At 43.4% G+C, this 111,942-nt stretch carries 125 protein-coding genes and 2 pseudogenes (1 of these 127 only partly in view); 54 read left to right on the forward strand and 73 right to left on the reverse strand.

The features are described 5' to 3' along the window. Positions 1–117 precede the first annotated feature (117 nt). Positions 118–819 carry a sterol desaturase family protein gene (locus IDJ76_RS18095; RefSeq protein ID WP_191165243.1) on the reverse strand — a complete coding sequence of 234 codons (702 nt, stop codon included), beginning with the start codon at positions 817–819 and terminating at the stop codon, positions 118–120. A 185-nt stretch (positions 820–1,004) separates the two neighbouring features. On the opposite strand from IDJ76_RS18095, the gene arsM reads away from it, so the two are divergent. Both arsM and IDJ76_RS18105 read left to right on the forward strand, forming a co-directional pair. Next, a complete protein-coding gene (arsM, locus tag IDJ76_RS18100; RefSeq protein WP_191165245.1) occupies positions 1,005–1,976 on the forward strand; it encodes an arsenosugar biosynthesis arsenite methyltransferase ArsM in 972 nt (323 codons plus the stop codon). A 12-nt stretch (positions 1,977–1,988) separates the two neighbouring features. Then, on the forward strand, positions 1,989–2,978 hold the full coding sequence (locus tag IDJ76_RS18105; protein WP_191165247.1) for an NAD-dependent epimerase/dehydratase family protein: 990 nt from the start codon (positions 1,989–1,991) through the stop codon (positions 2,976–2,978). On the opposite strand, the gene IDJ76_RS18110 is transcribed toward IDJ76_RS18105, so the two are convergent. Continuing rightward, positions 2,962–3,438, reverse strand: coding sequence for a TlpA disulfide reductase family protein (locus IDJ76_RS18110; RefSeq protein WP_191165249.1), 477 nt, complete (start codon positions 3,436–3,438; stop codon positions 2,962–2,964). The two genes, IDJ76_RS18105 and IDJ76_RS18110, sit on opposite strands and share 17 nt — an antisense overlap. A gap of 72 nt (positions 3,439–3,510) precedes the next feature. Here IDJ76_RS18110 and IDJ76_RS18115 point away from each other — a divergent pair, with 72 nt between their 5' ends. Then, complete coding sequence (locus tag IDJ76_RS18115; protein WP_191165251.1) at positions 3,511–4,203, forward strand: TIGR04283 family arsenosugar biosynthesis glycosyltransferase; 693 nt, start codon at positions 3,511–3,513, stop codon at positions 4,201–4,203. Here the strand turns inward: IDJ76_RS18115 and IDJ76_RS18120 are convergent. Genes IDJ76_RS18120 through IDJ76_RS18135 form a run of 4 tightly spaced genes read right to left on the reverse strand, consistent with a single transcriptional unit; the run spans position 4,200 to position 6,988 of the window. Next, complete coding sequence (locus tag IDJ76_RS18120; RefSeq protein WP_191165253.1) at positions 4,200–4,811, reverse strand: TIGR04282 family arsenosugar biosynthesis glycosyltransferase; 612 nt, start codon at positions 4,809–4,811, stop codon at positions 4,200–4,202. The two genes, IDJ76_RS18115 and IDJ76_RS18120, sit on opposite strands and share 4 nt — an antisense overlap. A 2-nt stretch (positions 4,812–4,813) precedes the next feature. Then, positions 4,814–5,863: an arsenosugar biosynthesis radical SAM (seleno)protein ArsS gene (gene arsS, locus IDJ76_RS18125; protein WP_224746401.1), complete on the reverse strand. Its 1,050-nt coding sequence runs from the start codon at positions 5,861–5,863 to the stop codon at positions 4,814–4,816. Continuing rightward, on the reverse strand, positions 5,863–6,198 hold the full coding sequence (locus IDJ76_RS18130; protein WP_191165255.1) for an arsenosugar biosynthesis-associated peroxidase-like protein: 336 nt from the start codon (positions 6,196–6,198) through the stop codon (positions 5,863–5,865). The genes arsS and IDJ76_RS18130 overlap by 1 nt, the downstream gene beginning before the upstream one ends. After that, the gene (locus tag IDJ76_RS18135) at positions 6,191–6,988 is read right to left on the reverse strand and encodes a DUF547 domain-containing protein (protein ID WP_191165257.1); all 798 of its coding nucleotides are present in this window, start codon (positions 6,986–6,988) and stop codon (positions 6,191–6,193) included. Before IDJ76_RS18135 ends, IDJ76_RS18130 begins: the two co-directional genes overlap by 8 nt. Positions 6,989–7,087: 99 nt before the next feature. Here IDJ76_RS18135 and IDJ76_RS18140 point away from each other — a divergent pair, with 99 nt between their 5' ends. Genes IDJ76_RS18140 through IDJ76_RS18180 form a run of 9 tightly spaced genes read left to right on the forward strand, consistent with a single transcriptional unit; the run spans position 7,088 to position 12,484 of the window. Continuing rightward, on the forward strand, positions 7,088–7,417 hold the full coding sequence (locus IDJ76_RS18140) for an ArsR/SmtB family transcription factor (protein ID WP_191165259.1): 330 nt from the start codon (positions 7,088–7,090) through the stop codon (positions 7,415–7,417). A gap of 54 nt (positions 7,418–7,471) precedes the next feature. Further along, positions 7,472–8,044: a DUF6428 family protein gene (locus tag IDJ76_RS18145; RefSeq protein WP_191165261.1), complete on the forward strand. Its 573-nt coding sequence runs from the start codon at positions 7,472–7,474 to the stop codon at positions 8,042–8,044. Between the two features lie 10 nt (positions 8,045–8,054). Further along, positions 8,055–8,480, forward strand: a complete 426-nt coding sequence (gene arsN2 / locus IDJ76_RS18150; RefSeq protein ID WP_191165263.1) for an arsenic resistance N-acetyltransferase ArsN2 — start codon at positions 8,055–8,057, stop codon at positions 8,478–8,480. After that, on the forward strand, positions 8,477–8,899 hold the full coding sequence (locus tag IDJ76_RS18155; RefSeq protein WP_191165265.1) for an arsenate reductase ArsC: 423 nt from the start codon (positions 8,477–8,479) through the stop codon (positions 8,897–8,899). Before arsN2 ends, IDJ76_RS18155 begins: the two co-directional genes overlap by 4 nt. A gap of 53 nt (positions 8,900–8,952) precedes the next feature. After that, on the forward strand, positions 8,953–9,285 hold the full coding sequence (locus tag IDJ76_RS18160; protein ID WP_191165267.1) for a hypothetical protein: 333 nt from the start codon (positions 8,953–8,955) through the stop codon (positions 9,283–9,285). A 27-nt stretch (positions 9,286–9,312) separates the two neighbouring features. Further along, positions 9,313–9,939 (forward strand): hypothetical protein, encoded by a 627-nt coding sequence (locus tag IDJ76_RS18165; protein ID WP_191165269.1) that lies wholly within the window; start codon positions 9,313–9,315, stop codon positions 9,937–9,939. 43 nt (positions 9,940–9,982) lie between these two features. Beyond that, positions 9,983–11,068 carry an ACR3 family arsenite efflux transporter gene (arsB, locus tag IDJ76_RS18170; RefSeq protein ID WP_191165271.1) on the forward strand — a complete coding sequence of 362 codons (1,086 nt, stop codon included), beginning with the start codon at positions 9,983–9,985 and terminating at the stop codon, positions 11,066–11,068. Further along, positions 11,068–11,826: a metallophosphoesterase family protein gene (locus IDJ76_RS18175; RefSeq protein ID WP_191165273.1), complete on the forward strand. Its 759-nt coding sequence runs from the start codon at positions 11,068–11,070 to the stop codon at positions 11,824–11,826. The genes arsB and IDJ76_RS18175 overlap by 1 nt, the downstream gene beginning before the upstream one ends. Position 11,827: 1 nt before the next feature. Further along, positions 11,828–12,484 carry a metallophosphoesterase family protein gene (locus tag IDJ76_RS18180; protein ID WP_191165275.1) on the forward strand — a complete coding sequence of 219 codons (657 nt, stop codon included), beginning with the start codon at positions 11,828–11,830 and terminating at the stop codon, positions 12,482–12,484. 6 nt (positions 12,485–12,490) lie between these two features. Here IDJ76_RS18180 and IDJ76_RS18185 read toward each other — a convergent pair whose 3' ends face one another. From IDJ76_RS18185 to IDJ76_RS18230, 10 genes are all read right to left on the reverse strand, one after another. After that, on the reverse strand, positions 12,491–13,132 hold the full coding sequence (locus tag IDJ76_RS18185; RefSeq protein WP_191165277.1) for an efflux RND transporter periplasmic adaptor subunit: 642 nt from the start codon (positions 13,130–13,132) through the stop codon (positions 12,491–12,493). Between the two features lie 166 nt (positions 13,133–13,298). Next, positions 13,299–14,633, reverse strand: a complete 1,335-nt coding sequence (locus tag IDJ76_RS18190) for an MBL fold metallo-hydrolase (protein WP_191165279.1) — start codon at positions 14,631–14,633, stop codon at positions 13,299–13,301. A gap of 8 nt (positions 14,634–14,641) precedes the next feature. After that, entirely contained in the window at positions 14,642–15,052 is a 411-nt protein-coding gene (locus IDJ76_RS18195; RefSeq protein ID WP_224746402.1) for a DUF6691 family protein, read from the reverse strand. Next, a complete protein-coding gene (locus IDJ76_RS18200; protein ID WP_191165283.1) occupies positions 15,049–15,609 on the reverse strand; it encodes a YeeE/YedE family protein in 561 nt (186 codons plus the stop codon). Before IDJ76_RS18200 ends, IDJ76_RS18195 begins: the two co-directional genes overlap by 4 nt. 1 nt (position 15,610) lies before the next feature. Next, complete coding sequence (locus tag IDJ76_RS18205; protein WP_191165285.1) at positions 15,611–16,399, reverse strand: sulfite exporter TauE/SafE family protein; 789 nt, start codon at positions 16,397–16,399, stop codon at positions 15,611–15,613. 45 nt (positions 16,400–16,444) lie between these two features. Continuing rightward, the gene (locus IDJ76_RS18210) at positions 16,445–17,053 is read right to left on the reverse strand and encodes a Crp/Fnr family transcriptional regulator (RefSeq protein WP_191165287.1); all 609 of its coding nucleotides are present in this window, start codon (positions 17,051–17,053) and stop codon (positions 16,445–16,447) included. A 98-nt stretch (positions 17,054–17,151) separates the two neighbouring features. Further along, complete coding sequence (locus IDJ76_RS18215; protein WP_191165289.1) at positions 17,152–17,544, reverse strand: YidH family protein; 393 nt, start codon at positions 17,542–17,544, stop codon at positions 17,152–17,154. A gap of 168 nt (positions 17,545–17,712) precedes the next feature. Next, on the reverse strand, positions 17,713–18,150 hold the full coding sequence (locus IDJ76_RS18220; RefSeq protein WP_191165291.1) for a helix-turn-helix domain-containing protein: 438 nt from the start codon (positions 18,148–18,150) through the stop codon (positions 17,713–17,715). Between the two features lie 161 nt (positions 18,151–18,311). Then, complete coding sequence (locus tag IDJ76_RS18225) at positions 18,312–18,737, reverse strand: MarR family winged helix-turn-helix transcriptional regulator (RefSeq protein ID WP_191165293.1); 426 nt, start codon at positions 18,735–18,737, stop codon at positions 18,312–18,314. 76 nt (positions 18,738–18,813) lie between these two features. After that, positions 18,814–19,182, reverse strand: coding sequence for a hypothetical protein (locus IDJ76_RS18230; RefSeq protein WP_224746403.1), 369 nt, complete (start codon positions 19,180–19,182; stop codon positions 18,814–18,816). Positions 19,183–19,391: 209 nt separating this feature from the next. Here IDJ76_RS18230 and IDJ76_RS18235 point away from each other — a divergent pair, with 209 nt between their 5' ends. The 6 genes from IDJ76_RS18235 (at position 19,392) to IDJ76_RS18260 (ending at position 27,022) form a co-directional block, all read left to right on the forward strand. Further along, positions 19,392–19,787 carry a hypothetical protein gene (locus tag IDJ76_RS18235; protein WP_191165297.1) on the forward strand — a complete coding sequence of 132 codons (396 nt, stop codon included), beginning with the start codon at positions 19,392–19,394 and terminating at the stop codon, positions 19,785–19,787. Positions 19,788–19,906: 119 nt separating this feature from the next. Then, entirely contained in the window at positions 19,907–21,298 is a 1,392-nt protein-coding gene (locus IDJ76_RS18240; RefSeq protein ID WP_191165299.1) for a TolC family protein, read from the forward strand. Between the two features lie 12 nt (positions 21,299–21,310). Next, on the forward strand, positions 21,311–24,544 hold the full coding sequence (locus IDJ76_RS18245; protein WP_317173979.1) for an efflux RND transporter permease subunit: 3,234 nt from the start codon (positions 21,311–21,313) through the stop codon (positions 24,542–24,544). 4 nt (positions 24,545–24,548) lie between these two features. Beyond that, on the forward strand, positions 24,549–25,631 hold the full coding sequence (locus tag IDJ76_RS18250) for an efflux RND transporter periplasmic adaptor subunit (protein WP_191165303.1): 1,083 nt from the start codon (positions 24,549–24,551) through the stop codon (positions 25,629–25,631). Between the two features lie 130 nt (positions 25,632–25,761). Continuing rightward, complete coding sequence (locus tag IDJ76_RS18255) at positions 25,762–26,163, forward strand: hypothetical protein (RefSeq protein WP_191165305.1); 402 nt, start codon at positions 25,762–25,764, stop codon at positions 26,161–26,163. 433 nt (positions 26,164–26,596) lie between these two features. Further along, the gene (locus IDJ76_RS18260; protein WP_191165307.1) at positions 26,597–27,022 is read left to right on the forward strand and encodes a PepSY-like domain-containing protein; all 426 of its coding nucleotides are present in this window, start codon (positions 26,597–26,599) and stop codon (positions 27,020–27,022) included. Positions 27,023–27,969: 947 nt separating this feature from the next. Here the strand turns inward: IDJ76_RS18260 and IDJ76_RS18265 are convergent. The 10 genes and pseudogenes from IDJ76_RS18265 to IDJ76_RS18310 form a co-directional block, all read right to left on the reverse strand. Beyond that, on the reverse strand, positions 27,970–29,172 hold the full coding sequence (locus IDJ76_RS18265) for an efflux RND transporter periplasmic adaptor subunit (RefSeq protein WP_191165309.1): 1,203 nt from the start codon (positions 29,170–29,172) through the stop codon (positions 27,970–27,972). After that, positions 29,165–30,418 carry an efflux RND transporter periplasmic adaptor subunit gene (locus IDJ76_RS18270; RefSeq protein ID WP_191165311.1) on the reverse strand — a complete coding sequence of 418 codons (1,254 nt, stop codon included), beginning with the start codon at positions 30,416–30,418 and terminating at the stop codon, positions 29,165–29,167. Before IDJ76_RS18270 ends, IDJ76_RS18265 begins: the two co-directional genes overlap by 8 nt. Continuing rightward, on the reverse strand, positions 30,405–31,628 hold the full coding sequence (locus tag IDJ76_RS18275) for a TolC family protein (protein ID WP_191165313.1): 1,224 nt from the start codon (positions 31,626–31,628) through the stop codon (positions 30,405–30,407). Before IDJ76_RS18275 ends, IDJ76_RS18270 begins: the two co-directional genes overlap by 14 nt. Continuing rightward, on the reverse strand, positions 31,628–33,520 hold the full coding sequence (locus IDJ76_RS21055; protein WP_191165315.1) for an efflux RND transporter permease subunit: 1,893 nt from the start codon (positions 33,518–33,520) through the stop codon (positions 31,628–31,630). The genes IDJ76_RS18275 and IDJ76_RS21055 overlap by 1 nt, the downstream gene beginning before the upstream one ends. After that, positions 33,517–34,791 carry an efflux RND transporter permease subunit gene (locus IDJ76_RS21060; protein ID WP_191165317.1) on the reverse strand — a complete coding sequence of 425 codons (1,275 nt, stop codon included), beginning with the start codon at positions 34,789–34,791 and terminating at the stop codon, positions 33,517–33,519. The genes IDJ76_RS21055 and IDJ76_RS21060 overlap by 4 nt, the downstream gene beginning before the upstream one ends. A 49-nt stretch (positions 34,792–34,840) precedes the next feature. Beyond that, positions 34,841–35,089, reverse strand: coding sequence for a heavy metal-binding domain-containing protein (locus IDJ76_RS18290; protein ID WP_191165319.1), 249 nt, complete (start codon positions 35,087–35,089; stop codon positions 34,841–34,843). 123 nt (positions 35,090–35,212) lie between these two features. Further along, entirely contained in the window at positions 35,213–35,581 is a 369-nt protein-coding gene (locus tag IDJ76_RS18295; protein WP_449560065.1) for an HYC_CC_PP family protein, read from the reverse strand. 53 nt (positions 35,582–35,634) lie between these two features. After that, a pseudogene (locus IDJ76_RS18300) lies at positions 35,635–35,967 on the reverse strand (heavy metal translocating P-type ATPase); the annotation flags it as partial. 247 nt (positions 35,968–36,214) lie between these two features. Beyond that, positions 36,215–37,228, reverse strand: a complete 1,014-nt coding sequence (locus tag IDJ76_RS18305; protein ID WP_224746404.1) for an SDR family NAD(P)-dependent oxidoreductase — start codon at positions 37,226–37,228, stop codon at positions 36,215–36,217. Positions 37,229–37,293: 65 nt separating this feature from the next. Then, entirely contained in the window at positions 37,294–37,836 is a 543-nt protein-coding gene (locus IDJ76_RS18310) for a carboxymuconolactone decarboxylase family protein (protein ID WP_191165323.1), read from the reverse strand. Positions 37,837–37,966: 130 nt separating this feature from the next. Here IDJ76_RS18310 and IDJ76_RS18315 point away from each other — a divergent pair, with 130 nt between their 5' ends. Beyond that, positions 37,967–38,821, forward strand: coding sequence for a helix-turn-helix domain-containing protein (locus tag IDJ76_RS18315; RefSeq protein WP_191165325.1), 855 nt, complete (start codon positions 37,967–37,969; stop codon positions 38,819–38,821). Between the two features lie 43 nt (positions 38,822–38,864). On the opposite strand, the gene IDJ76_RS18320 is transcribed toward IDJ76_RS18315, so the two are convergent. After that, a complete protein-coding gene (locus IDJ76_RS18320; RefSeq protein ID WP_191165327.1) occupies positions 38,865–39,254 on the reverse strand; it encodes a GlcG/HbpS family heme-binding protein in 390 nt (129 codons plus the stop codon). Positions 39,255–39,258: 4 nt separating this feature from the next. Next, positions 39,259–39,894, reverse strand: a complete 636-nt coding sequence (locus tag IDJ76_RS18325; protein WP_191165329.1) for a flavin reductase family protein — start codon at positions 39,892–39,894, stop codon at positions 39,259–39,261. Positions 39,895–39,968: 74 nt separating this feature from the next. On the opposite strand from IDJ76_RS18325, the gene IDJ76_RS18330 reads away from it, so the two are divergent. Beyond that, positions 39,969–40,412, forward strand: a complete 444-nt coding sequence (locus IDJ76_RS18330) for a MarR family winged helix-turn-helix transcriptional regulator (protein WP_191165331.1) — start codon at positions 39,969–39,971, stop codon at positions 40,410–40,412. 19 nt (positions 40,413–40,431) lie between these two features. Here the strand turns inward: IDJ76_RS18330 and IDJ76_RS21065 are convergent. From IDJ76_RS21065 to IDJ76_RS18370, 9 genes and pseudogenes are all read right to left on the reverse strand, one after another. After that, a pseudogene (locus IDJ76_RS21065) lies at positions 40,432–40,959 on the reverse strand (aldo/keto reductase). After that, positions 40,959–41,162: an aldo/keto reductase gene (locus IDJ76_RS21070; protein ID WP_262892237.1), complete on the reverse strand. Its 204-nt coding sequence runs from the start codon at positions 41,160–41,162 to the stop codon at positions 40,959–40,961. Before IDJ76_RS21070 ends, IDJ76_RS21065 begins: the two are co-directional and overlap by 1 nt. 221 nt (positions 41,163–41,383) lie before the next feature. Continuing rightward, on the reverse strand, positions 41,384–42,286 hold the full coding sequence (locus tag IDJ76_RS18340) for a helix-turn-helix domain-containing protein (RefSeq protein ID WP_191165333.1): 903 nt from the start codon (positions 42,284–42,286) through the stop codon (positions 41,384–41,386). A gap of 12 nt (positions 42,287–42,298) precedes the next feature. Beyond that, positions 42,299–43,084: an SDR family oxidoreductase gene (locus IDJ76_RS18345; RefSeq protein ID WP_191165335.1), complete on the reverse strand. Its 786-nt coding sequence runs from the start codon at positions 43,082–43,084 to the stop codon at positions 42,299–42,301. A gap of 523 nt (positions 43,085–43,607) precedes the next feature. Next, positions 43,608–44,459, reverse strand: coding sequence for a helix-turn-helix domain-containing protein (locus tag IDJ76_RS18350; protein ID WP_191165337.1), 852 nt, complete (start codon positions 44,457–44,459; stop codon positions 43,608–43,610). 15 nt (positions 44,460–44,474) lie between these two features. After that, positions 44,475–45,461: an amidohydrolase family protein gene (locus IDJ76_RS18355; RefSeq protein WP_191165339.1), complete on the reverse strand. Its 987-nt coding sequence runs from the start codon at positions 45,459–45,461 to the stop codon at positions 44,475–44,477. 53 nt (positions 45,462–45,514) lie between these two features. Continuing rightward, a complete protein-coding gene (locus IDJ76_RS18360; protein WP_191165341.1) occupies positions 45,515–46,237 on the reverse strand; it encodes an SDR family NAD(P)-dependent oxidoreductase in 723 nt (240 codons plus the stop codon). 388 nt (positions 46,238–46,625) lie between these two features. Then, positions 46,626–47,372 (reverse strand): LytR/AlgR family response regulator transcription factor, encoded by a 747-nt coding sequence (locus tag IDJ76_RS18365; RefSeq protein ID WP_191165343.1) that lies wholly within the window; start codon positions 47,370–47,372, stop codon positions 46,626–46,628. A gap of 9 nt (positions 47,373–47,381) precedes the next feature. After that, a complete protein-coding gene (locus IDJ76_RS18370) occupies positions 47,382–49,388 on the reverse strand; it encodes a sensor histidine kinase (protein WP_191165345.1) in 2,007 nt (668 codons plus the stop codon). Between the two features lie 252 nt (positions 49,389–49,640). Here IDJ76_RS18370 and IDJ76_RS18375 point away from each other — a divergent pair, with 252 nt between their 5' ends. The 7 genes from IDJ76_RS18375 to IDJ76_RS18405 all read left to right on the forward strand — a co-directional run bounded on the left by IDJ76_RS18375 (position 49,641) and on the right by IDJ76_RS18405 (position 55,037). After that, on the forward strand, positions 49,641–50,600 hold the full coding sequence (locus tag IDJ76_RS18375) for a nuclear transport factor 2 family protein (protein WP_191165347.1): 960 nt from the start codon (positions 49,641–49,643) through the stop codon (positions 50,598–50,600). Between the two features lie 9 nt (positions 50,601–50,609). Continuing rightward, the gene (locus tag IDJ76_RS18380; protein ID WP_191165349.1) at positions 50,610–51,218 is read left to right on the forward strand and encodes a DUF998 domain-containing protein; all 609 of its coding nucleotides are present in this window, start codon (positions 50,610–50,612) and stop codon (positions 51,216–51,218) included. Positions 51,219–51,227: 9 nt separating this feature from the next. Then, positions 51,228–51,839 (forward strand): hypothetical protein, encoded by a 612-nt coding sequence (locus IDJ76_RS18385; protein ID WP_191165351.1) that lies wholly within the window; start codon positions 51,228–51,230, stop codon positions 51,837–51,839. Between the two features lie 96 nt (positions 51,840–51,935). Further along, the gene (locus IDJ76_RS18390; RefSeq protein WP_191165353.1) at positions 51,936–52,637 is read left to right on the forward strand and encodes a hypothetical protein; all 702 of its coding nucleotides are present in this window, start codon (positions 51,936–51,938) and stop codon (positions 52,635–52,637) included. Between the two features lie 60 nt (positions 52,638–52,697). Further along, positions 52,698–53,585: a helix-turn-helix domain-containing protein gene (locus IDJ76_RS18395; protein WP_224746405.1), complete on the forward strand. Its 888-nt coding sequence runs from the start codon at positions 52,698–52,700 to the stop codon at positions 53,583–53,585. 10 nt (positions 53,586–53,595) lie between these two features. Next, a complete protein-coding gene (locus tag IDJ76_RS18400; protein ID WP_191165357.1) occupies positions 53,596–54,429 on the forward strand; it encodes a helix-turn-helix domain-containing protein in 834 nt (277 codons plus the stop codon). A 68-nt stretch (positions 54,430–54,497) separates the two neighbouring features. Continuing rightward, a complete protein-coding gene (locus tag IDJ76_RS18405) occupies positions 54,498–55,037 on the forward strand; it encodes a cupin domain-containing protein (protein ID WP_191165359.1) in 540 nt (179 codons plus the stop codon). A gap of 1,023 nt (positions 55,038–56,060) precedes the next feature. Here IDJ76_RS18405 and IDJ76_RS18410 read toward each other — a convergent pair. The 19 genes from IDJ76_RS18410 to IDJ76_RS18500 all read right to left on the reverse strand — a co-directional run bounded on the left by IDJ76_RS18410 (position 56,061) and on the right by IDJ76_RS18500 (position 73,351). Then, on the reverse strand, positions 56,061–56,414 hold the full coding sequence (locus tag IDJ76_RS18410) for a DUF6799 domain-containing protein (protein ID WP_191165361.1): 354 nt from the start codon (positions 56,412–56,414) through the stop codon (positions 56,061–56,063). 55 nt (positions 56,415–56,469) lie between these two features. Continuing rightward, on the reverse strand, positions 56,470–58,494 hold the full coding sequence (locus IDJ76_RS18415) for a copper-translocating P-type ATPase (protein ID WP_191165363.1): 2,025 nt from the start codon (positions 58,492–58,494) through the stop codon (positions 56,470–56,472). A 10-nt stretch (positions 58,495–58,504) separates the two neighbouring features. Continuing rightward, entirely contained in the window at positions 58,505–58,672 is a 168-nt protein-coding gene (locus IDJ76_RS18420; protein ID WP_224746406.1) for an SHOCT domain-containing protein, read from the reverse strand. Positions 58,673–58,755: 83 nt separating this feature from the next. Then, positions 58,756–59,214 carry a 5-fold beta-flower protein gene (locus tag IDJ76_RS18425; RefSeq protein ID WP_191165365.1) on the reverse strand — a complete coding sequence of 153 codons (459 nt, stop codon included), beginning with the start codon at positions 59,212–59,214 and terminating at the stop codon, positions 58,756–58,758. Positions 59,215–59,337: 123 nt separating this feature from the next. After that, positions 59,338–62,082, reverse strand: a complete 2,745-nt coding sequence (locus IDJ76_RS18430; protein ID WP_224746407.1) for a multicopper oxidase domain-containing protein — start codon at positions 62,080–62,082, stop codon at positions 59,338–59,340. A gap of 5 nt (positions 62,083–62,087) precedes the next feature. Beyond that, positions 62,088–62,543 (reverse strand): heme-binding domain-containing protein, encoded by a 456-nt coding sequence (locus tag IDJ76_RS18435; RefSeq protein ID WP_191165367.1) that lies wholly within the window; start codon positions 62,541–62,543, stop codon positions 62,088–62,090. Between the two features lie 3 nt (positions 62,544–62,546). Next, on the reverse strand, positions 62,547–63,125 hold the full coding sequence (locus IDJ76_RS18440; protein WP_191165368.1) for a DUF3347 domain-containing protein: 579 nt from the start codon (positions 63,123–63,125) through the stop codon (positions 62,547–62,549). Between the two features lie 79 nt (positions 63,126–63,204). Beyond that, positions 63,205–63,705, reverse strand: coding sequence for a DUF3347 domain-containing protein (locus tag IDJ76_RS18445; RefSeq protein WP_191165370.1), 501 nt, complete (start codon positions 63,703–63,705; stop codon positions 63,205–63,207). A gap of 75 nt (positions 63,706–63,780) precedes the next feature. After that, entirely contained in the window at positions 63,781–64,191 is a 411-nt protein-coding gene (locus tag IDJ76_RS18450; protein WP_191165372.1) for a hypothetical protein, read from the reverse strand. 78 nt (positions 64,192–64,269) lie between these two features. Next, entirely contained in the window at positions 64,270–65,520 is a 1,251-nt protein-coding gene (locus tag IDJ76_RS18455) for a hypothetical protein (RefSeq protein ID WP_191165374.1), read from the reverse strand. Positions 65,521–65,746: 226 nt separating this feature from the next. Beyond that, the gene (locus IDJ76_RS18460; protein WP_191165376.1) at positions 65,747–66,094 is read right to left on the reverse strand and encodes a hypothetical protein; all 348 of its coding nucleotides are present in this window, start codon (positions 66,092–66,094) and stop codon (positions 65,747–65,749) included. 136 nt (positions 66,095–66,230) lie between these two features. Further along, positions 66,231–66,947, reverse strand: a complete 717-nt coding sequence (locus tag IDJ76_RS18465) for a TylF/MycF/NovP-related O-methyltransferase (RefSeq protein ID WP_191165378.1) — start codon at positions 66,945–66,947, stop codon at positions 66,231–66,233. Between the two features lie 257 nt (positions 66,948–67,204). Then, positions 67,205–67,624, reverse strand: coding sequence for a hypothetical protein (locus tag IDJ76_RS18470; protein ID WP_191165380.1), 420 nt, complete (start codon positions 67,622–67,624; stop codon positions 67,205–67,207). A gap of 153 nt (positions 67,625–67,777) precedes the next feature. Next, a complete protein-coding gene (locus IDJ76_RS21260; RefSeq protein ID WP_191165382.1) occupies positions 67,778–68,113 on the reverse strand; it encodes a four-helix bundle copper-binding protein in 336 nt (111 codons plus the stop codon). Between the two features lie 34 nt (positions 68,114–68,147). Continuing rightward, the gene (locus IDJ76_RS18480) at positions 68,148–69,662 is read right to left on the reverse strand and encodes a hypothetical protein (protein ID WP_191165385.1); all 1,515 of its coding nucleotides are present in this window, start codon (positions 69,660–69,662) and stop codon (positions 68,148–68,150) included. Positions 69,663–69,672: 10 nt separating this feature from the next. Then, complete coding sequence (locus IDJ76_RS18485) at positions 69,673–70,236, reverse strand: helix-turn-helix domain-containing protein (RefSeq protein ID WP_191165387.1); 564 nt, start codon at positions 70,234–70,236, stop codon at positions 69,673–69,675. Positions 70,237–70,305: 69 nt separating this feature from the next. After that, positions 70,306–70,779 (reverse strand): hypothetical protein, encoded by a 474-nt coding sequence (locus IDJ76_RS18490; RefSeq protein ID WP_191165389.1) that lies wholly within the window; start codon positions 70,777–70,779, stop codon positions 70,306–70,308. Positions 70,780–70,890: 111 nt separating this feature from the next. Next, on the reverse strand, positions 70,891–71,103 hold the full coding sequence (locus IDJ76_RS18495; protein WP_191165391.1) for a heavy-metal-associated domain-containing protein: 213 nt from the start codon (positions 71,101–71,103) through the stop codon (positions 70,891–70,893). A 13-nt stretch (positions 71,104–71,116) separates the two neighbouring features. Then, the gene (locus tag IDJ76_RS18500) at positions 71,117–73,351 is read right to left on the reverse strand and encodes a heavy metal translocating P-type ATPase (protein ID WP_191165393.1); all 2,235 of its coding nucleotides are present in this window, start codon (positions 73,349–73,351) and stop codon (positions 71,117–71,119) included. A 181-nt stretch (positions 73,352–73,532) separates the two neighbouring features. Here IDJ76_RS18500 and IDJ76_RS18505 point away from each other — a divergent pair, with 181 nt between their 5' ends. Then, positions 73,533–74,252, forward strand: a complete 720-nt coding sequence (locus tag IDJ76_RS18505; RefSeq protein ID WP_191165396.1) for a TylF/MycF/NovP-related O-methyltransferase — start codon at positions 73,533–73,535, stop codon at positions 74,250–74,252. A 3-nt stretch (positions 74,253–74,255) separates the two neighbouring features. On the opposite strand, the gene IDJ76_RS18510 is transcribed toward IDJ76_RS18505, so the two are convergent. Both IDJ76_RS18510 and IDJ76_RS18515 read right to left on the reverse strand, forming a co-directional pair. Then, the gene (locus IDJ76_RS18510; RefSeq protein ID WP_191165398.1) at positions 74,256–75,305 is read right to left on the reverse strand and encodes a hypothetical protein; all 1,050 of its coding nucleotides are present in this window, start codon (positions 75,303–75,305) and stop codon (positions 74,256–74,258) included. A gap of 97 nt (positions 75,306–75,402) precedes the next feature. Then, on the reverse strand, positions 75,403–75,879 hold the full coding sequence (locus IDJ76_RS18515; RefSeq protein ID WP_191165400.1) for a rhodanese-like domain-containing protein: 477 nt from the start codon (positions 75,877–75,879) through the stop codon (positions 75,403–75,405). A gap of 43 nt (positions 75,880–75,922) precedes the next feature. Between IDJ76_RS18515 and IDJ76_RS18520 the strand changes: the two genes are divergently transcribed. Continuing rightward, positions 75,923–76,546: a class I SAM-dependent methyltransferase gene (locus IDJ76_RS18520; RefSeq protein WP_191165402.1), complete on the forward strand. Its 624-nt coding sequence runs from the start codon at positions 75,923–75,925 to the stop codon at positions 76,544–76,546. A gap of 4 nt (positions 76,547–76,550) precedes the next feature. Here IDJ76_RS18520 and selD read toward each other — a convergent pair whose 3' ends face one another. The 5 genes from selD to IDJ76_RS18540 all read right to left on the reverse strand — a co-directional run bounded on the left by selD (position 76,551) and on the right by IDJ76_RS18540 (position 79,223). Then, positions 76,551–77,591, reverse strand: a complete 1,041-nt coding sequence (gene selD, locus IDJ76_RS18525; RefSeq protein ID WP_191165404.1) for a selenide, water dikinase SelD — start codon at positions 77,589–77,591, stop codon at positions 76,551–76,553. Next, positions 77,591–78,283, reverse strand: a complete 693-nt coding sequence (locus tag IDJ76_RS18530; RefSeq protein ID WP_317173982.1) for a hypothetical protein — start codon at positions 78,281–78,283, stop codon at positions 77,591–77,593. The genes selD and IDJ76_RS18530 overlap by 1 nt, the downstream gene beginning before the upstream one ends. After that, positions 78,190–78,624 (reverse strand): rhodanese-like domain-containing protein, encoded by a 435-nt coding sequence (locus IDJ76_RS21165; protein ID WP_317173980.1) that lies wholly within the window; start codon positions 78,622–78,624, stop codon positions 78,190–78,192. The genes IDJ76_RS18530 and IDJ76_RS21165 overlap by 94 nt, the downstream gene beginning before the upstream one ends. A gap of 172 nt (positions 78,625–78,796) precedes the next feature. Further along, on the reverse strand, positions 78,797–78,967 hold the full coding sequence (locus IDJ76_RS18535; RefSeq protein WP_191165406.1) for a hypothetical protein: 171 nt from the start codon (positions 78,965–78,967) through the stop codon (positions 78,797–78,799). Positions 78,968–79,022: 55 nt separating this feature from the next. Beyond that, positions 79,023–79,223: a hypothetical protein gene (locus IDJ76_RS18540; protein ID WP_191165408.1), complete on the reverse strand. Its 201-nt coding sequence runs from the start codon at positions 79,221–79,223 to the stop codon at positions 79,023–79,025. Between the two features lie 40 nt (positions 79,224–79,263). Between IDJ76_RS18540 and IDJ76_RS18545 the strand changes: the two genes are divergently transcribed. The 11 genes from IDJ76_RS18545 (at position 79,264) to IDJ76_RS18595 (ending at position 91,586) form a co-directional block, all read left to right on the forward strand. Beyond that, positions 79,264–79,608, forward strand: a complete 345-nt coding sequence (locus tag IDJ76_RS18545; protein ID WP_191165410.1) for a hypothetical protein — start codon at positions 79,264–79,266, stop codon at positions 79,606–79,608. Between the two features lie 73 nt (positions 79,609–79,681). Then, a complete protein-coding gene (locus tag IDJ76_RS18550) occupies positions 79,682–84,043 on the forward strand; it encodes a CusA/CzcA family heavy metal efflux RND transporter (RefSeq protein ID WP_191165412.1) in 4,362 nt (1,453 codons plus the stop codon). Beyond that, positions 84,030–85,196 (forward strand): efflux RND transporter periplasmic adaptor subunit, encoded by a 1,167-nt coding sequence (locus IDJ76_RS18555; RefSeq protein ID WP_191165414.1) that lies wholly within the window; start codon positions 84,030–84,032, stop codon positions 85,194–85,196. Before IDJ76_RS18550 ends, IDJ76_RS18555 begins: the two co-directional genes overlap by 14 nt. Continuing rightward, positions 85,189–86,433, forward strand: a complete 1,245-nt coding sequence (locus IDJ76_RS18560) for an MFS transporter (protein ID WP_191165416.1) — start codon at positions 85,189–85,191, stop codon at positions 86,431–86,433. Before IDJ76_RS18555 ends, IDJ76_RS18560 begins: the two co-directional genes overlap by 8 nt. Positions 86,434–87,146: 713 nt before the next feature. Continuing rightward, positions 87,147–87,638: a DUF1281 family ferredoxin-like fold protein gene (locus IDJ76_RS18565; protein WP_191165418.1), complete on the forward strand. Its 492-nt coding sequence runs from the start codon at positions 87,147–87,149 to the stop codon at positions 87,636–87,638. Positions 87,639–87,672: 34 nt separating this feature from the next. Then, positions 87,673–88,008 (forward strand): penicillin-binding protein, encoded by a 336-nt coding sequence (locus tag IDJ76_RS18570; RefSeq protein ID WP_191165420.1) that lies wholly within the window; start codon positions 87,673–87,675, stop codon positions 88,006–88,008. Positions 88,009–88,053: 45 nt separating this feature from the next. Further along, complete coding sequence (locus IDJ76_RS18575; RefSeq protein WP_191165422.1) at positions 88,054–88,644, forward strand: PRTRC system protein E; 591 nt, start codon at positions 88,054–88,056, stop codon at positions 88,642–88,644. Positions 88,645–88,656: 12 nt separating this feature from the next. After that, positions 88,657–88,875, forward strand: coding sequence for a PRTRC system protein C (locus IDJ76_RS18580; RefSeq protein ID WP_191165424.1), 219 nt, complete (start codon positions 88,657–88,659; stop codon positions 88,873–88,875). A gap of 61 nt (positions 88,876–88,936) precedes the next feature. Next, complete coding sequence (locus tag IDJ76_RS18585; RefSeq protein WP_191165426.1) at positions 88,937–90,070, forward strand: hypothetical protein; 1,134 nt, start codon at positions 88,937–88,939, stop codon at positions 90,068–90,070. Then, positions 90,067–90,783, forward strand: a complete 717-nt coding sequence (locus tag IDJ76_RS18590) for a PRTRC system protein B (RefSeq protein WP_191165428.1) — start codon at positions 90,067–90,069, stop codon at positions 90,781–90,783. The genes IDJ76_RS18585 and IDJ76_RS18590 overlap by 4 nt, the downstream gene beginning before the upstream one ends. Then, a complete protein-coding gene (locus IDJ76_RS18595) occupies positions 90,780–91,586 on the forward strand; it encodes a PRTRC system ThiF family protein (protein WP_191165430.1) in 807 nt (268 codons plus the stop codon). The genes IDJ76_RS18590 and IDJ76_RS18595 overlap by 4 nt, the downstream gene beginning before the upstream one ends. Before the next feature lie 280 nt (positions 91,587–91,866). On the opposite strand, the gene IDJ76_RS18600 is transcribed toward IDJ76_RS18595, so the two are convergent. Then, complete coding sequence (locus IDJ76_RS18600) at positions 91,867–92,268, reverse strand: hypothetical protein (RefSeq protein WP_191165432.1); 402 nt, start codon at positions 92,266–92,268, stop codon at positions 91,867–91,869. Between the two features lie 225 nt (positions 92,269–92,493). On the opposite strand from IDJ76_RS18600, the gene IDJ76_RS18605 reads away from it, so the two are divergent. Continuing rightward, positions 92,494–94,482: a DUF2779 domain-containing protein gene (locus tag IDJ76_RS18605; protein ID WP_191165434.1), complete on the forward strand. Its 1,989-nt coding sequence runs from the start codon at positions 92,494–92,496 to the stop codon at positions 94,480–94,482. On the opposite strand, the gene IDJ76_RS18610 is transcribed toward IDJ76_RS18605, so the two are convergent. Beyond that, entirely contained in the window at positions 94,433–95,440 is a 1,008-nt protein-coding gene (locus tag IDJ76_RS18610; protein ID WP_191165436.1) for a helix-turn-helix transcriptional regulator, read from the reverse strand. The genes IDJ76_RS18605 and IDJ76_RS18610 overlap by 50 nt on opposite strands. A gap of 74 nt (positions 95,441–95,514) precedes the next feature. Here IDJ76_RS18610 and IDJ76_RS18615 point away from each other — a divergent pair, with 74 nt between their 5' ends. The 4 genes from IDJ76_RS18615 to IDJ76_RS18630 all read left to right on the forward strand — a co-directional run bounded on the left by IDJ76_RS18615 (position 95,515) and on the right by IDJ76_RS18630 (position 97,257). Next, positions 95,515–95,742, forward strand: coding sequence for a DUF2188 domain-containing protein (locus IDJ76_RS18615; RefSeq protein WP_191165438.1), 228 nt, complete (start codon positions 95,515–95,517; stop codon positions 95,740–95,742). A 15-nt stretch (positions 95,743–95,757) separates the two neighbouring features. Next, a complete protein-coding gene (locus IDJ76_RS18620; protein ID WP_191165440.1) occupies positions 95,758–96,015 on the forward strand; it encodes a DUF1883 domain-containing protein in 258 nt (85 codons plus the stop codon). An 11-nt stretch (positions 96,016–96,026) separates the two neighbouring features. After that, positions 96,027–96,251 (forward strand): IS1 family transposase, encoded by a 225-nt coding sequence (locus IDJ76_RS18625; RefSeq protein WP_191165442.1) that lies wholly within the window; start codon positions 96,027–96,029, stop codon positions 96,249–96,251. A gap of 337 nt (positions 96,252–96,588) precedes the next feature. Then, complete coding sequence (locus IDJ76_RS18630) at positions 96,589–97,257, forward strand: competence protein CoiA family protein (protein ID WP_449560066.1); 669 nt, start codon at positions 96,589–96,591, stop codon at positions 97,255–97,257. Here the strand turns inward: IDJ76_RS18630 and IDJ76_RS18635 are convergent. The 3 genes from IDJ76_RS18635 to IDJ76_RS18645 are packed head-to-tail and all read right to left on the reverse strand — an operon-like array spanning position 97,206 to position 98,962. Next, positions 97,206–97,970, reverse strand: a complete 765-nt coding sequence (locus IDJ76_RS18635) for a hypothetical protein (protein ID WP_191165446.1) — start codon at positions 97,968–97,970, stop codon at positions 97,206–97,208. The two genes, IDJ76_RS18630 and IDJ76_RS18635, sit on opposite strands and share 52 nt — an antisense overlap. Continuing rightward, on the reverse strand, positions 97,960–98,331 hold the full coding sequence (locus IDJ76_RS18640) for a hypothetical protein (RefSeq protein ID WP_191165448.1): 372 nt from the start codon (positions 98,329–98,331) through the stop codon (positions 97,960–97,962). Before IDJ76_RS18640 ends, IDJ76_RS18635 begins: the two co-directional genes overlap by 11 nt. Next, the gene (locus IDJ76_RS18645) at positions 98,324–98,962 is read right to left on the reverse strand and encodes a SatD family protein (protein WP_191165450.1); all 639 of its coding nucleotides are present in this window, start codon (positions 98,960–98,962) and stop codon (positions 98,324–98,326) included. Before IDJ76_RS18645 ends, IDJ76_RS18640 begins: the two co-directional genes overlap by 8 nt. A 146-nt stretch (positions 98,963–99,108) precedes the next feature. Between IDJ76_RS18645 and IDJ76_RS18650 the strand changes: the two genes are divergently transcribed. Beyond that, positions 99,109–101,322 carry an AAA family ATPase gene (locus IDJ76_RS18650; RefSeq protein ID WP_191165452.1) on the forward strand — a complete coding sequence of 738 codons (2,214 nt, stop codon included), beginning with the start codon at positions 99,109–99,111 and terminating at the stop codon, positions 101,320–101,322. A gap of 3 nt (positions 101,323–101,325) precedes the next feature. On the opposite strand, the gene IDJ76_RS18655 is transcribed toward IDJ76_RS18650, so the two are convergent. Together IDJ76_RS18655 and IDJ76_RS18660 are read right to left on the reverse strand one after the other, a co-directional pair. Further along, a complete protein-coding gene (locus IDJ76_RS18655; RefSeq protein WP_191165454.1) occupies positions 101,326–101,835 on the reverse strand; it encodes a PIN domain-containing protein in 510 nt (169 codons plus the stop codon). After that, a complete protein-coding gene (locus IDJ76_RS18660) occupies positions 101,835–102,947 on the reverse strand; it encodes a helix-turn-helix domain-containing protein (RefSeq protein WP_224746409.1) in 1,113 nt (370 codons plus the stop codon). Before IDJ76_RS18660 ends, IDJ76_RS18655 begins: the two co-directional genes overlap by 1 nt. A 199-nt stretch (positions 102,948–103,146) precedes the next feature. Between IDJ76_RS18660 and IDJ76_RS18665 the strand changes: the two genes are divergently transcribed. Genes IDJ76_RS18665 through IDJ76_RS18685 form a run of 5 tightly spaced genes read left to right on the forward strand, consistent with a single transcriptional unit; the run spans position 103,147 to position 106,611 of the window. Continuing rightward, positions 103,147–103,839 (forward strand): multiubiquitin domain-containing protein, encoded by a 693-nt coding sequence (locus tag IDJ76_RS18665; RefSeq protein ID WP_191165456.1) that lies wholly within the window; start codon positions 103,147–103,149, stop codon positions 103,837–103,839. Beyond that, on the forward strand, positions 103,814–104,254 hold the full coding sequence (locus IDJ76_RS18670; RefSeq protein ID WP_191165458.1) for a DUF6791 domain-containing protein: 441 nt from the start codon (positions 103,814–103,816) through the stop codon (positions 104,252–104,254). The genes IDJ76_RS18665 and IDJ76_RS18670 overlap by 26 nt, the downstream gene beginning before the upstream one ends. A gap of 1 nt (position 104,255) precedes the next feature. Further along, positions 104,256–104,996 carry a ThiF family adenylyltransferase gene (locus IDJ76_RS18675; protein WP_191165460.1) on the forward strand — a complete coding sequence of 247 codons (741 nt, stop codon included), beginning with the start codon at positions 104,256–104,258 and terminating at the stop codon, positions 104,994–104,996. Next, the gene (locus IDJ76_RS18680; RefSeq protein ID WP_224746410.1) at positions 104,977–105,330 is read left to right on the forward strand and encodes a DUF6527 family protein; all 354 of its coding nucleotides are present in this window, start codon (positions 104,977–104,979) and stop codon (positions 105,328–105,330) included. The genes IDJ76_RS18675 and IDJ76_RS18680 overlap by 20 nt, the downstream gene beginning before the upstream one ends. A 51-nt stretch (positions 105,331–105,381) precedes the next feature. Next, a complete protein-coding gene (locus IDJ76_RS18685) occupies positions 105,382–106,611 on the forward strand; it encodes a hypothetical protein (protein ID WP_191165462.1) in 1,230 nt (409 codons plus the stop codon). Here IDJ76_RS18685 and IDJ76_RS18690 read toward each other — a convergent pair. The 3 genes from IDJ76_RS18690 to IDJ76_RS18700 form a co-directional block, all read right to left on the reverse strand. Continuing rightward, positions 106,522–107,103, reverse strand: coding sequence for a hypothetical protein (locus tag IDJ76_RS18690; protein WP_191165464.1), 582 nt, complete (start codon positions 107,101–107,103; stop codon positions 106,522–106,524). The two genes, IDJ76_RS18685 and IDJ76_RS18690, sit on opposite strands and share 90 nt — an antisense overlap. Positions 107,104–107,701: 598 nt before the next feature. Further along, positions 107,702–107,926: a helix-turn-helix domain-containing protein gene (locus IDJ76_RS18695; RefSeq protein WP_191165466.1), complete on the reverse strand. Its 225-nt coding sequence runs from the start codon at positions 107,924–107,926 to the stop codon at positions 107,702–107,704. 170 nt (positions 107,927–108,096) lie between these two features. Further along, positions 108,097–108,324, reverse strand: coding sequence for a helix-turn-helix domain-containing protein (locus IDJ76_RS18700; RefSeq protein WP_191165468.1), 228 nt, complete (start codon positions 108,322–108,324; stop codon positions 108,097–108,099). 308 nt (positions 108,325–108,632) lie between these two features. Between IDJ76_RS18700 and IDJ76_RS18705 the strand changes: the two genes are divergently transcribed. The 3 genes from IDJ76_RS18705 to IDJ76_RS18715 all read left to right on the forward strand — a co-directional run. Continuing rightward, positions 108,633–108,914: a hypothetical protein gene (locus IDJ76_RS18705; RefSeq protein WP_191165470.1), complete on the forward strand. Its 282-nt coding sequence runs from the start codon at positions 108,633–108,635 to the stop codon at positions 108,912–108,914. Positions 108,915–109,017: 103 nt separating this feature from the next. Beyond that, positions 109,018–109,602: a TlpA family protein disulfide reductase gene (locus IDJ76_RS18710; protein WP_191165472.1), complete on the forward strand. Its 585-nt coding sequence runs from the start codon at positions 109,018–109,020 to the stop codon at positions 109,600–109,602. After that, positions 109,599–111,942, forward strand: the 5' portion of a protein-coding gene (locus IDJ76_RS18715; protein ID WP_191165474.1) for a SusC/RagA family TonB-linked outer membrane protein. Its footprint extends 854 nt past the window's final position; the window shows 2,344 of its 3,198 coding nt (coding positions 1–2,344); it begins with the start codon at positions 109,599–109,601; its stop codon lies off the right edge, out of view. Before IDJ76_RS18710 ends, IDJ76_RS18715 begins: the two co-directional genes overlap by 4 nt.

The following is a 111,942-nucleotide window of genomic DNA, read 5'->3' on the forward strand; positions in this document are numbered from 1 at the left end:
GTAGCCCGTAGGGGAATAATCTCGAACCAATTTATCAAAGATTTAAAGCGATTAGCAGGTTAAATCAAATATTTCTGGTGATTTAAAATTAGTCGGCACCCTTTATTTTAAACGGTATTATAGTCCAAACTTGATAACACCAATTGGTTTTTTTCTATAGCTTTTAAAAATCCAATCCCAGAAAGGAAAAACTGAACCATAGTTAGAATTAGTTTCAACTATAACATTAGAGTGATGAATACGGTGCATCAAAGGGCTAATGATCAGTTTTCTTAAAAAAAAGTCCACTTTTTCATTCATTCTGATATTGGAGTGAACCAGTAAAACCACAGGAAAAAACAATATACCGTAAGCTATTAACCCGGTCACCGTAGCACCTATCAAAATAAGAAATACAGCTTTGGAAATTACGGCAAAAAACAGCTCAACGGTATGAAAACGAACTGCCGTTGTCGTGTTCATACTTTCATCCTCATGGTGGAATTTATGAAACCTCCAAAGCAAAGGTATCTTATGATTGATGCGATGCCACCAGTATACAAAAAAGTCGATGCAAAGTATTTGAAGTATTAACGAAAGTATGATCGGCAAATCAGTAAAAGGAATAATTCCAAAATGCCCGGCAGAGGCATATACCATCAGCTTTTGTAAATAGAAACCGCTTACAAAAGAAAACAGGAGATTAATCAATCCTACTATGATATTTTTCAGATCGTGATTGTTCTTCAATAACTCTTTTCTTTGCGGGAAAAGATGCTCTGCCAGGTAAGTTAGCAAAAAAATCAAGCCAACTGCCAGTGATTGTAAGGCATTACTCATGACGAACTAATTTAATGTAACAGTTACCTCTCCTATTTTTTAATTCCGGGTTTAAGATATAACTTCATTTCTTAAAATTACGATAAAATAGGATTGTTGGGTTTCATCCGCGAAAAGTTGCAAATGAATAAGTTTAAAAAAGCCATTAGCCTACAATCAACGTATATCTTTTATAATTAGAACCGATGGACAGTTATCTTGATGAAACAATAAACGTATACCGCGATGCCGCATTGAAACCTGATGTCGGCCTTTGTTGTACTACAACGCCCATGAATGCCTTTCCGGGCCTGGAAATACCAAAGATCATGCAGGAGATGAATTATGGCTGTGGTTCTATCGTAAGTGCTAATGACCTGGCTAATGAACCAAATATATTGTATGTGGGCGTTGGCGGCGGTATGGAGCTTTTGCAGTTTTCTTATTTTAGCAGGACCGAAAATGGGGTTATAGGCGTTGATATTGTGGATGAAATGCTGCATAGCTGCGCTGATAATTTGTTAGAAGCCGAAAAGTTAAACCCCTGGTTTAAAAAGGAATTTATTGACTTGCGTAAAGGCTCTGCATTGGCGCTGCCGGTAGCTGATAATTCCATAGATGTTGCCGGTCAAAATTGTCTGTTCAATATTTTTAAAGCGGATGATCTGAAACAGGCACTAATGGAAATTTACCGCGTTTTGAAACCCGGTGGCCGGTTGGTAATGTCTGACCCGGTTTGCGACCAGACTATGAATGACGCATTACGAAATGACGACAGGTTGCGGGCTTTATGCCTTACCGGCTCGTTAACGCTTAATGATTATATTAAAAGCATTACCGATATAGGTTTTGGCACGATCGAGATCAGGGCGAAAAGGCCTTACCGCGTTTTGGCGCCAGGCCAGTATCCAACCGATGAGTTGTTATACATTGAAAGTGTGGAAGTTTGCGCTATTAAAGACCCCATGCCGGCTGATGGCCCCTGTGTATTTACCGGCAAGGCGGCTATCTACTATGGGGAAAAGGAGTATTTTGATGATGATAAAGGCCATGTTTTAATGCCTAACCAGCCTTTAGCAGTTTGTGATAAAACAGCTGGGAATTTGGCAGCATTAAAACGTGATGACATTTTCATCTCTAACTCTACCTGGTTTTACGATGGCGGCGGTTGTTGTTAAACAGATCTGCCGATGAAAATATTTATCACAGGCGTTACCGGTTATATTGGCCAAAAACTGGCTATGCAATTAGCTGATGACGGACACACTATACATGCCCTGGTGCGCGACGAAGAAAAAGGAAAAACTTTGTTGAACCACCCGAACATCTTTTTATTTCAGGGTGATGTTTTAAATACGGGCTCTTTATTAAACGCCATGAAAAACTGCCGGCAAGTGTATCACCTTGCTGCATTAGCATCGGTATGGCATAAAAATCCGGAGCGTTTCAACGAAATAAATGTAACAGGCCTGCAAAACGTTTTGGATGCCTGTTTGCAATCAGGTATTGCAGACGTGCTATTCACCTCAACTGCAGGCGTTGTTGGGGATTCCAAGGACGGCAATCCGGTAGGTGAACTAACCAACCTTAATCCCAAATTGGAAACGCTGTACGAACAAAGTAAGGTAGCCGCTGAAAACCTGCTGAAAACGTATATACCGAAAGGAATCCGCGGCGTTATCGTCAATCCCAGCAGGGTATACGGCCCAGGGTTATTAACTGAGAGTAATGGATTTACCCGTTTGATAAAGATGTATATCAATGGGAACTGGAAGATAAAGCCTTGTAACGGGAAAAGTATTGGCAACTACGTGTATATTGACGATACCATAAAAGGCTTGATAGCCGCAATGCAAAAAGCCAAACCCGGTGAACGTTATTTGTTAGGCGGTATCAATGCCACTTACAACGAATTTTTCAGCCTGGTAGATGAGCTTACAGGGGTGAACAGAAAGATGCATAATGTGCCTTTGCCTGTTATGCTCTTGCTGTCCCGTATACAATTAATAATAGCCGGCCTTTTTGGCAAGCAGCCCATGATCACACCACCCTTTGTGCGGAAATACAACAAGCACTGGATAGTCAGTTCACAAAAAGCCGAACAGGAACTTGGTTACACCATTACACCTTTACGTGAAGGGGTAAGTAAAACGCTTGACTGGCTTAATCAACTTGCTTAACCGCCGTTACCAATTCTTCATAAGTATAAGCACCTTCATGAAACTTTTTCTTGCTACCTTTTACAATTAGGGTTCCAGGCAATGCTCCGGACCAGTCGGCACTTATCTTTTCAGTATACGAGTTTGGCGCTTCGTTCAATAGGTAAATTTCGCCGGTCAACTGATGCGCTTTTACAAACGGCTGAACATTACTTAACAGTTTAGATTTTAGGTCGGTACTGATGAGGATAACCTTAACGGGCTTGCCTTTTACGGATGTCTTAAATTTTTCAAACTCGGGTAGTTCTTTCACACAAGGCTTGCACCAGGTAGCCCAAAAGTTTATAACATAAATAGTGTCTTTCCCTTGTTTAATGCGGCTTTCTAATTGAGAAACCGTTAAGAGCTTAACCTGTTGGGCTCTTAACTGCAAGGATAACAGCAAGCAAAAAGCAATAGTATATAGGAATTTATTTGTCATGACTTTTGTTAATTTTATCAAATACAGTTTAATATACGTTTTATTTATTAAGGCAGATGAAGACGACTATCCATGAAAGTAAGCATTATTATACCTGTTTTTAATGAGGCTGAAAATATCGGCAAACTGGTCATGTATTTAACAAAGTTTGGTAACGATAGTTTAATGGAAATCATCGTTGTTGATGGCGGAAGCAAAGACGATACGCTAACTAATGCGAAAGAAGCTGGTGCGTTAAACATTGTAGCCCCGCAAAAAGGCCGTGCAGCGCAAATGAATTTTGGTGCTTCAATGGCTAAAGGCGACTTGCTTTATTTTGTTCATGCGGATACACTACCACCTGAAACCTACATCGCCGATATCGCAGCAGCCATAACATCCGGCTATGATATGGGCAGGTATCTTTCCACTTATGATAGCAAAAATTGGTTACTTAAACTTAACGCCGTGTTAAGTCGGCTGGATACTTTTGGGGGTATGGGCGGCGATCAAACCCTTTTCATCACCAGCCAGTTATTCAATCAAGCTGGCGGTTTTAACGGCAGCATGAAGATTATGGAAGAATTTGAATTTTGCGCACGAGCCCGGAAAAAAGGCAAATATAAGATCATTAAAAAGCCGGTGCTGATCTCTGCGAGAAAGTATGAAACAAACGGTTGGTTTACTGTACAGCTGGCTAATTACACGATTGTTAGCATGTACCAAAAAGGCGCAAGTCAGGAAAGTATGGTTACGAAATATAAAGAAATGCTGAATTACCGCTAAATGCTGATTCCATTCAATTCCAGATCATTGGCCTCATCAACATCATGCAGCTTTTGCAATAAACTATAGGTTAATTTTAGTTGGGTTGCGGTAGCTATAGTTTGGGTGGTTACCTGATCGGTACTCCAGGCTTTATCCTTAAATAATTCAGGTATATAACCATTAGAACCTAACAGGTAATAACCACCATCAAAAGTTGGACCTATGACAACATCATTAACGTTCAGTGCAGTAATTGCTTGTTCAATTATGGCCGTTTGCAACTGATAACAATCGCTGCCAATGATCATTACCTTTTTAAATCCCTGATCAAATAGTTCTTTAAAAGCGTTTAACATTCGTTCGCCTAAATCCCCACCAAATTGCTGCCTTTTGGTATAACCCGGGAAAGTCCAAATATCATGTTCTATGACTTGATCGGTGTAGTAAATGAATTTCCGGCAGTTTAAGGGGATGGTGATTTGCCGGGTATGACCTAATAATAAATTATAAACCGCCAAAGCTTTGTCATCACCTATTACTTTAGCCAGCCGGGTCTTGACTTTGCCTAATTCCGGATGGCGTACAAAGATGATAAGAGCGGTGTTCAAGGGTGTGATATCATTCATAGTTATTCTGCAACTACGCCGCCACAACTTGAACCGGCGCCCGCGGTACAACCGTAGCAATGCTGTTTTAAAATGATCTCGCGGTTTTGTAATAAACTCAAATCAAAATCTGATAAATGCTGTGACCATGCCGGGGTTACTTTCAGGTCGAGCATCTGGTTAAAATCACAGTCGTATAAATAGCCGTCCCAACCAACGGAGATAGTATTGCGGCACATTACATTGGCAACTGCTGCGGGGTTAAACGCGCCGATCAGCTTTTCCATATACTTGTCGTAGTTACCGGTCGTTAGCAAATAATCCAGATACCTGCTGATAGGCATATTGGTAATGGCGAAAAGGTTATTGAAATTGATGTTGTAATTTTTCATCAATTCAAACTTGTACTCTTTCTCCAAAGCATCCTGCGATGGCGGCATAAAGGCACCTGCCGGGTTATAAACGAGGTTTAATGTTAAGCCGGTATCAGGCATTCCATATCCAACTGAATTAAGCATTTGAAGTGCTTTAATGGAATCTTCGAAGACGCCGTCGCCCCGCTGTTTATCCGTTCTGTCCTGTGTAAAACTTGGTAATGATGAAAATACTTCGATCTGGTGCAGTTTAAAAAATTCCGGCAGATCATGAAAACGCTTATTGGCTAATATGATGGTGAGGTTACAGCGTACAATGATGTGCTTGCCCAAAGCTTTAACCTGCTCAACAAACCATCTAAAGTCAGGGTTCAATTCAGGTGCACCGCCAGTTAGATCAACTATTTTGATAGGGGAATTGGCCAATACATTGAGGCAAAGCTGCATGGTTTCCCTCGTCATGATCTCTTTCCGATCCGGGCCCGCATCCACATGGCAATGCTTGCAAACCTGGTTGCACATTTTGCCCATGTTCACCTGAAAGATTTCAACGCCGCTGGCTACTAACGGAAACATACCTAAGTCTGCAACTTTCTGTTTAAATGAATCATGCTTGTGCTTAGGATCATGTTCCAGAATATCCAGTTGATAGGAACTGTTAGCTAAAGGGTTTTGCAAAACTTTTAAGGACTTGATCATTACATACTAATTTCTTTGACTTTATTCATCATCTGTACGCCATGTACCAATACCGCGCCGCCTTTAATAGCCGATGCTACGTGTACCGCTTCCATCATCTGTGCTTCGCTAAAGCCTTTTTCATAGGCATCGCTGCTGTAGGCATCAATACAGTAAGGGCACTGTACCGCATGGGCCACAGCCAAAGCAATTAATGATTTTTCCTTCGCTGTCAATGCGCCATCCTTAAATACTTCGCCATAGTAAGCAAAGAATTTATCGGCCATTTCTTTTTGGTATTCCCCGATGTTGCCAAACTTGCCCAAATCTTCGGCATTATAATAATGATCAGCCATTGTTTTCAGATTTATAATTATTCAAATATAAACTCCAGTCGTACTTTTTAAAATGGATCGTTGGTTTAGTTCCTTCGGGGATGATTTTGTTTCTATTTAAAATCTCTAACATACCCTTTTTACCTCCGAAATCATGGCGAAACCAGCCCATCAAGGCCGGAACTTCTACTGTATTTTGCTCTTTGTTATAAGTTACCTCACCCTTTAAATAGGTTTTAACCGCCACATTCAATTGTTTATCTATTTGTTCAGGCTCATAAAAAGCGATTGGTGGGCAGCTTTTGGCCCCGCAGTTCAAAGCAAAATGAATGCGGTAATCCAGCGTTTCCACACGAAACTTCTTTTCAAATCCCGATGGGAAAAGCTTACCTAAATAGCCTTCACTCCATTTAACCTTACTGTGGCGCAATATCCCATGTTCGATCAGGTCGAGGCTTAATTCCTGCCGGGCAACGTGGATCTGTTTGCTCGAAAATAACGAGCCACGCGTTTTATATTGATCGGGATCTTTCTTTAAGATGACCTGTGTAAAACCATTATACAGGTTTAGCCAGAATGCCAATTTTTTATGATCGGTATTCAACTGTTCCGCTAAAAAGTTTTGATCTGTATTTTTTAGGGTATCAATAAATGCCGCGGTACTATCGCCGGTTTTGGCTGCATATAAAAAGTTTTGTGATAACTTGATGTAATTTGTGGCTTTAGCAGTTTTAAACTGCGCGTCAACAATTCCTGTCATCAACAGGAAGAACACGATATAAGCCGTTCTAAGAAAGTGTCTCAAAAGCATACATAAATTACGTAATAATATTTCTTATGGCTTTATGAAACTGAAATAAGAATTAATTTGGAAATACAAATGATTAATCGTAATATTGCAATATAAAGTATGGGCTTAACTAAAACAGAAATATTCACCGAAGAACAGAATAGGTTAGCTGTGATGCTTAAAGCTATCGCGCATCCTGCCCGTATCGCCATCTTACAGGAGATCATTAAATCTAACACCTGTATTTGCGGCGACCTGGTAGATGAGCTGGGTTTGGCTCAGCCAACCATTTCGCAGCATTTGAAAGAATTGAAAAATGCCGGACTGATACAGGGAACGATTGAAGGCGTTAGCGTATGTTACTGCATCAACCCGCCGGTTTGGAATGAGCTGCGTGAACAGATGAGTGGTTTCTTTGCGGCTTATGATCTGAAAGCGACCTGCTGTTAAAAAAATTTGATTAAACCCATCGCAATATTGCAATAATATAATAATCATAAAGCCATGAATAAAGTAGAAGCGATCAACTGGAAAACCTTCAAAGACACCTTATTACAGCATCCCGACCTTGACCTGCAATTCCAATATGCAGAGGGTAAACTGGTTGATGCAGCCTATCATATCACCGAGATCAAGCAAGCGCCGATCACTTCAGTAGATTGTGGTGGTGTGATGAACGCCTGGACGGAGATCATTGTGCAGTTATGGGTACCGGAGAATGGGGAACAGCAGGAACGCTCCATGAAAGTAGGTAAAGCTTTGTCTATTGTAGATATTGTAGAAAAAATGCTGCCGCTTAATCCTAATGGCACAGTAAAGATCGAGTTTGGTAATTCAGAGTTTGATACCCGCCAGATGTTTCCGAATGAAATGATAATCGACGGCAACGCGTTGACTGTTGACCTGCGCCCTGATGCGGTGCAATGTAAAGCTATCGGTCGTGGCGGTAGTTGTGGTACGACTGAGAAAGGTGAAGAATGCTGCACACCTGCGGCAGTGGAAAAACCTAAAGTACAATTAGTCAACCTGGCTGCACCAATGGAAGCTTGCTGCACACCGGGAGGAGGCTGCTGCTAAATATGATAAAATGATCATCGACCAGGCCCAACCCTATAAAGAAAAAGTGATCGAATTGTTGGCGGCTGAAAAGCTGCCGGTAGCCGACCTGCCCGAAAAGCTGGATAACTTTATTGTTGCCATCCAGGACGGTATAGTGGTTGGTGTAGGCGGTGTAGAAGTTTATGGAAATAACGGATTACTCAGGTCTTTAGCTGTGCATCGGGAATACAGAGGTGCCGGGATAGCAGGCAAACTGTTGGCACGACTGGACAACATGAGTAAAAAGAATAGCCTAACAGCTTTATATCTACTAACAGAAACCGCACCAGCCTACTTCGAGCGAAAGAAGTATAGCAAAATCACGCGCGAAGAAGTACCCGTCGAGGTTCAGCAATCGTCCGAGTTCAGTCATGTTTGCCCGGTATCGGCCATTGTTATGAAAAAAGAATTATGAGTAAGAAAAATATATTAGTACTCTGCACCGGTAATAGTTGCCGCAGCCAGTTAGCCGAAGGTTATCTGCGTTACTTTGCAGGCGACAAGGCCAATGTTTACAGCGCGGGTATAGAAACCCACGGTGTCAATCCAAAGGCGATTCAGGTAATGACCGAAGATCATATTGATATCTCGAAGCACACTTCTAATCATGTGGATGAGTATCTTGCCATCCCATTTGACCAGGTGATTACCGTTTGTGATAACGCGAATGAAGCCTGCCCGTTCTTTCCCGGTAAGGTCGAACGCTTTCACGAGAACTTTCCCGACCCTGCCAAAGCTACCGGCACACCTGAAGAAGTAATGGCCGAGTTTCGCCGGGTTAGAGATATGATTAAAATTTACGCAGCCAACTTTGTAGCCGAACACGTTAACTAACATTTTTTTATTCTTATCTATCGTTAAATAGCAATAAAACAATTAATAGTAAGATGGGAAAGTCAACAGCAAAATATGATCAGGACGATGTGGCCTTAGCTGCTTTTAACAAAGTGATGGCATCGCCGTGCTTTCTGGCGATTATAGAAAACTTGCGTACGCATGATGACTGGACTGAGTTAAGTCAGCTTGAACTCATGTCACCTGATATAAACCAGTGGAAAAAGAACATGAATAACTTAACTCAAGCAAACATGGTCAGCACTATGAATGAGGATGGCAAAACTTTCTATCTGCTTAACCTGGCTTACTTCGAACAGCTAACCCAGCAGTTCAATGTGCTTACACAACAAATTTCAGACGCCACCCGAATAAGCAATCTATAAACCAATTAAACCATAAAACTTAAAATCATGAAACACTTATCCTTATTTTTCTTAGCCGGCTTACTGGTAGTAAGTTCTGCTTTTGCACCATCGGCAGAACCTGTTTATCCTGAACTGGCACAAACTTTTAAAACGCTGAAAAAAGGCACCCCGATCACTGATGCCCGTCAGGAGGATCTCGGTGGCATCCAGCAATTGGGTATTGTTACCAAAGGCAAAAAATTGCCGGTGATCGTCGAGTTTGTGGGTAATGATGGCTTTAGCGCACCTATTGCCAAGGCCGTGCTAAAAGCTGCGCTGGCTTCTTACGGTATAAATGATGTGAAAATATTTGTTGTTGGCACAGCCACGTCTCCTAAAGTTGCACCGACCCTCGCAAAACTCGGCTTTAAAGTAAGCGGCGATGAAGCCAAGTATAATGACCAGGGTGGTTCTGTTACCTTAGAAAGTTCGCCCTCAAACCCGCAGGCAATTCATGTACTGGCACAGGAAAGCGCGGCATCGCTGCTGGCCAGCCCTGATAAGTTCGCCGTTAAATTGAAATATTCGCCCATTTCAGCAGGTGCGACCGATGAGCAGTACGAGGTACAGGCCAAACTGATCACAGCGGAAATGCTTTTTGCCGCTTCTAAATTCAAAGAAAACTGGAAGTAGTTTACACTCAATTCATATTAAAACACGATATACGCAATAAATTATGTCAGCAAACAACTGTGCCCCTGTGGCCGAACGCAAAAAACTCAGTTTCCTTGATCGTTACTTAACGCTTTGGATCTTCCTGGCTATGGCCATTGGTGTGGGCGTAGGTTACTTTATTCCGTCCTCAAGCGGCTTCATCAACTCGTTTTCCAGTGGAACGACCAATATCCCTTTGGCGATTGGTTTGATCTTAATGATGTACCCTCCGTTGGCAAAAGTAAAATACGAAAACATGGGTGAGGTATTCAGGGATACCAAAGTATTAAGCGCGTCACTTATTTTGAATTGGATCATTGGGCCAGTATTAATGTTTGTATTAGCTATTACCTTATTACGTGATCATCCCGCATACATGGTAGGCTTGATTTTAATTGGCCTTGCCCGCTGTATCGCGATGGTAGTGGTATGGAATGAACTGGCCGAAGGTAATCGCGAGTACGCTGCTGGCCTGATCGCATTAAACAGTATCTTCCAGGTATTACTGTATAGTGTATATGCTTATGTATTTATAACGGTGTTGCCGCCACTGTTTGGGTTAAAAGGTTTAGCTGTTAATATCACTATAGGAGAGATCGCCAAAAGTGTGGGTATCTACCTGGGTATCCCATTTGCTGCCGGTGTGATCAGCCGCTACACATTAATCAAACTGAAAGGAGAAGAATGGTTCCAAACCAAATATGTGCCTTTTATCTCACCGATAACGTTAATTGCTTTATTGTTTACCATCGTAGTGATGTTCAGCTTAAAAGGTAATCTGATCGTTCAGATACCATTTGATGTATTGCGTATCGCAATACCATTGGTGATCTACTTTACCATTATGTTTGTACTCAGCTTTATTATTGGCAAATCGTTTGGAGCCGACTATTCCCGCTCGACATCTATAGCTTTTACCGCAACAGGTAACAACTTTGAACTGGCTATAGCGGTTGCCATCGGCGTATTCGGCATTAACTCCGGCGAAGCCTTTGCAGGAGTGATCGGCCCTTTGGTGGAAGTGCCTGCCCTGATCGCTTTGGTCAACCTCGCTTTTTACTTCCGAAAGAAATATTATACCGCTAAAACTTTAACCGCTGTAGAATAATGAAGATCGCCCTTTTTTCAGATATACATGCCAACTTACCGGCGCTGGAGGCTTTTTTTGCCGATGTTGAATTACAAAAGCCTGATGCCATTTATTGCCTGGGCGACCTCGTAGGCTATAACATTTGGCCGAATGAAGTTATTGATGAGATACGTAAACGCAATATACCCTGCATCACCGGCAATTATGATTTTGGTATCGGGCGACACAGCGATGATTGCGGCTGTGCCTATAAAACAGACGAGGAAAAAGCTTTAGGCAAAATATCTATCGCTTATACAAACGAGGTGGTGAAAGACGAGCAGCGGGCTTATTTGCGCACACTGCCAGCCCATATCCGTTTAGAGTTCCAGTTGAATAACGATAACCTTCAGGTACTATTTGTACATGGCAGCCCCCGCAAAGTGAATGAATACTTGTTTGAGGACAGGGATGAAAAGAGTATGTTACGCATCATGGAGCAGGCCGATGCAGATATCATGTGTTTCGGTCATACCCATCAACCCTATCACCGGGTGCTATCGGCGAACGACCAGTTCTATCATGCCATCAATATTGGTTCGATAGGTAAACCAAAAGATAAAGACCCGCGCGGAGGCTATGTGTTATTGCAAATCAACGAAAACAGTTCGGTTAAAGACAAGGATAGTATTCAGGTAGACTTTATCCGCTTTGATTATGATATTGAAAAGGCGGCCAAAGCTGTTGAGGACAGCCCGCTTCCCAATGAATATGCGGATATGTTAAGGAACGGATAAGATGACCATAGCACTCTTTTCTGATATCCATGCCAACCTACCGGCATTTGAAGCATTCCTGGCGGATATTGATAGTCGTAAACCTGATGCGGTTTATTGTTTGGGCGATATGATCGGCTATAATATCTGGCCCAATGAAGTAATGGATGAAATCCGCAGGCGCGGAGTTGCAACGCTCGCTGGTAACCATGACCTTAAAACAAAGGGTTACGCCTATGAACTGGTATCGGCAGCTAACCAGGCTTATCTGAATACGCTCCCGGCAAATATTGAACTGGAATATCAACTGAATAATGACCACTTTAATATCGTACTGGCTCACGGAAGCACGAGAAGTATCAATGAATATGTACTGGAAGATCTCGATGAAAACTATGTATTGGAAATGATGAGGGAAGCCAAAGCGGATATCCTTTGTGTGGGCCACTCACATTTACCTTACCACCGCATCATCGGTAATAAGCAAGTTGTTAATATTGGTTCAGTGGGCAAGCCGAAAGATGGCAATCCAATGGGTTGTTATGTGATACTTACGATTACGGATACGATAAATGTCGATTTCATTCGCTTTTCTTATGATATAGAAAAAGCGGCTCAGGCTATTGAAGACAGCCCCCTGCCGGACGATTTTGCAGACAGGTTAAGAAAAGCCTATTGAGCTAACTTACATTTTCATCCCGGCCATGGTATTGTCGCTCCCGTTTTTAAAGATAGCTTCACTATTGAGTAAATAAGCACCATTGATAACGACCACATCACCTGAATTTAAGCCTGATAAAATAGGTACATAGTGTTGGTTACCGATACCTATTTTGATCATTCTCGGTGAAAAACTACCATTCGTATTTTTCACATAAACTATGCTACCCTTGCCATTGTTCAGGATAGCCGAAGCGGGTACTGCTAAAGAGCGGCTATTGCCTCCACCTATCGCGATATAGGTTAGCATACCCGGCCTGATCAATCCTTGTGTGTTGGGAATACTGATCCTGATCAGCGCCACTTTGGAAGACCCGGATAGTTCAGGGTTTATAAATTCGACTTTGCCTTTGATGACCTGCCCGCCCAGGTCAGGAAGGGAAATATTTACTTTATCGTTCTCTTTGTAAAGCCCGGTTTCATTGGAGTAAAGTTGGGCTTCCACCCAAAGGCTATTTAACCCCTGTGTTTTTAGTACGGTCATACCTTCGGTAACATAATCACCCTCATGTACGGCGATATCGCTTACCGTACCCGCAACATTACTCAAAATGGTGGTTGTTGCAGACACCTTTTGGAATACTGACAAGTTTTTGATCTGTGACAATTTATATGTTAAAAAAACCGTAAAGGAATGATCACGAACTACATGATTAACGATTTTAAGCGGCTGGCAGGTTAATTCAGCTTTAATCACAACAGGTGCATACTAACGTCCGTTGAAAAGGATTTGCTTTGGTAAACCGTTCACCAATATTCTTTTTTATCTATAGCTATAAAAAAACCTTAATGGCTTCGCCCAGGTCATAAACTTTTGTTTTTGTTTTGAAAGTGTTCTGGATAATACTGCTCCCCGCCGCGCTGCGGTAACCACCTGCGCAATGTACTACAATGGGTTTATTGAATGGTATTTCCAGTAATCGTTCCCGTAGTTCCGGCAAGGGTATGTGGATTGCTTTTTCAAATACCGGACGCTCTATTACTTCCGTTGTATTGCGGATATCTACAATAGTATATGCGGATAAATTCCCTATAAATTCAGAAACAATAATTTGTTCCATGGTTTCTTTACCCTGTTCGCCTATAAATGCAGCTTCAATAAATTGCTCATAGCCAATTTTAGCAACACGCCCAATCAGTTCTTCCAATCTATCTTCATTTTCGGCAATCAGGTAAAATGCTTCTCCTGGTGAAATAATACTCCCCAACCATGTCTCAAATTTACCGCCAGTTTGCAGGTTGATAGAACCGGGCAAATGACCGGCTTTGTAATCGGCTTCGGACCGGGCATCTATAATAAAGATACTTTTATCCAACCGGGCTGGTTTGCGCCTGTTAACAGCAGCAACTGATCCTGATAAACTACTTACACCTTGTCTGTTCACCGTCACATCGTACGGGAAATATTTCGGAATAAAAGGTTGGTCTTTTAGCAGTTCGGTTACAAACTGGTTTTCCGTCATCTCTTTTAATGACCAATTACTTATTTTCTCAGCGCCAATCGTGCTGCAATTTGCTTCGCTTAAAGCTTTTCCGCAAAGCGTCCCTGCACCGTGGGCAGGGTAAACCGTTACTGAGTTGTCTAATACGATTAGTTTATCACGCAATGAATGATACATCAGTTGCGCCAGCTCTTCACGCTTCGCTTTTAAGTTACCGGCGCTCTCCCTCAGGTCAGGCCTGCCACAATCACCAACAAACAAAGTATCGCCGGTAAATACGGCCTTATCTTTACCATTTTGCTCCAAAATTATGCTGATACTGTCGGGCGAATGACCCGGCGTATTTAAACTCTTCAATTTGATTTGTCCAAAATTGATCACATCGCCATCATCAAAAGCCTGGTGCGGGTAATTTGCGCCTACAAGTGCCGAACAATAAATTGTGGCACCTGTCAATTCATGCAGTTCCAAGTGCCCGCTAACAAAATCAGCGTGGGGATGCGTTTCAATTACACCTACAATCTTTGCCCGTTGCTGTTCTGCAAAAGCTATATAGGGCGCTAAGTTCCTTGACGGGTCCACCAGTATGATCTGGTTTGCGTGTTCAATTAATATCGCATAAGAATAATGCGAAAGATCTTTATCTTCAAATTGTTCAATTTTCATAGCTTCAATTAATGAGGTAATTTTTCACGTACTAATCCATATATCCATGTCCCGGCAATGGCGCTCAGCAGGGTAGCCAGGATCACCCCGAAGCCGCTCCCTATCTCAGCGAACAAAGGTCCGGGACAGGCGCCGGTTATTGCCCAGCCCAAACCAAAGATCAATCCGCCGTACACGTTTCCCCAATGGAACTTCTTCTCTGGAATAATAATGGGTTCCTTGTTGATCGTTTTTAATTGGAAATGCTTGATGAGTTGAATAGCAATAATCCCGACAACTATCGCGCTTCCAATAATACCATACATATGAAAGGCTTGAAGCCGAAACATTTCCTGTATTCTAAACCAGGATATCACTTCCGATTTAACGAGGATGATACCAAACAGCACACCCACGATCATAAACTTAATGTTTTTCATAGTTTTAATAAATAGGGTAAGATGAACCAGGTCATCGCAAATCCGCCGATCATAAAGCAACAGGTAGCCACCAGGGACGGCCATTGTAAGGACGAGATGCCCATAATGGCATGTCCCGAAGTACATCCGCCCGCATAGCGTGTTCCAAAACCCACCAGGAAACCGCCAAGTACCATGAACACAAATCCTCTTAAGGTAAATAGCTGTTTAAAGCTGAACACATCTTGTGGCAGGAGCCCGCTAAAATCTCTTACACCTTCGTGTTTGAGTGATCGAATAGTATCTTGGTTAATATTTGCGGCTCCGGGATCAGAAAGGAAAAGAGTTGCGATAAAACCGCCTATAACAATCCCCAATACAAAGAACAAATTCCAGCTCTCCTTTTTCCAGTCATACTTAAAGAACGAGATATGAGAAGGAACGCAAGCCGCGCAAATATGCCTCAGGGAAGATGATATACCGAAGGCTTTGTTACCCAATAAGAGTAAAGCCGGAACGGTAAGACCGATAATCGGTCCGGCAATGTACCAGGGCCAGGGTTGTTTAATAATGTCCATATTATTTAGTTAAAGTCGTGATCAAAACAAAAATGCCCATCAATAGGACGAACCATCCAAAGGCGGGCTTTAGTTTAGTATCATTTAAGTATTTTGTTAGAAAGCTGCCACCGATAATCCCCGTTATGGCAAATGCAGAGAACATAGCTAAAAAACCGTAGTTGATCGGTGCTTGCCGGCTTACATCTCCCAATACGCCCAATAGGGAACTAATCGTCATCACCATTAGCGAAGTGCCCACGGCTTTTTTCATTGGTAAACCGGCAAATAAAACCAATGAGGGGATGATAAGGAAGCCACCGCCAACACCAACAAAGCCGGTAATTATGCCGACAAGGACACTTTGGATAATCAATTTGGTATAATTTGATTCGGTCGCCGTCGCTATAACTACGTTTTCTTTACGGATCATGCTAATTGAAGCGGCGATCATTAGCGTTGCGAATACCAACATTAACAACACCGGTTTGGTGATTTCAAAGGTGCTGATACTGAATAAATGATAGGGCACATGGGGCATTACCCATTTACGCATAATGAATATGGAAATTAGGGATGGGATGCCGAATAGAAAAGCGATCTTAAAATTGACGTTGCCTTTTTGATAATGACTAAGGGCACCTGCTGAACCGGTTAGCCCGACAACGAAAAGCGAATAGGTCGTAGCCATTACGGGATCGATCCTGAAAAAGTAAACCAGGATAGGCACGGTAAGGATAGAACCGCCACCTCCGATCAGGCCCAATGATAAACCAACTAATATTGCTGCTATGTAACCTGCTATTTCCATTGACACAAAAGTAGCAGTTGGAAAACGGGTAGTTGGTGACCTATGTTACAGAGCGATATTTAAAGTGATCTTGTTTCGGGAAAGGGTTATTAACTGTTGTTTTTCCATTTGTTTGAGTAACCTGGAAATGACCTCGCGGGTGGTACCTAATTCTTCTGCCAGTTGCTGATGGGTAACACTAAACTCGTTCGAGCCGTAAACGCTGGCTTTTCTTTTTAGTAAGGTTACGATCCGGTCGTCCAGTTTCTGAAAGGCGACCGCGTTGATCACATTTAGCAGTTCCTCGAAACGCCGGTGATAAAGTTTAAATATAAAATCGGCCCACTCCGGGTATACTTTGATCCATTCGCTTGCTTTGACAATAGGTAGCATCAACACTTCTGAGTCTTCTTCCACCACCAATTTAACTTTACTTGTATCATCGTGAATACCGGCTAAAAAAGACATGATGCAACTCTCTCCGGGTTTAATATAGTACAGTAAGATCTCACGGCCATCTTCATCCTGACGCATGACGCGCATACTGCCCGATAGCACTACTGGAATAGACCGGATATAACTATTGGATTGCATTAAAACGGTTTCGGCAGGCAGTGTTTTGAGTTGGCTGTTGGCGCGTAATTCTTCTTCTAAAATAGCCCCGAATAGTTTCATGCGGTCAAAGGTAAAAATCTCCCGACAATATGATAATCATTATATTAAGACAATCATAAAATGTGTTTTTCAACACCTAAAAGCTACCTTAATAAAAGTTAAATACTTGGCAAAAGGTAATAAACAAGCAAAGCACTGATGATCAAAATGGCGACCGTAAGTGAAACCGATAATAAAAAAGAAGGTTTGTAAGCGTTATCCAATAATTGCTTTTCGGTTGAACGGTAACGAAAGAAAGACAACAATGCCATAGCAGCACCTATGGCCACCAGTAAGATGCCGATTTCTGAAGAATAGCCTTTAGTTGGCAACACTACTTTGCCAGGAAGAATTAAAGCCAACTGCCTTATGAAGAGGCTGAATTTAACCACCACAAAGCCGAAACCCATTAAAGCAATGCTTGTCCTGATCCAGGCAAGAAACGTTCTTTCATTAGCCAGGTGTTCACTCGGGTTGATGATCGGCTTATCGGCTTTCTTTTGAGTATGCATGTCCACAGCTGAAATTATACAACCTTCATTATTGAAATTTGTTCAGTCAGGAGGCTGTTATGATACGCTCTTTAATCAATAACCTCGAATTGCAATAATTAATTTGATGGGCCACCGTATATATCTTACGGATTACAGAAATCTTACTCAACGCAGGTCAGAAGCTTTTTATGGTTTTTTAAATTCATACCCAAGCACTTTGCTTTTGAGACTTACTTCTATCTGAACCATTCCCTTTTTAAACGCGCTTAATCCCGGCTCCCCGAGTTTTTCCTCCATGATCTTTTCAGCGGCGCTAACCGCCTCATAGATCTGAGGCATGACCTTTTTGCCATTTTCGGCCAGCGAAAAAAGATGCTCGTTATTGCACGCGGGATCTTCCTCAGCAAGCAGATAACCCATGTCCAGCAGTTGCTTTAGCATCGGCATCAGACTTCTTCGGTCAACTTCCATAAAATCGACGAGTTGCTTTTGTTTTACGCACCCCGCACTGCCGGAAATAAATAACATTGCCTCAGCCATATATTCTGTGTGCGGTGGCGGAAGTTGTAAAGCAAGCACTTTTACATATAGCTTGCTTAATCTTCTGAGATCTTTAGCGATCATAAATCCATTTTATAGTATACGAGCGATCATTTACGAAAATCAATCACTGCATCCGATATTAATAACCAGGTAATGCGTCAATAGCGCTGCCTACTACATTCGCGTTCAGGAACTCCGACAAAAGTGATTACTTCTAAAGCTCCAGTCGCTGTCGCTTACGGCTAAAGTGCAAGGTCAACTAAGTTGGACTGCATCTTAAAAAGTGTTTCATAAAAATGATCCAAATGCGTTTTGTCCACTTGCTGGTTGATCATAATATTCACTTGCTCTATCGCATCCTGTATCTTGGGCACACTTTCTTTCCCTTTACTGGTCAAATAGATAAAATGAGCCCTCCGGTCGGCTACGTTTTGTTCAGTACAAACAAAGCCGCTTTTGGTCATCCCTTCTATGAGCACAGCAATACGCGACTTATCCACCTGGAATAATTCAGCAAGCTCTTTATGGGTCGGGACATGTTCCGTGGAGGCCAGTAAAAGAATGATCTCTGCGTAATGTTCGAGGCGAAGATCTGGCAGGACTTTAACGATGGCACGGCTGTATAGCCTGCTTAAACGACGCAGGCTTTTCGATAATAAAATTTGCATAATAAATTTCTTTTAGACAAACAGATTGAAACTTGTCCGGAATGGACAGTTTGTTAAACGCTTATTACTAAAAGAATCAAATACGAAGGGCGAGCCGGAAAGGGAAAGTGGCCGAAAGGTAATGTGGTATCGGGGTAGGTGGCCTTAGTTGCCTTACTATCCGGGGAATTAAAAACGAGATCAAAAACACTCCGGCCAGTTGACCAAATAGGTTCTGTATATTTTGATCTTTATTCAAAACAAACTTATCCGTACGGTGCATCATACTGGATGTCTGAGCGCTGGAATTATCCGGTTTCCTTTTGAAGATAGAATTGTAGCGTACTTGCGACTTATTTGAAACCAAGTGATGATTGGGTAGCAAAAGAATATGGGTAAGCACGATAAACAGGTATGCCGCGGTCAGCAACAGCACACTCATTTTTTTTTGATCAGGCACCCTCATAAACAAATGTAAGTAATTTGGTTTATTTAATTCAAATCGCCAGGCCAAACCTGAAGGTTCTATAATTTTCCATTCCTTTCCAGGCATTGGGCTTCAAGCGCACAAAGTACTCACTGTGTGAGAATACCAACAAATAAAATTCAATTGCAACAATAATTTTGCAAAAAAACCTTTATTGTTTTGAGATATTTGCGATGCAATAATAAAAGGTGAAAAAGAAGCAGGCCACATTTCCAATAAATATCTTAGTGCTCGCGCTTGTTGCCGTGTATTTTTTCATGGCATCCACCCACATTTTTTTTATTCCCTGTCTTACTCAGGGCACCCATCATACAGCGCTTTCCCATAATTCTATTTTTAAAAGAAAGCTGGAATACCGGGCTGTTGCCGGCAAGCAACTGAGCATTATCCAGCGGCCTGATAAATCGATCTTCGAAGAGCGTAAAGCGTTATCGGATTCCATCAGATCCTTTTTAAGTTTTTTTACTATCCTGCTGTTTATTTCGCTGGTTTGGAGGTTTAAGCCCAAGTTCTTTGCTGACGTTTCCGGCCAGCTTTACCCTCCCCTTCATTCGTACTTATCGCTTTGCGTGATCCGGATCTGATCAATACCACTTCTGCAATAGTGCCGTACCAGGCCTTTTGCGCAATCTACATGCTTTTGTTTTAAGGTATTGCCGGTATAAACGGCCCTCACCATTTCTTTCATTTCCGAAAAATTAATATGCAAAGTTCAAAAAGACAGCTAATTGTCGTTATTTGCCTTTTTATTGCAGGGCATACTTACGCGCAGCAAACAAATCCGCCGGTCAAATTAAAAGACCTGTTAAACCGGGTAAACGAAAAAGCACCCTCGCTGCTCACGGACTCTGCTGCCATTACGATCAGGCAGGCCCAGGCTGCAGAGACCCACAGCAACTGGCTCCCCAACCTTAAACTGAATTACCAGGCGGATATAGGCACCAATAATAATGATGCCGGGCCTTACTTTGGCTTTGGTATTATCCCGTCCAATTCACGCGGCGTAAGGACTGAAAGCAATACCAGCGCGGTATTGACCAACCTGGGCATTGCAGCCCTCGACTGGGAGGTTTACAATTTTGGAGCCTACGCGGCCCAAAACAAGGTTGCTAAATCAGATATAAATGTTGAACAGAACAAGTTCACACAATCTAAATACCAGTTGCAGGCTTATACCATTGGCAACTACCTGCAATTAATGCGCCTGCAGGATCTCCTTGCTATTCAGAACAGGAATATTCAGCGCAACGAGCAGATCAGGCGCTCCATTCAATCACTGGCCAAAAGCGGCATTCGGCCGGGTGTTGACACGAGTATCGCCGAAGCCGAACTTTCCAAAGCACGACTTAATTATATCGAACTGGACAACCAGTTAAAAAGGGTTCAACTACAGCTATCAGCCATCAGCGGACTGCCCTATCAAAGCATCATCCCGGACACTGCCGCTGAAAGCCATATGATCGGTCAGGCAGTAGCACCTGCAATGCTGAGCGCAGACATGGCCAACAACCCTTTGATCAACTATTATAAGTCGATCTATCAAGGCAGCCTCGACCGCGAAGAACTGGTGAGGAAACAGTACAATCCGAAGATCTTGCTGGAAGCTGCCGTTTGGGGCCGTGGCTCCAGTATAGATGCCAATGATAATTTCAACAGCCTTTCTACCGGCTGGGGTTTTAACCGAAACAATTACCTGGTAGGGGTGGGTATTTCCTATAACCTGTTTGACATCCGGCGCAAACAGCTCAAACTCCGCACCCAAAAGGCAGCGACAGACTATGCGCGAAAACAACTGGATGAACAAAGGAATGCGTTAGCACTAAATGTGAACCAGGCAGATGTGGAACTGAACACCGCCAAACAACGTTTGCAGGAAATTCCGAACCAGTTGAAGGCGGCCAATGCCGGTTATAGGCAAAAGCTATCCTTATATAAAAGCGGCTTGACGGACATTATTGAACTGAACGCCGCATTAAATATTTTATATCGGGCGGAAACCGATTATGTACAAGCCAAATCTGCTTACACTAACGCTTTATTCCAGAAAGCCGTGACAGGCAACCAGGTCAGTTCAGTTTTAAACCTTTTAAATTAATTAACTATGTCAATGGTCACATCCGCACTCAAAAGGCCGATCACCGTCGTGGTGATCACCATGAGCCTTTTAATATTTGCAGTGCTTAGTGCAATAAAAATACCGATAGATATTTTTCCGCAGTTAAACCTGCCTACCATCTACGTTATCGAATCCTACGGGGGCATGTCACCCCAGCAAATGGAGGGCTTTTTCTCCACCCGTTTGCAAGACCAGTTCCTGTATGTAAATGGTGTTAAAACCATCACCAGTAAGAACATACAAGGTTTAACGATGCTGAAGCTTAGTTTTTACGAGAACGTAAACATGGCTGAGGCCCAGGCGCAGGTTGCCCTGCAGGTCAACCGGGCGATGAAGTTCTTTCCGCCGGGTGCCCTGCCGCCCCAGGTGGTACGATATGATGCGTCATCCCTGCCGGTTGGTCAGCTGGTCCTATCCGCTCCCGCCCGCAGCTTAAAGGAAATTTATGATATGGCGGCGACCCGTATCCGCCCAATGTTTGCCTCGGTACCTGGCTTGTCAGCGCCGCCGCCGTTTGGTGCAAACTCGCGCTCGATCACCGTAAGTGTAGACCCCAACAAAATGCGCAGTTATGACCTGACACCCGACCAGGTAGTAGAGGCGCTGGCTAAATTCAACGCTATGTCGCCATCAGGTAACCTCCGTATCAATAACACCATGTTTACCACGACGATCAACTCTTTGGTAAAAAAGTCAGAAGAGTTTGGTGACATTCCCATCAAAACCAAAAACGGGGTTTCCGTCTTGGTGAAAGATGTCGCTCGTGTAGCTGATGCCGCTGACGTCACGGTAGATTATGCGTTGATCAACGGGAAACGCTCAGTGTATATCCCGGTGGTTAAAACCGCCGATGCCTCTACATGGTCAGTGGTGCAAAGCCTGAAAAGCAAGATCCCGGAAATGCAAAGCTTACTGCCGGATGATGTGAAGATCTCTTACGAATTTGACCAGTCTATCTTCGTAATCAATGCCGTAAAAAGCTTAATAACTGAAGGCGGTTTGGGTGCCTTACTTACAGGTTTGATGGTATTGCTGTTCCTGCGCGACTGGCGTAGCAGCCTGATCGTAGTGATCACAATCCCGGTGTCGATTTTATTAGGCGTGTTCCTTTTGGGCATGTTCGGTCAAACCATCAATATAATGACCTTGAGCGGGCTGGCACTGGCCATCGGTATCCTCGTCGACCAGGCGACGGTAACAATTGAGAACATTCACCAGCATTTGGAAATGGGGAAATCAAAAAAACTGGCTATTTATGATGCCTGTGAAGAGATAGCGTTTCCACTACTCCTAATTCTACTTTGTATTCTGGCGGTATTTGCTCCATCCTTCCTGATGAATGGCGTGCCCAAGGCTATGTTCCTGCCCTTATCAATGTCCATCGGTTTGACGATGATCGTTTCGTATGTTTTAGCACAAACCCTGGTACCGATATTAAGTAATTGGCTGATCAAAGCCGAGCAGTACCAGCATTATGTACATGGCGAACTCCACGCACATGCGGGCGAATCTTTAAATCAAAAAGAAGAAACACAGGTTAATAAACACCTGAAAGAAGAGCAGGATCATCCCGAAGACAACGACTTTTTTGAAAAGGTAAAAATGCGGTTCATGGGGATCATCACCCGCTGGATGCCGAATAAAAAACTGATAGTACCGATATATACCGTGGCTGTTATCGTACTGGCCGGTGTGGGTTTTGTGGTCATTGGTAAAGACATGATGCCGAAGCTGAATAACGGTCAATTTCTGATCCGCATCAAGGCACCTGATGGCACCCGCCTGGAGCGCACAGAAGATAAATTTAAAGCGGTGCTGAACATTATCGATAAGACCGTCGACCATCATATCGCCATCAGTTCCGGCTATGTGGGTATCGTTCCCAGCAGCTACGGTACCAGTAACCTGTACATATTTAATACGGGTACACATGAAGCTGTGCTGCAGATAAACCTGGATGAACATTATAAGGTGAACATGGATGAGTTAAAGGACGCCCTGCGAAAAAATATCTCTCATCAGTTACCAGATCTGCGGATCACCTTTGAACCCATCGATATGACCGAAAAGATTATGAGCCAGGGAGCGGCAACGCCTATTGAGATTAGGGTAGCTGGAAAGGATATGGCCCAGATAGAGGGTTATGCCAATAAAGCGGTCGCTAAATTAAAACAGATCAGCTACCTGCGCGACGTACAAATTGTACAGCCTTTAAGGATACCCGTAGTAGCCATTACGCTTGACCGTCAAAAGGTGTCGCAATTCGGGTTGAATGTAACCGATATTGCACGTTCAGTTACGGCCAGTACCTCTTCCAGCCGTTTTACAGAAAAGAATCAATGGCTGGATGAAAAGGCAGCCTATACCTACCAGGTGCAGGTACAGATTCCGGAGTATGTCATGAATACGATGGACGAGTTGAAGGAAATTCCTCTCCTGAAGGGGCAAAGCACCCCAACACTGGCTGACGTCGCCGATTTCAAGGTGATCTATTCACCGGGTGAATATGACCGTTCGGGTCCCCGCCGTTTTTTAACGGTGAGCTCCAATATTTATAAAAAGGATCTGGGCACCGCAACTGCCGATGTACAAAAGGTGATGACCTCCCTGGGCGCACCACCAAAGGGATTGGTCGCAGAGTTAAAAGGAATGTCCAGCTTGTTGACCGAAACCATGAGCAGTTTGCAAAGTGGTTTAGCCTTCGCGGTATTAGTGATATTCCTGTTGCTGGCAGCCAATTACCAGTCATTCAAGCTTTCTTTAACGGTACTTTCTACGGTTCCGGCGGTAATATTAGGTTCACTGACCGCTTTATTGCTAACAGGTTCTACGCTTAACCTGCAATCCTACATGGGGATGATCATGTCTACCGGAGTATCGGTAGCGAACGCAATCCTGATCGTAACGAATGGTGAAAAATTGCGCCTGGAATTTAAAGATGCTACTCGTGCATCGATCACGAGCGCAGCTATCCGTTTGCGACCTATCCTCATGACCAGCTTTGCCATGATGGCGGGTATGGTGCCGATGGCATCTGGTATGGGTGAAGCAGGAGAACAGACCGCACCTTTGGGCCGCGCTGTGATCGGCGGCTTATTTGCTTCGACGCTTGCCGCCCTGTTTATTCTACCATTGGTATTTGCCTGGGTACAGGACAAGACCACTTATGAATCACCGTCATTAATGCCGGAAGAGACCATTGCTATTCAAACTTCAACGATATAAACACATGAAAACGAAAATAATCATCTTAGGCGCGGCAGCCTGCTTTTTAGCAGCCTGTTCCGGTAACGAAAAGCCGGTAGACCTGACCGAAGCGAAAGCAAGCGGGAACAAGAAATATGAGACCGGTACGATCACCGAAAAAGCTTTGTCCAGCTATGCCAGGTTACCCGGACGGTTAAACCCGTACAACGAGGTTAACCTGTTTCCCAAAGCAAACGGTTTTGTAAAGCAAATCTTTGTAGACCGGGGTTCGCAAGTTACGAAAGGACAATTGTTAATTACCCTGGAAGCACCTGAAATGGAGTCGCAGCTACAGGCGGCTAATTCGCGCTATTTACAGGCGCAGGAAACGGCTAATGCCAGCAAGGAAAAGTATAACCGCTTGAAACAAGCCGCTGCTGAACCGGGTTCGGTATCCCCGCTGGACCTGGACAATGCCGTATCCCGGATGAAATCGGATATGGCCATCGCCAATGCTGAAAGATCAAATATGGAGTCCGTTAAAACTATGCAAGGTTATCTTAAAATTTACGCGCCGTTTGACGGCACCATCGTGCAGCGGAATGTATCGCCAGGCGCATTGGTCGCGCCCGGCAAAGGCACTGACCAGCCCATGTTAGTACTTCAGGATACCCGAAAACTGCGCCTGGAAGTAGCCATCCCCGAAGATTACGTGGATAAAGTGGACCTCAAGCAGGCCGTTACCTTTACCTTTAACGCCATGCCAGGTAAGGAACATACCGCGAAGATCAGCCGTTCGGCTAATGCCTTGGGCAATATGCGGTCAGAAGCAATCGAGATTGATGTGATCAACAAAGACGGCCAGCTGAAACCCGGTATGTATGCAGAGGTAAAGATCCCGATGGTTTCCGGTGCCAAGTCTTTGCTGGTACCTAATACCGCAATCGTTCGCTCCACCGAGCGGGAATATGTGATCACGGTAAGAAACGGTAAGGCGAAACTGGTCGATATCAAAGAAGGACTTGCTGGAAAAGATTCTACGGAAGTTTTCGGTGCTTTGGTTCCCTCAGACGGTATCGTTACCAAAGCCAGCGACGATGTTAAAGACGGTACAGTTATCAATTAAATTCTGAACCGGCATGGCCAAGTTCGGGATCATGCCGGTTTTTTTTTAACGGAATAATGCGATAGTGCCCCTTGGCGATCAGTACTGCTAACTCGAAGAAAATCCACATAGTAATAATATTGTACATCAGATGATCGTGGGTTACATTAGGAAATATCTGCAATTTGATACGGATGGCATATCGCCTAAAGAGGTGGCTACGCTTAAAGAAACGTATGAATTACTCAATTATAAGTATAAAACGCAATTCCTTGATTACAAGGAAACCAGGAATTTAAATTTTATAGATCTGGCTATGCAAGCCAACCTAGCCGGTATGCTGATGGTCCAAAAACAGGTCAAGAGATGCTTTTTGATATTTACAAAAAGCCAAAGTAGGGCATCAAAAATGAACTGGAATGACCGGCAAGGAAGCGATAACAGCTACCAGCTCCGCGCATGTACTATATTGAGGAAAGATTACGGTAAAATTTTTATTCGTCGGAAATCATTGATCGATAAGATCATCAATATTTTCGTGGTCACGCTGTAATTTCCGGTGAATGGTTAGGTGATCAAAATAATGAACCAAACAGGACTTATGCAATTTTTATTTTCACAAACGCTTCTCCGAATCAACAAATCATACCATAATTTGATCATTGCTGAACTACCTGAAATGTATCCACTCAGATCTTGACATTGCGATATTGGCCGTCCTTTTTTTCATAAATATAAGATGACCTAAAAAGAAATGGCTGATATCCTCCATATAGATGCGTCGCGTTTATCTGGCCTTCTTTTCGACTTGGTCCAGAAAGGATATGTTGTTACTGAAAAAAACGTTTAAAGAAAAAAAAGATAACCACGGAGAAATTTGCAAAAAACTTGTCCAAATTAATAGCATTTGACTAAAACAACTTTTCACCAAAAACTACACAAATTTCCTCCAGAATAGTATGATAACTTGTTTAAAAATTAAGATCATGAAAAAAACGTTTTTGATGGGCCTTGCCCTAATTTCCACATGCAACCTAATGGCACAAGACTTAAAAAGTAAGGATGTGCCCCAGGCTGTTAAAGCGGCATTAATGAGTAAATATCCCGATGCCGCTAAAGTTAGTTGGGAAAAAGAAAAAGGAAATTACGAAGCCAATTGGGGTGGCAAATCGGGCGAGGATAACTCGGTAGTATTTACCCCAGCGGCTGTATTTGTTGAAATTGTCAAAGCAATACCGGTTAGCTCCTTACCTGTGTCTATAGCGCCTTATGTCGCGACACATTACAAAGGCCAGAAAATTAAAGAAGCGGGGAAGGTTACCGATGTTACCGGAAAAACAATGTATGAAGCCGAAATTAAAGGTGGTGATCTGATTTTTGATGATAAGGGCAACTTTATAAAAAAGGACTAAATTTTAATGCACCGTTATATTAATCGAAAATCCATTATGCTTTAAGTGATATGAATTCTAACAATAGGGTTTCTGTTACTTACGGCATTTGTTTTTTTCTTCCCATCATCGCTGATAGACCACGAATTTTCTGAAGAGGTACAAGAGCAGCATAACCTGATTTTAGACATTGTGATGAAAGCGATTAGCTGGGTTGGTTATTTGCCTAATGCGCCCATTAACGTTACAAGCATCGCACTTGTACTTTTTTATTTTAAATATAAAAAAGAGGCATTATTTCTTTTATTTACACTCTTATCAGGTGCGATAAGTTCTATCATTAAATATAGACCAATCGTCCCCGGCCTTCAGAGCCGTTGGTAAGAATAATAGTTAGAACTCAACAGAAAAGTTTCCCCAGCGGGCATGTGCTTTTTTATGTGCTATTTTTTTGGCTTTTTAACATTTCTTATGTACGAAGTCAACATTCCGAAATTCATTAAAGTACCGGTTTCAGTAATTAGCCTGCTTTTTATTTTTACAATACCTTACCCGCGTGTTTACATGGGTGCGTATTGGTTTACTGATGTAGCTGCCGGGTTTTGTTGGAGCTGATATGTTTGTACATTTTGAGTGTTTTATATTTAAAAAAGCCCTCAATAAAATAACAATTAGAAAATACGACAATGAAGGATTAGGTTTTACCCAATAAAAAAAATGCCCCTAATTGATCAGGGATAGCACTTTGGTGACATATTGAATCGTATTGTTGAAATATTAACGTTTGTTAGACAGATACATAATTGCAGAATTTTTTCTTATCGATTTATGTATTTATATTCCAACGTTAAATTTCAGGTTGTTGAATGATGGTTGGCTGACAATCTTAGCTAAAACCATTTTATGGATTTTTGCTCAAAATCCAGCGGTATTCATTAGCCAATTGTTTCCATATAACTATATCAAATTCACATTTTCATTCCATCCATCTGAACGTTCCCATTTTTGAAGATCGTTTCACTATTCAATAAGTAAGCCCCGTTGGTGACTACGATCTCACCTGGGTTTAGTCCTGAATTAATCGGTACATAAGACTGATTGCCTATCCCAACTGAGATCATTTTCGCCGTAAAACTGCCGTCCGAATTCTTTACCCAAACCTTGCTTCCTTTGCCATCGGTTAAAACAGCCGACGCAGGAACCGCTAATACCTTGGTACTACCGTTTCCGATAATTAAATAAGCCTGCATACCCGGCCTGATCAATCCCTGTGTATTTGGAATACTGATCCTGATCAGCACCACTTTGGAAGACCCGGATAGTTCAGGGTTTATAAATTCGACTTTGCCTTTGATGACCTGCCCGCCCAGGTCAGGAAGGGAAATATTTACTTTATCGTTCTCTTTGTAAAGCCCGGTTTCATTGGAGTAAAGTTGGGCTTCCACCCAAAGGCTATTTAACCCCTGTGTCTTTAGTACGGTCATACCTTCGGTAACATAATCACCCTCATGTACGGCGATATCGCTTACCGTACCCGCAACATTACTCAATATGGTGTTTGTTGCAGACACCTTTTGGGATACTGACAAGTTTTTGATCTGTGACGCGGATAAACCCCATAATTTCAACTTGTTTTCTGCCGCGCTCATCAGCTGGTTGTAATCCACATCAGGGTTATGTAATACTTTTTGCTGTTGTTTGGCCAACAGGTATTCTTTTTCTGCTTCCTGCAGATCTTCACTGTAAAGCGAATAGACCGGCTGGCCTATTGCTACCTTTTCGCCAATAGCCCGGACAAACAATTGCTGTACCCGCCCGGATAACCTGGCGCTGAACTCCGCTGCGGTGTTTTCATTAGTCGTAACAGTGCCGGTCAGCGTTTTTTCGCTGCCCGTGTTTTCTTCCCTTATCGTGTCGGTTTGTATCCCGGCCAGTTGCATTTGTGTAGCATTTAGGGTTATCGTATTGGCGCTTGCGGCATCTGTTAATTCCACTTTAATGAGTTTCATGGCGCAGATGGGACAATTCCCGTCGTGATCTTCATGTACCTGCGGGTGCATGGAACATGTATAATAGGCTTTGCTTGATTGGTTAGCAATTGGTTTGGGCGTATGCTTGCAAGCCGAAAAGAAAACGGCGAACAACAATATTATATAAATGAGCTTATTCATTTCCTTTGGTTTTAATAAAGCTTTCGCTATCTGATAAATATTGGGCATTGACCGCCAGGCTGTCCGTGGCTAACAATCCTTTGGTTACTTGTATGTCGTTACCGCTTGTAAGCCCGGTATTAACCTCATGCGCTTTAAATAATGCACCCTGCTTTAACCATACCACTTTGGTATTGCCGAGATCCAGCAGGGCTGTTTTAGGTATCCACAAAGCTTTGACAGTTCCGGTTTGGATACTGGCTTTAACCAAAGCGTTTACTTTAAATTCATGATCCATATTATCGAGATATACCCGGATGCTGGTGGTTTTATCACCACCCTGAAGAACAGGTTCGATGAAATTTACCCTTCCTTCTATCGGCGTACCAGGCATATCCGGCAACGTCAGCCGAATGGCTTGATTTAACTTTAAGGTGCCTGCCTGCGACTGGCTAACCTTAATAATCGCCCATAAGCGATGCGGGTTAACCACATTGAAAAGTGTTTGACCTTTGGTAATGTATATACCCTCCTTAATGACTAAGGGGGAATTATTTGTAAAGTCGGTTGGTGTTTCTGTTGTCGTAGCGCCCGGCATTTGGCTATGCGCCACATCATGCACATGACCCTCATAAGCGCTATAGACCGGGATACTGTAAAACGCTTTGCCCGTTTTAACCACTTGGTTAACCTGGGTTAAGGTCATACCTAACAATAAAAGTTTTTGCCGGGCCGCATTGATCAATTCCATTTCCTGCGCCGAGTGTGTGATCAGATAGATTAGATCCTGTTGCGCCGTTACCAGATCAGGGCTATAAATATCGAAAATGCGCTGCCCGGCATGGATTTCCTGAAAAGCGTATTTAATATACAACTTTTCGATACGGCCGGAAAAACGGGAAGCGATATTATTGAAGGTGCGGGTATCAAAATCTAAATAACCATCCGCCAGAATTTCGGTAGACGTTACTTTCTCTACAGGTGTAATCGAGCCAACGGAAGAAATAACGTTGCCGTTAACCGGTTGTAAAACAGTATTCAGACCGATCCCGGCACCTTCGCTGGCCTGGCCTGACTTCTTTACCAAGGTCATCCCACAAATCGGACAGCTGCCCGGATGGTCTTCCATGATCTGCGGGTGCATCGGGCAGGTATATTTCACATCGGTTTTCGACGCGGTTGCAACCGTCACAGGTTTTTTATTTTCACAGGCGCTTACCACCAGCATTATGGCTAATGATAAGACGAGCATCTTAATACTTTTCATATTCCCTTTCATATGCGACCTGTAAGGTTAATAATTCCTGTAAGCGGTCTAGTGCCGCCATTCTTACCGATTGCAAACTTTTGATCCCGTCCAGCACGGAGGGCAGATCGCCGGTATTTTGTTCGTAAGCCTGCAAAGACGTTTTATAAGCGTTCTGCAGGGCAGGAATAATGTTTTGTTTATAGTTCTTTAGCTGCCGTTTTTTACTGCTCATATCCGTTCTTAACCCTGCTAATTGCCCCTGTGCCTGGTTAAGGATATTCAGTTTCTTTTGTTGCAACTCCTGAACTTCGAAGCGGATGCCCTTTAGGTTCGCTTTATATTCTTTAGATGCCCAGGGTACAATAGGAATGGTAATCGAACCCATTAAAATATATTGGTTGGCCATGCCGCCATAGCTTTGCATATGTCCCGCCTGTATCCCGAAATCCGGCTTGCGTTTGGCGTATTCCATTTGTGAATTGAGTTGCTGTAATTCGATATTGCGATTGATACTTTGGATATCGCTTCGTGCACCGGCCAGTGTTGCAGTATCGGTAATGTTGGTTTCGTAATCATTTATCACAATAGTGGTATCGACGGTAAATATTGTTGACTGCGCCTGGTCCATTAGCGTATTGAGCATGATGTTCCTTTGGCTGATCTCATTATTCAATTGCTCACGCGTATTATCCAGTTCAAAAAGGTCGGCTTTGGCTCTATAAATATTGGACAGTTTTTCCTTGCCGTAGGTCAGCCGGATATTGGCATCTTTCAGCATATACTGCAACAGGTTTTGCGTATTCTGCAACTGCACCAGCTTCTTCTCCAGTACCACCCGTTCATAGTAGTATTGCTTGGCTTGCGCGATCAGTTGATTTTTCAGGTAATTCTTATCTTCCTTCGTAACGTTGGATAAGCCTTTCATATATTCTTCCTTAGCCCGAAGTTTGGCAGGATTGGTAAACATTTGCTCTGCCTGGATCATAAAGGCACCGCCATTAGGATTTATTTGATAAGGTACCTGATATTGTCCCGCGCTGATTTTCGGCGCATCCAGGCTTTTTGCCCCGGTCGCGTAAGCATCCTGTGCACTCCCTTTGGCATCATAAGATAGCAAGGCCGGGTTAGCGGCTACGCGGGACAAAACGCTGTCTAAAGGCAGGCGTTGCGCGCTCGCAATAGTTGCAGCACATATTAAACCTATTAGTATGATTTGATATTTTTTCATTATTCCTTTACCTCCAATACTTCCAGTTTGCCATGCTTTTTTAACTCGTATTCCTTTACCATTAAAAAGATCAAAGGCGTAACCAATAAAATATGGGTGGAAGATGTTAATACTCCGCCAATCATCGGCAGCACAATCGGCTGCATCACATCGCTTCCAGTCCCGGTAGCCCAAAGCACAGGCACCAAGCCAAACAAGGCCACGCAAACCGTCATCAGCTTTGGGCGCAACCGTTTCACTGCGCCATTCATGACATATAACCGCAAGTCTTCCTTAGTGATAGTTGCTGCCGAGTTTCCCTTTAAGGCCACCAATTGCTGCATGGCATCATTCAGGTAAATCACCATTACTATGCCTGTTTCTACGGCAATGCCAAAGAGGGCTATAAAGCCGACAGCCACGGCCACTGATAAATGCACGCCGAAGAAGTACACCATATATGCCCCGCCAATTAAAGCGAATGGAATGGAGATCAAGCTAAAAAATGCTTCCCGGATCGAATGGAAAGCAAAATATAAACTAGCAAAGATGATAATGAGCACAATGGGCAAGATCATTTTTAAAGTATGCTCCGCCCGGATCAGGTTCTCATACTGGCCGCTCCACTCGATGTAGTAGCCTTTGGGCAGCGTTTTAACCAGGTTATTAAGTTTGTCCTGCGCTTCCTTTACCGTACTGCCCAGATCGCGGTCACGGACGTTAAATAATACCGTGCCCCGCAACAAGGCATTTTCTGATTGGATCATAGCCGGACCGTCGCTGATCTTGATATCTGCAACCGAGGATAAAGGTACGGGGCCATTATTCATGGTTTGCACCAACGTCCGTTTAATCACCTCCAGGTTATTCCGGTAATCCTGCGCCAAACGCGCATTGACGCTGAAGCGCTGCCTGCCCTCTACGGTCGTCGTTAAATTCATCCCGCCCAAAGCGCTTTCCACCACTTCATTTACATCGTCCACGCTCAATCCATATCTTCCAATAGCATCTTTATTCACTTTTATATCCAGGTATTTGCCGCCGGTGATGGGGTCAACGTATAAGTCTTTTACGCCGTTTAAACCCATTAAAGCCTGTTTCATGTGAGTGGCCAAAACATTGATCGTGTCCAGGTTCTGTCCGTACACTTTTAAGCCTACATCGGTACGGATGCCGGTAGAGAGCATATTGATGCGGTTAATAATGGGCTGTGTCCAGCCGTTAACTACGCCGGGGATTTGCAGTTTGGCATTCAATTCATTGATAATATCCTCTTTTTTGATACCCTTGCGCCATTCACTTTTTGGCTTTAGCAACACAATGGTTTCGGTCATGCTAATGGGTGAGTTATCTGTAGCGGTGTTCGCCCGGCCTGCTTTGCCTAATACATTAGCCACTTCGGGTATGCTTTTAATAATCTTATCCTGTACCTGTAATAATTGCTTGGCTTGCGCATTAGATACATCCGGCTGGGTAACCGGCATAAACAGGATCGTTCCCTCATCTAATGGCGGCATAAACTCACTGCCCAAGCTTAACAAAAGCGGTATACTGATCAATAATGCAATGATATTGATACCGATGGTGGTTTTGCGCCAGGTTACACACCATTCCAGTACGGGACGGTAAATTCTTTCCAGTCCCCGGTTAAGTGGATTATGGTCGTCTGTTCTTAATTTCCCTTTCAGGAAGAATGAGATCAGTACCGGGGCCAGCGTTACCGCCAAAATAGCATCTATCGCCAGGATAAAGGTTTTAGTCCAGGCTAAGGGGCCAAACAATTTGCCCTCTTGACCTTCCAGTAAAAATACCGGCAGGAACGAAGCAACAATAATAAGCGTAGAGAAAAACACGCCACGGCCTACCTGTTTACAGGAGGTTTCGATAATTTTTATTCTTTCTGCTGTGGTCATGATTTTTCTTTTTCTTGTGCGATGGATAAGTTCCTATGCGAATTTTCGACCATCACAATCCCGTTATCCACGATCACCCCAATGGCTAAAGCGATACCTGTTAATGACATGATATTGGAGGATATGCCAAACGCGTTAAGCAAAATAAAGCTGGCCGCGATAGTAATTGGAATTTGTATAATAATGCTCAAAGCACTTTTAATACTCAATAGAAATAGGACTACGATAATGGATACCGTGATCATTTCTTCGATGAGCGTATGTTTAACCGAACCAACCGCATTTTCGATCAGTTCGCTACGGTCATAAGCGATCTTAAAACTAACGCCAGCAGGCAAGCCCTTTTGAATATCCGCCATTTTAACCTTGACTGCATGGATCACCTTATCTGCATTTTCGCCGTAACGCATCACCACAATACCACCAACCGCTTCTCCGTTTCCATTGCGGTCAAAAATACCCAGGCGCTCATCGCCGCCCATTTGCACCGTAGCAATATCTTTGATTTTAACAGGTATGGTATTGATCACCCCAACGGGGATATTTTCCACATCGGCTAAGCTTTTGATGTAGCCCAGGCCACGGACTATATAACCAGTGCCGTTCATCTCAAACTTGCGCCCGCCTACATCATTGTTATTGCTTTTGATGGATTTAAGCACTTGCGATAAAGGGATACGGTAATAGTTGAGTTTATTAGGATCAATAGTTACCTGGTATTGCTTTTCAAAGCCGCCGAAGGAAGCAACTTCGCTTACACCGGGAACAGTTTGTAAACCCAGTTTTACATACCAATCCTGTAAAGCGCGTTGCTCACCTAAGTCCATGCCTTTGGCATCGAGCGTGTACCACAAAATATGCCCCACTCCCGTACCATCCGGCCCGAGTGTTGGAGTAATACCCTGCGGCAATAGGCGCTGCGCGTAGTTCAGCCGCTCCAACACCCGGCTTCGTGCCCAATACACATCAGCTTTATCTTCAAATACAATATAAACGAAGCTCATCCCGAACATGGAAGTAGCGCGGATCGCCCGGACTTTGGGGATACCTTGCAGATTACTCACCAGCGGGTAGGTCACCTGGTCTTCCATGACCTGCGGGCTGCGGCCCTGCCATTCGGTAAAAACGATCACCTGATTTTCAGACAGGTCAGGAATCGCATCAATAGGATTTTCTCGTATGGCATAAATACCCCAGGCAAACAGCGCGATGGCGATTAGCAATACGATATACCTGTTTTTTAAGGACAGGGAAATAAGTTGATTAATCATCTTAATTATTTTAATCAGCCCTCCGCTGGTCGGCGGAGGGCTGAATGAATTACATTTTCATTTTTTCTGCGGGTTTCTTTTTAGCATCAGTCTTTTTAACGAGTGTCATGCCGCACTTCGGGCATTTACCGGGCTTGTCACTTAATACTTCCGGGTGCATGGTACAGGTGTATTGTACTTTAGCCGGTTTTACTTTTTTGGTTTGGGTGGTGTCGGATACCGGATTGATACTACTGGCTGCAAATACGGTTGCGGCAGAAAACAGGATGGCAGCAGCCATCAGCATTAACTTTTTCATGTTGTTAAAATTTAAAAATGAATAAATAGCATAGGTATAACCTATACGGGATTATGAATTAAGATGGATTGCGATGGGAAATATAGCCGGGTAAAGAAATTACGGGCTAAGAAAAAATACAGGTTAGATCCTGTAATTGCAGTTTAAAGTATAAATCGGTGTAGCAGCGTCCCCCGGTGGGGCATGTGCCTGATAGCGGACCAGCCCGATTTGTTCCGATACAATTGTAATACTTGTCCAAGAATGGTCAACCGGCAGTATAGCCGCTGAAATATCATTTAAAGCAAATGAAACTGAGCCAACATGCGTATCCTTTACTTTAAAGGATTTCACATCATTTTTGCAACAATTATCTTTATCTGTATGATCCATGATGGCGTAGGTCAGTTTAACCGAAGCCAGCTTGCCGCAGCAATAAAAACGGTTCACTCCGATACCCACACATGATAATAGGTAAATAGCCGTTAATAAGACAAGCGCGGAGCGTTTCATTGATACGAATATACTTATAAATTTATAGGATTACCTTAATGCTGTTTCTGGTATTAAGATTTTACTTTTAACAGACTTGCATTGATCGCAACGACCACGGTGCTTACCGTCATCAATACGGCACCAGCCGCCGGACTCAATACAATGCCCTGGTTATATAATACCCCTACAGCCAATGGTAGCGCCACGATGTTATAACCTGTCGCCCAGGCCAGGTTCTGTATCATTTTCCGATAGGTCGCTTTGCCAAATAGGATCAGGCTGACAATATCTTTTGGATTGCTGTTCACTAAAACAATCCCTGCTGTTTCCGCCGCTATATCGCTGGCCGAACCAACCGCAATACCAATATCCGCTTGCGCTAATGCAGGCGCGTCATTCAGCCCGTATTGGACAAATTTCGAACTATTTTATTGAGGATTTACGCAAAATCTCAAATATTTCTAATTTCATATAAATGCGATAATAAAATGAGTTTATATTCTACTCCCGGGTTGAAATTATCGGAAATGCCTTTGTTAAATTTTCGCTGTCGCTGATAGCACCTTAAAAAAATATTTTGCTCTTCAGCTATTGACCCACTACTTGTAAATCAGAAAATTAACTTTAATTCATTTATGTATACCAAAATATTCAAGCACTAATAGTTACATCAGTTAACTTTTCTGAAAGTGCCCATAGCCTTTGCGCATTGTTCCGGTCTATCGCGTAACCCAGCACACCATTTGACATCTGGCTCCCCGCAGCAGGTGTTTCAACAACCCTCGCAATATCATTATCCTCGCAGTGCACGCCGCCAATTCCATTTAATAAAGGGCTGGTGGCACAAAATAAAGTAGTTGCCGCGCCCTGGGCGATAGTTTTTAAGGTAGCTTCCATTTCGTTTTTCAGGCTGCCGTCTTCATTGATGGCATTAAGCTTGATCAGTTCTTCATGCGACAGGTATTTCTTTAAATTGGTATCCATAATCCGGCCCGGATGGACCGAGTATGAACGAATACCCTGATCCTTCCCAATGGCATCCAGTTGTACGCTAAAAAGGATATTGGCAGTTTTAGATTGGCCGTAAGCTATCCAACGGTCATACGGTGTCTTTGTAAAGTTAGGATCATCATAAATAATGTCGGAAAAGCGGTGTCCAAGCGAAGATACATTAACTACTCTGGCGCCATTTGCCTGCTTCAAAGCATTCCATAAACGCACGGTCAGCTGATAATGCCCGAGATGATTGGTAGCGAACTGGGATTCATACCCGCGTTCGTCTCTTGCTAACGGTGAAGCCATGATGCCGGCGTTATTGATCAGCAAATGTATCGGCCTGCCCGAAGATAAAAATTGAGCGGCGAAATCGTCTATACTGGCTGGTTTTATAAGGTCCATATAAACGAGTTCTAAACGGTCGGTATAATCTTTAAATAGTAATTGCGTCGCTTCCAGGTTTCTTGTCGGTACAATTACGGTAGCACCTGCAGCATGTAATAAGCGCACGTTTTCCTGTCCTATGCCTGAGTAACCCCCGGTAACGATGGCGATCTTATTAGTCAGGTCAATACCTTTCATCACCTCTTCGGCAGTATTTGAAAAATCATATCCGGAATGTATGGGATGTTGTTGTTCAGAAATCGAGTAATTCATTGAATTTTTCATTTTTTATGTTTTTAATTAAACCGCACTTTATAATGATGAGATTTTATATAATTAGAGGGTACACATCAATTCAGGGGATCGGCAACCGGAAAGTCTACCGGTATATCGGTTAAGGCGTAAACATAATTCGTAAATACCCTAACTGCCACAAGGCCCGTTAGTTCTATAAGCGCACTTACCGTATAACCTTCGCCAAAGAAACAAGTCACCAATATAGGATCGGCCTCTCCTTTATTTTCTGCTATGGATTTCGCCAGTTGAATCATGGTATTTAGTTTCATGTCCTTGGCTATCCCTTTACGGATCAACAGTGTTTCTTCTTTACTATAACCCCGTTTGATAGCCAAAGCCGTATGGGCAGCTAAACAGTATTTACATCCATTTACTTCCGATACCACAAGGGCAATGGCTTCTCTCTCTTTAGGCGTAAATGCCCCCTTATTTAAAGCTTCTTCAAAATTCAGAAACCCTTCCAGTGCGTTGGCCGAATAACCAATGGTGGCGTAGAGGTTAGGCACTTTGCCGGCACGTTGTTTAATACGATCAAATAGGATTTGGGCTTCCAAATTAACCTGGTCGCGACTGGGTACATTGATCTTAGTTTTCATGATACTAAAAATTCTTTTTTGTTAATCAAAAGTACTACGACGGGCGACGGGTAAACATGGACAAAAAAGGCTAACGCTTGGACGTATCCGGTCGCCGATGAATTGGATATGATCTGTATATTTGTTCTTGATGGAAATCAGGGATAGTTCAAACCAGTTATTATTAGGCGTAACGGCATTAGAAGAGGCAAGTCTTGGTTTACCGGTACAGTACCCGGTGTATACCGTGTATTTTATAAAAAATGGCCTTGGGGGTTTCCACTCAGATTTTGGCACTTTCGCTTTTAATGGACCGGTGTTATTATTCTCTACCCCGCTACAAGTCATCTACCTGACTGAAAGCAAAGATATCAATTGTACCCGTGTACAGTTCCACGGCGACTTTTATTGTATTGAGTACCATCGCCAGGAAGTGGCCTGTAATGGCCTGCTTTTTAACAACATCTACATTGACCCATTGGTGCCCTTATCAGATAAAGAATCATTAATATTTGAATCTTTGTTAAATAATATGCAGGAAGAATTTAAGCAAGAAAAACCATCAGAAACGGTAATGAGGGCTTACCTGCAACTTTTTTTAGCTAAATCCAGCAGCATAAAAACAAAATCACTTTCTGACCCCGAAGGCCATATAGAAAAAGATGAAATGATGGAACGGTTTCGGCTGCTGCTGGATAAACATTTTTTGCACCTTCACAAACCATCTGACTATGCTTCGCTGCTGGCAATGACACCGGATAACTTAACTAAAAGGAGTAGCCGTTACTTTGGTAAGACGCCTTCCCACCTGATTCAAGAGCGGCTTATCCTGGAGGCTAAAAAACAACTGCACCTTACACGTAAAAGCATCAAAGAAGTGGCTTATAACCTTAAATTTCAGGATGAGTTTTATTTCAGCCGGTTCTTTAAAAAGTTTACTAAAGTATCTCCGCAGGCTTTCCGCGAGCAGACCGGTATTTCAATCGTTGCTGACTTACACGGATAAAGATTGGTAAAGCCGAGCAACTATAAATCAGCTTCGTTAGATTTTAAATTACCTTTATTGCATATTCACCAATAATCCTATCCTGATCAAAGTTTCCCCCTGATATACCTAATCCGCCAATGACGATACTGTTTATCACAACCGGAAATCCTCCAGGCAATAATTCTATGTCGTTATTATTATCCAATGATCTTTGAAGCTCAGGAAACTGCTTAATAACACCATTTAATACATGGCTTGGTAATTTTAGTTGTGAAGCAGTCACTGCTTTCTTCCTGCTTGCGGCTATGCCGAAATAACTGCAATTTTCCTGCCTTAACAAAGCGACCAAATGGCCTCCGTTATCTACTACCGAAACCGTGATGGCAATGTTTAACCGCCCCGCTTCATCAAGCGCGCGGTGCAATAATTGATTAATGAGTCCTTGGTTCATGCGCTTAGTTATTACCCGGGAAAAACTTTTCGTCCTTTATCTCAAAAACGTCTTTGGTTTTGCAATACCGGGAACCTGCCATACGGCCTATAGCTTTTAAGGCCTGATAATCGACGCGATAGTTGTCTTGCAGTATCTGCTCTGCAAAGTGCATATATAAAATCTCACCGATAATTAACCTTGACCTGCCTATCGTTACAACTTGGATCGTTTTACACTCAAAGGCAATAGGGGCCTCTTTAATCCGTGGAGCCCTTATCATTTTGGCTGTTACTGCTGTTAAGCCGGTGAAATCAAATTCCGAATGATCCTCCGTTAACGGAAAAGCGGATTTAGCCATAGCTGTCGCGAACGATTCGGTAGCAATGTGGGCTACAAACTCACCGGTACCGCCATCATCCGGTAATTTGGCGTTTCGCAGCGTATCTTTTTCAGTCCCGTCAGGCTTTGGCCCGGCAACGGCGAATGAAACTGCCATTGGCGCATGGCCTGCAATATTGAAATAGGAGAATGGTGCGAAATTAGTTATTCCATTCGCCGAAATTGTACTAATAACACCTATCGGCCTCGGTATGATACTGCCTGTTAGTAATTTGTACCGGGCTTCTACAGAAATATCTGAAGGATTGATCTCTATCATAGTAGTAAGTTTAAACAAAGGTAAGTAATACTGACTATTTAGTCAATAGCACTTACTATATTTGATGAATAATTATGGAACACCAGAATTTTGCAGCAAAACTGCATAAGTTGACCCGATTGATGACGGCTCTTAGTGAACATCGCTGGGCGTCTGACGGCTACACAGATATCAAGATGGGGCATTTGCAGGCTTTGATAAAATTAACTGAGGGCAACTTCAATAATAACCAGCTTGCTTCATGTGCCGGTATGACCAAACAAAGCATGAACCGTTTGACTACCGAACTTTTTCGATCAGGATATATAGTTAGCGCGGAAGAACAATCAGCAGATGCGAGGATCAAAATATTGACCCTTTCTGACAAAGGAAAAATGTTTATTAAGTATCTTGATTCGACGCGTCTTGACCTTGAAAATAAACTGGTAGAAGTTTTAGAAAAACGCAGGTTCAATGAATTTAATTATTCACTTGATACTTTGCTTGGCTTTATAGAGGAAAGACATAATAGTATATAAATTCACATTTAATGTGGTTTTAAAAGCCTTTCCTGTCCACACGATTTTTCAAATATTCATTTGAAACTAAGGACAACTCACGGGTAAGCAAGCCACCGCTTAACGGGCTCCAAACCATTAGGCCTACTTTCTGATCTTGTAGTAAAGGAAAAATTTCACGCTCAGCGTCTCGTACATCTAATGAATAATTGGCCTAAAGAGAGCCAAACCTGTCTAAACCGTTGTATTGCGAATAAGCCAGTCCCTTCATTAATTGCCAGGCAGTAATATTGCTTGTATCAAAATATATGATCTTGCCGCTTCTTACCAGGTCGCCTAGCGTTTTGATCGTTTCTTTAATTGGTATCAATGGGTCTGCTGTATGGATCTGATAGAGGTCGATATAATCTGTTCCAAGTCTATTTAAACTTGCATCAATTTGCTGAATAATATGTTTTTTAGAAAGCCCTCTATCATTTTCGCCTTTGCCCATTGACCCTCTTACTTTGGTTGCCAGCACCCGGTCATCCCTGTTAATACCAAGATTTTTGATTGCCCGGCCAATCATTACTTCAAAATGCCGTCTGAATAAATATTGGCCATATCAATAAAATTAACGCCTGCTTCTGTCGCCATCTTAAACTGTTCATCAACTTGTTCCTGATCCAGATTACCCATGTAGCCGAAAAAACCGTTTCCACCGTAGTTCATGATTCCTAAACAAAGGATTGAAACTTTCAAGCCTGTAATTCCTAAAATTTTATACTTCATGTTGTTTAATTATGAAGTGCAAATTTCAACAGTCTGCGCTGATCTGTTGTGTTCAAAACGCAGTTATTGGTATTCAAAATGAACTGGATTGATGACATCTGCAAATAAGATCTTATATAGGTTAATGCATTATCTACTATACTATATTTATCATCATACCGGTCATCCTATGGTTAACGATCGGCCTTTGTTAGTTTATGTAGTTAATGTAATAAGGCCGGTTAGTTAAACGACCGCCTAAACGCTAAGGGAGAAAAGTTTGTTTTTGCCTTAAAAAGCTTATTAAATGATTGAGCATGCTCGAAACCCAACTGGTATGCAATTTCACTTACCGATAAATCAGTAGTCGACAGTTTTTCTTTAGCCTTTTCAATTACTTTGTATTGTATGTGTTGTTGGGTTGTTTGGCCGGTTAATTGTTTTAGCAGGCTGCCTAAGTACCTGGTAGAGATATTGAGTGTTTCCGCAACATATTGAACTGTAGGAATTCCTTTCGAGAGCATATAATTATCAGTGACGCATATATTTAACAAACTCTCCAGCCGATCAAGGATTTGGTGGTTAGTTATCTTCCTGGTAATAAACTGACGTTCATAAAATCTTCGGGAATAAGTTAGTAGCACCTCCAGTTGCGCGATAACCACATCCTGGCTAAACTTGTCAATATTGGATTCAAACTCCTGTTGAATATTTCCAATAATGCCATTGATGATATTTTCTTCCCTGTCTGAAAGAAATAAAGCTTCCCTTACCGAGTAATTAAAAAATTCGAATTGCCTGATTGTTTTTGCAAGTACGGTATTCCATAGAAAGTCAGGATGAAGAAATAATATCCAGCCAGAACGTTCTGCGACTGGCTGATCGTCTTGTGCTAATACCTGATCGGGTGCCATAAAATACAGTACTCCTTCATCGAAATCATATTCCTGCTGACCATAGCTAAGTTTATTAACCCCTCTTTTTAGAGATATGGAATAAAAGTCAAAAACAGCACTTATTCCAGGCGGGGGTTTGATTTTTGCATAGTCGACGATACTAACCAACGGATGCCGGGGCATAGGAAGCTCCAGCATCCGGTGCAGTTGCGTTATAGAATTGACCCTAACAGGTGTTCCGTTTGCCATATTGTAAAAATACTATTTTGATTTTCTTTTAGCTTTCTCAATTGTTTTATCCATGAAGTTGAGGAAAAACTTGGGGGCAACCCTACCCATCAACTTCAAGGCTTTCGACATCCCTGGTAGAATCTCCAGCCTATCGTTCAAAATACCTTTGATAGACTCAGTTACCATTTCGTCCACTTTCATTATTGATGCCGAACTTCCCATATCTATGTCTGAAAATGCATCTTGCAAAGGAGTATCGGTTGAAGGCGGAGCAACCTCAAAGATTTTAATATTCGTATTTTTTAATTGTAAACGCAACACCTGCGTGTAAGCGTGGATACCTGCTTTGGCTGCACTGTAAACAGGAGAGATCGGTAGCGGAATAAATGCCAAACCTGACGAAATATTAATGATTGCGGCAGAACTTTGTAATTTTAAATGCGGTAAAAAGCGGTGAACCATACGGATGGTCCCGGACAGATTGATGTCTACCTCATCAGTAATATGCTCCAATTTAATACTGGTATCCTGCAGGTTCAGGTTCTTCATAATGCCAGCATTGTTAATAATAATATTTAACGCCGGAAATTTTTGGGTAACCTCCTGATACAACTTCTCAATGTCCTGCGGTTCGCTTACGTCGCTTTTAATGGTATGTATCGCATGAAATTGCCTTTTGGTTTCGTCCAATTTAACTGTATTACGACCAGTAATTATGATTTGAGAAACGCTACTTAGGCTAAGTTGTCTTAAAAATTCAAGTCCAATGCCACTCGTACCTCCGGTTATAAGAATAGTGCTGTTTTTTAATTCCATGTTTTCGACTGATGTTTCACAAAGATCAGCAATCAGCCGAAAGTGGATGTAGCCCAAAGTCACATTGTTGTAGCCAGAAGGAAGGTTTATAAAAATCTTTTCTCTATTTCTCGGATCGGATAAGCCATTTTTCTTGAACAGTCAGGTACTTGCAGTGGGTAGTGCAAAAATCGCAGTCGATTAAGTAGCCTTATAAGCGGCAATTATAAATCGCTATCATTAACAAGCATTCTTTCTTATACATTTAATTTTTTTGGCATTGATATCTGGAGTTCAGATATCAATGCATATTTATCTTACTACCTGAACTGGGAGGCCATTTTAAGCTAAGAATTTTTTGATAGATGCACTTTTTGTGCAAACAAAAAAACCCATTCGCCAGAGTGGGGTTAAATCATTGGTTAAGGCCCCCATTCGGAAAGAATTCGAACCATATCATTGATCAACTTCGCATATTCAACAAATTCATGATATTGGAACTATTCATTAGCAAGTAATTAACGATTAATTTATTGCCCGGTTGCTACCTCCGGTTAAGCGTTCTGAATTTCGAAGGAGAAAACCCGCAAACTTTTTTAAAAGAACGAATGAAATAAGAGTAATCACTAAAGCCTAATTCAAAGGCAATTTCTTTTACATCTGCATCGCTATGATACAATAAGCGTTTAGCTTCGGTAAACGTTTCATGCTGAATCCAATAACTCACGGTTGAGCCTGTGACACCTTTTATAGCCTCATTTAAGTAACCCGATGAAATGTTGAGCATCGAAGCATAAGCGGATGGACTTTTTACTGTTCTAATATGTAAAGAAAGCAGCTTTTTAAACTTTCGTGCGAGATCAGCAGATCGGCTATGCTTGTATTCTATCGTACCTAAGGAACTATAGTTACTGGCTGCCATTCCCAAAAATGAGTGAGTCAGGGCATGAATGATTGAAAGGTAATATTGATCACCTTTCCTTTGGGTATACTCATTATATAAGAGACAAAGCAGGTTATCATACTGTTTTAATTCATATTCAGATAATTTGCATGGTGGCTGTAAATTTAGCCGGTTTTCAAAAACCGCTTGTAACTCTATAGCGATCAATGCAGGGTCAACTGCAAGGAACCAACCTTCAGCATGATCGGTTTTAACCCGTGAGTGGATTTGCGTAGGGATTATAAAGTAAATGTGCCCGGCAGTAACTACTACATCCTGAAAGTCGACATGAAGTTTTCCTGAACCTTTTTTTAGAATGAAAAATATATAATGATCGTCCCTGTGATTATCATAGCTTTGATTTTGTGGAGATTCATCATTACCTTTGAAAGTTTTGACCTGCAGACCTATACTGGTTTTATTTTGCAACTGGTCTACCGGTATGCTGTTCATTATCCAAAAATACGTTTATCTCTTTAAATTCAGGAGCTTATCAGCATTCACATAAGCGATTTTTGCAATTTGCGACTCAGAAAGATCTATCGAATTTAAAAACTCAATACCCATTTCATTTGTACTGAAAGGATAGTCGACCGAAAACATAATATTATCTATGCCAAAAGTATCTAATGCGATTCTTAATGGCGGCTGGGTAAAAAAGCCACTGGTAGTAATATGAACCTGGTCTTGAAACGTATCGGTCAGCGTGCGCTGGTTAGCACCGCCGTTACCGAGTTTGAATGCCCGCTCAGATCTTGCCATCATCATGGGTAACATTTCGCCCATATGGCCGATAATTAATTTCAGCTTAGGATATTGATCAAAAATCCCCGAGTAAAGGAGCCGTAATATATGCAACGCGGTTTCTGAATGCCAGCCCCACCCGTAACAGGCTAAAGCCTCTGCCGTACCTGAATGATTCGGCAATCCACTATAATAAATATTTGCAATCCCTTTTGGTGGCAGTCCAGGATGTAGGTAAATTGGCACATTTAATCTTTCGGCACGTTCAAGTATGGGGTGAAACTCAGGCTGATCTAAAAACTTATCTTGTGTCAGTCCACGTATCATCGCACCGCAGAAACCGTATTCGGTTACTGTTCGCTCCAGTTCATCTGCAGCCGCAAAAGGGGCGGTCATAGGCAGGTGGGCGAATGCAGCAAACCGGCTTTCAAAGCCGGCTATCCGTTTGCCGATCAGGTCGTTGTACTGTACAGCAAAAGCAGGGCCTTTTTCGGCGCTCAACAAATTAGCACCAGAACTATCCACAGAAAGCACTTGCATCGAGATACCATTAGCATCCATTGATTTCAAACGCTCCCCGGTGATATCGGCCAGTTTCGGCATAAGCTGTTGCATTCTTTCTGATTTCCCAAAACCGCCTAAAGCATCTTCAGGTATTTGGCCAGACATCTCAGGAAATGAAATATGTTCTTCAAGTGTTACAATACGCATATTATAGAAATTAGAATGTTTGTAAATGAAATCCTGCTAAAACTTCAAATAGATTACCATGAAGTCTCACCACTATCTTTAAAGAACTTTGCAGTGATGCCGGGGATATTTTGTGCTGCCAGCGTTACAATGGGGGTCGCACCCTGTTCAACGGATTTCGTTCCTTTGAATTGATTAAGGTCAGTGGCGGTGTGTCCGGGAGTAACACTATTGACACTGATTCCGCTCTCACGCAGTTCATTAGCCAGCAGTACGGTAAACGCGTTTAATGCGGTCTTTGAAGAGCCATAAGCATGAAACTTGTCCCTTGATGGGTTTCCTCCCGGGACGCTCATGGCCGCGAGTGAGCCCACTTCACTTGAAACATTAATAATAGATGATTGTCCAGATTTTTTAAGCAACGGCAGGAACTCCTGCGTTGTTTGTATCACGCCAAAAAAATTGGTTTCGAATATCCAGCGTAGGTTTTCCAGGCTACATATGGAAAGATCCTGAAGCAGACTACCGACTATACCGGCGTTATTAATCAAAATTTCTAATGAACTAACCTTGGCTTCCAATATTTGTCTTGCCTGTCGGACAGATATAATATTGGTCACATCAATTTGAATACTCTCTACATTAGTTATCCCCAGATCAAGCAACTTTTGAATCGCTTCCATTCCGTTTTCCTTATCTCTACATCCCAAATAAACAAAGTAATCTAATTGGGCGAGTTGCATGGCGGTCTCAAAACCGATTCCTTTATTTGCCCCTGTTGTCAACACCGTTTTCATAGCCTTTATTTAATGTTAGTTTAAACGACTTATACAGCGTTTAGTATATTAAATTGAAGCTACAAATTTAAACCGGTCTGCTAATTGACATCAAGACAACGTTCAGGGTTGTAATAGGACTATTCAGGGATTAACTACACTGTGAGCGTTTTCAAACTTCACAGTCACGGGTAACGTTAGCGTTAAATGAAGGTAAGAGAGGGGTGCTAATAGAAATGATTAACTATATATTATTTTGTTGATCCCCAGACTGGACATAATTCGAACCAATTATTAGAAAATTTAAAGTTTTTAAGCGCCCTCTAAATAGCTTAAGATTGGCTATCAATAATCATGGCGCTTAATGCGTCTCCGAAGAAATGCTTCTTTTATATTTATCCAATTTATTTTAAAGCCATCCAAACTTCTCTATAAGTCTTTCCTTCTGATTTCGCGCTACCGGTATACTTTTATCATTGGAGAGTATGAGGTAATTGCCTTCGCCACGGACATATTTCTTAATGTGATCCAGGTTAACCAGGTATTGACGGTGCACTCGCAAAAAATTTCGCTTTTCTAATACTTCCTGTATATCGCCTAGTGTTTTGGCTACAGTGTGCTGATGGCCATCAATCATAATAAAACGGGTGTAATTGTTGTCAGACTCGCAATAAATTACATTTTTGATTTCTGCAAAGGCTACTCCGTTTTGAAATGGCAAAGCTATTTTATCAGGGAAGGACTTTTCACCACCATTCAACTGTTGTTTCAACAAGCTAAGCTGTAGTTTAACGGGGAACCGTCGGTACTCTGCTTTTTCAACAGCGGCTTTAAGGTCTTTGCCATCAATGGGTTTTAGCAGGTAATCCAACGCACTAAAGCGGAAGGCTTTTACCGCAAATTGATCGTATGCGGTCACAAATACCAGGCTGAAATTGATATGGCCTATTTTTTCCAATAGCTGAAACCCGTTCATTATCGGCATTTCAATATCGAGGAAAACAATATCGGGCAGTAGTTCAGTTATTTTTGCAAGCCCCTCGTTACTTTCTGTGCAGTTGGCTACTACTTGTACCTGTGGGCAATACATTTTTAGCTGCAATGCCAATAGCTTTACGCAATCCGGTTCATCATCTATAATAACAGCTTTAAGCATATATTGGGGTTAGATAGGAATTTGAATGGTGACTTTTGTTCCTATGGCTTTATTCATAGCATCCTTCAAATCGGTTATTCTTACATCTGCCTCCATCTTATATAATTGGTTAATTATATCTATCCTTTCAGAAGTCATTTTTAAGCCGAAAGATTTTTGCCGCGTGGCCGATTTACTTTTATACGCTGCAGCCAGCTCCCGCCCAACGCCGTTATCGGTAATTTCAATATGCAGCAAATGCTCCAATGGCAGGGTAACATCTATTTTTATATTACCGCCATCCTTTTTATGCATCAGGCCATGCCATATCGCATTCTCTACGTAAGGCTGCAAAAGTAAAGGGGGAACATCGGTGAATTGCTGGTCTATCGCCGGATCTACGTTAATGTCGTATTGTACCTTATTTTTAAAGCGCATGGCTTCCAGCTTTATATACAAACGCAGTGTTTCCAGCTCTTTTTGCAAGGTAACCTTTTCTGATTGAGAGTTTTCAAGCACCAGCCGGATCAACTGCGAAAAAATGGTTAAGTATTCAGATGCTGTTTGCGAATCATTTTCGAGTGTATACAGCTTAATGGAGTTAAGGCAATTGAATATAAAATGCGGGTTCATTTGCGCGCGCAACGCTGTCATTTCAGTTTCGGCTATTTTTTGCTCAAACTCGGTTCGTACCTGTTTTATTTTTTGTGCTTCGCTGATGCTGCTCTGCAATTGAAGCTCATTGGTTTTTTTGGTCAGCGCATTTTCTAATTGCAAAGCATAAGATGCCTGCATCCTGTTCCTTTCAATAAGAACCAGTTTGGCGCGATAGGATAAGGCAAATGAAAAGCAAATAGCCTCTATAGTTAAACCCAGTAAAAAGAAAGCCGGTATGAAAATGATAATCATAAAAAGCTCCCGGCTATGGGAAGGTATTTTATAGGTAATGCCGGTAAATGGCAGGAACCACAATAACAGCAAGCTCATTAAGCCGCCGAAAAGGAACCATTTGACGGGTTCTTTACTTTTTGCGGTAAGCACCAGCAAAACCAAATTAAGCATCACTGTAGGCCATACCGAAGTTACAGTACCATAGTAGTTTTTATTAAATATAAACCAGCCAGTCCGAACCTGCACAAACTCAGCCAGCATTTGGAATATAGCAATGCCAATTAATATGTTAATGATTAACCAGCCTTTTTGGAAATGGGTAGGTAAACTTAACATTTTGCCGATGAAGAGTGCATAGAGTACAGGGATCAAAAAAGTAAAAACTGAAAATATCAGATCGCGTATAAACGGTGTAAATAGCATTAACTGCATCCTTATATCCAACCAAAACAAACCCATTAAAAAGGATGCGATGGTATAACTTACATACCATATAAAGGCGGCATCTCGGTATAAATAATATTGGTAAATAGCGAAAATGCTGATGAATAACAAACAACCACATAAAATAGACAGCATCGAAAAAAGATACCTATCCCCATTAAAACCTTCGTAACCGCCCTTTAAAGACAGATAGGGTGTTTGCAGTTTAATCTCAGGCGGCACGAATTGAGCTTTACGATCTTCAGTTCGTACATAGCATATTATTGTTGAACCCGGCAATACAATAGCCGCCAGCCCTTGGCGCAAGGCCAGCTTACCTTTAACCTCGTACGCGCCGCTTAAGGCTTTTAGCCGGTTATCAACATACAAACGGGTGAAACAATGCGGCGATAACCCTACACGCAGATCAAGCGTATCGGATAACGATGGGTTGCAGATGACAAACTTAAACCATTGAATGATCAGTGGCCTTGATGAATACTCTGTCTCTCGGTAGGCTTTAGTAAAAGCAATAAACCGCTGCTTTTTTATCTCGCTAAAACTAAGGGGTTCATCGGCCCGGTCCTCATAAAACAAGACCTGGCCAGCAATATCAAGAGGTTTCACCCATTTTGGCTGCCCGTTCAATACAATCGTATCCTGGCCTTTTACAGGCAGGCTAAAGAGAATAAAAAGGAAACTTAGGATATATACAGCGCGCATATGTCGAGGCATTTTTAAAAGTACGCAAAGCACACGGCATTACTTAAACTTTATGGTGAACAGTTGTTTTTTTGAGTGAATGGAAAAAGGGGCCGATTAATTTCTGTTAACTAAATAAATAATGCCCTTTGCTCAAATTACCCGCCACTGGACTGTTACCGCTTTCATGCCCTTTTTAAAGGATGCAGCTTTACAGCAACGAACTCAATTCGATCAATCGAAACCAAACATTTGCTAAAACTTCAAATCAACATGAAAAAAATTAACAACATCCCCAAATGGATCACAAGCATCGCAATGTTACTCGTTGCAAGTATGGCTGTAGCGCAGGTGCCGCCCGCTGGCAAATACGATACCACCAGTTACCCTGACGACAGAAAAGCTATTGAAAAACTAATCGCAAATGATGGCGACGACCAATATTTAAATGATGACTATGTTTCGGTTAGCCCCGATGGTAAAGTTTACTATGGTGCCGAAGCCTGGAAGCAAAGCTTAAAAGGCCTGAAATTTAAGTCGATAAAACCGGTACCCGGCACTTCGATCTTAAGGATATACAATGCTGATGCCGCAGTAAGAAACGTAATATTTGATGTAAGTGTTATAACTCCAAAAGGCGATGACGCGCTCAAGCTGATCGTAAGGGAGACGTATGTGAAGCAAAATGGCAAATGGCATATTGTTGGCGGCCAGGGTACGCGGATGATGAGCCAGGAAGAACAAGCAAGTTTAAGTTTAGGAAGTAGTGTAAAACCGTCATATGATGCCGCGCCATTTACCCCGCCGGCCGGCAAATACAACACCACCAATTACCCCGCAGAGCGTAAAGCAATTGAGGCGCTGCGTATGCTGCCCGATAGCGCCACACACCTAAACGACGATTACATTGCTGTTGGCCCTGAAGGCCGTATATCTTACGGGCTGAAACAATGGCAGGAAGGATTTGCAACAACCGCTGTAAAATTTAAAGGGGTAACGCCGCTGTGGGGATCATGTTTTATGCGGGTTTATAATGGCGATACAGCCGTGAAAAATATAATAGCCGATGTGTTGTTTGATACTCCTAAAGGCGATCAATACATCACCGTTATCCGCACCGAAACCTATATTAAACAAAATGGCAAATGGTATTTTGTAGGCGGGCAGGGTACCAGGAAGGCCACGGCGGAAGAAAAGGAAAACATGGGCGTAAAAGTTTCAGAGAAAAACTAACAGCAATCCATGCACTACCTCAAAACAATTGTAATCACCGGTTTATATAGCCACCTGTTCTTTGTGTTTGTGTTTATTCTGATGCATTTCATCAGGCCGGATAAAAGCATATTGGCCAGCTTTGTAAGTGAGTACGCCGTGGGTAATTACGGCTGGTTGATGACCACAGGTTTCTTTAGTATAGCAATAGGTGCATTGTGCCTTATTGCGGGGCTACTAATCACCATTAAGGCATCTAAAACCGCAATTACTACATTGGTTATTTGGTGTATCGGGGCTTTCCTTTTCTCCATATTTACTACCGACCTACCCGGCGAGACCCCAACACCGCAAGGTTTAATTCATGGTTTATCTGCACTAATAGCTTTGTTTAGTTTAGGTATAGCCATCATTGCCTGGGGTTTTACTTTTAATATAATCAATACCTGGCAACATATGGCCAAAATCTCCTGCCTTTTCGGGGTAACAAGTGCTGTGGTATTTATTTCGTTTTTACTCAGCCCGCCATCATTAAGGGGCCTTAGTGAGCGGATACTGATAGTTTGGGATATAACCTGGATTATACTGGTGAGCAGGCAACTATATATCAAATTAACGCAATCAACTTTAACATTTTAAAACTTACATATGAAACCTATCCTATTTCTTTTATCCGCTTTACTGATGGTGCTATCTGCCTGTGAAAAAAAGGTAGACCATAAAGTTTATTTATTGACCAAAGCCGACTCCACACAACTGGATTTAACCAGCAACCCCGAAGTACGAAAGGAGGTAATTGCTTACATGCACGCTATTGCGCCTGATAAACCAGGGGCTGCAAAGCTAACCGCCGCAAGTAGCGCTGACCTTGTTGCCGTAGGGCCGGAAGGGTTAAGATCAATTAGCGGCGGCGCTTGGAAAAAAAATGCAGAGAACGACGGCATTGTATTTAAAAATGTAATTGTGGTGCCTGGCACTGAAATAGTACGGCTGTATAACGATGGCAAAACGGCCGTGAGAAATGTGTTGCTGGATGTAACGTTAGGCACGCCGGTTGGCGAAATGAATTTAGATGTGATGCGCCTGGAAACATACATCAAAAAAGGAGATTACTGGTGTATGGTAGCCGGGCAGGGAACCATGCCTTTTGACCGGTTGGATGTGATGAAAACCCTGGTTATCCGAATCCTCCTGGCATTTATCACCGGCTTGCTCATCATGTTTCTAATTATGCGCCGTAAACTGAATAAGCTAAAATGAAGTGAAAGCGTTTGTGATGAAAATAAAATATGCCGATTTTTTACCACCATAATCCCTTGCCTTTAAGCCAATTTTGAAATAAAAACCAAACTAATCATGGAAAAGACCTATCAAAATGTTAGCTACTTTGTAGTAGTGATTTTAGCCTTTGTAATCTGGGGCTTTTACCGGACTTATTTCGGCTTGTTTCCCTCTTTTAATGGCATAACCACAGTACAGCACTTTCATGGAATGATGATGTTAAGTTGGTTTGCTATGCTTATTGTTCAGCCATTTTTAATACGGTATAAAAGATACGAGCTGCACCGCAACCTGGGTAAGGTATCTTATATATTGGTCCCATTAATATTGCTTTCCATTTTCTTAGTTACCAAAGGCCAGTTTCTGCGTTTGGCACCAACTATACCTAAAGTGCAAAATGTGGCAAGCCTGGCATTGAACCTACCGGACATCTTCGCATTTGCTGCCTTATACACCTTGGCCCTGGTTTATAAAAAAAATAGTGCTTACCATATGCGATACATGATAGCTACTGCCTTTTTAATGCTTGGCCCAGGCGTAGGCAGGGCAATGATTATTTACGGCGGCGTGCCATTTCCGTTGGCTATAGAATATTCGCTTTTATTAACAGATGCCTTAGCCATTGGCTTTATTATTTACGACTTGATAAATAAAAGGCCCTACAAGCCTTACCTGGTTACCCTGGGCATTGTGCTTTTTATGCACTTGATCTGGCAGTTCCAGCTTTCGGCAGCCTGGCAGGCGGTTGCAGGCGGGTTTGCACAACTATTTTTTTAAAAACTATAATAGCCTAACTATTCATTATCAATTAATTAAACTGTATTTTTAATAATTATTTTGAGGGAAATTAAACCTTTATTCCTAATTGCTTTGCTACGTTACCTTTATCCCGATCAAATAACAGCACAATACATAAAGCATTACTTTTTACTGAGTTTTGTTTTTGATGCCCGTAACAAAGTGCCGGTAAAACCGTATCCGGCCTGCCCGGATCAGGGTATTACATTCTATGTTCGAGGTGATCTTTTTTCCGAGATCCCCGGGATAAAGGTTTCAGAAAAAAGGGCACGTTCGGTAATTATGGGGCAAAATACCTGCAGGCATAACTTGTATCCGCCTAATGACTATATCATGTTTCATGTAAGGTTTCAGCCGGGCGCTTTTTACCAGCTTTTTAAAATACCCATGACCGAGTTTATCGATCAAAATATCGATGCCGAACTGGTACTGGGCAACGTGATAAAAGAGCTTAACGAACAAATGGCAAACACTAAAAACCCTGAAGATTTTCAATTCATATTTGAAAGGTTTTTATGGAAAAAGATAGGGCAGGCAAAAGATTTTATCCACCCGGTTGATAAAATTGGCGGGCTTATTCTTAATTGCCCACAAAATTTCAGATTCGAAACTTATGCTAACCTGGCCTGCCTCAGCATCAGCCAGTTTGAACGTACCTTTACCCGACAGATAGGTATTTCGCCTAAATTTTATGCCAGGATTTGCCGTTTTTACCAGGCTTACGGACTGAAACAGCAATGCCCCCATTTAAGTTGGCTTACCATCGCTATACAAACAGGCTATTCAGATTATCAGCATTTGGTTAAGGATTTTAAACAGTTTTCAGGCAATACACCAAACTCCCTGATCACCGAAAGTGAACATGCCCCGGAAAGGGTGCTTGGATATACGGATTTTTCAGCCACAGGCTTATTTCATAGGATATAATACTTAGCGCATGGTATTACTGGAATTTGCACCAAGCCTTCCTTTATCAGCTTTTATCCGGGTTTACAGGGTGGTGCATTTTGTTTTTGATGATGCTGCCAAAATACCATTTAAACCATACCCGCCAAAACCAGAGCATTGCTTAAGCTTTTACCCGCGCGATACCGAAAAAGTGCAATTCGCCGATAACGGCAAAACAATCAGTAATTTGAAAACAGTGATTATCGGTCAGCAAGCCGGTGTTACCAACCGATATGTCGGCAGAGATTTTTTAGTTTTCCAGGTGGTGTTTAGTCCGGGTGCCTTATATCGTTTAACAGGTATCCCGTCAATTGAACTTAATAATGGTTATATCGATGCCGAAGCTATATTCCCGAACAGCGTAAAGGAAGTTAACGATAAGATAAATGATGCAAAAGGATATCCGGAGATGGTGAGCGTGGTAGAGGCTTTTTTAGCCGGGAGAATAGCCATCTGTAAAAAAGATTTTAACAGTATCGACAGGTTAAGCAATCTGATGCTTCGGGCAGATCAAAGCCCCAAAATTGAATGGCTGGCCGGGGAAGCCTGTCTTAGCCTGCGGCAATTTGAACGAAAGTTTATGGAGCGTATGGGGGTATCGCCCAGGTACTTTAACAAGGTGATTCGTTTTGAGAACGCTTTCCGGATGAAAAACAAATACCCGCAGTTAAGCTGGTTTGTTATAGCTATCGAATGTGGGTATTATGATTACCAGCACTTAGTTAAAGATTACCAGGCATTTACTCAAAAAACGCCGATTGATTTCCACGCACTTGATCTTAAATCTCCGGAGCGAAAGTTTGGAGAAGCCGATACTTATTAGAATGTCGTTTTCTTACCAGTAAGCCTTCTATTTTAGCAGTCATATTTGTAATCAATTACAAGATAATTATGAAAAGAAGGAATTTTTTATTGGCAGGTGCAGTAAGCATCCCCGCCTTAGCAATGGGTAAAACAAGCGGCTTTAAAAAACAGCGTTTAACAAAAGGTTTTATAGTAAAAGCAAACGAGAGCCGCTTTAACGAAAAAACCATGCTAAGCGGTAATTCCCCTAACGACATCAAAGTCTCCACCAAAGATACAGACGGCGATCTCTCTGCTTTTTCTTATACTGGCCACGTAAAAGGCGGTCCGCCGCTGCATGTCCACCCAAATCAGGATGAAATGTTTTTTATTTTAGAAGGGAAATTCCTTTTCCAGGTAGGGGAAGATCAATACTACCTTACAAAAGGAGATAGTATATTTCTGCCGAGAAATGTGCCGCATACGTTTGCTCAACTAACGGATAGTGGTCAAGTGTTTTTCCTTTTTCAGCCAGCAGGAAAAATGGAGGACTTTTTCAGGGCTGCCGGCGATATAAAAGCCAGACTTAATCCGAAGTTATTTGACGATCACGATATTCACGTCGTTGGACCTCCTTTAAAATGGTAGCTCACGAATTGAAGAAACGCAATTCAAACCTAAAGAGTCGGATAGTCAAAAAACAGAGATACATTCTTATTTAAGTCATTTTTCCAAAAGATAGGATAAACACTAACTTCCAGCGGTATTCGGTCAGCGTAAGTTATTACTGCACTATAAAAAACATGGAAATAAAAAAGCCTTACCGTGAGGCTTTTTTATTTCGCCAAACTGGACTCGAACCCATTGAAAAACGCCAGTAATTAGCTTTAATTCTCTCATTAAATGCTTCGAAAAAAGTCCAATTGGGATCACATTGCTTAACTAACTCATCACGGCCATTCGAACCAAATAATAACAAGCTTGATCAATTAGCTATCTTTCTTCTTAAATCTTCCAAATAAGTTCCAAAATCTTTCTCTACGGACTGGATTTTCTTTGAGATTTTCAATTTAGTGCGTTACGTAATAATTTCGTACCATTATCAAAGAATTGAAGCGTTTGGCGGGGTAATTTGATTTTTAACAATCCAATAAGGAACCGTTCTCAAATACTTATTTGTTATTCAAAGACTATTTTTAAATTTTATTTAATTTTAAAACTCATTCACCAGACATAGGGAGCCTCGCCAGCCATTCTCAGTATAAAATGTATTTAATGGTGGTATCAGCGGAATCCGAATCACGCCATCGCTTTAATTCGCGCCATCCATCAGGATAAGTTTTGAAATAACTTAATGATAATTGAATGCAACACTCATTGCTACCATGCCGCCAATATCATGGCAGAGCAGATGTACTTTCATCTAATGTTAAAGGTAATTATTTACGCTTCGACACAGTTTATTTTACAGTCTCGCATGGTATGTTTCCAAGGTACTTCAATAAATATACTTGTATGTTTTTAAAGACTAACTTCATTTTGAAAGCTTTTATAGTATTCGTTTTTGTGTGCGTAGAATTGGTTGAACAAGTCTCTCAATCCTTAAATAAATAAGTACGAACAAACCCGGCTAATTAAAACGTATTAGCCAGGCTTTTAGCAATATGGAAATTACATCTTCATTTTGTCATTCATCATGCCCTTTTTCATTGGCATTTTCATCACCTTGCCGCTCATCATCACGCATTGGCCTTCTTTTAGTGTCATGGTTTTTCCGTCTTTCATTTTAACGGTACCGTCTGTCATTACCATAGTGCCATTGGTCATAGTCATTGTTTTGGTCATTGGCATACTTTTACCATGCATCATGGTCATCATTTTACCGTCCATCATCATTGCAGAGTGGTTCATTTTTTTCATAGACATGTGCGACATCTTATGCATAGAGGTGTCGGCCATTTTGGTTTGTGCCATTGCGCTACAACTTAATGTAACAGCAGTTAAGGCGATCATAATTCTTTTCATGTTTTCTTTGGTTAATTTTCTTGTATGTATCCACTAATCGAGCCACTTTTAAAACTTAGTCTTTTACTTTTAACAGGCTTGCGTTAATTGCTACCACGACGGTGCTTACGGTCATTAACACGGCACCCGCCGCCGGGCTTAATACAATGCCCTGGTTGTATAATACCCCTGCAGCCAATGGTAGCGCCACGATGTTATAACCTGTCGCCCAGGCCAGGTTCTGTATCATTTTCCGATAGGTCGCTTTGCCAAATAGGATCAGGCTGACAATATCCTTTGGATTGCTGTTCACTAAAACAATCCCTGCTGTTTCCGCCGCTATATCGCTGCCCGAACCAACCGCAATACCAATATCCGCTTGCGCTAATGCAGGCGCGTCATTTACACCATCCCCTGTCATCGCCACAAACTCACCTTTGCTTTGCAATTCTTTTATTTTCTCCAATTTTTGATGCGGCAATACCTCGGCAATAAAACTATCCATACCCAAAGTTTTACTTACACTGGCTGCTACCTTCGTATTATCGCCTGTAAGCAGTATGGATTTGATATTTTCAGCCTTTAGCGTTTTAATAGCATCTGCTGATTCGGGACGTATCTCATCTGATAAAGCAATATATCCGGCAAGCTTTTGATCGATCAGTACAAACACCACCGTTTCGGTGTCATTGGCAGTAAAACCCTCCGGCACAGCTAACTTATTTTCCCTCAAATAACCAGGGCTAACCACCATTAGCTTTTTACCCTCTACGCTCGCTTCCACGCCCTGGCCGGTGATCGCCTTAAAGTTTTCGGCTTGAGGGATCGTTAGTTTTAATTCGTTAACTTTTTGCAGGATGCCGGTGGCAATCGGGTGTTCGGATTTTTGTTCTAAGGCAGAAGCTAAACGGATCAGTTCATCTTCCTTTATCTCCTTATTTAGCGTAACGACTTTAGAAACTTCAAACTTACCTACGGTTAGTGTCCCCGTTTTATCGAAAACGATGGTAGTGATCTTCCTTGCATTTTCAAATGCGGTCCTGTTCTTGATTAGTAGGCCGTGTTTAGCCGATAAGGCCGTTGACTTAGCCACCACAAGCGGTACTGCCAAACCTAAAGCATGAGGGCAGCAAATAACAATTACGGTTACCATCCGTTCCATTGCAAACGCTAAGGTTTGACCGGTTAAATACCAATACAGAAATGTTCCGATGCCCGTAACCAGTGCGATCACCGTTAACCATTTGGCGGCCTGATCCGCCAACAGCTGTGTTTGGGATTTTGACTTCTGCGCATCATCCACCAATTTAACCACCTGGGACAGATAGGAATCTTTAGCTGCATGAGAAACGGTAACTTTAAAAGAGCCATTACCGTTGATCGAACCGGCGATCACTTTGTCGCCTTTAACTTTCAATACCGGCTTTGATTCACCGGTCAGCATGGATTCATTTAAATAACTCTCGCCCTCCAGTATGATCCCATCTGCCGCGACTTTCTCGCCGGGCTTGATAAGGATAATGTCATTCTCCTTCAGCGTATCTGTCTTTACATCATGCACCATATCCGGCATCACCATGTGGGCGTCCGCTGGCATGAGCTGAACCAATAACTCCAGTTCGTTTGACGCGCCCATCACTGACCGCATTTCTATCCAATGGCCTAACAACATGATCAAAATAAGGGTAGCCAGTTCCCAAAAGAAGTCCATACCTTTTAAACCGAATACAATGGCCACACTGTAGGCATAGGCAACGGTAATCGCAAAGCCGATCAGGAACATCATGCCCGGATTCTTTGCTTTCACCTCATCTACCAAACCCGTTAAAAAAGGCCAGCCGCCATAAATAAAGACCACGGAGGATAAAGCAAACAATAGGTAGGAAGACCCGGCAAAAGCCCAGTTCACCCCCATAAAGTGCTGTATCATGGTTGATAACAGCATAATAGGGATGGTGAGTCCCAGCACCACGTAAAAACGCTTTTTAAAATCAGCGATCATCATGGCATGGTGGTCGTGCTCCGACATGCCCATGTGCGGGTCATGACCCTTTTGCATTTTACTGTGGTCCATACCTTCCGGCATTTTGCTCATATCCATAGTGTTCAGTTTAGTTGGCTAAATCCGTTTCAAGGATCTTTTTCTTTTCCAGGTACTCTTCTGTTGTAATTTCGCCAGCAGCAAATCGCTTTTGCAGCCCATTGAGCGGCGTGTCTTTACGCCTGCGCTGGCCCGGAATATCGTATGGTGTTGCGAATATCAAGACCAGCATGATCATCCAGACGAACCACTATATCAGGTGCATTCCTCCAAAACTCCCGTAGTACATCATAATCTTTAGTTTTAATATCAGTTAAACGATTAAGATTTTTTTACCGCCTTTTCCTTCGCCTTCATTAGCCAATAGCAATGCGCGGCGCAAGCATGGAGCTTGTAATTTTTGTGCGCTGTTCCGAAATTATGCCCCTGCGGATCTAAAATGGCGCATTTCTCTTTATCAATATCTTTTGTATTTAAAACATTCTCCCCGTCGATATTATAATAAGATCCGTTCTTTTTTGCCGTACCTAATTTTCGTCCGTCGGAGCCGATAACATTGCCGGCTTTGTCGATAAAATACAATTCCTTGCCGGTATTATCCCTGACCATATTGTTTTTATCAATATAGCCAAGCTTTGTCCCGCCGTGATCATGAATTCCACCTTTGGCATTGATGTAAATTTTCTGAGTGGTGTCCTTTTTGGTTTGGGCAACAGCTTCGGTAGTAATACCTGTTGCAAGCGTTACCATTATTAATAATAAAAGATGCAGTTTTTTCATGATTGAATTTTTTGTGTAAGTATTTTATATAGCACAAAATTCCACTTAATGAGTTTTAAACTCAATGATTATCAACAGGTTAATTAGTGATTGTTGTCACTAATTAACCATAGCAGTACTAAATTAATAGGTTAACGTTAAGCCACCCCCAAGCCCCATGTCACTATCATAATGAGTGGACAATGAAAAGTATTTGGTGATGATATACCGCAAACCTGCTGTGTACTCCTTGTCGGTGTTGATCATGAGCGTCATGCGCAGCCGCTGCGCTACCGGGATATCTTCCCGTCCCAACTGGAAGCGCAGTTTGCCATTTCCGTCGATCCGCATGTCAGCCACAAATAGCATAGGTAGCGTATAAGCTACACCCGCAACTACCGTGTGCCGGTTTTCTTTATTACTGACCTGGCCGAAAAGGTTTTTGTAATCGCTGCCAAAAATATTCTTTTCATCAGGGTTAAACTTTTTGTAGTGATAATCGAAGCCTACGTATGGGAACAACCACTGGTTTCGACCGATATAACGGCCGACCATCGTTTCACTCTCATACCCCATCATGGCATCCGTGCCTAAATGCCACATGGTGGTAGCTTTCCAACGGGTACTGCCGAGCATGAGTTGTCCGTCTGTTCCATTACTTTCCAAACCAACCTTGTCCATCAGGTGCGGCATCTGATCGTCCCAAAATAGCCTGCGCTGTGCCAGCTTCGGATCAGGCACATCAGGGTTCGGCGGCGAATTTTCATAGCTAAATACACGGCCCATACCGCTCATCATGTGATATAATATATGGCAGTGAAAAAACCAGTCCCCGCCCGGTTCATTGGCCGCGAATTCTATGGTGTCCCGTTCCATTGGCATGATGTCGATCACGTTTTTCATAGGAGCCTTCTCACCCTGACCGTTTAAAACCCGGAAGTCATGGCCGTGCAGGTGCATAGGATGCCGCATCATACTGTTGTTATACAGAATGATCCGCAAGTTTTCGCCCTTTTTAATCAGGATTTTATCTGATTCAGAAACGGTCTTATTATCCAGCGTCCATACATAACGGTTCATGTTGCCGGTCAGGTCAAACTTCAGTTCGCGCATAGGCCCTTTAGGCAGTGTAGTCTTTTGCGGATCACGTAGCATATTATAATTGAGGGTTACAATGTCAGGGTTGTCGGCAGCCATGTTCATGCCTGACATACTCTTATCATTCGCCATCTGCATACCCGGCATACTGCTTTTTTCATTGTCTGCTTTAGGATTTTCTTCGCCGGTGATTTCCGGATACATTACTGTATTCATGTCCATGATCTGGTTCTGCATGGTCATCCCATCCATTTGCACCATGTTGCCGTTCATGTCCATCATGTCGTTCATCATTTTCATTCCGGCAAAGTATTTCAGCTTCGGCATCTTCCCCGCATAAACTTTATCGCCCTTACCCAGCCAAAGTGAAGCCGATTTGGTCCTGTCCTCCGGGGTAACTAAAAATTCGTAACTTTTATTTTCAGGAATAGTGACGACAACATCGTAGGTCTCTGACACAGCAATAATAAGACGATCTACTTCTACCGGTTCTACATCGTTTCCGTCAGTAGCGACCACCGTCATTTTTCCACCAGCATATTTCAACCAGAAATACGAGGAGGCTCCGCCATTGGCTATACGTAACCTTACTTTTTGGCCGGCTTTAAATTGTGGTTCTTCTAACTGGTTTTGGCCATTGATCAGGAATTTATCATAGTAAACGTCACTTACATCCATGGCGTTCATGCGCTTCCATTCGTTTCCAACTTTTGTTTTGAAGTGGCCTGTTTGTATTGCCTCCAGGTAACTCTGGGTAGTTCCTTTTTTAATTGCGAACCAATCGGTCGCAGCATGAAGGCTACGCGCTACTTCTTTGGGGTTCATATTCGTCCAGTCGCTCAGCACCATTGGAATAGTAGGAATATCCCATTCCTGCCTTTTATTCATAATAAAGGAACCATACATGCCGATCTGTTCCTGTAATCCGGTATGGCTGTGATACCAATGGGTACCATGTTGTTTGATCGGAAACTTGTATAAGTGCGTTGCCCCGGGTTTGATAGGCATTTGCGTAAGGTTCGGAACGCCGTCATAACGGTTAGGTAGGAACAGACCGTGCCAATGCAGAGATGTTTCCTCCTTCAGCCTGTTGTGTACATAGATCTCAGCCGTATCCCCTTCCGTAAAAGTTAGTGTTGGCATCGGGATACTACCGTTTACCGCGATTGCCCTTTTAGGTTTACCGCCGTAAGTTACGGTCGTGTCGGCAATGTAAAGATCGTACCGAACCGTGCGTGGAGGGTATTTGGCAACAATCGTTTTCATTGGCCCCAGATGCGCTTTCGCTGCTTCTATTTCTGCGGGACCTGCGGGCATATCCATGCCGTCCATTTTCATGCCGGTCATATTTTCGTCCTTTTTCGTGCTGTCGGCCACCGGTATTTCCAGGTATTTTGATGGCTCTTTGACCAGTTTCATCCCGCACTTAGGGCAATTGCCCGGTTGCGCGGAATCGACGCCCGGATGCATCGGGCAAGTGTAGTTCTTGGCCTGCACTGCCGGTTTTGTCCCCATTGACATGCCATCTACTTTCGTGTTTTTTTCCTTCACAGGCATATTCATTCTGACAGCTTTTTTAGCAGCAGCTTTCTGTTTTTCTTTGATCAGTTTCATGCCGCATTTGGGGCAGTTGCCCGGTTTCGCAGCATGGATCTCCGGGTGCATCGGGCAGGTATAGGTAATGGGCTGCTGTTTTTGCATCCCGCTCATGTTTTGCATGTCGTTTTGTGCAAATACTACTTGCCTGAGGCAAAGCAGCAGCGCTACGATCAGTATTTTCTTCATTTTCATTTTTTCTACAGGCTATCCGATGTTTGTTTGACCCAGTTCGTTAATAATATCTGTTCCGCCCTGGAAAGGAAAGCGTCCCGGTGAAGCAGCGTGTAGGAAGACAAGGGCATGGAAGCCTCGTCGAGGCTTTCACCTATCGCCCGCAATTTGCTCCTTTGTTTTCGGGCGCTGTAAGTTCCGAACGCATTAAAGTTTAATTCAGCCTTTCCATCCCGCACATGCCGATCCATCAACAGCCTTACCGGCTGTAGTCTGGCATACCAAGGGTATACCGTTTTATTGCTGTGGCAATCATAACAGGATCTTTTCAGGATCAGCCCGACACTGGCAGGTATATGATAAACGCCGGAGATATCATGGACAGGTGTATTGCCTGCTTCGTTATGATCACGGGGGATGAACTGTATAGCGATGAACAAAAGCAGGGCTACACCGGGCAAACGTTTGAACATCCGTTTCATGACTTATTTGATTTCTTCTTTAACAGACCCGCAGGTTGGCATTTTAGTACCCAGGTAGGGATTTTTGATCGCTTTGGTTTCGCTTAGCCAGTCAGCTCCTTTGTTATTGTTATACATCGGGCAATGATCAACGTATAAGGATTGTCCCGCGCCGAATAGTTTAACAAGATCGACTATATCCTGGCTCAACATCTCGAAATGCTCCCGCTGGTGGGGTAACTTCCCGGCGCTTTCGCCGATATGTTCGGCCATTTCTTTAGCATCCCCTTGAATGTCGGCAAAAGACTTCTTTTGAGTTACAGTCAAGGCGGTTTGATCAAAATTGGCGAAGCCTGTAGCGATTGCTTTTCCTGCGGTGGCAGCTTCGTCGCTATTATCAGCGGCGAGCGCATTCTTTAATTGCAGGTAATTGTCCAGAAGACTTTTTACCGCTGGTTTTGTTTGAGCTGCCCGTTTTCCGGTTGCGGAGGCCATTTTAGTAGTGTCAGTTGTGCTTGAAGCAACAGGCTTATTTGAATTATTGCAGGCTGCTATCGTTAATGAAGTTGCAGCAAAGGCAACGACAATGATCAGATTTTTCATGATGTAATTTTTATGGTAACATATTAGCCCTGCTAAACGAAGTAAAATCATTTAGCAGGGTGTTCATTACTCCCGTTGATTATTTGTTCAGGGTTTCGCTCACTTTGCCGCAGGTAAGCATCTGGTTTCCATAATATGGGTTTTTGATTGAGGCATCAGCAGATAGCCAGTAACTCTTTTTCATCGGGCAGTAGTCATAGTAAACAGCCTGGTCGGTCAGTTTAACGGCCTTAGCGAGTTTGAAAAAGTTGGCGGATAAATTAGCAAATCGCTCCCTTTGAACGGCGATATCCTTGCTTTCAGAAATACGTCTGGCATCAGCCGACAGTTTCTCCTGTAAGGACATAAATGCTTCCATATCAGCTGCCGGTAGTGATTTCATGTCCACTGCGCTCAATAATGTCACAAATTCAGCTGAGCCGGTAGCCGCCTCAGGACTTGCGGAAGCAATGAGTGCGTTTTTCATGCTATAATAGGAAGTCAGCAACGGGCTAAGTGCGGTTGATTTGGCACCTTGAGCGAAAAGTTGTTGAGTAAACGCGGTCGCGATTAGCGCGGCTATTAAAAATATTTTTTTCATGATCTTCTAAATTGATTATTGACATAGTATACTATAAAGGCATGGCGTAGCCATGATATATTCAGACTATTCTAATCAGATCAGGAAACTTTGTATGGAAACCCGGATATCCGTGTCAGGGGGCCGTCGCCGCTCATCCGTAACTTTGAGTTGGGGCAAACACATATCAGTCACCGGATTCAGAAAAAAATCAATTGGGTGACTAATAAAGAAAAAGGTTGGTATAACCACGGTGGTATTGCCGGCCGGAATTTGTTTGGCCTGCGAAATAAAGTTATTGACTGCACCCTGGCAGCAGGGGTCATTTGGTAACACCAGGGTCTTGTTTGCAGTATGTTGATGAACTGCAGATCCGATGGCGTGCCGGTGCCCGTGATGATCTTTCACCTCACGGTGTTCCTGATGCGCCATATGTAAGGCACAGCTGAACCCGGCGACCGTGTTGAGCAGGAATACAAATAACAATATCAGTGCCTTACCTTTCATTTCCATACAAACTTAAAAATTAGTAAGGCGACAGATTTATATAATTCCGTCATATTCTTATATTTTGATGGAAATTGATCAAACCGCTACTCTTGCTATTTTTTGCATGATCGCATGATCGTCGCCAAATTTGCAAAGCGCGTCACAATGCTGCCGCAGGTCCGAAAAGCAGATATATTTCATTTCCATATTACCCTGCCGGATCGATGGCCTGGAAAGCTGCATGAGCACATCTTTCTCCCGCTGATCAGGAACAACGAGATACAGTACTTCCTCCTTATTATTCAGGCTGCAGCTCAGGTCCGTTAAACGCAGGATGCCGGAATAGATACTGGTGCTTTTTTCCACTTCAAAGGCAGCGATCACTTTTGACGTGCCTTTTTGAAACCAAAGTACGTCGATCAGTTTGACAGTGTTCAGCACTTCTTTTTCAAGGGCGAGCTGCGGAAAGTCAGCCAGCGAAATAAAGCTGAACTTATTTCCATCCCAGCTTTTGGAGCGGTCGTTTGATGCCGCGATGACATCGTAGCCCAGTGCATGCCCAATCTTTAACAGGTGATATTGCATTTCATTATGAAGATGCTCATCTGCCATTTCCGTACGTTTGTCCTTGTGCCGTTTTTCGATGAGTTTTTCTAGCCGGCTACGCTCCGTCTCCGACAGGTACTCGTCTTTGCCCAAAAGCAGTTTCTGCGTCCCGATCTCAAAAAGCAGCCCGGCAAAAGCACCGGTATCCAGCGACAACTCATTGCAGTGCTTCCGGTTCATATCCATAATGACCTCCCTGATCTTCAGGTATTCGCTCCAGCTCCCCAATTTCTTTTTATCCTTGAACAAGTAATTAAACCCGTTAATGATCGCCGTATTAAACGGAGGTATCCAGGTAGGGTGCAGAAAATACAGGATACTGGCTACAGCAGGGCCAAGTCCCTTGATCTTCAGCGCATCCAGTTTTTCAATTTCTTTGACCACCTGCTCCTCGTTTTTGGCATGGATGCAGTTTTCAAGGAACTGTCCGAATGCTGTTTTATTCGCCTGGTTCTCATAAATGTCCGGTATTCTCAATTTAGGTTTCCAGTAAAAAGGGTGCGAAGCACCTTCAAAAACCTGTTTCTGTTCCGTAATACAGGAAAGCACAAATTCCAGTGAAGTACCTTTGAAGTCGTTGCTAAAACGTTTGCTCTTGATATCGTCGATAACCTGCAGGACACCCCTGCGGATCGAACGAAAGGCCTTTAACCGCTCTTCGTTATTAATGAACCAGGTATTATAAACCGATTCCCTGTCGTTTTTGTATTGGCTGATTATAGATTGTAAATGTTCATTCATATGTTATAAATGGGTTGCCGGCATGTAACGGACGTCCTAATTTAGATAAGTTAAAACAAACTATATCAATCGGATCAAAATATCACAGCCCTTATAAATCTGCGGGCGCTTTTTTCTTCACATACCATCATTCGCTCTTCCCGACGCATATAAGTCACCTGGCAGGATATCAATGCAGTCATTCGTTCATCGCTCAATTATAATTCAGTTATATGATTTCCAAGTATTATTCTTCAAGAATAAGGGGAATATCGCCCTGGTCCAGCCATTCCTTTACATTATCCTGAATGATTTTAACGATCTGAACTATTTCTGCTTCTGCGAAGGTTTTACCATCGTAATGCCAATCGTGGAAGGCGTCGTCAATAAAACACAGGCTTCCTGCAAAACACATATAGGTGTCCATTTCCATAGGAGCGGGTGGCAGATTTGCATTCATCATCATGTAGAATAAGTGAAATGCACCGGTAATACAGATACCGGTATTCTTTTTAGGTTCTGTTTCAGGAACAATCTTAATGGTTCTTTTTGCACCATATTGATTTTGAATGCTGTAAATAATATCTTCTTGCATTGCTGTAAGATTTTTAATGTCTGAAAAGCGATCCTTACATAAAGTCCAGGTAAGGTTGATCACGGTTAAAAATGAACGGATACCGTTTTCTAAGCATAAAAAATGTTTTTATGATAGAAAACCAAACTACTAACAATTACTTCTTCCTAAAAAATCCATGATAGTATTGATTGCCATATAAACAGCTTACCGTTTCAGGTTTGTCTTCCAAAAATTCGTCACAGGCCATTTTAACACCCGGATGGGCATCAAAGCCGACACCGTTTACTGCCTGGTCGTAATAGTCCATGAGTATGCAAACCGAACCTTTCGACATTTTGGGATATATTGCTTTCAGGCAATACGTTACAACGCCTTTATGCTGTTGCTGATCACCGCCAAAACCACAATCAATATGAACGAATGAAATCTGTGCAGGCAGCTGGCCCGGTATCGTATCTTCAAATAATCCTTTATGTAAAACAGGCAATGAAAGCCCTGCATTTTTAAAGTTTTGGATAAGTTGTTCTTCTACACTTCCTTTTATGGTGTATTTCGATTCGAATGTGTCATAAAGGTGAAGTGTTTTACCGGATTGATGTTGCTCAAGTACCTTTTGGAACAACATGGCGCATTGCCCGGTAAAAGTGCCGAGTTCTATAACGTCGCCTGGAATATTCGCGTCCAGCACGTGGTCTAATAAGTGATAATAATTAATTCGCTGCTCAATAGTGTTCATGTCAACAATGGTGTCAACTGGACTTACCGTATAACCGGTTTTCATAAATCTTAGAACTTTATTGGCGAATGCTATAAGCGATGATTTCCCTTTTAATTTTCCAAAAGGCGGTTGAGTAATAAAATAGTTGCTCATTTAAAATATGGTTAGGATTACTTAATATTTGATTTAGATGCAAACCAGTACCTTAAGCTTTTTACCTGATTCCGAAAATGCTTATATGCAATACAGATCAGGCCGCAGTGCTAAACAGCATCGCCTGTCCGGTTGAACATTTCACATGGAAAATGGCTAATAAGATAATGGAAAGAAATTTTTAACGATAGGGATGCTCATCGCGTTGGCGATATATAGAAATAGCAATCCTGGCCGCAGATTCGCGGCAGTTAAAATCAAATAAGAAGAGTCCTGTTGGAAATATAAAGTGGGCGGCTTCGGAAATATGGCGGTCCGGTCGATCTGGGCCAGCTGATGACCGGCGTAAATATCTCCGGCACATAAAAGAAAAGCTGACGGTCTGAAGGAATGATCGCCACATGGATCGCAGTCAATTTGTAATCAGCAACCGGATGGTAGTTTTCTTTTACAACGTAGCTGCCGTGGTGATAGCAGCAGTCACAATCGCCCTTCCGGCAATCGTCATCTTCACCTTTTTCGTCCTGTTCGTGCTCCTCTGTTACAGCATGAATTGCTGCGCTTTTCAACAAGTTTTCGGAAATATAATCTGCTGTGCAATGCAGCAGACACGCATAAACACCTGTTGTTAACAACAGGTAAAATGATGTCATAATTATCGCACAGTTTTTTTTCATTCCGCTATTTGCGCTTTACGTTCTAAAGATATTACTAAAAAAGATCATTCATCGAAGGCCAGCCTGAATTTTTAAATGTTTTTGGATCAAATCATCTATTTAAACCTGATAACAGGCACCTGTGCATCTTTTGGCATCAGGTGTCTGTTGAAATCAGGCGGCTATCGCCATGGCTTCACAGGCAGAAGCGCAATCCCGGCAAGCCGCTGCGCATTCCTGGCAGTGTTTCATATCATGTTTATTGCATTCTTCAGCGCAGGCTTTGCAGGCATCGGAGCAAATCCGGCACAGCTGCACACTGTAGTTGCTTCCCAAGCTCATGAGTTCGGCAGCAGAGCGGCAAACCGCCGCGCATTCGAGGTCGAGGCCGATACATTTGGCCATCATTTTTACATCCTTTTCACTGAGGCAGGAAATTGCACAATGGTTGCAGGCGACTGCACAGGCCAGGCCGGCTGCTATACAGTCCTTAAATTTTTGATGTAACATAATTGATCGTTTTTATGGTTTTACATTTTGGCTTTTACATTTTCATTTTCATCATACGTGGATACAGGCGCAGGAAGACTTGTCCGCCCATGGGGTTTTTGCCGTATAATGTGTTGAGCTTGCTGTCAGCTGCGTAATAGGTCAGCTGGCCTCCGGCAGCAAGGTTCAGCGGGCCAAGTTTGGCCAGGTCATAGGTAAGCCCCAGGCTGATCGCGTTTATGGGGAAAATGGTGTTATCGCCGTACGCCAGGGGATTCAGCACCAATTCTTCGGTGGTTTTCTGCACAAATTCATAGCGGCCGTAGACTGCTATTTTTTTCATACGCACATCACCCTCCAGCAAGGCGGAATGATTACCCTGCTGCTCAGGCGTTTTATTCAAACCCCATAGCGCTGTCGCATTGAACGTTTTTTCATCCCCGAAAGGCATACTGTAAGTGGCGGACGCCGTTGTGCGGTATACATTTTCCTCCGGGTGCAGATATTCCGGGCTCTTGATGAAGCCGTGGGAAACCTGGAAGGCCCAGTTCGCCGAAGGGTTATAATTTAATCGTCCGCTCCAGGAATCAAATCTTGGCTTATCAAAATTAAACCGGTTTTCGTTAGGTTCCCTGCCCGTAAAAGAGGAGGCTTCGATCTTGAAATCATAAAACCGGAAGCCGACCGTGGCCACTCCAAAGGTGATATGAGTAGCATCGGACCAATGGTGACTGATCGGTGCATCGGGATTAGACATGGCAGATGGACGGTGCATGAACGCTACAGGTCCTAAGGCCGGTTCACCGGGATAGCCCACATAGATGCTCAGATCCGTCTTATTCGAAAAAGAGTAGGCATAACTGGCAGACAATTCTGAGAAAAGATCATGCGGGTGCTGGTGATCGATCAGCGGGGAACCTTTCCAGCTTTCTCCGGTCTGGAACAGTAACGGGTAACCGCCACCACCCTCCGTCAGCCGGTCAAGCGACATCATCAGGTTGAAGTGCAATAACCCCTTTGCGCCAATTTTTCGCTGTGCCATACCCATAAACCAATTTGGCGCATCGAACTTGTCCCCACCACGGCTGCCCTTATCCCCCAGGTCCTGTTTGGTATAACGTAGCGCAATATTGCCATGCAGCATATAGCTCCACTTGCCGCTGTTCAGCATAATGCCGTACATGGGTGACGCATCCGGCAGCCAGCTCGTTCCCGATCCGTCCCTGGTCATAGGCAGGTTCAGCGACTGCGAATTGCTCATCATTTTCATGGACATACCATTCATCTGCATCCCGCCCATATCCATGCCTGACATAGACGAATCTTTATGCATGTCCTCCATCTTCATGCCTTTCATCGTATCAGGCTTGATGGGCATACTCATTTTTGAGGCTTTAGGCTTTTTGGTGGTATCCGCCATTTTTAGGCCCTTCATTTCGGCAGGTTTTACCGGGGTGCTTATTTTTTTGCTTTTTTTGATCTTCGTTGTGTCGCCCATATTCATGGTCTGGGCCTGCACTATGGCAGGTAGCCACAGCAACACTATGGCAGTTATGATTAAGTTTTTCATAGGATAGCTGTTAAATTTTGTCAATGGGTTTACGCTGCCCGGGTTCAGATGCTTTGAAGCGGCTCGGTGTTAAACCGGTTATCATTTTGAACTGCGCGGACAGATGGGCGCTGCTGCTGTAGCCCATCTTCCACGCAATCTCGTTCATATTGAGCTCGCCGTATTCCAGCAGCTCTTTGACCTTTTCTATCTTTTGCTGAATAATGAACTTCTCAATGGTCGTATCTTCCGATTCCGAGAACATCCGGCTGAGATAAGTGTAATCCTTATGTACCCGGTCGGAAAGGTAATCTGAAAAACTGAGGTGGCTATCCGCAAGGTCACTGTGATGTATTTTTTCAATGATCAGGTCCTTAATACGCTGTACAACGCGGTCTTTTTCATTATCGATCAGCTCAAAGCCAAGCAGCTTCAGGGAGGAAGAAATAGAACTTAACTGAACAGCATCAGGTTCGGGCTGGACAACAGTGCTACCCAGCGTTATCGAAATAATACGGAAACCTGAGTTTTCCAGTTGTTGTTTAACGACCATGATGCAGCGGTCGCAAACCATATTTTTGATATATAGTGTCATGTTTAATTCAAGCTAAAAGAAAGTGAAGGCAATAGTTCTTCAGGCTGCAGAATTGCAGCAAAGCTTGAATTAGATCAGAAGGGATCGGAATTTAATAAATAGTTGCTGTTCGGCAGCGCGCGGCGGTCCCGTCGCATTAAGCCACGACACTTTGGCCTGGTATATGCCGTGAACCGGCGTTAGTGCATGATATGGTAAAGGGATTATAGCAACCTGTAATGCAGTCAGCTGAAGTTCAGCCGATCCGGAAGTATTCTCCTTAATGATATAGTTATCATGCTGGTTGCAGCAGCTGCAATCTTTTCCTTCTCCGCAGGGTTTTTGATGATCGTGCGTTTTTCCCTTGTCGTTATCATCATCATGTCCGGCAGGGAGCATCGCTTCATGGTCGTGGCCATCATTATCATCGTCTTTATGGGCGGCCATCGCCTGCACGGGCTTTCCAAGCATATATTCGGCACTACAATGCACCAGGCATACGAACATACCTGTTGTTAACAACAGGTAAAACGCAGCCAGGCTAAAAGCACCAAATTTTCTCATTATTTATTACTACAGAAGAATGTTACAATTGTTTAAATTTAGCTTATTTTCCTGATAATCATATAAGTCCCCGAACCTACCGGTCCGGGGACTTATCAACAGCGGATTTATCTATATCGCCTCCGCACGGTAGCCTTTGGCTGCCAGTGCGGTGATCACTGTATCCGGCTTCAATGCTGTTGATGCAGTTACCGTAAGGATCTTATCGGGGTTGATGGTATCCACTTCCCACTTTTCTATACCTTCTAAATGATTGAGGACAGGGGTAACACTTGCTATGCAACCACCGCATTTGATGGTGGTCTTGAATTTTAAAGTTTCCATTTGTTTATTTCTGTTAAAAATTAATTTTTGAATATTTGAGCCGCAGGCTGTTAGTGACGACCGATACAGAACTGAGTGCCATTGCCGCCCCGGCGATCATCGGGTTAAGCAGGAAACCGTTGAACGGGTACAAAACACCCGCAGCTAACGGTATGCCGATCAGGTTATAGATAAACGCCCAAAACAGGTTTTGCCGGATTGTACGCACGGTTAGCCTGGATAATTTAAGCGCTTTAGGAATCTGCAAGAGATCAGAAGAAACCAGTGTGATCCTGGCTACATCTATGGCAATGTCCGAACCGTGGCCCATTGCGATAGAAAGGTTTGCCTGTGCCAGCGCCTGGCTGTCATTAATACCATCGCCAACCATCGCCACGATCTTTCCGCGGCTTTGCAATGTCTTTACAAATTCCGCTTTATCGGCCGGCATCGCGCCCGCGATGATGTCGCTGATCCCTGCCTCTTTCCCGATCTGCTTTGCGGTAGATTCATGGTCGCCGGTGAGCATGTAGACGGCGATCCCTGCAGCCTTCAATTCTGTAATGGCTTTCGCGGAACTGGGTTTTACCCGGTCCTGCAAGGCTGCTATAGCCAGTACGGTTAAATGAGATGCAAAATAAATTACCGTTTTCCCTGTTTGCGAAAGCGCATCGGCACCTACCCGGAGTTCATCCGGCACAAAGGTCTTACAGGATTCAACCAGTTTCAGGTTGCCCGCATAAAAAGGCTGCCCGTTGAACAATCCCTCGATGCCCTGGCCGGTCAAACTATGAAAGTAACCGGACGTTACGCTCTCCATCTTTTGTCCCTTCAGGTAGCTGACCACAGCCGTTGCCAGCGGATGTTCAGATTGCTGCTCCAGCGCTAATAATATCGCCCCTAAAGCTTCTTTTTCACCAGCGGCCTGTTTTGCCCAGATCAGCTCGGTGACCACGGGCTTGCCCTCCGTGATCGTTCCTGTCTTATCAAAAATGACAGCGTTCACTTTGTAGCCCAGTTCCAGGGCTTCCGCGTCTTTGATCAGGATGCCGTTTTCGGCTCCTTTGCCGATACCCACCATAACAGCTGTTGGTGTAGCCAGCCCTAAAGCGCAGGGACAGGCAATCACCAATACGGTCACCATAGCCAGGAGCCCCTGTGTCATGGCTTGCTGGCCGCCAAATAATAGCCAAGCGCCCAAAGTCAGTAAGGCGATGAGCATCACCACCGGAACAAAGACTCCGGCAATCTTATCCACCATTTTTTGTACCGGCGCTTTAGAGCCCTGTGCTTCCTCCACCAGCCTGATGATCTGCCCTAACAGGGTTTCAATGCCTACCTTTTCTGCACGGAAGCGAAAACTGCCTTTTTGATTGATCGTCCCCGCAAAAACGCGGTCGCCGTTCTTTTTTTCTACCGCGACGGCTTCGCCGCTGATCATGCTCTCATCAATATAAGAGCTACCCTGCTCTACGACGCCGTCCACCGGGATCTTTTCGCCCGGACGGACCAGCAGCAGGTCGCCGATATTAACTTCTTCTACGGGTGTAATTTTTTCACCTTCCGGCGTAATCAGCAATACGGTCTTTGGCTGTAGTCCGATCAGCTTTTTGATTGCGGAAGACGTATTGGATTTCGCGCGCTCTTCCAATAGTTTCCCCAGCATAATGAATACGATCACGACCGAAGCCGCCTCGTAATAAACATGGGGGTGCAGGCCCCTGCGGTGCCAGAACTCGGGGTAGACCGTATTGAAAACGCTGAACAGGAAGGCAATTCCGGTACTCATCGCTACAAGCGTATCCATATTGGCTCGGCCGTGCTTTGCCTGTTTCCACGCCCCGGTGAAAAAGTTTTTGCCGGCGATGGACAACACGGGGGCAGTTAATGCCAGCATGATATAATTAGCGTAAGGAATGTTCATAAAAAACATGCCGATTGCGACAACAGGCAGGGTCAGGATACCGGCACAGATGATATTTCTTTTCATTTCCAGGTAATGATCCCGCTGTGCCTGTTCCTGCTTTTCTTTTCCGTTTACCGTATCGACAATGAGGTCGTAACCGACCGATTGTACAGATCGTTGCAAGCCTACAGGCTGGACGATATCCGGGTGATAAGCGACCTTAACTGTTTGCGTTGCAAAGTTCACCTCTGCTTTTTCGACGCCTTTTTGTACGCCGATCATCGACTCTACGCTGGAGGCGCAACCGGCGCAGGTCATGCCGGTAACGGGGAAAGTCTGTGTGATAATAGGTTCTGCTGCCATCTTTTTAATTTACATTACAAATTTACCCTTGCGCAGGACTATAAGCTTTATAGGATTCTGCTAAAGGTTTACAGAATACCGTATAATTTTTTACGATGGATTTTAAAAGTAATTCCCTATCATTGAATATTAGTTGATAGTATAAACTAATGTCTAAACACTTTATTTAAACCTTTACGTTATGGACAATTATTTCCTTGTTAAAAAACCCTACGCCGTAAATGAGAAAAAACGCTCCGCGTTAATTGAGTTTGTTAATAAGGGGTTACGGTTCATGCAAACGGGTTACCAGGTAAAGCAGCTGGATACTAATATCGATATGAATACGCCCGAGCAGCGGATCAATTATTACCACTTGCTGGATTCGGTCATTTTTAACGGGGTTCCCGGTGACGTGGTTGAATTAGGATGTTTCACCGGGCAATGTGCGCTTATTTTTGAAAAGGTGATCGAGCTGAATGCCTCCGATAAGCAATTGCACCTTTACGACAGCTTTTTTGCGTCCTTTAAGGTTAAGGGAAGCGTTGAAGACGAGCTGAAAGCCAATTTTAACAAGGCAAAACTAAAGCAGCCGATTGTACATAAAGGGGATTTTAAAACAACCCTGCCGGCTGAATTGCCCGCAGAAATAGCTTTTGTGCACATCGACTGCGGTTTCGGTGGTGATAAAATGGAGCATAAAGCTGTAATGTTGCATTGTTTCGAAAGTATTTACCCCCGGATGCCAAAAAATTCTGTCTGTATCATGATGGATTATTTTGATGCTTCAACCGGCGTTGAAGGACTGGATATTAACCCCGGCGTTAAACTGGCTTATGATGAATTTTTTGCGGACAAACCGGAGAAGATTGTTTGCCTGTGGGGTAACCAATATAATCACGCTTATTTCCGCAAAGTTTAGTTTTTACATTTTTCGAAACCTGATCTGGTTCTTTTGTTCCCACACAAAAAAATTGCCGGTTGCGCTTAGCTGCACCGCTTTTACGTAGCTGCCGGTTCCGATCAGCCTTGGTGTTTTTTGAGGGAAAGCGATCACATTCAGGGTATCATTGTTCTGGTAAGTGATCAGCGGATTCTTTCCACTACCGGCAATACTGCAGGTTCTTCCCCTGGCCAGGTAGGTTTCCGGCTCGCCGGGAGTTGCATAATAGATATTGCCTTTCCGTTGCCATACCGTCTGCACCGCGTTGGCCGGGCTGATCCGCAGGCTCCCGCCATCCATCGGGCAACCGTTCAATTTCCAGGTATTCATGCCCATCTTTTGCGCTGCCGAAAAAGTTTGCCCCATATTTGAAGAGCGGGTTACATAAAGGTCACGCGAACCGTTCAGCCAATTGCGGAACATAATAGCGACCGAAGAACCCTGTACTGCTATGCTGGGTTTACAGCACTCACAAACATGCTGGTCAGGTGACTGATAGACCATCGTATTTTTAGACCAGTTAAGCGCTTTACCCGATAGGGATGAAAAATAGATCTGGTTCTGCTTTCCTTTTCGGATGTCTAGCCAGGCCGCGTAAAAATGATCCTGATCATCAGCGGCAATGCTCATCAATCCCTCAGGGGCTGACCCCAGCTGATCGTTTACCCTGCCCATACTTTTCCATTTGCCGGTATCATGAGCAAGACGATACCAGTAGATATTGCCGGATTTGTCCATTGCGGTGATCACCGAAAAGTTTTTTGAACTGGTTAGTTGCGGGCCTCTTGCCATACCCAGGTGCATTTCGGGTAATTTGGCAACGAGTGCGGGCCTGCTGAACGATACGCCATGATCTGTTGAAGCAACACAAAATATCTGGTCGGCAGATCCGAACACAACCCTGATAATTCCTTTGTTATCCAAGCTGACTTGTGGCTGCTGTCCCTCTCCGATTAAATTCCGGTCGTCTGACAGGGAACTTAACGTTAGTAACATTGTAAATGATAGTACAAAAAAACTTACTCTTCTCATTTTACTAATATATAAATTTTGGAAAGTTAAGCCTTTAGCAACGCTAAATGAACTGCTTTATTCATTTGAATCACGAAAATAAGGGTAGCCGACTTGATCAGCTCCCCGCTAATGGATAACCTTTAGCGATCCAATTGGTTTGCAGGTTGACCGGAAGGTTTAATAATTTGATATGGGTAAATCCCATTTTCTTCAATTCCTGGAAAGCAGGCCTGATGTTAGGGCATTTAGTGAAAGGGCAACACCCGCAATAGATGACGATGTCCCTGTTTTTAGGCAGTGTAACTACCATTGCTTTCAGTGCTTTTAAATTTTCTGTTTCATCCGCAGCACCAATATGTTTTGCCCCTTTAATGTCTTCGACTGCGCCTATATTGAGAATCAGCGGCAGTTTAGCCGGGTTTTCTTTTATGTTCGCAGCAAGTAAAGCAGGTTCCATGAGTTCACGTTCCGTCCAGGGATAATGAACAGGGACAAAGGGTGCAGCTACCGGTGATGTCTGCGCCTTGGCCAGTGAAGACCACAAGATGCCAATGAAAAAGCAGTAAATAGTTAAGCGTATTTTATTGCGCATTTGGTTGAAATTATGATGACCTTTATTATAAAGATCAGATTTTATGCATGAAGGTAATCAAAAAGCACACTGGGATGATGTTTATTCCAATAAAACTTCGGATCAGGTAAGCTGGACGCAGGCGGTTCCTCAAACATCCCTGGATTTTATCCACGGGTTCCGGTTATCTAAAAGTTCCAGTATCATTGATATTGGCGGCGGTGACAGCAACCTGGTGGATTTTCTTATACAAGAGGGCTTTCAGGATATTACCGTGTTGGATATTTCTGAAGCGGCAATCAACAAAGCAAAAACCAGGCTTGGCGAACGAAGTGAATTGGTTAAATGGGTGGTTTCCGATATTACCGAGTTCAAAACAGACAGGCATTTTGACCTATGGCACGACCGGGCAACATTTCATTTTTTAACCAGCAAAAACCAGATTGGTGCTTATCTTCAAATTGCAGGCAGATCAATTAATAACTACATGGTGGTGGGCACCTTTTCTGAAAACGGGCCGGACAAATGCAGCGGCTTACCGATCAAACAATATACTGAAGTCCAATTGCAAAGGCAGTTGAAAAAACATTTTGAAAAGATCAAGTGTATCCATGAAGATCATATCACCCCCTTTCAAACCAAACAAAACTTCCTGTTCTGTAGCTTTAAAAAGCAAAGCATCAACTAATGCTTTAAATCACCGTTATCAGCGCATCGTTATCTGGATTCTCTAACCAACCGATAGGTGCTAAATTGTGCCCGAGGTCTTTTAATGCTGCTTCAAATGCCGCAATACCTTCTTTCGCAACGGCTACCAGCAAGCCGCCACTTGTTTGCGGGTCGGCCAGGATATATTTCTGTTCTTCGGTAACCGGCCCGATCTTATGTCCGTAGCTGTTCCAGTTGCGCCCGGTACCTCCGGGATAGCATTTTTGTTCTAAATATCCGCGTAGCGATGGGATCACAGGTACTTTGTCAAATTCAATAACAGCGGATAATCCGCTCCCCTCGCACATTTCTGAGAGATGTCCTAATAATCCAAACCCGGTTACGTCTGTCATGGCTTTTACATCAGCCATCTGCCCGAATACGTCTCCCAGCTTGTTTAAGGTGGTCATACTTTTTAAAGCAATAGCCGCATCTTCAGGTAACAATATACCTTTTTTTTGAGCGGTTGACAAGATGCCCACACCCAAAGCTTTGGTGAGATATAACCGGCAACCGGCGGTTGCTGTAGAATTTTGTTTAAGGTGCGAAATATTGACCATACCATTCACCGCCAAACCAAATACCGGCTCGGGGCAATCAATACTATGGCCCCCGGCCAACGTGATACCCGCTTCAGCGCAAATGGCCCGTGAGCCTTCCAGTACTTTTTGGGCGACTTCGGGGGGTAATTTATCAATCGGCCAGCCTAAAATAGCAATAGCCAATACAGGCTTACCACCCATAGCGTAAACATCACTGATGGCGTTAGCTGAGGCAATACGCCCAAAATCATAGGCATCATCCACTATCGGCATAAAAAAGTCGGTCGTAGAGATCAGTGCGATGCCGTTACCCAGATCTAATACCGCCGCGTCGTCGCGTTTGTCATTGCCTACTAACAGCCTCGCATCAGGCGTTGTCACAAGGGGGCTATGCAGTATCTTATCGAGGATAGCCGGGCTGATCTTACAGCCGCAACCCGCACCGTGGGAATATTGGGTCAGTTTAATTGTTTGATTATCCATTAATAAATAACAGTATTAGCAGTAAAATTTAATAGGTGACGGGCCTGGGTTGTGATGTCGGTACCGTTCAGCTCCAATGGAAATACCTGTGCGGCATTTCGCTTACTTAAACCGGTCCGGTATGTTTTATCATAATAGACCAATACGATCTTTACGAAATCCCTCATACGGCCTTCCATGATGGCTTCTATGGCATATTTGGTTTGTTCCGGCCCAAGCCTTTTACGGATGCGTTCCGTAGATTCCATCAGGAAGTGCTTATCTAAAGAACCATATTCAGCGGCTAATGCGTTAACGCGTTGCTGTAACGCTACCTTAATATCTATCATCGCCGCATTCCGCATCTGTTGCCAGAAGGGGTTAGGTATGGAACGTTTGCCGATGGTCAGGCTTTCATCTTCCACCCATACCTTTTTTTGCGGATCTGTGTTTTTTAACTGTTCAGCCAAATTATTCTCAAACTGTTCCTGGGTTGGTTGTACCATTTTATTCATACTGCCGTAAGATGAACCCTGGTGCTGGGCCAGGTCTTCCAGATCAATAACCTGTTCATCTGTTACTTTGAGTTGCTGTAATATACGGGTCTTGCCCGAACCGGTCATCCCGCCAAGTATCTGAATGCTGTAGGGCCGATCAAACTGTTGAGGCACCCAGCCCCGGTATTTTTTATAGCCCCCCTGTATGACATACACCTCAAAGCCGTAAAGGTCGAGTGCCCATGCCATCGCCCCGCTGCGCATCCCCCACGCCAGCAATGAACACCAATTCTTTTGTCCGGTGCGATGATCAGAGCTTCCTTAATAAAACCAGACCATTTGGAACCGGTCAGGTCAAATCCTAACAGGATTGCTTCTTCCCGGCCAACCTGCTTATAAGTCGTACCTACCTTTACCCTTTCTTCGTTACTGAATAAAGGGAGGTTAAACGCACCTGGCACATGGCCATGTGCGTATTCCGCAGGTGTGCGCACATCTATTAAAGCAAAAGGGTCTTTAAGCTGCAGGAAATTATTGATCGTTATCGGTTTGACCATTACGCTGTAAATATACGTTACTATTTACTTCCGCCCGTTCTGAATCAATAAACGTAAGCCGTCAAACACAATTACCTGGGTCGATCCTTCATGCCCTACAACTGCGGGGCCGATTGCGTCTGTCTCCCATTATTCATCCATGAATTGGGATTAATGGAGCAGCCCCCCTTATTTATTCTTTCAGTTGTTGAAGGGGCCGGGCTGATCCGCTGTATCTTCTGCCGAAGGATGCCGCTGCCATCCCTGCTGCATTCACCCATGCGCTCCCATCATGCTCATCCATTTGCTTTGCTGTATTCCTTCGCCAGATTCCGGGTCCGCGCAGCAAGAGCCTGCCTGCCATATAGCGCTGCCCGCTTTTCTGAATAAGACCGTACGCTCCGCTTAACCTGGCTTATTCATCCCGCTTTTCCGGCAGGCAAGCACTTGCTTTTCCGCTGGGAAATAATCATTGCATCTTCAGTTTTAAACAGGATGGCTTTGTCTTTATAAACAAAGAAATCATGCCGGATATTTTCTGATTTGATTTTTTTGAAAACGGATAAAAGCGCAATCAAATTTCGTATTACTTGAGGGACGATAGAATGGCTATTTTTCATAAGATCCATTTCCGGTTTAATTATATCCTATATTTGCTTTATGAAGCTATGGATCAGCAGAATATTTTTAATGACAGGACTTGTTCTGTTGCTGTTCCATAATATCGTTGCGCATCATCATGATGATGACCACGATGACCATATCGCGCATCATGATAACGATGTGCTGGAACACGCCAAGGTTGACCATGTCTTTTCCTCACAGGTTTATCATTTCGATGGCCTGCAAGAAATCATACCGGCAATAGTCTATCAGCCGGAATACAGGTTTATACAGTTCCCGGTTATATTACCTGATCAGCCGATTATCTTGCCTGATGAACCCTACCCGCCGGGTTGGGTCACAGATCAAATCATTCTTCGCGGCCCCCCTTCCAACTGTTAATATCCGCTGTCTTCACAGCTTGAGGCTTTGCCTTTGTGTTTTTTCTGAACATTAACAGTAATCTTCTTTTTTCATGTTAAATAAAATCATTGAGTTTTCCGTAAGGAATAAACTCATCATCGGCCTTTTTATATTTGGCCTGATCTGCTTTGGTATCTACGAGGTGAAACGCCTGCCGATAGATGCCGTGCCGGACATTACCGACAACCAGGTACAAATCATCACCCGTACCCCCTCATTGGGGGCGCCGGATGTGGAACGCTTTATCTCTTTTCCTGTCGAACAATCCTGTCGCAATATCCCTAATGTGAAGGAAATCCGCAGTTTCTCCCGATTTGGTTTATCCGTTGTTACCATCGTGTTCGAGGAAAAAGCCGAGATCTATTGGGCACGGCAGCAAGTTGCCGAACGGCTCAACGATATTGCCAGCCAGATACCAACGGAATACGGTAAGCCGGAAATGGCTCCCGTAACGACCGGCCTTGGTGAAATTTATCAATACACAGTCAGGGCCAAAGCCGGTTATGAGCAGAAGTATGATGCGATGGCCTTGCGTACCATACAGGACTGGATCGTGCGTAAACAGCTATTAGGATTACCTGGCGTTGCTGATGTGAGCAGCTTTGGCGGTTACCTCAAGCAATACGAAATTTCGGTTGATCCTGCCCGACTCAAAGCGAATGGTATCTCTATCAGCGATGTCTTTACTGCACTTCAAAAGAATAATAGCAATACCGGCGGAGCTTATATTGAACGGGGGCCTACGGTGCTGTTTATCCGCAGTGAGGGTTTGGTCGGCTCATTGGACGATATTGGCAGCATCGTGGTAAAAAACCTACCCAACGGCACACCTTTATTGATCCGTGATATTGGCGAGGTCGGCTTAGATCATGCCACCCGCTATGGCGCGATGACCTGGAACGGCAAACAGGAAGTTTCCGGCGCAGTGGTCATGATGCTGAAAGGAGCCAACAGTAATGAGGTGATCAAAAACATTAAAGATAAGGTGGTGCAGATCCAAAAGACGCTACCACCCGGTGTCATTATCGATGCTTTCCTTGACCGCACCAAAATGGTAGATAACGCTATCGGTACAGTTGAACATAATTTATTGGAAGGTATCGCTATTGTGCTGATTGTTCTGATCATATTCTTGGGTAATTTCCGTGCGGCTCTCATCGTTGCTTCGGTAATCCCGCTGGCGATGCTCATTGCCGTGATATTCATGAACCTGTTTGGCGTATCGGGCAACCTGATGAGTCTGGGCGCACTCGACTTCGGTTTGATCGTCGATGGAACGGTGATTATCGTAGAAGCCATTATGCATGAAATACACTTGAAAAAACGCACAGAAGTTAGTCATGAGGAAATGGATAACGATGTGATCACCGTTTCGGCAAGAATGCGTAACGCCGCTATCTTTGGTGAACTCATTATCCTGATTGTCTACATTCCTATTTTCACCTTGCAGGGGATTGAGGGCAAAATGTTCAAGCCGATGGCGCAGACGGTCGCATTTGCTTTGATCGGTGCCTTTATCCTTTCCCTGACCTACGTACCGGTGATGAGCAGCTTGTTTTTAAACCGTAAGCAAAAAAACACGATGAACTGGTCGGATCGAATGATGGATTTTTTCCAGCGACATTATCATAGCGCATTGGTCAGAGTGGTTAAGTTCCCTAAGACAGTGATCGGCATCGCCGCGGTTGCCTTTATTGGAGCTGTTTTTGTCCTGACTAAACTGGGTGGTGAATTTATACCCAAACTGGAAGAAGGTGATTTTGCCGTAGAAACCAGGGTATTAACCGGCAGCGGATTGCAAACCTCGGTGCAGGCGATCAAACAAGGCTCGAAGATATTGCTATCTAAATTTCCTGAAGTGGAGCAAGTCGTTGGAAAGACCGGCAGTTCGGAGATACCCACCGACCCGATGCCTATAGAAGCCAGTGATATGATGGTGATCCTTAAAGACAAAAGCAAATGGACAAGCGCGAAAAGCTTTGATGAGCTCACCGAAAAAATGTCAGAAGAACTGGAAGCGGTACCTGGCGTAACCTTTGGTTTTCAATACCCGGTGCAGATGCGCTTTAATGAACTGATGACCGGTGCAAGACAGGATGTGGTTTGTAAGATCTTCGGGGAAAACCTGGATACACTGGCCATCTTTGCCAAAAAGTTAGGCGCACTAGCCGGGGGCATCAAAGGAGCACGGGATATTTACATAGAAGCCGTTACCGGTATGCCGCAGATCGTGATCCGTTATAAACGTGCTGCTATCGCCGAATATGGGCTTAACGTGGAAGATATTAACCGGGTGGTCAATACCGCTTTTGCCGGTCAAAGTAGCGGTACGGTTTATGAGGGGGAGAAACGTTTTGACCTGGTGGTACGGCTGGCGGGTGAGCAGCGCAAACAATTAAGCGATGTACAGGACTTATTGATCCCGACACCGACAGGCAACCAGGTGCCTTTACAACAGGTTGCCGAAGTAAAAATCGAAGAAGGCCCAAACCAGATCCAACGAGAAGATGCCCAACGCCGCATTATTGTCGGCTTTAACGTACTGGGCCGGGATGTGCAAAGCATCGTGGAAGAATTACAGCAAAAGGTAAATGCTCAATTGAACCTGCCACCTGGTTATTATACTACCTATGGTGGCGCTTTTGAAAACCTCAACGCCGCCAAACAGCGGCTGATGATCGCCGTTCCGGTTTCTTTATTACTGATATTCCTGATGCTTTATTTCGCATTCGGCTCCATGAAACAGGGGTTGCTTATTTTCTCAGCCGTGCCATTATCTGCAATTGGAGGCGTGATTGCTTTGATTGTGCGCGGGATGCCCTTCAGCATCAGCGCTGGTGTCGGCTTTATCGCCCTGTTTGGCGTAGCGGTATTGAATGGACTGGTATTGATTTCAGAATTTAACCGCCTCCGTGCAGCAGGCTGGGATGATCTGCGGGACATTGTATTTGAAGGCACCAAACTACGGTTAAGGCCGGTATTGATGACTGCCGCCGTGGCTTCATTAGGTTTCCTGCCAATGGCTTTAAGTAACGGTGCAGGCGCGGAAGTACAGCGGCCTTTAGCTACTGTAGTGATAGGCGGCTTAATTACCGCTACGTTCCTGACCTTATTTGTGTTGCCCATTTTATATATCCTGTTTGAAAAAGGGAAAACCATGAAAGTATCTGCAAAGCCTGCGGTGATATTACTGCTCACCACGCTGGGACTGTTTGCAGGAACGGCGAAGGCGCAAACACCGATCAGCCTGAAAGCGGCGATAGACACCGCCATAAAAAATAACCTGAACCTGAAAAGCGAACGGCTGAACGTGGATTACCTGAAAAGGAATACAGGCACAGGTGTAACTATTCCTAAAACCACTATTAGCGGGGAGTACGGCAAGATCAATAGCGCCTACGACGATAACCGATTATCAGTCGTGCAATCCGTTAATTTCCCGACAGTTTATACCCGGCAAAAAGCTTTGCTAAATGCGGAATATCAGGCCGGTGAATTAAATGTCAATGTCAGAATAAGGGAACTGGAACGACAGGTTACGGAAAGCTTTTATCATATTCTGTATCTTAATCAGAAGTTGAGTTTGCTTTTAAGCGTAGACAGCACTTATGCGCTTTTTGTTAAAAATGCCAACCTGAGGTTTGAAAAAGGGGAAAGCAATATCCTGGAAAAAACTACCGCTGAAACGCAGCGTGGTCAGATCGCCCGGCAAACAGAAATGTTAAATGCAGACCTGTTAATTGCCGGTGACCGTTTCCGTGTATTACTTAACGCAAGCATGGATTATCAACCCGAGGCAAATGGTTTTAAATTACCCAATCCCGTTGTCACGGATACCGCTTTTAGTAACCATCCGCTGGTTTTATTGTTAAGCCAGCAAAAACAAGTTAGTCAAGCGCAAACGGCATTAGAGCGGTCAAAACTATTACCTGATCTGAGCCTGGGTTATTATAATCAAAGCTTTAATGGGGCACAAACCGTAAATGGGGTGAACCGCAATTACGATGGCAGCAACCGTTTTTCATCTGTTCAGTTGGGTGTTTCGGTGCCTTTGTTCTTTGGCGCACAAAAGAATAAGGTAAGTGCCTCGCGTATCAAAGAACGGCAGGCGCAGGTAGATTACCAGTCGGGATTACAGGCGCTCCAAAGACGCTATAAACAAGCGGCCGAAGAAGTCGGTAAATATCAAAAGCTGGTCGGCTATTACGAAAAGACAGGATTGCCCAATGCTAATCTGATCTTAAAAACGGCAAATTTACAGTTTACTGCCGGACAGGTGAATTACCTGGAATATGTATTACTCATCAACCAGGCAACGGCATTACGCAGCGAGTACGCCGATGCGGTGAACAATTTAAACCAAGCTATAATACAGATCAATTCCCTTCAAAACAATTCAAATGAAATACGCTAAATCAACTATACAAAAAGCGGCAGTATTGCTTATTGCGCTTGCCTTATTTTCTTGCGGTGGCCAAACCGAGAAAACGGAAACAAAGACCGAGAAAAGACCAAAAACCGAAAGTACAACCACGGTAACGCTCACCGATGCGCAGATCAAAACAGCCGGGATAGATACCGGACACGCGGGTGACCGCCCGGTAGCGACCACTTTAAAAGTCACCGGCGCCATTGACGTACCGCCGCAAAGTATGGTGAGCATAAGTTTCCCGATGGGCGGTTACTTAAAGTCAAGCAAGCTTTTACCGGGGATGCACGTCAACCGTGGCGAAACCATCGCTATGATGGAAGACCAGCAATTCATCCAGTTACAGCAGGATTATCTAACCGCCAAAGCCAAACTGAACTTTGCGCAAAAAGACTTTGAACGCCAGCATGATCTCAACGTCAGTAAAGCTAATAGTGATAAGGTCTTTCAGCAGGCACAGACCGATTACGAAAGCCAGAAGATCATGGTAAGTTCTTTAGCGGAAAAACTACGTTTGATCGGTATGAACCCGGCTAAAGTGACCGATGGCAGTATTACAAGGAGTGCAGCCATACGGTCCCCCATTGATGGCTATGTGAGCAAAGTGAATGTTAATATTGGAAAATACGTGAATCCGAGCGACGTGTTATTCGAGATCGTTGATCCGAGGGATATTCATCTGGCATTGGATGTGTTCGAAAAAGATGTGAACTTATTGCACGAGGGGCAAACGGTAGTTGCTTACTCGAATAGCAATCCCAATAAAAAATATGAATGCAAGATCGTGCTGATCGGTAGGGATTTGACCGACCAGCGTAAAACGGAGGTGCATTGCCATTTTGAGCAATACGATAAAACCTTGTTGCCGGGCACCTTTATGAATGCGGAGATTGAGATCACGGCGAATCATGCGCTGACCCTACCGGAAGATGCGATTGTCAACTATGAAAACAAAAGTTATGCTTTTAAGGTAAAGGGGAAGAACACTTACGAGATTGTAGAAATTAAACCGGGAGTTGCTAAAGATGGTTATATAGAATTATTAGCGAATAGTTCTGAATTACGCGGCCAGACCTTTGTAACCAAAGGCGCTTACAGTTTATTAATGAAAATGAAAAACACCGGGGAAGATGAATAATACAAAAAGCGGTAATTGGCTATCGGCTTTTGCCGATACCTTTGTGGCCCTAAAGAACAAAGTATTTGCAGGCTTGTATTTCGCACAGTCGGTAAGCCTTTTGGGCGATGCCGTTACCTGGGTAGGTTTGGCTTTGTTATCTTATCAATTCGGCAAAGAAAAGTCTGCGATCATCTTAGCCAGTGCTTTAACGCTGCGGGTAACTGCCTTTATTATCTTTTCACCATTTGCCGGGGTATTGGCCGACCGGGTAAGCCGCAAAACCATCCTCGTGGTTACACACTTTATCCGCATGGGTATTGTGGCCTGTCTGCCATTTGTACATTTCGAGTGGCAGATCTACGCTTTAGTGTTTGCTTTAAATATATTCAATGCGTTTTTTACGCCAACTTACCGTGCGGTCATTCCGCAGGTGGTGGATAAGGAACATTACCGGCAGGCTGTAGGCTTATCGACCGCTACTTTCCAGATATTGGGTGTATTAGGGCCGGGCCTGGCAGGCATATTGGCGGTATGGTTCGGCGCAAGAGAAATCTTTTTTATCGATGCAGGATCATTTATTATTGCAGGTATTTTGATCCTGATGCTGCCTGCTGATAAGCTGCAAAAAAAAGTTGATAAGACACAAAAGACATTTACGGCCTGGCAGGATGTGCTCAAAGGGATCAAGCTATTATTTGGCAATCCGATTATCCGGTTTGCATTAATTATCGAGTTTGTGTCCGCTATTGCCGGGGCACAGATATTGGTTAATTCAGTGGGTCATATCAAAAGCGGATTACATTTAGACGACAAGCATTACGGCTGGGTGATGGCCGCGTTCGGAATTGGTGCCAGCATCGCGGCGTTTGTAGCGGGAAGTCTGGATAAAACAAAAACCAGGCGCATCTCGCTGATCTTAGGTGCCCTGGTCTTAGCGATAACGATCTCTATTACCAACTTCGTCAGCTTTCCTGTAATGATGATCTTATGGGTCTTTGCAGGCTTAGGTCAAAGTCTGGCCGAAATGCCTTCCGAAACTTTGATCGGTGAAAATATCGCGGAAAATGAACAGGGCAAGGTTTACGGCTCACACTTCGCATTCTCACATTTGTGGTGGGCTGTCGCTTACCCGATAGCAGGGTACACCGGCAGCCATTTTGCAGGAAAGGATTTTTTATACGGAGGGATACTATCTCTGGCTCTTTTGGGAGCGGCCATGTTCTTTATGAAACAGCATAAACGAAGCACAGCTTAATACGGCATTAATCTTATTTCTATCCCTTTGCAAACAGGGGGCGGCTAAGTCGCTTCCTGTTTTTTCATTTAATCAAGTTCCCATAGAGACTTGCAAAGATAATGGTAACCCTGTAGATTTCTGCTTTTGTGCATGAAGCTGGCCGGGATGGTCAGCTTTACCTCTCATCGGAGAAACTGCTGCATTCCCCACGCCCTCACATCAGGCTCATCCATTTGCTACGCTGCATTTCTTCGCCAGATTCCGGGCCGCGCAGCAAGAGCCTGCCTGCCGTATGCCCCACCCGCTTTGCCGGATAAGACCGTACGCTCCGCTTAACCAGGCTTATTCATCCCGCTCATTCGGCAGGCAGGCACTTGCTTTTCCCTGGAGATAAAAACGGTACATTTTCATTTCTGCATCGATTCACTTTGTATTTAATAACCAGGGAGGTTATGCCGGGTATTTTTTGATTTAATTTTTATGCGAACGGGTAAAAAGCGCAGCTAAATTGTCGACCGTTTTATTTTTTGGAGGAGGCCAAAAGCTTACGGCATAATGAATAAGCTCGTTCCTCACTTATTCAGCCTCCGGCACTTATTCCGTTTCCTTTTGTCCGGCTGCGGTCACCATGTGCGGCTTTCTTTTTCCCCTTTTTCTTTTAAAAATATTAATCAGGACAGGCAAGGCGAAGAGAGATGCGAAACAGATTTATTCACTTAACAAAAGAAGACATGGCAAACTGGTGCAGTAACACGGTAGAATTTATTGGCGAACACTGCCAATTCGAGTATTTGGAGGTGCTTTTTACAGCGATTGCTGCAAAAGAAAAGAAAGAAGGCAAAGGGCAGTTGCCTGCCTTTGTAAACGAAAAAGATACGGGATACCTTTTCGACACCCGATGGGAAGACGGCATACTGTATTACGAAACAAAATGGTCGCCGAATTTCGGGGTGATGAAACAGATAGCCGAACATTTCAGCATCGGTTTTATTCACCGCTACGCAGAACCGGGAAATATGGTCTATGGCGAAGCAACCTATAAAGACAGTGTATTTACGGATGTTTTCTTAGCATCCGAAGACTACGAACTATGCGGGTATGATGAGGAAAGTGATACCTATTCTTTTGAGGGCAACACTTATGAAAGCAATGAGGAGATACTGGAAATCCTATTGGAAAGAAAGAAAGCGATTAAAGCATTGCAGGATTTGAACAACGAATAATACTAACTACCTCAGCAAATCAAAATTAAATAGCATGACACGGTCTAACATACACATCACCCTAAGCAACGGCAGGAAACTCAAATGTGTTGCCGATAGCAGCAGCGCACCTGAACAGGGCTACATCGTAGAAGATTTGATAGTTCCCTTATTGGCATTAGAAGATGGGACAGCCGAATTGAAGCTGTTAACGGAACATTGCACGATGGGCGAACAGCGGATAAATGCCACCTACAGGTATGAAATCAACCTGCTGAAAAAGAGGGTTTCTTTTTTTGAAGAAGGGTACGACTTCGGGAAGGGCAAGTTTGAGCGGGGCGAGGATATAACGCAACGCTACAACGACTATCTCTACATGATAAAGCCCTGAAACAGGGCATTCAAACACAATTACAATTCATAAAAAATAAACACCATGACCACTAACTTTTTTGAAATCATCGCTGGGCTGAATATCTCCGGCAACTGGAAAATTACCATCCAAACAGAAGACAACACAGCATTTACCGTATCGGCCTTGTTCACGGCATTGCAATGCGGGGATAACGCTGCTAAAGCCATACCGCCAATGTTGCTAAATGGTACAGCATCAGAACTTGATAACGGCTTTTTTGAAACTATTACCGGTCCCATACAGCAAACAGCAGGTTTATATTCCAACATGGAAAGCTACCTCAAAGGATTGGAAGCTGCTAAACTGGCGTCCAAACAGGAACAGGACAACAGGGAAAAGGCAAAAAAGCAAGCTGCTGCCAATAAGAGCAATGAAGACATCATCGTTCCCGATGCCAAAATAAACAAGGAGGAAAAGAAAAAGGCCTACGACGATGCGATGCGGGAAGTCGCAGAACTCGTTAAAAAACTAAAATTTAGCGATGCACTGAACATCCTGCCATCTATTGCCGACTATCCACATAAAGAAGGAGAACTGAAAAAAAAGACCGACTACCTGAAAACGCAAATATCGCTCTACGAAAAAGCCCTCATCAATTTTAACGCCGAATAAAACCATACCGCCATGTTATTGACCAGCATATTACCAAGAGTGTTTTTACACAAAGAGAACGGGCAGGAAGTCCGCTTGACCGACCCCAACAAAAACTTTAGCCCCGAAGCCGTGCTGAACTTCTACTCGGGAACATATCCCATCCTCACCACAGCCAAAATAAACGGCCCTGAAATTAAAAAGGATGAGATACAATACGGCTTCGTTTCCACTATCGGCACGAAAGGATAAAATAGATGAATATTTTAATCAACAGTAAAGGCAGGGTCACCCTGCCTAAAACCACCAAACAATGCAAACTCTATCAGCAAATACAGACATTCAGCAAGGATTTAGACCGGTTACCCGATGCACGGGAAGTCAGCCTGAACAAACCCCGTTCAGCCCCGGCGGATTTACTGCCGATGGTTTTTTGAACCATCGCTTTTTACCGCTCTATGAACCCTTTGCGGAATTGCCCGATATAAAGGATTTGGAAAAGGGGGTGTTTAACTCCCTTTCCATACTTGAAAAGCAATATGATATACAGGTTATGGATGTCAGCGACAAGCCGTATCCCTACAATATCTTACTGGCTTACTGGAATGCGGAGCAACAGGTTTGTAAAGGCAAAAGCGATACGGAACTATTTATCATCAGCGATAATACCGATAAGGTGAAACTGGCGACCAAAGAATACATATCCACAGGCCATACCCTTTACTATATTCCGGTACTGCCCCTTTACCGCTTATTGAAAAGCGGTACAGATCAGCGGAGTGCCGAACTCCTGTTATCGGTTTGTGCTTACCTCTACCAAATTACAGGCGTTCCTTATTACAGGGATGAGGATAGCTACCTGTTTTACTATTACGAAATACTGGAAGATTGGATAGAGAATGACTTAGACCAAATGGATGAACAGGATATCTATTTACAACGGTCAGCCCTGCGTTCCGCAAACCATTACGGTGACATTATGCAACGTAAGCTGTTTAATAAATACCAGCTCGATCATTTTGCGCAAAGAGTACAGCAATTTCATGGGCACAGCGATTTTTCAGCTGAATGCCTGAAACTGGCAAAAAAAGCCTTAGCCCTTTGGATTTTCTTTCCCGATGGTCATTTATTCAGCCATATCAATGATTGTTTTCCCGAAAAGGAAGAAAGCAACGAAAATGATGATGGGTACCATGAGGAAGAAAGAGATAGCACGATAATGCTTTCTGAATTTGTCCACTTTATAGCTGAAAATGAAGGTAGCTTGTACGATAGCCTTGCAGAAATGGTCAATAATGAGTTCAATGAAAAGAGCAGCACCCAAGAGCCTGTATTGGTAAAGGTTTATGATGATCAACTTGCTGGAAATACTGACACCCTTGATTTTGAACGCCGTCTTTTTAACCTGATTGACAACTTATGTGTCCTATTAAATGATTTACCATGAAGAACTTGACCAATGCCTTTGGTTCGCTTTACCATCCCCAAAAAGCACTACTGATCTATCAACAGGCAATTGACAGTAAACAGGTTTATATCGAAAGTTATGATATAGACCCGCAAGGTCGCCCGATCAATGCTCATCCGCTCTCAGTAACCGAGGGTGCTGCCTTAGCGAAAGCATTGCATACTAACGACAGCAAAAACACCGCTTTTTTAAAACCTGCGGGTTTGTTGCCTAAGAATCTTTTGTACCTGAACACCGAAATAAACGGTTATGCGGTATGGCATACCCCAAAACAAAACAGGAAGTTGCTTTTTAGAGGGGGATTGGGTATTAAGAACGGTTATGCCAATATTCCCGCCTTACTATGGAAAGCGACAAAAGATGGACTTGCTATTTATGCTCTCGCCGATGATAAGGTTATTGACTTAGATACCGAACTACATCACGCCCCTTTCTTTAATACCTATAATGATGGGAAGGTGTGCATGGGTAATGTCGCCATTTCCATTAGCAAGAACTGCGGTTTGGAGGATTTTATAACACAATGGGAGGAAGCCTTTTTTAACAGCTATTTCAGCCACATGATGCAAGGCCACAATCCCGTCAAAGGGAATATGGTGCAGTTATGGCAAAGCCTTGTTGGCACTAAAAAGCAATTCCCGCTGAAAGCTTTAATACCCAATAAAAAAACACTTAAACATCTCATCCGATGAACACACCAACCGCAATTCATATCACCGATAATTACCTGATCAACCCGACCAACCCCATTACCATCAACCTCATCGGTGCAGGGGGTACAGGGAGTAATATGGTCATGGCTTTAGCTAAAATGAACCATGCCCTGATTGCTTTAGGGCATCCCGGCCTACAGGTTTACCTTTATGATAATGACCGGGTGAGCGAAGCGAACCAGGGCAGGCAGCTATTTGCGGATAGTGAACTGGATATGTTTAAATCCGTTGCACTCATCAACCGCATCAACCGTTTTTTTGGCACGAACTGGAAAGCGGTGACGGAATTATTCCATCAGTCAGGGTTAAGTACCTTTCCCAACAATGGCAAAGCTAACCTGTATATCTCCTGCGTAGACAAAGCATCAGCCCGCATGGATATTGCGGAAATACTAAAAAGGTATGCTGTTGACTCCCGCTATGAGCGCAACAAACCGCTTTATTGGATGGACTTTGGGAACAGTAAAGATACAGGGCAGGTGATACTGTCTACCATTGAAGTGGTTAAACAGCCGGAATCAGAGCAATACCGAACCGTGTCCAAACTGCCGATGGTAACGGATGAGTTTAAAGGGTTACTGGAAACCTCGGAATTAGACGATGATTCCCCAAGCTGTTCCTTAGCCGAAGCCCTTACCAAACAGGATTTGTTTATCAACTCTACTTTAGCCAACCTCGGCGCATCCCTTTTGTGGTCATTATTCCGTGAAGGGATGCTGTTCAATCGTGGCTTCTTTTTGAACCTTAAAGAATTTAGGACACAGCCGTTGAAAGTGGGGTAGGCAAAGAAGAGAAAGCAGATTTATTGAGATGAACTACATGCTACGAGTACCGACAAAGCCAGTGCCCATTTTTCTTTATGCCACGGTTTTTACAACGCTTAACTATTAATGATAATGTTCAGTTATCCTTTGTTGGAAATTATCTCAAATACAAATTTGTAGCTGTGTTAATTTAGCGAAGTGCGGACTCCGTTGGATTAACGAAAAATCAATCTTAATTTCTAATAGACTTTAGCCTTTATAAAGATTTACAGATACTCGCGCCCGGCCGATTGATTTTTTAAAAGCTGCGATTATTTCGTAAACTAAGAATAACTAAAAATAATGGTATTTTTGGAATGCCAGCCATACATATGTAATGAATCTCGGTTTCCGTTTCTACGCCAGTACCCCGGCGTTGTTCGATGGTGCGGTAAAATGACATTGGTAAAGTATGGGCCTGGATGGACAGTAATCTGTACACAGCCTTCAGATCAGATCTGCCAGTCCCCATCCGCTGTTCCAATGCCTCTCTGTTGAGATAAAAGGCCTGCTCACCTTTCAACAGCTTTTTTTGCTCACCATCCGGCAAACTCACAAAGAAGTTATATTGCTTCAAAGTGTCACGCAATTCATCGGCTTGCTGGGCAAATTTTGGCAGGTCGCGCCCGCACTTTCTTAGGCAGCCGGAAACTAAAATCATTCGCTTTATCAGGATAGCACTGCCTGATCTCATTGAATTCCCGGGCATAGCGTGACACAGTTTTGCGGTGCAGCCCAAGTTCCAGCGCCAGGTTGGTCCGGTGGAGCTTACCGGCGAGGCAATCCTCGCGGATGCGGTTGGCTTTTGAAAAAGGAATTTTTTCCATTAAGGAATTTAGCGAGAATAATACATTAAATTTGATTGAACCTTATTATCCAAGTAAATATGTCCAATCCGCGTTACCTTACCAAATCCAGGTTCAAGATGGCCCTGGAATGCCCGACCAAATTATTTTATACCGGTAAGAAGGAATATCCGGATCAGAAGCTTACGGATACTTTTTTAGCGGCGCTGGCTGAAGGTGGTTATCAAGTAGGTGAATTGGCGAAATGTTATTTTCCGGGTGGTGTGGATATCAAGGAATTGGATTATGAAACCTCCTTGGCTAAAACAAACGATCTGTTGAAATTAGAGAACGTGATTATTTACGAGGGGGCTTTTCAATTTGAGAATTTATTTATTCGCTCTGATGTGCTGGTTAAAAAAGGTGACCGGGTCGAACTTTATGAGGTTAAGGCGAAATCTTACGATAGCACGACTGATTCACTGACTAATTCAAAAGGGATTGTAGCGAAATGGAAGCCATACGTTTATGATGTGGCATTTCAGAAATATGTGATCCAAAATAGCCGGCCTGACCTCAAGATCACCGCTTACCTGATGCTGGCGGACAAAAGTAAGGTCGCTTCTATAGACGGACTAAATCAGTTGTTCCGTATTACGGAGGATGACCGAAACCGTACGGTGATTGAATATAACGGGGATGTTTCACCCGCTGCGTTAGGTGAGCGCATGCTTTGCACGGTTAATGTCGACGATATCTGTGATAGTTTGTATAGCGACCTGCCATTTGAAGCGGGTGATACCAAAACCTTCCGGCAATGGATACATTTTTATGCGGACCATTACCAAAATGATCAATTGCTACAGGGGGCATTGTTAGGCCGTTGCGGTAAATGCGAGTTCAAAACTACGCCAGAACAGGCGCTGCAAGGTGCCCTTAATGGGTATAAGGAATGTTGGGAACGTAGCGCGGGTTTTGCCGCCGCCGATTTTGAACGGCCCCATATCCTCGACCTTTGGTATTTTCTCAAAAAAGATACTTATATCCAAAACGGCAAATATTTTATGTCGGAACTAACCAGGGCCGATCTGGAAGCAGCAAAACCAAAACCAAATCTTGATCCTGGACTAAGCCGGGTGGACCGGCAATGGATGCAAATTGAAAAGTCGGCGGAAAATGTGCCTGAAATACATTTTGATCATTCGGGTTTGCGGGATGTTTTTGCCGGTCTGACCTATCCGCTTCATTTTATAGACTTTGAAACAACAGCGGTAGCCATCCCTTTTAATAAAGGGCGCCGGCCCTATGAACAAGTAGCTTTTCAGTTTTCACACCATGTGCTCTATGAAGACGGAAGGATCGCGCATGAGCATGAGTGGCTGAATAGCCAGCGTGGTATATTTCCAAACTTTGAATTCATACGGCAACTGAAAGCAGCACTGGAAAGCGATGAAGGCAGCATTTTCCGGTATTCCAATCACGAGAATAATATCCTGACCAAGATATACGAACAATTGCGGGTCTCCGGCGAGCCTGACCGCGCTGAACTCTGCGAGTGGATACAAACGATCACGCATTCGACCAGCAACAGCACCTCCAGCTGGAAAGGCAGCAGGGATATGGTGGATCTTTGGGACTGGGTTAAAAAATATTATTTCGCGGCCGAGTGTAAAGGCTCTAATTCGATCAAGGCGATCCTGCCTGCCGTACTTAATAACAGCGATTACCTGAAAGCGAAATATGGCCAACCCATTTATGGCAGTTCGATACCGAGTATCAACTTTAACGACCAGGTCTGGATCAAGTTGGACGATAAGGGGAAGGTTGTCAATCCTTACAAACAGCTGGAGCCGGTATTTGAGGGCATCGACGAAGATCTGCTGGATGAACTGGTGTTGGATGAAGCCGCGGAAATCAGCGACGGAGGGGCAGCCATGATGGCCTATGCACGGATGCAATTCTCGTCTATGAGCGTTACCGAAGAGCAGCGTATCCGAAAAGCCTTACTTCGGTATTGCGAACTGGACACTCTGGCGATGGTTATGATCTTTGAGGACTGGCGCGATAGGCTTTCGCGACACGGCGGCTGATCTTAGCGATATCCTGAGCTAATGATAGAGGTTCTAATACTTTGACCTGGTCGCCAAAGCTCATAATAAGCATCTTCAATTCATGATTAATAATAATCGTTAGTTCGATGATAACTTCATCTGGCCCGTCTTTAATCACTATTTGCGAACGGTGAAGATGCTGTGTTTTTACGTAATTCCCTTGCCTGGGCTTGAAAGACAAATGCACCTTTTCGATATTACGCTGCATAAAATTCACGCCGATACAATCTTTGAAGTAAGCCTCCGGGTCGACCGTTGTATTCGCAACGTAAACAGAAGGGATGGTTGCTAGTTCTTGAATGCGGTCTAAAGCAAAGGTGCGCAGCTCGGTGTCGTAGTCTGTTAACCCGACCACATACCAGCGGTTATGAAATTCCTTAACGAAGTAAGGGTGAAATTCCGTTTTATAAGATTCTCGTTCAAATGGTTGATAGGTAATCCATAAACACTGCTGGTTCTCGATCGCATTTAGGATGGCGTCGATATGTTCGTAACCTTTCAGATAAGGTACTTTTTCAAATAGAATAGCGGGCATAGCGCTTTGTTGCTGAGAAGCTTTAATTTGCCGGACGAAGCGAATAACCTTATCAACCGCACCGGCGAACTGGCTGAAATAGGCGATATCCTTGAACTGATTTAATGTTCGAACAGCCATCTCCAGCGACCTTAACTCTTCACTATTGACCGGAACATTGATCGCAAATTCTTTAGCATAATAATAGACCTTCCTTTTCGGGCACCAGGTAATCGGTGCTTTTCCAAAGGGTAGCGAGCCGCCGCGCATTTTATTAATATCCTTTTCCAGCGTACTGTCGCTGATGTCAAAATCACTTTTGGCTAATTGGGCTAACAAGCCATTTTTTGTCCATTCTTTTCGGTGTGAGTTGAGGCATTGGTCGATGACCTGATACCTAAGGTAGGCATGATCGTGATTCATAATTTGGTCCGTAAACTGGTTACGTTCTAACGGTTTAGTTTTGTAATAAAGTTAAAAACTAATTGGCAATAATCATGAGTAAAGGAAAAAATCAGCATGTCGTACCGCACGATAACGGATGGGCAGTTAAGGGCGCGGGAAACTCAAAAGCAACAGCAGTGACCCACACACAAAAAGAGGCCAACCAGATCGCTACACAAATTGCTAAGAACCAGCAATCAGAAGTTTTGATACACGGCCAGAACGGACGTATCAGGGAAAGGAATAGTTATGGTAATGATCCTTTTCCACCGGAAGGCTAATTAATTTAATTGAATATGAATTTTTTAAAATATGAATTGAACCTTGGCGCCCAGGATGCGGTTAAGGTAGTGTTGAATGGCCAGGCGAATGTGCGCTTGATGGATTATAGTAATTTTCAAGCTTATCGCAATGGCCGTCAGCATCGCTACTTTGGTGGCTTGGCGACCGTTTCGCCTTATGTTGTAAGGCCCCCACATGGCGGTCAATGGTATTTGGCGATCGATATGGGCGGCTATGGCGGTAGTGTTAACGCCTCGGTAAGTGTCATTTAATTGATACCTTTATGTTTGATATCAGTAAACAAAACATTGATATCGGCTGCCCGCAATGCGGCCGGAATAATAGCGTCACGCTGGCCCAGGTTGCCCAGCAGGCAACGATCACCTGCGCAGGCTGCCGTCGGCGGATCACGCTGAAGGACAAGAATGGTTCGGCCGGCAAAAGTGTCCGCGATATTAATAACGCCATACGGGATTTCGAGAACACCTTGAAAAAACTGGGTCGCTAATATGGAAGAAAGTAACACACTTAAAGTCAGAAAAACTGAAGCCTACGATTCCCGGTGCCTGGGTTTGGTGGGCGGTGTTGCTTTTGTTCAGGGTTTTAAAAAAACGGCCAGCGCCGATTATGTCAGAAAAATAGATGGACCTTTTTATTGCCGAAAATGTTTGTCGGAGGCCGTGGTAAGGAAATGCAGTGATAAAGAAGATCATTTTGCACACAAAGCGCGGTTGTCACCTGCAGGACGGCGTGGGAATACTGATTTTCATCATCAGGTGCGTGATGAATTATGTGCAATTTTAAAAGCACAGTATCCTGACGGCGCTTGGCGTACGGAAGTCCCAATGAGTTCGGCGGGTGATGACAATGATCTGCGGGCTGATATCGCTGGTTATTTCGGCCCCCGTATTAAAGGCGTAGCGCCGGTTGCGGTTGAAGTGCAATGCAGTCCGTATTCGCCGGCCTACCTGCGGAAGAAAACGGCCGCGTACGCTGAACGTGGTGTTAACGTCTTGTGGATCGTACCTTTGACCGCTGAATTGGGTGACGAGCCATTTCGGCCGCGTCGGTATGAGTTGTTTTTGCATACGATGTACCTGGGCTACGTATTTTATTACGAACCCGGAAGCCAGGGCTTGCTTACACCAGTGCATTACAGCCCAGCTTACCGGTATATCGACCCAAAAACATTTTTCGATACAGAGGCCAATGAAATCAGCACGGGTGATTACTGGTTTAAATATAAAACGTTAAAAAATCCCCGTTATACGGACCAGTTACCGATCACTGATCTGGTTGCCAAAACCTTAAATGCCTGGGTTAATCCGAATAATAACAAGCTGAATATTCCGCAGCGGAAGATCATGGGCGTCACCCAAGCTAAATGGTGGCCGGATGACGAGTACCAGGAATGGCTTAAGAACAATGACTGGTTCCGCTATGTAAAGATCTATTTACCGGATTACGAACCAGATGATGAGAACGATGAGTTTGAGGATAACGTGAGCGGTTGATTATATCGGGCAATATCATGACGGTTTTCCGCAACAGATACCCGCTGGATAGCCAGCAATGTTTTGAAGCGGATACTGCTGATCATCTTTTGCTCCAGAAAAGCGCTGGTAAATAGTTCCGCGGATACCGTTGATTTCTGGCGGAAACAGCCTGCCGAAGTAAGTAGCACGCAATAGCATTGATTTGAAGATATCAATAAACCAGCTTGCGGGCCGCCTGAATAATTACGGGGAAATGATTGACTGGATTGTCTTAATCGCCATTGTGCTGATGGCCGGTGCATAAGGTCTTCGCAATCGTTGATTGCCTGGTTATTAAATCTTATTTTTTTCTTTTTTCGTATAGTTGTTTGGTCTATCACTTCTGCTGCGTCCCGCTGCATCCACTTTAATTTATCAAACGGTATAAATTCGGCATACCGCATTTCGGCCGGGCTGATCCGTTCAAAGATCAAGTTCCACAGCTGACTACAGCCAGTTTGAAGGGCGGTAATCGCCTCAACTTTGTTTATTTTAAAGATTACCAGTTTTGGTTTGTGTTCTTCCCGCCCTATATTTCTTGTTACATGAAAATTAATATCTTGGCTATTGGGGTGATGTGAAATAGAAAGATGCACATCTTTCGGCAGCCCAGGCAAACCAATATTGGTTACCCCTTCCGCAAAGCGAATAAAGAAATCGTTAAAAGCGAAGCTGTTTAATTCACTTGCCATTCAATACCTGCAATAAATGGATTTCCTGGAAATGCTGGTAAATATAAACGTAGCCTATAGCAACCACGACGGATAGCAAATTCCCGATGAGGTAATAATCATTAAAGCCGTCCAGGTCCGCTTTAGGTTCCTCGTGTTTCAGCCGGGTAGCTAGCTTGAGCGCGCTAAAAAAAGTCAGCGCCTGCGTATAGCCATTGGTTAGGGTAACAAACAAAAACAAACGCTCGGCCATTCCTTTAAAGATCGCTTTAAAATTCAGACCGATCTGGTGATAAAAAACTTGGGCGATCGCCGCAAACGCAAATGCGATAATCACCTCAGTAATACCGAACAGCAGGGTTAAAATCAAAAATTCAGGCATGGGTTCCTCCTATATAATTGGCTACTTCTTTTAAAGCAAAATAAGCATTTATTTTTAAGTTCTTCTTCCGTTTCCACATGAGCGAGCGCTCTTTTTGTAATTCCATGGCCACCCTTTTGTAGTCACCGAACGCTAAAAATGCCGTCACCAAATAAAAATCCCGTTCCGGGTTCCAGTCATCAACAATATCCTGAAAGGCCGTAAATACATTGATCAGCGCATTTTTTTGTTGCTGATCTTTTAACCAAAAGAAAAACCGCAGATCTTCCTTTTTTAAATTCTCCAGGTATTTCCTGGCGCGGGTTAAGCCGTCACCTAACATACCGTAAGCAATCTCCTTATTTATAGGTGTTTCGATCAAACCCTCCACCACGACATACCGCAGCTTAAAGTCTGAGCCATTCTTAATAATTGCTTCTTCTAAATCAAAAATCACTTTTACAGCATCTTCAATACGGTCCATTACACCCTGGAATTCATCCCCTAATGTGATCGTAAGCGGCGAAACCAAAATATCTTTCCTTGACTCATTGACGTCGCTGACCAGCTTTTTGAAAGCCAGCATCAGCGCGGCCTGATTCTCATCACGGCTATTGATGATATCAGCCATAATAATTACATACTCTTTCATGTTTCAAATATAATGAAACAATCGTAATTATTGCAGTAAAAGTGAAATAATAAAGATAATTTCACAATTAATGAAATTTAAATCTCCTTATAAAATGAGTATGTTTGAGTCAAAACCTAAATATAATCTTAACAACCAGCTGTCCCATGATCGAATCGCTACACCTCAGAAATATTGCGACCTATGACCATAATGGCGTCTTAATTAAAGACCTCCGAAAAGTCAATTTCATTTATGGTGTCAATGGAAGCGGAAAAACCACTTTAACAAAATTGGTTTCTACCCCAAATGAACAGCCATTCAAAGACTGCCTATTGAAGTGGAAAAACAATCTGCCTTTAAGAGCACTCGTTTACAATAAAGAGTTCCGTGACAAAAACTTTGGTCAGGGAAAGATGGATGGTGTATTTACTTTAGGGCAAGCAACAAAAGAACAAGCAGCGTTAATTGAACAAAAAATAACCGACCGCAAAGCGTTTAAAGAGGATTTTAGTAAAAAAACAGAAACGCTGGATAAACAAAAGTTCCTTAAACTAGAACGCGAGGCTGCATTTAAGGAAGCTGTTTGGGCGGATATTTATAAAAAGCATGAGCTTGAGTTCAAAGAGGCTTTTGCTGGCTACATGGTTAAGGAAAATTTTAAAAATAATCTTCTTGTAGAAGCTGGTAATATATCGGCATCCCCCCCAGCTCACGAAACTTTAAAAGAGAAAGCAAAAACGATATTCGGCAAAGCCCCGGTAAATATCACGGCTATCAGCCCAATCATTTATGAGCGTTTATTGGAAATCGAAACCGATGCTATCTGGCAAAAGAAAATAATTGGTAAAGCAGATGTTGATATTGCTAAATTAATCCAGCGGCTCAATATCAACGATTGGGTAAATGAAGGTAGAAAACATATTCAAACGGATAGTATTGTTTGCCCATTTTGCCAGGAGTCTACGATCACTGAAGATTTCAGAAACCAATTAAATCGTTACTTCGATGAATCGTTCTTGGCCGATACGAAATTAGTGAAAACACTAATGGAGGAATATATCCGGCAAAGCGCCAATCTGGTCAATTTATTAGAGCAAGTAGAATCCGCTGAAAAAGCGAAAACCTCATCGAAATTAGATCAGGAGAAGTTTTCGGCCTATCTTAAAACCTTCTCCACACAAGTGATCGCGAACCAGGAATTATTAAACAATAAGATAAAGGAACCCAGCCGTGGTATCTCGTTAGTTTCCATTAAAGAACAATTAGATCATCTGGCAGAGCTGATCAGCGCCGCCAATAAAGATATTATCCGCCATAACTCAATTGTGTCTAATTTCGCTAAAGAAAAACAAGATTTGGTTAAACAGGTTTGGCGGTATATCACAGACGCGCATAAGATTACTATTCAGAATCATAAAACTGACCAGGATAACTTACAAAAAGCAATTGCCGGTATTGAATCCGCTATCCATGAAACCACGAAGAAACACAATGCATTAAGTGCAGAAATTAAAGAACTGAGCAAAACCGTTACCAGCGTTCAGCCTTCCATTGATAAGATCAACACAACACTTAGTTCTTACGGATTCCACAATTTCTCTATCGTCGCTTCAAAAACAGAAGCCAATAAATACCAGATCCAACGGGCTGACGGGACGATCGCTGAATCAACGATGAGCGAAGGGGAAATTACTTTTATTACTTTTTTATATTTTCTTCAATTGACCAAAGGCAGCACTGTTGAAACCAGTGTTGCCGAAGAGCGAATTCTGGTCATTGACGACCCGATCAGTAGTTTGGATAGTAATGTATTGTTTGTCGTTAGTTCTTTGCTGAAAGAAATAATCAAAAGTATCAAAGCTGATAAAGGTAGTATTCGGCAATTAATACTTTTAACACACAATGTTTACTTTCACAAAGAGGTTTCCTTCATTGATGGACACCATAGTCCTTGTAAGGATACGGCCTATTGGATGCTACGTAAGACACAGCGCGTGACGACCATTCAACCATTCGAAATGAAAAATCCGATCCAAAACTCTTACGAATTGTTATGGGCAGAACTAAAGAACCGGGCGGAGCATTCCGGAATAACGATTCAAAACACAATGCGCCGGATTATTGAAAATTACTTCAGATTGCTGGGTAAGTACGGGGATGATCAGATCATCAAGAAATTCAGCAGTCATGAGGAGCAGGAAATATGCCGTTCGCTGATTTGCTGGATTAATGATGGTTCACATAGCATGCCGGACGACCTGTTTATCGAGCATCAAGCAGATATCATTGAAAAATATTTCACAGTGTTCGAGAAAATATTTGACCATATGGATCACAAAGCGCATTTTAATATGATGATGGGCAATCCTGCGGCCTAAATGTCAGGTATTCCACTTTTTTAAACGGTTTTGAATTTCCCGGGTCAATTCCGCGCTGTGCTGGTAAATAAAATTAGTGACCAGCAGTTCCTTGAGTTTAGCAGATGCCTGGGCCTGATTAAGTATTTTATTTTCGATCAGCTGGTCAAAGATCCAAAGCATCCCATGATATTCAATGGCGCGTTTTTTACCATATTGTCTTACCGCTTTATCACCGCTTAATAAGATGGCATTGAGTTTCCTGGCCAGGTGCAAAACGGTTTTGTCCACCATGGATAATGACCTGGGATAATTTTCCTGAAAAATCTCCAGACGGTCAGTTTGGTCAAGCGAGTGGATGGTTAGTTTTCCTACTGACTGATAAGCCATCAGGAGTTGCTGCTGATCAGCATACAGTTCATTAAACACGTCCAGCGAGGTGTGAACCTCTACGTTTAAACGAAAAAAGGCTGAATTCAGCCTTAAATCACACAGATCGATAAATATACAAGCATCGGTGACCGCTAATTTCATTACACTAACGAATAGGCGTCCGCTTTAAATTCAGCCACAGTTTTATTGTTAAATCCCGCAGCTTTACTCAAAGAGATCAAATCTTCCGCTAACGCTCTGAAAAGTAACTGCTTAAACCGCTTTGATTTTTCATTAGAAGTGAAATCATAGGGTTCTTCAACCTGCCAGTTCTGCTCCCGGATATAAGCAAAGAAATTCTTGCAATAACTTTTGGAAATGATCCCGACATGCATGGCGCGCATTACCATAGCCTGTATGGAAATACCATACTCTTCTTTAAGTACCCCTAATTCCTGTATCAATAATTTATTTCTACTTTGACCCAGTTCCTTTTTAATGGCATCCGCGTGAAATAACATAGCACCGGCAAAATAGTGACAAAGCTTTTCCTTTTCATTATCGGGAAGGTCCCGTGCTATCGTTAAAAGAAGGTGACCCAGTTCATGCATTACAGTGAATCGCTTACGGTCGTCCTTTTTTACCCGGCTGATATTGATCGCGATGACCGGGATCTTTCCGTTAACCAGGGTCTGCATACCATCAAAACCAACTTCGGCCTCGATCTCGATCACTTTAATATGGTTATCTTCTAAAAGTTCAACCGTATTGGCGATCGGGTCGGTACCCAGCTTCCATTTTTTACGGACCTCATTAGCCGCCTCTTCGACTTGTTCCAGGGTACTCACTTCACCAAAACCGGCAAGCGGATTAATGAAGTCTGAACCAATGCCAATGATCTCTTCTAATTCCAGATAACGCGACAAGTAATCCTTGGTCTCTTCAATGATCCTGTTTTCTTCTTTGGCCGGCAACTTATCGAGTTTACGAAAAGCGATCTCGCCCAACTCGATTTTCATTTCCCGGAAGAAGAAATCAGGGCGCACTTTTAAAACATCGCAGAGATAACCGATCATTTCACTGTTCGGGATCACATCTCCTTTTTCATATTTGTGCAAAGCCTGCCGGCTTACCTTATTCAGCAATTCATCGGCGAGTTCCTGGAGGGATAAGCCACGCAATAACCTGGCTGATCTGAACCGTTCCGCAAAAATACTGCTCATAGGCTCCTTTGAGTTTTCATTTGATTCATATAGTGGGTTGTTTACAAACATAGTATTTTTTGTATGGTTTGTCAATTAGAAGTAAAAAATATGACACTAACTGTGTCAATGATACGGTAATTGAAGCTAATGAAGGCAAAGCTAAAAATATTAGTTGACAAAGTGTTATTTATTTAAACATTTTGTCAACTAATGTGGTTGACATTTTGTACGTTTGTAATAGTATTTGTTAACCTAATTCTTTTTACTGATGGAAAATCAAAAACAAGGGGCAGACCTTTCAACTGCAAACATTTTAAAACTGATCATCGAGGGTAAGCCTTTTGATTGGAAAGAGCAGTATATCCTGGGTAACCAGGTGCGCAAACTTGGAAATGCGCCTGCCGAAAGCGATACTTTCCTGGCTATTAAAAAGCCCTGGGAAGATGAATTGATTGGTGATGCGGATAAGGTCGATCTGGCCCGGCCGGGTATCGAGCAGTTCTATTTTAAACGTTTCCTGATGTTAACGATCCACGGGAAGCAGTATAAATGGTACGAACAGTACATTACTGGCGCGGAGATCAAGGACCTGGCGGCTATTGAAGCTACTGACCAACTATGGCTTTCAATCGAAAAACCCTGGGAGGATGAGTTGATCAGTGACCACGAAAAGGTAGACCTGGCGCGTCCGGGGATCGAGCATTTTTACAGTAAGCCGGTGGAAAAGACGATCACATTGATCATCAGCGGCGTGCCGAAATCCTGGGATAAGCCTAAGATCTCATTCAAGGAGGTGATCGTCCTGGCTTACGGTGAGTATATCGATAGCCCGGCCATGATCTACACCGTAGCTTACGAGGATGGTCCTAAACAAAATCCGGAAGGCTCTATGATCAAGGATAAGGAAGTGTTTACTAAAGACAAAATGATTTTCCATGCAACAGCAACTAATCAGTCTTAGTCCGGACCTGGCCAGACTTGAGGCCGAAGGTTTCGACATTTCGGTGGATGGCGCGTATTTGATTACGCGCCGTCTGCCTTATGTTGATGCGCAAAAAAAGGTTCAATACGGCACCTTAATTTGTGTGCTTACGCTGGCCACACCGACGAGAACCGGACAGCCACAGGACCATACCAGTTATTTTTGTGGTGAAACACCTTGCGATAGCTTGGGTGTAGGCTTGACCGGTCTCGTGAATAACAGCAATAAGCAACAGTTAACGAATATGCTGGTGGCGGATCATTATTTTTCAAGCAAGCCCGCCAGCGGCAATTACCCTGATTTTTATGAAAAGGTTTCGACCTATGCGAAAATCATCGGGGTGCAGGCCCAGGCGATAGATCCTGCCGTAACCTGGAAACCATTAAAGCAATAAAATGATGAAAAATAATGTATTTAAATACCCCGATACCAATTCGGCCCGGGCAAAGATCGAGGTCTTCAACGAAAAGTTTGAGGGCATGAAAATCGCTATTATCGGCTTGGGCGGGACAGGTTCATACACACTCGACCTGGTTTCCAAAACGCCGGTGGCCGAGATCCACCTCTTTGACGGTGATATCTTCCAACTGCACAATGCGTTCCGGGCACCTGGTGCCACGCCGGCCGCTAAATTTGAAAGCGCGCCGAACTTATTCAAAGTTGATTATTATCACGAGACCTATAGCGAGATGCATGGCGGGATCAAGCCGCATGCCTATTATTTAACTACCGATAACCTGGCTGAGCTGGACGGCTTTGACTTTGTATTTATCAGCGTAGATAAAAATGAGGTCCGCCACTTCCTGACTACCGGCCTGCTGAAGATGGGTATTTCTTTTATCGATGTCGGCTTAGGCGTAAATGCGTTGAACGATAATTTAGTGGGAACACTTCGGGTAACCCGCGGCACTGCTCAGAAAAGCGATCACTTGATTAACCGGATCGGCAGGGATGAGCTGAAAGCCGATGAATATGCCACCAATATTCAGATTGCCGACCTGAATTGCCTGAACGCGAGTTTAGCGGTGCTGAGCTGGAAAAAACATGTGGGCTTTTACCAGGACCTTAAAAAGGAACATAATCAATTATTTTTTATCAATACGGGGAGGCTATTAAATGAAGACTTTGACGCTTGAGTTTGTGGAGTTCATCCCGGAACAACTGGCCGAAGGTGTACTTTATATTTCTATGAAATATAAAGCTGCCAGGCACCGCTGTGCCTGCGGCTGCGGTACGGTTATCATAACCCCAATCAGTCCGAGGCACTGGAATCTGAAGTACGATGGCAAAGGGGTGACCCTTTCGCCGTCGATCGGTAACTGGAACTTTGATTGCCAATCCCATTACTGGATCGTTAAGAACGAGATCAGGTGGGCCAGGAAATGGAGCGATGATGAAATACAAGAACTAAAGCCAAAGAAGAAAGCGTATTTAAAAAAGATCGGCAGCTATCTAAAATCTTTGTTTTGATCACGTATGTGAGAATAATTTTTTAAATTCATCAGCTAAACCTAAGGCGCTATGAATGAAACCACTATCCAGGTCCTGTTAGATACCACCGCTGAACGTGTCCCGTTCAACAAAAGATCGTTCGCAATAAAACTGGATAAGGGTGAGTTGTTCAAATACGCGGTTTGGATGCTGGAAGTGCCGTCGCATGTTAAAGAATCGGATTTTGACTACTTGCAAAGTAAAGTGCCGAGTTTAGAAGGTCTTTACAGCGACTATATTGAGTTTACCGCCGATTCTATTGTTAATCTGTGTACCGATGACCGTACTAAGCAACTGATCTCAGAGATGATCGGTATTGGTGTCGGTCTCAAATATTCCACATTGCTGTTGTCAATCAACCCCAATCAGTTTAAGAAGATCGGCGTACCGGTAGAGGGCAAATATTTAGATTATGCCGTTGTTAAGGATGCCAAGGAATACGAAATAGAAACGAAAGGGACCATCAGTGATTATTATTCGGCGATGAAGAATGACATCATCGCTAAGAAGGCTGCCCAGGGCCGTGCTATACACCTGAGGTTCGGCACCATTATGATGCTGGTCAAAGATACCGCCGGCAGTGTGTCTAAGTGTGTCATTGTGGACGATCCGCCAACCGACGTACCCGCTCCTGAAGTAGATGTTTACGAGATCGCTTTGCTTTACTACGCGATGTATTTAAGCTTTATTCTGGACTCCAAATATTATAACAAATTTATAAGGCCGTTAAAACGCGGCAGAAACAATAGCGTTCGCATCCAGCAAAATAAATTCTTTGCCAAGTACTATTTCCAAAACCGCACCTACTATGGGGAATGTTTTGATTACCGGCTCATCCGGGAAAACGTCAGTTTTGTGGAGTCCAATAGTGATACGGATGATATTTTCAGGCAAATCACCGAAAGGGTTGGCCGGATCAAGTTTTTCCTTGGTGTGGAATCTACGGTGATAGAGGCGATCAACAACGCCAATAAAGATCTTTTGCTTGCTTATCACTCACCAAAAACCTTCACGCAGTCAGATGGCGTTTACAAGTGTTTAGATACGGACGGTATTTTGATCATCAAATCGCAAAACGGGCATGATCAGCAACTTGAACAGGTTTTTTCAGAAGACGTGGTGAAGGAACGCTTAGGTCTTTATGATCGCTATTTAAAAGGAGAAGCCCACTTATGCGGCGCGCCCTGTACCAGCCCCGGCATTGAAGGAAAACCCTGCGAAAGACGCACCTTCAGGAGAAACTGCTTCTTTCACCGCTAATTTATTCGTAAGGGAACAACAGGTCATCGCCGGTTTTCGGGGTGGATCGAACTTTTGTACCTTTGGTTTTGAGGCAGCCCGGGACTTCGGGATCGAGGTATTGCGCGCCGCCGGAGATGTCGGCGTAAGCGGGTTTCTTGATGGCGAACATATCGGGCGTGCTGTGTTGCGGCTGCCGTGGTGGGGTACTTTAAGCCAGTAGAGGTTGGCGAGGACTTGCTGGTAGTCGGGTATGGCTTTGAAGGATTCGATGCTGGCGTCGCCGGTAAAGAGATGTTTTTTCTGGTCTGCTGTGATCTGCAGGATGATGCTGATCTGGTTGATAAAGGTGACGTGCTTATTGGTGTGGCCCAACACCTCGCAGGGGTCTTTTTCTTCTTGCAATATTTCCTCAATTAGCCTAGTTAAGTTGAGCTTTTTAACGGCCGAAATCGCCGCCGCTTCTTCCTTGATCAGATCTTTAGCGGAACGCTTGATCTTGGGTATGGTCAAATTGTAGGTAATCGGTAACTTGATAACACCGGTAGGACACCGGGTTGGACATCTCTGTCCGCGGACGCTGCCGTAAATGCAAATTTAAGCAACGGAATTTTGCGGCAAAGCTGCGGTACATCAAGCCGTCAAAATGGCGAACTATAATTCTGCCAACGTGGTAGCGACTGATTCATTTTATCGCATTTTGCTCAAAAAATATTGTCGATAAGAAAAAATTGGTAATTAGCTTCTATAATTCATTGCCACTTTTGGTAGCGCAGATGGAAGGCCGTTATTATGGAGGTGGGGTACTTAAACTAACGAATATCGCATATCATATGGAGGTTATCTCAGTGCAAAATCTATAATGTTAACTTCAGTCTTATTTTTATAGCGGACGATAGATAACTATTTATTATCAAGACTGTATATGGCAAATCTGTTAAACGATTAAAGTCAATAGTCGATAGTTTCAAAATAGATTTAAAAGCAGTTTATATGCTAGTTATAAAGTAATACCCAAGCCTGGTTGTAAACTATTGACCGTAAATTAAATGGGAACTTATTTAGGTTGCCAGGTCTAACTGAATCTATTGAGAGGAATACACGATGCTCTTTAAAAATCCATTAACTCCTTCAAAGTAATTTCTAACCCTTTCGCAAATTCCAACATCGTTAAAATGGTCATATTAATTTCGCCCTTTTCATATTTCCTTATATCTGCATGATCGATATCGCAGTTCTGAGCAAGTTTTCGGTAGGATAAGTTTTTTTGTTTGCGCAGCTCAAGCAGGTGGGTACCAAATCTTAAAAGAAATCTTTTTTGCTCTTCGCTTGCCATTCGGAGTTGTCCTGACAACGAAAATTGGCTTTTTAGCACTTAAAAGTGTGGGTATATATCCCTACATTAGTGTCTCTATAACGGTAAAATGAATAGGAAACAGATTTTTTATGGAGTCGCGTTAGTTTTTTTATGGCTGGTAACTGCGTTGGCCATTCATTTCAAACTAATTAAATCTTAAAATCAAGAAGTTCTTTAGGATCAATTCCTAAACCTTTGGCAAGTTCAAAAATACTTGATAGTTGCAAATTAGTTTTCCCGTTTTCGATTTTAGAAATTTTACTGCTGTCTAACTCACATAAAGATGATAGATCGCGTAAAGATAGCGAGCGTTCTTCTCTTAGTAATTTTAAATGCCTACCAAAATTTTCTTGTAATTCGTAATACTTGCCCTTCAATCTGTCAAACTTAGTGAATTGGAAAAGACAAATAATTTTATAATTAATTGTGGACTTTTAAGTCTACAATTAACAAAAAAGATTATATTTGTTTTGCGATACTTCAATCAAAGAAATTTGAAGCAATCGCTTTTTGTCTCGTCTTAGAAACCTGAGAAATTTTAAAGCCGCGAGACGGTAAGTGATTGCCCACGCCATAGGTGTGGGCTCTCTTATCGTGGCGGCACTTCTCAGGGCCTCTAAGACGGTAAGTTGAGTCCACGCCTATGTTTTTTTGTGGCTGGCCGGCTCACCAAATTATTCAATCAATGGAAGCGGCAAGTATCAACAACAAATTCAAGTCTGGCTTACCTTTAGAGGAGGTACTTACTGCTTTTTTCAAGGTGCATTCTACTGAAGATACGCAGGTACTTTTCTGGAAGTTCTTTCAATGCTGGGTAACCAGAGACTGTAATATTAAAGCGGATCTCTCCGATGAAGAAGTCGCCCTGTTCTTCGATCAGTTAATGGACCTGGTGGCCGCGGCTTACATATTACACCAGGCGAACGGGGCTTTAGAAAACAAGCAGGAAGGAGAAGGTCATGAATAGCTATCCTGTCCAATCCTGGGCCCTGCTCATTTCGCCGGGCGAATAAAGCTTTACATTCAATTCTACTAACTAACGCATTTCTGATTACTTAACAACAACTAAAATGAAGCTAAAAATATGCTTAATGGGATTGCTTTGCCTTTTTTTTCAGGCGAACGCCCAGACAAAATTAACAACAAAACACCTGGAAGTAGGCGACAAAATGCCTGATGTGCAGATCACTAATATTATTAACAGCAAGTTTAAAACTGCAAGAATATCTGATTTTAAAGGCCAGCTGATCATCTTGGACTTTTGGAACTCCTTCTGTGCCGGATGTATTGCCGGTTTCCCTAAACTGGATTCTCTTCAGCGACAGTTTAAGGGAAAAATTCAGGTGCTGCTGGTAAACCCCGAAAGCGACCATGAAACTGAACGCAGTATGAAAATAGTAATCGACCGGATGAATACCTGGTCGGATCGTCCTTTCAAATTACCGGTAGTATTTCGCGATAAGTCCATTTCTGAAAACTTCAGCTTTCACGGCGTCCCATTTTTAGTCTGGATCGGACCCGACGGAACAATTGTAGCGATACCCGACAAAAAGGAATTAACCAGCGAAAATATCGAGCAGGTTCTTGCCGGTAAGAAATTAACACTTAAACGGAGCGCAGACAGGATACTAAGTCCGGGAAAGGCTAACTTATGATACGCAGGTTTATTTTTTCATGCCTTACCCTTTCTTTAACAATATTGACAAACGCGTTCAGCCAGGACGTAGTTAAAATTTACGGCGATGTAAAGTCCGCCAACAATGAGCCCATCGCCGGCGTAGTTATTAAACCTAAGAATGTAAGCTACCACGCACTTACCGATACTAACGGAAGGTTCCAGCTGACTATCTTCGGTGTGGATACGATTACGTTTACCCACGTAGGCTACAAGCCACTGACGAAGATCATTGATGCTAAATTAGCCTCCCTGCTGCATATAACCATGGAGCCGCTTATCAATGAACTGAAAGAGGTTGTGGTTAGTACGGGCTACCAGGATATCCCTAAAGAACGGGCAACGGGTTCTTTTTATAAATTGGATAACCATCTGCTCAATCAACGGGTAGGTACTGATATTATCAGTCGGCTTGACGGATTAACGAGCGGTTTGCTGATAGACCGCCGCGATCCGAACCAGCAAACTATTCAGATCCGCGGCTTAAGTACGCTCAACATTGAAGCTGCTTCGCCACTGATTGTACTGGATAACTTTCCGTATGCAGGCGATATTAATAACATTAACCCCAATGATATTGAAAGTATTACGGTATTAAAAGATGCGGCAGCGTCATCCATCTGGGGTGCAAGGGCCGGAAACGGCGTAATTGTGATCAATACAAAAAAGGCGAGGGCAAATCAGCCGCTCCAGGTTTCTTTCAATAGTAACCTGACATTAAAAAAGAAGCCGAATCTCTTTTCAGCAAATCAAATACCCGTAAATAGTTATATCGATCTGGAAAAAACCCTTTTCGGACAGGGGTATTACGATAACCTGTTTTCCGATGCCTCATTTCCGGCAGTGTCCCAGGTTGCCATGCTGCTTAACCAGGCGAAAAACGGGGAGATATCTGATGTGCAGGCAGAGCGACAGATCAACCAGCTTCGCACACAGGACGTGAGGAATGATTTTCAGAAATACCTCTATCGTAATTCTGTTAACCAGCAGTATTATCTGAACCTGAGCGGTTCCGGATCAAATATCCGTTACCTGGTATCAGCAGGTTATGATAAAGATAACAGCAACCTGCGTGGCAACGACAATAACCGACTTACCCTCCGTTCTAATAACCAGATTGATCTCACAAAGAGATGGCTACTGAATACGGACGTTATTATTACACGGACAAATTCTACCAATAACAGCCCCGGCGCTTATGGATCTTACAGGTATAATAACAGCACGATTTCACCTTATGCCAGGCTGGTCAATAACGATGGTTCGCCTGCTGCTGTAGATTTGTATTACAGCAAGGCGTTTACAGATACTGCAGGCAATGGCAGATTGCTGGATTGGAAATACAGGCCATTACAGGAACTGGCTAACAATGACAACAGATCTGCAATGACTGACATATTACTGAACGTCGGTTCATCGTATAAGATTTTTAGCGGCCTTAAAGCGGACGTTAAATACCAGTATCAGCAATCGTGGTCATCAAACAACAATTTCCAAAACATCAACAGCTATTCCATCAGGGACTATGTCAACACTTTTACGCAATTAAACGATAACAGCACGACTTACGTAGTACCAAAAAACGGCATACTCAGTACATTTGATCTGGTCAACAAGCAGCAGGCACTCCGGGGGCAATTAACATATGATCATATCTGGGGCAGTGATCACCAACTGTCAGCTATCGCGGGTTCTGAAGTACGCGAGACTAAAAGCAACTCTTCCACACAAATAATATATGGGTATGATCCGAATACGCTAACCACCGTTGGTGTTGATTACGCTAATCAGTACCCTACTTACGATGCTATTTTTGGTGACAGCTATATCAATAACGGTACAAAATATACCGCTTATCTAAACCGGTTTGTTTCTGTATTTGCAAACGCTACTTACACATTTAAGAATAAATACTCCCTATCGGGATCGGCAAGAAGGGATGAATCGAATCTTTTTGGCGTACAAACCAATCAAAAAGGGGTTCCGCTCTGGTCCGCGGGTGCGTTATGGAAAATCGACCGGGAGAAGTTTTACAATATATCTTGGCTGCCTCAACTGAGCCTGCGATTTACCTATGGCGTTAGCGGAAATCTGTCACCAAATGAATCTGCCTTAACGAGGATTCAATACCTGACAGGTGGCACCTCACCGATCAGGCTGCCTTTTGTTAGTGTTTCGGCACCTCCCAACCCCCATCTGAGATGGGAACAGGTTAAAACTTTTAATACAGGTCTTGACTTCAGTTTATTTAACAACCGTATTAACGGCTCGGTCGAGTATTACACTAAAAACTCAACAGACTTGATCAACAGTGTTCTTC

Source organism: Mucilaginibacter glaciei, from assembly GCF_014773245.1.
GTDB classification, from domain to species: domain Bacteria; phylum Bacteroidota; class Bacteroidia; order Sphingobacteriales; family Sphingobacteriaceae; genus Mucilaginibacter; species Mucilaginibacter glaciei.

What these genes read in the sequence shown, in the direction of transcription:
- IDJ76_RS18095 (WP_191165243.1), bottom strand. Translation starts at nt 819, where the DNA reads ATGAGTAATGCCTTACAATCACTGGCAGTTGGCTTGATTTTTTTGCTA.
- arsM (WP_191165245.1), top strand. Translation starts at nt 1,005, where the DNA reads ATGGACAGTTATCTTGATGAAACAATAAACGTATACCGCGATGCCGCA.
- IDJ76_RS18105 (WP_191165247.1), top strand. Translation starts at nt 1,989, where the DNA reads ATGAAAATATTTATCACAGGCGTTACCGGTTATATTGGCCAAAAACTG.
- IDJ76_RS18110 (WP_191165249.1), bottom strand. Translation starts at nt 3,438, where the DNA reads ATGACAAATAAATTCCTATATACTATTGCTTTTTGCTTGCTGTTATCC.
- IDJ76_RS18115 (WP_191165251.1), top strand. Translation starts at nt 3,511, where the DNA reads ATGAAAGTAAGCATTATTATACCTGTTTTTAATGAGGCTGAAAATATC.
- IDJ76_RS18120 (WP_191165253.1), bottom strand. Translation starts at nt 4,811, where the DNA reads ATGAATGATATCACACCCTTGAACACCGCTCTTATCATCTTTGTACGC.
- arsS (WP_224746401.1), bottom strand. Translation starts at nt 5,863, where the DNA reads ATGATCAAGTCCTTAAAAGTTTTGCAAAACCCTTTAGCTAACAGTTCC.
- IDJ76_RS18130 (WP_191165255.1), bottom strand. Translation starts at nt 6,198, where the DNA reads ATGGCTGATCATTATTATAATGCCGAAGATTTGGGCAAGTTTGGCAAC.
- IDJ76_RS18135 (WP_191165257.1), bottom strand. Translation starts at nt 6,988, where the DNA reads ATGCTTTTGAGACACTTTCTTAGAACGGCTTATATCGTGTTCTTCCTG.
- IDJ76_RS18140 (WP_191165259.1), top strand. Translation starts at nt 7,088, where the DNA reads ATGGGCTTAACTAAAACAGAAATATTCACCGAAGAACAGAATAGGTTA.
- IDJ76_RS18145 (WP_191165261.1), top strand. Translation starts at nt 7,472, where the DNA reads ATGAATAAAGTAGAAGCGATCAACTGGAAAACCTTCAAAGACACCTTA.
- arsN2 (WP_191165263.1), top strand. Translation starts at nt 8,055, where the DNA reads ATGATCATCGACCAGGCCCAACCCTATAAAGAAAAAGTGATCGAATTG.
- IDJ76_RS18155 (WP_191165265.1), top strand. Translation starts at nt 8,477, where the DNA reads ATGAGTAAGAAAAATATATTAGTACTCTGCACCGGTAATAGTTGCCGC.
- IDJ76_RS18160 (WP_191165267.1), top strand. Translation starts at nt 8,953, where the DNA reads ATGGGAAAGTCAACAGCAAAATATGATCAGGACGATGTGGCCTTAGCT.
- IDJ76_RS18165 (WP_191165269.1), top strand. Translation starts at nt 9,313, where the DNA reads ATGAAACACTTATCCTTATTTTTCTTAGCCGGCTTACTGGTAGTAAGT.
- arsB (WP_191165271.1), top strand. Translation starts at nt 9,983, where the DNA reads ATGTCAGCAAACAACTGTGCCCCTGTGGCCGAACGCAAAAAACTCAGT.
- IDJ76_RS18175 (WP_191165273.1), top strand. Translation starts at nt 11,068, where the DNA reads ATGAAGATCGCCCTTTTTTCAGATATACATGCCAACTTACCGGCGCTG.
- IDJ76_RS18180 (WP_191165275.1), top strand. Translation starts at nt 11,828, where the DNA reads ATGACCATAGCACTCTTTTCTGATATCCATGCCAACCTACCGGCATTT.
- IDJ76_RS18190 (WP_191165279.1), bottom strand. Translation starts at nt 14,633, where the DNA reads ATGAAAATTGAACAATTTGAAGATAAAGATCTTTCGCATTATTCTTAT.
- IDJ76_RS18195 (WP_224746402.1), bottom strand. Translation starts at nt 15,052, where the DNA reads ATGAAAAACATTAAGTTTATGATCGTGGGTGTGCTGTTTGGTATCATC.
- IDJ76_RS18200 (WP_191165283.1), bottom strand. Translation starts at nt 15,609, where the DNA reads ATGGACATTATTAAACAACCCTGGCCCTGGTACATTGCCGGACCGATT.
- IDJ76_RS18205 (WP_191165285.1), bottom strand. Translation starts at nt 16,399, where the DNA reads ATGGAAATAGCAGGTTACATAGCAGCAATATTAGTTGGTTTATCATTG.
- IDJ76_RS18210 (WP_191165287.1), bottom strand. Translation starts at nt 17,053, where the DNA reads ATGAAACTATTCGGGGCTATTTTAGAAGAAGAATTACGCGCCAACAGC.
- IDJ76_RS18215 (WP_191165289.1), bottom strand. Translation starts at nt 17,544, where the DNA reads ATGCATACTCAAAAGAAAGCCGATAAGCCGATCATCAACCCGAGTGAA.
- IDJ76_RS18220 (WP_191165291.1), bottom strand. Translation starts at nt 18,150, where the DNA reads ATGATCGCTAAAGATCTCAGAAGATTAAGCAAGCTATATGTAAAAGTG.
- IDJ76_RS18225 (WP_191165293.1), bottom strand. Translation starts at nt 18,737, where the DNA reads ATGCAAATTTTATTATCGAAAAGCCTGCGTCGTTTAAGCAGGCTATAC.
- IDJ76_RS18230 (WP_224746403.1), bottom strand. Translation starts at nt 19,182, where the DNA reads ATGAGGGTGCCTGATCAAAAAAAAATGAGTGTGCTGTTGCTGACCGCG.
- IDJ76_RS18240 (WP_191165299.1), top strand. Translation starts at nt 19,907, where the DNA reads ATGCAAAGTTCAAAAAGACAGCTAATTGTCGTTATTTGCCTTTTTATT.
- IDJ76_RS18245 (WP_317173979.1), top strand. Translation starts at nt 21,311, where the DNA reads ATGGTCACATCCGCACTCAAAAGGCCGATCACCGTCGTGGTGATCACC.
- IDJ76_RS18250 (WP_191165303.1), top strand. Translation starts at nt 24,549, where the DNA reads ATGAAAACGAAAATAATCATCTTAGGCGCGGCAGCCTGCTTTTTAGCA.
- IDJ76_RS18255 (WP_191165305.1), top strand. Translation starts at nt 25,762, where the DNA reads ATGATCGTGGGTTACATTAGGAAATATCTGCAATTTGATACGGATGGC.
- IDJ76_RS18260 (WP_191165307.1), top strand. Translation starts at nt 26,597, where the DNA reads ATGAAAAAAACGTTTTTGATGGGCCTTGCCCTAATTTCCACATGCAAC.
- IDJ76_RS18265 (WP_191165309.1), bottom strand. Translation starts at nt 29,172, where the DNA reads ATGAATAAGCTCATTTATATAATATTGTTGTTCGCCGTTTTCTTTTCG.
- IDJ76_RS18270 (WP_191165311.1), bottom strand. Translation starts at nt 30,418, where the DNA reads ATGAAAAGTATTAAGATGCTCGTCTTATCATTAGCCATAATGCTGGTG.
- IDJ76_RS18275 (WP_191165313.1), bottom strand. Translation starts at nt 31,628, where the DNA reads ATGAAAAAATATCAAATCATACTAATAGGTTTAATATGTGCTGCAACT.
- IDJ76_RS21055 (WP_191165315.1), bottom strand. Translation starts at nt 33,520, where the DNA reads ATGACCACAGCAGAAAGAATAAAAATTATCGAAACCTCCTGTAAACAG.
- IDJ76_RS21060 (WP_191165317.1), bottom strand. Translation starts at nt 34,791, where the DNA reads ATGATTAATCAACTTATTTCCCTGTCCTTAAAAAACAGGTATATCGTA.
- IDJ76_RS18290 (WP_191165319.1), bottom strand. Translation starts at nt 35,089, where the DNA reads ATGAAAAAGTTAATGCTGATGGCTGCTGCCATCCTGTTTTCTGCCGCA.
- IDJ76_RS18295 (WP_449560065.1), bottom strand. Translation starts at nt 35,581, where the DNA reads ATGAAACGCTCCGCGCTTGTCTTATTAACGGCTATTTACCTATTATCA.
- IDJ76_RS18305 (WP_224746404.1), bottom strand. Translation starts at nt 37,228, where the DNA reads ATGAAAAATTCAATGAATTACTCGATTTCTGAACAACAACATCCCATA.
- IDJ76_RS18310 (WP_191165323.1), bottom strand. Translation starts at nt 37,836, where the DNA reads ATGAAAACTAAGATCAATGTACCCAGTCGCGACCAGGTTAATTTGGAA.
- IDJ76_RS18315 (WP_191165325.1), top strand. Translation starts at nt 37,967, where the DNA reads ATGGAAATCAGGGATAGTTCAAACCAGTTATTATTAGGCGTAACGGCA.
- IDJ76_RS18320 (WP_191165327.1), bottom strand. Translation starts at nt 39,254, where the DNA reads ATGAACCAAGGACTCATTAATCAATTATTGCACCGCGCGCTTGATGAA.
- IDJ76_RS18325 (WP_191165329.1), bottom strand. Translation starts at nt 39,894, where the DNA reads ATGATAGAGATCAATCCTTCAGATATTTCTGTAGAAGCCCGGTACAAA.
- IDJ76_RS18330 (WP_191165331.1), top strand. Translation starts at nt 39,969, where the DNA reads ATGGAACACCAGAATTTTGCAGCAAAACTGCATAAGTTGACCCGATTG.
- IDJ76_RS21070 (WP_262892237.1), bottom strand. Translation starts at nt 41,162, where the DNA reads ATGAAGTATAAAATTTTAGGAATTACAGGCTTGAAAGTTTCAATCCTT.
- IDJ76_RS18340 (WP_191165333.1), bottom strand. Translation starts at nt 42,286, where the DNA reads ATGGCAAACGGAACACCTGTTAGGGTCAATTCTATAACGCAACTGCAC.
- IDJ76_RS18345 (WP_191165335.1), bottom strand. Translation starts at nt 43,084, where the DNA reads ATGGAATTAAAAAACAGCACTATTCTTATAACCGGAGGTACGAGTGGC.
- IDJ76_RS18350 (WP_191165337.1), bottom strand. Translation starts at nt 44,459, where the DNA reads ATGAACAGCATACCGGTAGACCAGTTGCAAAATAAAACCAGTATAGGT.
- IDJ76_RS18355 (WP_191165339.1), bottom strand. Translation starts at nt 45,461, where the DNA reads ATGCGTATTGTAACACTTGAAGAACATATTTCATTTCCTGAGATGTCT.
- IDJ76_RS18360 (WP_191165341.1), bottom strand. Translation starts at nt 46,237, where the DNA reads ATGAAAACGGTGTTGACAACAGGGGCAAATAAAGGAATCGGTTTTGAG.
- IDJ76_RS18365 (WP_191165343.1), bottom strand. Translation starts at nt 47,372, where the DNA reads ATGCTTAAAGCTGTTATTATAGATGATGAACCGGATTGCGTAAAGCTA.
- IDJ76_RS18370 (WP_191165345.1), bottom strand. Translation starts at nt 49,388, where the DNA reads ATGCGCGCTGTATATATCCTAAGTTTCCTTTTTATTCTCTTTAGCCTG.
- IDJ76_RS18375 (WP_191165347.1), top strand. Translation starts at nt 49,641, where the DNA reads ATGAAAAAAATTAACAACATCCCCAAATGGATCACAAGCATCGCAATG.
- IDJ76_RS18380 (WP_191165349.1), top strand. Translation starts at nt 50,610, where the DNA reads ATGCACTACCTCAAAACAATTGTAATCACCGGTTTATATAGCCACCTG.
- IDJ76_RS18385 (WP_191165351.1), top strand. Translation starts at nt 51,228, where the DNA reads ATGAAACCTATCCTATTTCTTTTATCCGCTTTACTGATGGTGCTATCT.
- IDJ76_RS18390 (WP_191165353.1), top strand. Translation starts at nt 51,936, where the DNA reads ATGGAAAAGACCTATCAAAATGTTAGCTACTTTGTAGTAGTGATTTTA.
- IDJ76_RS18400 (WP_191165357.1), top strand. Translation starts at nt 53,596, where the DNA reads ATGGTATTACTGGAATTTGCACCAAGCCTTCCTTTATCAGCTTTTATC.
- IDJ76_RS18405 (WP_191165359.1), top strand. Translation starts at nt 54,498, where the DNA reads ATGAAAAGAAGGAATTTTTTATTGGCAGGTGCAGTAAGCATCCCCGCC.
- IDJ76_RS18410 (WP_191165361.1), bottom strand. Translation starts at nt 56,414, where the DNA reads ATGAAAAGAATTATGATCGCCTTAACTGCTGTTACATTAAGTTGTAGC.
- IDJ76_RS18415 (WP_191165363.1), bottom strand. Translation starts at nt 58,494, where the DNA reads ATGGATATGAGCAAAATGCCGGAAGGTATGGACCACAGTAAAATGCAA.
- IDJ76_RS18420 (WP_224746406.1), bottom strand. Translation starts at nt 58,672, where the DNA reads ATGATCATGCTGGTCTTGATATTCGCAACACCATACGATATTCCGGGC.
- IDJ76_RS18425 (WP_191165365.1), bottom strand. Translation starts at nt 59,214, where the DNA reads ATGAAAAAACTGCATCTTTTATTATTAATAATGGTAACGCTTGCAACA.
- IDJ76_RS18430 (WP_224746407.1), bottom strand. Translation starts at nt 62,082, where the DNA reads ATGAAAATGAAGAAAATACTGATCGTAGCGCTGCTGCTTTGCCTCAGG.
- IDJ76_RS18435 (WP_191165367.1), bottom strand. Translation starts at nt 62,543, where the DNA reads ATGAAACGGATGTTCAAACGTTTGCCCGGTGTAGCCCTGCTTTTGTTC.
- IDJ76_RS18440 (WP_191165368.1), bottom strand. Translation starts at nt 63,125, where the DNA reads ATGAAAAATCTGATCATTGTCGTTGCCTTTGCTGCAACTTCATTAACG.
- IDJ76_RS18445 (WP_191165370.1), bottom strand. Translation starts at nt 63,705, where the DNA reads ATGAAAAAAATATTTTTAATAGCCGCGCTAATCGCGACCGCGTTTACT.
- IDJ76_RS18450 (WP_191165372.1), bottom strand. Translation starts at nt 64,191, where the DNA reads ATGAAAGGTAAGGCACTGATATTGTTATTTGTATTCCTGCTCAACACG.
- IDJ76_RS18455 (WP_191165374.1), bottom strand. Translation starts at nt 65,520, where the DNA reads ATGAATGAACATTTACAATCTATAATCAGCCAATACAAAAACGACAGG.
- IDJ76_RS18460 (WP_191165376.1), bottom strand. Translation starts at nt 66,094, where the DNA reads ATGCAAGAAGATATTATTTACAGCATTCAAAATCAATATGGTGCAAAA.
- IDJ76_RS18465 (WP_191165378.1), bottom strand. Translation starts at nt 66,947, where the DNA reads ATGAGCAACTATTTTATTACTCAACCGCCTTTTGGAAAATTAAAAGGG.
- IDJ76_RS18470 (WP_191165380.1), bottom strand. Translation starts at nt 67,624, where the DNA reads ATGAAAAAAAACTGTGCGATAATTATGACATCATTTTACCTGTTGTTA.
- IDJ76_RS21260 (WP_191165382.1), bottom strand. Translation starts at nt 68,113, where the DNA reads ATGTTACATCAAAAATTTAAGGACTGTATAGCAGCCGGCCTGGCCTGT.
- IDJ76_RS18480 (WP_191165385.1), bottom strand. Translation starts at nt 69,662, where the DNA reads ATGAAAAACTTAATCATAACTGCCATAGTGTTGCTGTGGCTACCTGCC.
- IDJ76_RS18485 (WP_191165387.1), bottom strand. Translation starts at nt 70,236, where the DNA reads ATGACACTATATATCAAAAATATGGTTTGCGACCGCTGCATCATGGTC.
- IDJ76_RS18490 (WP_191165389.1), bottom strand. Translation starts at nt 70,779, where the DNA reads ATGAGAAAATTTGGTGCTTTTAGCCTGGCTGCGTTTTACCTGTTGTTA.
- IDJ76_RS18495 (WP_191165391.1), bottom strand. Translation starts at nt 71,103, where the DNA reads ATGGAAACTTTAAAATTCAAGACCACCATCAAATGCGGTGGTTGCATA.
- IDJ76_RS18500 (WP_191165393.1), bottom strand. Translation starts at nt 73,351, where the DNA reads ATGGCAGCAGAACCTATTATCACACAGACTTTCCCCGTTACCGGCATG.
- IDJ76_RS18505 (WP_191165396.1), top strand. Translation starts at nt 73,533, where the DNA reads ATGGACAATTATTTCCTTGTTAAAAAACCCTACGCCGTAAATGAGAAA.
- IDJ76_RS18510 (WP_191165398.1), bottom strand. Translation starts at nt 75,305, where the DNA reads ATGAGAAGAGTAAGTTTTTTTGTACTATCATTTACAATGTTACTAACG.
- IDJ76_RS18515 (WP_191165400.1), bottom strand. Translation starts at nt 75,879, where the DNA reads ATGCGCAATAAAATACGCTTAACTATTTACTGCTTTTTCATTGGCATC.
- IDJ76_RS18520 (WP_191165402.1), top strand. Translation starts at nt 75,923, where the DNA reads ATGCATGAAGGTAATCAAAAAGCACACTGGGATGATGTTTATTCCAAT.
- selD (WP_191165404.1), bottom strand. Translation starts at nt 77,591, where the DNA reads ATGGATAATCAAACAATTAAACTGACCCAATATTCCCACGGTGCGGGT.
- IDJ76_RS21165 (WP_317173980.1), bottom strand. Translation starts at nt 78,624, where the DNA reads ATGGTCAAACCGATAACGATCAATAATTTCCTGCAGCTTAAAGACCCT.
- IDJ76_RS18535 (WP_191165406.1), bottom strand. Translation starts at nt 78,967, where the DNA reads ATGGCAGGCAGGCTCTTGCTGCGCGGACCCGGAATCTGGCGAAGGAAT.
- IDJ76_RS18540 (WP_191165408.1), bottom strand. Translation starts at nt 79,223, where the DNA reads ATGAAAAATAGCCATTCTATCGTCCCTCAAGTAATACGAAATTTGATT.
- IDJ76_RS18545 (WP_191165410.1), top strand. Translation starts at nt 79,264, where the DNA reads ATGAAGCTATGGATCAGCAGAATATTTTTAATGACAGGACTTGTTCTG.
- IDJ76_RS18550 (WP_191165412.1), top strand. Translation starts at nt 79,682, where the DNA reads ATGTTAAATAAAATCATTGAGTTTTCCGTAAGGAATAAACTCATCATC.
- IDJ76_RS18555 (WP_191165414.1), top strand. Translation starts at nt 84,030, where the DNA reads ATGAAATACGCTAAATCAACTATACAAAAAGCGGCAGTATTGCTTATT.
- IDJ76_RS18560 (WP_191165416.1), top strand. Translation starts at nt 85,189, where the DNA reads ATGAATAATACAAAAAGCGGTAATTGGCTATCGGCTTTTGCCGATACC.
- IDJ76_RS18565 (WP_191165418.1), top strand. Translation starts at nt 87,147, where the DNA reads ATGGCAAACTGGTGCAGTAACACGGTAGAATTTATTGGCGAACACTGC.
- IDJ76_RS18570 (WP_191165420.1), top strand. Translation starts at nt 87,673, where the DNA reads ATGACACGGTCTAACATACACATCACCCTAAGCAACGGCAGGAAACTC.
- IDJ76_RS18575 (WP_191165422.1), top strand. Translation starts at nt 88,054, where the DNA reads ATGACCACTAACTTTTTTGAAATCATCGCTGGGCTGAATATCTCCGGC.
- IDJ76_RS18580 (WP_191165424.1), top strand. Translation starts at nt 88,657, where the DNA reads ATGTTATTGACCAGCATATTACCAAGAGTGTTTTTACACAAAGAGAAC.
- IDJ76_RS18585 (WP_191165426.1), top strand. Translation starts at nt 88,937, where the DNA reads ATGCAAACTCTATCAGCAAATACAGACATTCAGCAAGGATTTAGACCG.
- IDJ76_RS18590 (WP_191165428.1), top strand. Translation starts at nt 90,067, where the DNA reads ATGAAGAACTTGACCAATGCCTTTGGTTCGCTTTACCATCCCCAAAAA.
- IDJ76_RS18595 (WP_191165430.1), top strand. Translation starts at nt 90,780, where the DNA reads ATGAACACACCAACCGCAATTCATATCACCGATAATTACCTGATCAAC.
- IDJ76_RS18600 (WP_191165432.1), bottom strand. Translation starts at nt 92,268, where the DNA reads ATGATTTTAGTTTCCGGCTGCCTAAGAAAGTGCGGGCGCGACCTGCCA.
- IDJ76_RS18605 (WP_191165434.1), top strand. Translation starts at nt 92,494, where the DNA reads ATGTCCAATCCGCGTTACCTTACCAAATCCAGGTTCAAGATGGCCCTG.
- IDJ76_RS18610 (WP_191165436.1), bottom strand. Translation starts at nt 95,440, where the DNA reads ATGAATCACGATCATGCCTACCTTAGGTATCAGGTCATCGACCAATGC.
- IDJ76_RS18615 (WP_191165438.1), top strand. Translation starts at nt 95,515, where the DNA reads ATGAGTAAAGGAAAAAATCAGCATGTCGTACCGCACGATAACGGATGG.
- IDJ76_RS18620 (WP_191165440.1), top strand. Translation starts at nt 95,758, where the DNA reads ATGAATTTTTTAAAATATGAATTGAACCTTGGCGCCCAGGATGCGGTT.
- IDJ76_RS18625 (WP_191165442.1), top strand. Translation starts at nt 96,027, where the DNA reads ATGTTTGATATCAGTAAACAAAACATTGATATCGGCTGCCCGCAATGC.
- IDJ76_RS18630 (WP_449560066.1), top strand. Translation starts at nt 96,589, where the DNA reads ATGAGTTCGGCGGGTGATGACAATGATCTGCGGGCTGATATCGCTGGT.
- IDJ76_RS18635 (WP_191165446.1), bottom strand. Translation starts at nt 97,970, where the DNA reads ATGGCAAGTGAATTAAACAGCTTCGCTTTTAACGATTTCTTTATTCGC.
- IDJ76_RS18640 (WP_191165448.1), bottom strand. Translation starts at nt 98,331, where the DNA reads ATGCCTGAATTTTTGATTTTAACCCTGCTGTTCGGTATTACTGAGGTG.
- IDJ76_RS18645 (WP_191165450.1), bottom strand. Translation starts at nt 98,962, where the DNA reads ATGAAAGAGTATGTAATTATTATGGCTGATATCATCAATAGCCGTGAT.
- IDJ76_RS18650 (WP_191165452.1), top strand. Translation starts at nt 99,109, where the DNA reads ATGATCGAATCGCTACACCTCAGAAATATTGCGACCTATGACCATAAT.
- IDJ76_RS18655 (WP_191165454.1), bottom strand. Translation starts at nt 101,835, where the DNA reads ATGAAATTAGCGGTCACCGATGCTTGTATATTTATCGATCTGTGTGAT.
- IDJ76_RS18660 (WP_224746409.1), bottom strand. Translation starts at nt 102,947, where the DNA reads ATGTTTGTAAACAACCCACTATATGAATCAAATGAAAACTCAAAGGAG.
- IDJ76_RS18665 (WP_191165456.1), top strand. Translation starts at nt 103,147, where the DNA reads ATGGAAAATCAAAAACAAGGGGCAGACCTTTCAACTGCAAACATTTTA.
- IDJ76_RS18670 (WP_191165458.1), top strand. Translation starts at nt 103,814, where the DNA reads ATGCAACAGCAACTAATCAGTCTTAGTCCGGACCTGGCCAGACTTGAG.
- IDJ76_RS18675 (WP_191165460.1), top strand. Translation starts at nt 104,256, where the DNA reads ATGATGAAAAATAATGTATTTAAATACCCCGATACCAATTCGGCCCGG.
- IDJ76_RS18680 (WP_224746410.1), top strand. Translation starts at nt 104,977, where the DNA reads ATGAAGACTTTGACGCTTGAGTTTGTGGAGTTCATCCCGGAACAACTG.
- IDJ76_RS18685 (WP_191165462.1), top strand. Translation starts at nt 105,382, where the DNA reads ATGAATGAAACCACTATCCAGGTCCTGTTAGATACCACCGCTGAACGT.
- IDJ76_RS18695 (WP_191165466.1), bottom strand. Translation starts at nt 107,926, where the DNA reads ATGGCAAGCGAAGAGCAAAAAAGATTTCTTTTAAGATTTGGTACCCAC.
- IDJ76_RS18705 (WP_191165470.1), top strand. Translation starts at nt 108,633, where the DNA reads ATGGAAGCGGCAAGTATCAACAACAAATTCAAGTCTGGCTTACCTTTA.
- IDJ76_RS18710 (WP_191165472.1), top strand. Translation starts at nt 109,018, where the DNA reads ATGAAGCTAAAAATATGCTTAATGGGATTGCTTTGCCTTTTTTTTCAG.